Raw genomic sequence first — 104,179 nt, 5'->3', positions numbered from 1 at the left:
TCCCTGATCCCCGGGTGGTCGCGGACCCGGCCGCCCAGTCGATGCCGCCGCGGAGGTGGGCGCGGAAGCCGGGGTCCGCGTAGGCCTCCGGGGCGTGGCCGAGGGCCGTGTAGAAGACGCGGCCCGCCCCCTGCTCGCGGCACCACACCAGCGGATGGTCCTCGCCCATGCCCCCGCCCTCGTACGACGACTCGTCGGCGCGGGCCAGCACCCGTACCGTGCCACGGGGGTTGGTGCGGAAGTCGTACCACTCGTCCACGAAGTCCCATACGGCCGGCAGGTGCCGGGTGGCCGGGTGCTCGTGATCCTCGACGATCACCCGGCCCGGCTGGTGGTCGGGGTGCCGGTCGAAGCGGGCGCCGAGCAGTTCGCCGTAGTACGGCCAGTCGTCCTCGGTGCAGGCCGCCGCGTGCACCCCGACGAAGCCGCCGCCCGCCTCGACGTACCCGGCGAGGCGCTCGCGCGCGGCCGGGGTGAGGATCTCGCCGCTGGTGGAGAGGAAGACGACGGCCGCGTACGCGTCGAGGGGCTGTTCCAGGGCCCGCGGGTCCTCCGTGTGGTCCACCTCGAAGTCACCGAGCGTGCGCAGGGCCTCGACGCCGGCCGGGATGGAGGCGTGCCGGTAGGCAGTGGTGCGGGTGTGGACGAGGAGTCGTACGGGCATGTGAGCGAGCCTAGGCGAGCCGGGGCGCCCCCGGCCCCCCCCACCCGCGGTCGTCGCAGCGTCTCGGGCGACCCTTGGCACCGTCCAACGGCCGTGGATGCTGGGTCTGTTCACCCCTGGGCGTGACGGGCCCGTCGCGGCGATGCGTGCATGACCCATGACGGGCGGCAGCAGATCCATGCGCTGCACGAGGAGTTGGTGCGCCGCGAACCTGCTGCCCGACGGCACGGTCGTTTTCGACGACTGACCGTCGTGTCCTGGCGCACAGGTGTTCCATCACCAAGGCCGCTCTGCGTAGCCTCGGCAGCGATGAACGCCATTCCCGCGCTTCTCGATCACCTCGTCCTCGCGACCCCCGACCTGGCCGCCACGGTCGCCGACTTCACCCGGCGCACCGGCGTGGCCCCCGCCCCGGGCGGCGTGCACGTCGGGCTCGGCACGCGCAACTACCTGGTGTCCCTGGGCGGCACCAGATACCTGGAGATCATCGGCCCCGACCCCGAGCAGTCCGCTCCCGGCGAGCCCCGCCCCTTCGACGTCGACGGGCTCACCGTCGCGCGCACGGTCACCTGGGCGATCAGCCCGCCCGACCTGGACGCGGCCGTCACGACGGCCCGCGCGCGGGGCTACGACCCCGGCCCGGCGCAGTCGATGAGCCGCCGCAAGCCCGACGGCACACTGCTCCGGTGGCGCCTGACCGACGGCGACGACGCCCACCCCTCGGGGCTCGTCCCCTTCCTGATCGACTGGAGCGCCACGATCCATCCGACCGCCTCCGGACTGCCCGCCACTCCCCTGCTGTCGCTGACCGCGAGCGCCCCCGAGCCGGACGAGATCCGGCCCCTGCTGGCGGCCCTCGGCACGGACCTCGACCTCACGGCGGGCCCGGTGGGGATCTCGTTCACGGTGGACACGCCGCTCGGGGCGGTGACCTTCGGGTGAGCCGGCCCGGCGAGCGGCCGCGGTGTCCGATTCCTTCAAGACCGGCCGCTCTCCCCCTGCCTACGGTGGCCGCATGACTCCACGATTCGATGCCATCGGCCTGGTCGTCAGCGACATGGCCGCGTCCGTCGCCTTCTACCGCCGCCTCGGTTTCGCGTTCCCCGACGGCTCGGAGAACGAGCCGCACGCGGAGGCGGAACTGCCGGGCGGATTGCGTCTGTTGCTCGACACCGAGGAGACCGTGCGGTCCTTCCACCCGGGGTGGCGGCCGCCCGCCGGGAGCGGCCGTCACGCACTGGCGATGCGGTGCGAGGACCCCTCGGAGGTCGACGCGGTGTACGAGGAGCTGGTGGGCGCCGGTCACCACGGCGAGCTCAAGCCGTGGGACGCCTTCTGGGGACAGCGGTACGCCGGCGTGCAGGACCCGGACGGCAACGGGGTCGACCTGTTCGCCCCGCTTGACGGGCCGTGAGGGGCCGTCGTTCGTCCGCGGCGCCGTCGTGGTCCCTCGCGCAGTTCCCCGCGCCCCTACGGGGCGCTGCCGACGCGTCGGCCGAGCAGTTCGCCCAGCGACAGCCCCGCCAACTCCCTGACGTCCCGGGCCAGATGAGCCTGATCGGCGTACCCGGCGCGGACTGCCGTGTCCACGAAGGCCGCGCCTCCCCTGGCCAGCGCGAGCGCGTGTTGGAGTCGTAGGATCCGGGCCAGCGTCTTGGGGCCGTACCCGAAGGCACTCAGACACCGTCGGTGCAACTGCCGTGCACCGATACCGAGTTCATCGGCGGTCACGGCGACGGGACGTCCCGAGTCGAGGGCGGCGACGACGTGCCGTAGCACCGGATCGGGCGCGTGCACGCCGGCGGCCCGCTCCAACGCCACGTCCTCCAGTGCGGTCACCGGATCGAGGGCGGCCTCGACACGGTCACGCAGCCGCCGTACCTCCACGGCCGGCCACAGGTCCCCGAGCTCCACCCGCCGGTCACGCAGTTCATGCGCGGGCACACCCAACAGCCCGGGTGCGGTCCCCGGAAAGAACCGGACACCGGCCCAGTCGCTCGGCTCACCCTCGGTGACGTACGCACGTGTGTCGGGCCCGGCGACGAGCAGCCGCCCGTCGTTCCAGAGCAGATCCATGCACCCGTCGGGCAGGACACGCCCCGGACCGGACCCGTCCGTGCTGTTCGTCCAGACCACGGCACCAGGCAGACGGGACGCGCGTTCCGCGTACATGAGAGCCAGGCTACGCCGCGCCCCCAGGAGCGCGGGGAACTGCGCGACCGGCCGCACCCGGCCCGCGGCCGCCCTACGCCGGCACCCGCGCCCGATGCTCCTGCGGACTCACCCCGTACACCCTCTTGAACGCGCTGGACAGCGCGAACGCGCTCCCGTACCCCACCCGCCGCGCGATGGCGTCCAGCGTGTCGTCGGTGTCGCGCAGCGCGTCCGCCGCGAGCGCCATCCGCCACCCCGTGAGGTACGTCATCACCGGCTCCCCGACCAGTTCGGTGAACCGGCGGGCCAGCGCGGCCCGCGACACGCCCGCCTTGGCGGCCAGCGAGGCCACCGTCCAGGGCAGGGCGGGGTCGTCCTGGACGAGCCGCAGCACCCGGCCGACGACCGGGTCGGCGAGCGCCGCGTACCAGGCGGGCGCCTCCGCCTGCGGACGGGAGAACCAGGCCCTGAGCGCGGCGATGACCAGCAGGTCGAGCAGCCGGTCCAGGACGACCTCCTGCCCCGGTTCGTCGCGGACGATCTCGTCCATGAGGTACGGCGTCAGCGGGCACTTCCACACGTCGGCGGTGAGGGACAGCAGCGGAGGCAGCGCCTTCAGCAGCCGCCCGCTGATCTCGCCCTCCCACAGATAGGTGCCGATCAGCATCACGGCCGAGCCGTCGAGCCGGTCGCCCCAGGTACGCACGCCGAGGTCCATGGAGCCGTTGAGGGAGCGTCCGTCGGGGTAGCTGCACTCGGCACCCGGCAGGATCAGCGCCTGGGGCTCGGTGCCGGGGTCGTCGGCGCAGATGTAGGGGTCCGGGCCGCGGGCGATGGCGAGGTCGCCGGGGCGCAGCCGGATCCTCCCCGGGCCTTCGGCCGGGGGGACCCCCCTCTCGCTTCGCTCGCCCCGGTCCGGGAGCACCCAGGCCTCGCCGCGGACCATGACCATGACGGTGAGCGGGGCGCGGTCCTCGATGCGGATGGACCAGGGCGGTTCGAAACACGCGCGGATCATGAAGGCGCCACGGGCACGTGGGCCCTCCAGCAGACCTGCAAGGGCGTCCATGCCGCCAGCGTAGACGCCCGCGCATGGGAATGAGCCGTTCAGCGATGGGCTGTTGGCGCCCGCGGCCGTTGACTGGAGGCATGACGGAGAACGCAGCCGAGAAGGCGAACACGCAGCGGATGACGGTAGTGGTGACCGGTGCCTCGGGGCGTACCGGGAGCCGGGTGGCTCAGGCGGCCCGCGACGCGGGGCTCACGGTGCGCGCCGCGTCCCGGGCCCGGGGCTTCGACTGGGAGGACCCGACGACCTGGGCGGAGACCCTGCGGGACGCGGACGCGGCGTATCTGATGTACCCGTCCGACGTCGGCTCCCCGGCGGCGGCCGAGGGCGTCGGCGCCCTCGCCCGGGAGGCGGTGGGGCTCGGGGTGCGGCGGCTGGTGCTGCTGTCGGCGCGCGGCGAGGACCAGGCGCTGCCGACCGAGGAGGCGCTGAGGTCGTCCGGCGCGGACTGGACGGTCGTCCGGGCCACCTGGTTCGCGCAGAACTTCAGCGAGGGGCCGCTGGTGGAGGGGATGGTCCACGGGGAGCTGGTCTTCCCGGCGGGCGAGGTGCGGGAGCCGTTCGTCGACGTGCGGGACATCGCGGACGTGGTGACGGCCGTCCTCACGTCCGGCGACCGGTACGTGGGGCGGACGCTGGAGCTGACCGGGCCCCGGCTGCTGACCTGGCGGGAGGCGGTCGGGGAGATCTCCGCCGCGACCGGCACGCCGATCACGTACACACCGGTCCCGACGCGTTCGTACGGCGAGGCCCTGGCGGGCTTCGGAGTGCCACCGGAGGAGGTGGAGCTGCTGGTCGAGGTCTTCGAGACGCTGATGGACGGCCGCAACGCCCGTCTCACCGACGACGTCCAGGAGGTCCTCGGCCGTGCGCCGCGCGACTTCACCGACTTCGTGCGGGAGGCCGCGGCGGCGGGGGTGTGGAAGGCCTGAGCCCGGACACCTCCGCCGTGCGAGCCGCTACGAGTCCTCCGGCTTGTGCGGCGGATGGTGCGTGCTCTTCACATGGGTCCGCAGCCGCGACGTCAGGTCCTCCGGGGGCAGGAAGCGGGACCAGCGCTCGGGGAACTCCGACGGCATGTCCGGGTCGTCCGGGTCGTCGGGGTCGGACTCCCGGCTCGCGGCGGCCCGGGCCACGTACTCGGCGACCTGGGCCTCGCGCAGCCGCTCGTTCGCGGCGCGGGCCGCGGCGGTCGCGGCGGCCGGCCAGACCCGGTCGATCGCGGCGTTGACCGCGGCCCCGACGAGCACCGCGAACGCGGACACACCGATCCACAGCAGTACGGCGACGGCGGCGGCGAGCGAGCCGTAGATCGTGGCTCCCTCGATGGTGTTCTGCAGGTAGATGCGCAGCAGGAAGCTGCCCAGCACCCACATCCCGAGGGCGACGAGAGCGCCGGGCACGTCCTCGATCCAGGGCGAGCGCACCGGGACGGACACGTGGTACAGCGTGGTCAGGAACGCGATCGACAGGACGATCACGACCGGCCAGTACAGGACCTGCACCAAGGTCTCCGACCACGGCACGATCCGCACCACCGCGTCCGGTCCCGCCACCATCAGCGGCAGCGCCACCGAGCCGATCAGCAGCGCCGCGAGGAACAGCAGGAACGCCACCAGGCGGGTCTTGACGATGCCGCGGACGCCGTCGAGGCCGTACATCACGGTGATCGTGTCTATGAAGACGTTCACCGCCCGGGAACCCGACCACAGGGCGAACAGGAAGCCGACGGAGATCACGTCGGGGCGGCCGCCGTTCATCACGTCGTCGAGGATCGGCTGCGCGATCTGCCGCACGCCCTTGTCGGACAGGACGGTGCGCGAGGCCTCCAGCAGGTTGGTCTCCAGGCTGGTGATGGTGTCGGTGCCGGTCCAGTCGTCGACGTAACCGAGGAGGCCGATGAGGCTGAGGAGGAGCGGTGGCACGGACAGCAGCGTGAAGAACGCGGCTTCGGCCGCGAGACCGAGGATGCGGTACTCGATGCAGGAATTGACGGTGTCCTTGAGCAGCAGCCAGGCGGTCCTGCGCTTGGAGACGTTCCGGTAGAGGACACGCGCCCGGTGGAGGCGACCGGAGGAGCGCTGGGGAGACGGTTCACTTGCTGACTGCACGACCTAAAGGTATCCGCCGTGCGGCGCGACACTCGTCGCGGCGCCGGGCGGGCGCGCTCGCCGGCTCCCCGCTTCCCGTACCGACGCCGTGACAGGGTGGAGACCGTCGCCCCTCGGAGGGAGAGGTTCACAGCCATGGCAGGCAGCACGCACACGGTGACCAACCAGCCATCGCCCCTGGTCGGCCACGACGTCTACACCACCGACCGGGCCCTGTCCGAGGCCGTCGGGCGTCATGTCGCACCCGAGCTGCTGGACGAGGTCGGCGAGGAGCTGGCCGCCCATGGGCGCACCTGCGGCTCGGCGCAGGTGCAGGAGTGGGGGGTGCTGGCGAACGAGAACCCGCCGCGCCTGCGGACGCACGACCGCTACGGCCACCGGATCGACGAGGTCGACTTCCATCCCTCCTGGCACCGGCTGCTCGGCAAGGGCGTCTCCGCCGGGCTGACCACGGCCTGGGTCCGGCCGGCCGGGCATGTGCGACGGGCTGCGGCCTTCATGCTGTGGACACAGGTCGAGGCGGGCAACGGCTGCCCGCTGTCCATGACCCACGCGGCCGTCCCCGCCCTGCGCACCGACCCGGAGCTGGCCGCCGAGTGGGAGCCGCGGCTGACGTCCACGATCTACGACCGTGAACTGCGCCCGGCGGGGCAGAAGGCCGGTGCCCTGTTCGGGATGGGCATGACGGAGAAGCAGGGCGGCAGCGACGTACGCGCCAACACGACGACGGCCACCCCGCTGGCGGAGTCCGGGACGTACACGCTGCGGGGGCACAAGTGGTTCTGCTCGGCTCCCATGTCGGACGGGTTCCTGGTGCTGGCCCAGGCCCCGGACGGGCTGACGTGTTTTCTCGTGCCGCGGGTCCTGGCGGACGGCGGCCGCAACGTGTTCCTGATCCAGCGGCTGAAGGACAAGCTGGGCAACCGGTCGAACGCGTCGAGCGAGGTCGAGTTCGACGGGACGTGGGCGCGCCGGGTCGGTGAGGAGGGGCGCGGGGTGCGCACCATCATCGAGATGGTGGCGGCGACCCGGCTCGACTGCGTGCTCGGCTCGGCGGGACTGATGCGGCAGGCGGTCGCGCAGGCCGTCCATCACTGCGACCACCGCGAGGCGTTCGGCGGCCGGCTGGTCGACAAGCCGCTCATGCGCAACGTCCTGGCCGACCTCGCCGTCGAGTCCGAGGCGGCGACCACGCTGGCGCTGCGGCTCGCGGCCGCCTACGACACCGGCGGCGAGCAGGAGCGGGCCCTGCTGCGGATCGCGGTGCCGGCCGCCAAGTACTGGGTGACCAAGCGGTGCGCGCCGGTGACGGTCGAGGCCGCCGAGTGCCTGGGCGGCAACGGGTACGTCGAGGAGTCCGGGATGCCCCGGCTGGTGCGCGAGTCGCCGCTGAACTCGATCTGGGAGGGCGCGGGCAACGTCCAGGCGCTGGACGTGCTGCGGGCGTTGCAGCGGGAGCCCGCGGCGCTGGACGCGTATCTGCGGGAGGTCGGTCAGGCGCGCGGCGCCGATCACCGGCTGGACGGGGCGATCAAGGCGCTGCTGACGGACCTGGCCGACCTGGAGGGCGTCGAGGCGCGCGCCCGGCGCCTGACCGAACGCCTCGCGCTGGTCCTCCAGGGCTCACTTCTCGTCAGGTTCGCGCCACCGGAGGTGGCCGACGCGTTCTGCGCGTCCCGCCTGGGCGGCGACGCGGGCACGGCCTTCGGCACCCTGCCGCACACCCTGAACCTTACGGCGATCGTGGACCGGTCAAGGCCGCAGGCCTGACCCGGTCCAGGGGCGCGGGGAACTGCGCGACCAGCCACAGCGCACCCGCAGCCGGCCGAACCCACCTGAGGCGAATCCGGCCGACCGCCGGAGGCAAGGGGTGGTGCTGCGCCGACACGGCACCACCCCCGCCATGGCCCGTTCGAGGCCGCGAACGCCGCTCGGGACGGCGTCGCTCAAGTCTCAATCAGGCCAGGGCGGTCCACCAGGGTTGCAAGGGGTTGCAACTTGTTGGCGACTGTGTGCGGACTGTGTCCCTCCGCGACCGGCGGGCGGCACTATGAGACACACGGTCAAGATGAGCACTCTTCTCGGGGAGGACCCTTGGACGCGGCACGGGCGGCGCGGGTACTGAGCGAGGTCCGCGCCGCCACCCTCGCCGGCCAGCGCGCGCCCGTCGCACCGCGCCCGGTGATCGAGCAGTCCTGGGAACGCATGCTGCGCGGCGGGGTCGACCCCGACCACGACTTCCGCTCCGGGCTGCTGCCCCGCGAGGAGGTGCAGCGGCGCCGGGAGACCACCGCGCTCCGGCATGTGCTGCCGGTGCTGCGCGAGGGGCTGCTTTCGGTCGCCGACGTCGCCCACCACATCATGGTCGTCGCCGACGACGAGGGCCGGGTGCTGTGGCGGGAGGGCAACGCCTCGGTGCTGCGCAAGGCCGACGGCCTCGGCTTTGAACTCGGTGCCGACTGGCGGGAGGAGGTCGTCGGCACGAACGGCATCGGCACACCGGTCGTGGTGCGGCGGCCCGTACAGGTCTTCGCCTCCGAGCACTTCCACCGCTCGCAGACGTCCTGGACCTGCACGGGCGCCCCCGTCACCGACCCCCGCGACGGGCGGCTGCTGGGGGTGGTCGATGTCAGCGGTCCGCTGGAGACGATGCATCCGGCCACGCTCGCCTGGGTCGACTCGGTGGCCAAGCTCGCCGAGGCCCGGCTGCGGGAGCTGCATCTGACCGCGCTGGAGCAACTGCGCGCGGTGGCGGCGCCGGTGCTGGCGCGGCTGGCCGGGCGGGCCCTGGTGGTGGACCGGGACGGCTGGACCGCCGCGCTGACCGGGATGCCGTACACGAGCCGGATCGCGCTGCCCAAGTCGCTGTCGCCGGGCCGCCGGTGGCTGCTGCCGCTCGGTCTGTGCTCGGTGGAACCGCTGGCGGGCGGCTGGCTGCTGCGGCCCGCCGACGAGCCGGTGCCGGCCGGGGCGACCCGGATCGCGCTGGATCTGACGCAGCCGCGCCGCTGGTCGATGACGGTGTCCGGGGGCGCGGGCAGCTGGAGCCACGAACTGAGTCCCCGGCATGCCGAATTGCTGTATCTGCTGGCCCTGCACCAGGGCGGTCGCAGTGCGGCGGGGCTGGCCGAGGACATGTTCGGCGACCCGCGCCGCAGGGTGACGGTCCGGGCGGAGGTGTCGCGGGTACGGCGCTATCTCGGGGGCCTGCTGGAGCACCGGCCGTACCGCTTCCGCGAGGACGTGGAGGTCGAGGTGCTGCTGCCCGAGGACCCGCGTGACCTGCTGCCGCACTCGACGGCGCCCGCGGTGGTGCAGGGCCGGATCTCGGCCGAGATGCCCTGAGTACGGACTCTTCTTCCGCATATTTGCAGGGTCTTAGTCCGCAACCGCGCTCAACTGCCGTAGCATCCCTGTACGGGCCACCCCACCTGCTCCTTTGGTCAACGCACAAACCAATGGCCGCAGTTGGCTCGCCTCGGGAGGTTTGATGAAGCACCGCGGCAGACACCGTCGACGCAAGCAGGGGCGAGCGTTGCGCGCGTTCCTCGCCGGAACCGCCCTCGCACTCACCGCCGCCGCCACGATGATCAGCGCCTCGCAGGCCACGGTCGGCGACAACCCCGGGGCACTGACCCCTCTCACCAGGGCCGCCGAGACCGGCGCGTTCCGACTCCAGGAGCAGCTGGTCCCGCAGGCCACGCTCGACGAACTCTCCTCCGGCATGGGCGAGCCGGTCGGCGTGGGCGCCGTCCTGGCGACCGCCGACCGGAGTCTGCGCGCGGCGAACGGCTGTACGGCGACCGAGCGCACTGCACTGCCGACAGCGCCGGCCGCCACCCGCGCGTACTGCTGGGACAGCGCCGACACCAAGGGCTGGCGGGCGGGCGCCGTCACCACCTCGGGTGACGCCGACGACGACGGCTGGTGGAACGACAATCGGGTGATCCTCTCCGGCTGGAACGAGGGCACCGGCGACCGCGGACTCGCCCGGGTCGCCTTCGTCGACGCGAACGACCTGGCCCACCTCAGGTACGCCTCCGCCCTCCTGGTCGTCCCGGTGGACGGCGGACGCGACTACCGCGCCCTGACCTCCCGCCTCTCCGGCATGGTCTGGTACCAGGACAAGCTGCTGGTCACCGCCGCCGACGGGCTGTACGTGTACGACATGAACCGCGTCCAGCGCACCACGGTCGACAGTGCCGCGGTGGGGCGTGTCGGGTCGGGCTGGTCGGCCCGCGGCCAGCGTTTCGTCCTGCCGGCGGTCGGCTCGTACCGGCTGACGGGCGCGAGGGGCGCCCCGCATCTGGGCGGGATCTCCCTCGACCGCACCACGGCACCCGACAGCCTGGTCGCGAGCGAACGGACGGCCGCCGACAGCGACCGGCCCGCGCGGCTGTGGCGCTACGACTTCAGCAAGGAGCCGGCCCGTGCCGGCCTGCTGGCCACCGGCGCCACCGGATCCGCGCAGGCGGTCGAGGCGTACGAGACGGACGCGTCCGGCATCGAGGGCGTGCTGTCGCACCGGGCGAGCGGATCGGACCGCGCCGGCTGGTACGTGGGCCGCGCCCCGGGCAGTACCGACCGGCACGGCAGCCTGTGGCGCCAGGACACCGAGGGCGCCGAGGCGACCCGCTGCGGCGACGAGAACGCCCCCAGGTGCTGGGGGATGCGGGTCGGCCCGCTGTCGTACTGGGAGGCGACCGGCGAGGTCTGGTCCCAGTCGGGCCGGATGCTGTTCGCGATGCCACTGACGTCGATCGACCGGGCGCTCGACTGAGGCGCGCCCGCAGGGGCGCGGGGCGGTGTCGATGTGCGGCTCCGCCGCGTGGGCGCGACCAGCCACGACGGCGCCGCAGTCGATCGACAAATCACCCACCCGGATGATTCCCTGGCCGACATGCCCAACCTCGCCGTGACCACCTGGTCCCTGGAACAGACCTCCCCCGCCGACCTCCTCCCGGCCGAAGCCCCGCGCGGCGACGTGCGGATCGTCCGCGCCGAGGTGCCCTCCCCGGAGTTCAGCCGGTTCCTGTACGCCTCGGTCGGCGGTGACATCCTGTGGACCGACCGGCTCGGCTGGCCGTACGCACGGTGGCAGGAGCACCTGGAGCGGGACGGCGTCGAGACCTGGGTGGCCTACGACCGGGGCACGCCCGCCGGGTACGTGGAACTGAGCCCGCAGGACGACGGGGTCGTGGAGATCGAGTACTTCGGCCTGATCCCGGCCTTCCGCGGCCGCCGCATCGGCGGGTATCTGCTGGCCTACGGCACCGCGCGCGCCTGGGACCTGGCGGAACGCTGGCCGGGGCGGGCGCCGACGAAGCGGGTGTGGCTGCACACCTGCAGCAAGGACGGCGAGCACGCCATGGCCAACTATCAGCGCCGGGGCTTCAAGCTCTTCGACACCAAGGTCGAGGAGGAGCCGGAGGCGGCCACGCCGGGACCGTGGCCGGGGGCCTACCCAGCCTGACCTGGGAAGAAACGACGCAATACGGCCATGTGACCGACGACACCCTTGTCTCGCTCTGCGGGACAAGGGTGTCCGCATGATGGACGAAGCTGGACTGTGTCCAGATCGCCGTGACACGCTTCCGTCATGTCTGGAACTGGAATTGCCTTGGTGAGTCGGCGGCACGTCGACCTCGGCCGCATGTCCAGCGCCATCTGTCCGGTGCGCTGACAGCCCCGCAGCGCCCGACTTCTCTCTCTTCTCGCTTCATTCCCGCGCAATGCCGCGCACGTATGCCCATGCGCCCGTATGCGCAGGTCAGAGCCGCTTTCCCGCCTGTCCCGAAGGACGTATCAACCATGGCCGCCACCCCGCAGAAGCCTGCCGCCGCGACTCCCCGCCGCAAGGTGAGCCGTCACCGCGGCGAGGGTCAGTGGGCCGCGGGACACTTCACCCCGCTCAACGGCAACGAACAGTTCAAGAAGGACGACGACGGTCTCAATGTGCGGACACGCATTGAGACGATCTACTCCAAGCGTGGCTTCGACTCCATCGACCCGAACGACCTTCGCGGCCGGATGCGCTGGTGGGGGCTCTACACCCAGCGCAAGCCCGGGATCGACGGCGGCAAGACCGCGATCCTGGAGCCGGAGGAGCTGGACGACAAGTACTTCATGCTGCGGGTGCGGATCGACGGCGGCCGGCTCACCACCCAGCAGCTGCGGGTGATCGGCGAGGTCTCGCAGGAGTTCGCGCGCGGCACCGCCGACATCACCGACCGGCAGAACGTCCAGTACCACTGGATCCGGATCGAGGACGTGCCCGAGATCTGGAACCGCCTGGAGGCGGTCGGCCTGTCCACCACGGAGGCCTGCGGCGACACCCCGCGCGTGGTCATCGGCTCGCCCGTCGCCGGTATCGCCGAGGACGAGATCATCGACGGCACCTCGGCCATCGACGAGATCCACCGGCGGTACATCGGCAGCAAGGAGTTCTCCAACCTGCCGCGCAAGTTCAAGACGGCGATCTCCGGCTCGCCGCTGCTGGACGTGGCGCACGAGATCAACGACGTCGCGTTCGTCGGTGTGAACCACCCCGAGCACGGTCCCGGCTTCGACCTGTGGGTCGGCGGCGGCCTGTCCACCAACCCGAAGATCGGTGTCCGGCTCGGCGCCTGGGTGCCGCTGGACGAGGTCCCGGACGTCTGGGCGGGCGTGATCGGCATCTTCCGCGACTACGGCTACCGGCGGCTGCGCACCCGCGCCCGCCTGAAGTTCCTGGTCGCGGACTGGGGCGCGGAGAAGTTCCGCCAGATCCTGCAGGACGAATACCTCAAGCGGGAGCTGGTCGACGGCCCCGCCCCCGCCCAGCCGCTCCAGCGCTGGCGCGACCACGTCGGTGTGCACCGGCAGAACGACGGCCGCTTCTACGTCGGGTTCGCCCCGCGCGTCGGCCGGGTCGACGGCACGACGCTGACGAAGATCGCCGAGCTCGCCGAGGCGCACGGCTCGGGCCGGGTCCGGACCACCGTCGAGCAGAAGATGATCATCCTCGATGTCGAGGAGGCGCAGGTCGACTCGCTCGTCGAGTCCCTGGAGGCGCTGGACCTCACCGCCCGGCCGTCCTCGTTCCGGCGCGGCACCATGGCGTGCACCGGCATCGAGTACTGCAAGCTCGCCATCGTCGAGACCAAGGCGCGCGGCTCCCAGCTGATCGACGAGCTGGAGCGCCGTATCCCGGACTTCGACGAACCGCTGACCATCAACATCAACGGCTGCCCGAACGCCTGCGCCCGTATCCAGGTGGCGGACATCGGTCTCAAGGGACAGCTGGTCGTCAACGACCGGGGCGAGCAGGTCGAGGGCTACCAGGTGCACCTGGGCGGCGCGCTCGGTCTTGAGGCCGGGTTCGGGCGCAAGGTGCGTGGCCTGAAGGTCACCTCCGACGAGCTGCCGGACTACGTCGAGCGCGTCCTGAAGCGGTTCCAGGAGGAGCGCGAGGACGGCGAGCGGTTCGCCACGTGGGCCGCGCGCGCCTCCGAGGAGGCCCTCTCATGAGCGAGCGGGCCGCCCCCTTCTACTGCCCCTACTGCGGCGACGAGGACCTCCGCCCCAGCGAGCAGGGCCACGGCGCGTGGGAATGCGCGGCGTGCAACCGCGCATTCCAGCTGAAGTTCCTCGGGTTGCTCACCCGGGGCCTTCAGCCCAACGACGCAGGGGGAGACGAGATATGACCGCGGTTCAGGAAGAGCGCACGACCGACGATCTGAAGGCGCTCGCCGAGCAGGCGGGCCGCGACCTGGAGGACGCCTCCGCGCTGGAGATCCTCCGGTGGGCCGCCGACACCTTCGGGGCGCGTTTCTGCGTGACGTCGTCGATGGAGGACGCGGTGGTCGCCCACCTCGCCTCCCGCGTCATGCCCGGCGTGGACGTCGTGTTCCTCGACACCGGCTACCACTTCGAGGAGACCATCGGCACCCGCGACGCGGTCGAGGCCGTGATGGACGTCAACGTCATCACCCTCACCCCGCGTCAGTCGGTCGCCGAACAGGACGCCGAGTACGGCCCCAGGCTGCACGACCGCGACCCCGACCTGTGCTGCAAGCTGCGCAAGGTCGAGCCGCTGGAGCGAGGGCTCAAGGGGTACGTGGCCTGGGCGACCGGACTGCGCCGCGACGAGTCCCCGACCCGGGCGAACACCCCGGTCGTCGGCTGGGACGACAAGCGCCGGAAGGTGAAGATCTCCCCGATCGCCCGCTGGACGCAGGACGACGTGGACGCCTACGTCGCCGAACACGGCGTGCTGACCAACCCGTTGCTGATGGACGGCTACGCGTCCGTCGGCTGCGCCCCCTGCACCCGCCGGGTGCTGGAGGGCGAGGACGCGCGCGCCGGCCGCTGGGCGGGCCGCGGCAAGACCGAGTGCGGACTGCACGGCTGACCCATGACCGACTCCCTTGCGAATTTGGAGAACCACGTGACGAGCGGAGCCACCGTCTGGCTCACGGGTCTGCCGAGCGCCGGCAAGACCACCATCGCCTACGAACTGGCCGGCCGGCTGCGCGAAGAGGGCCACCGCGTCGAGGTGCTCGACGGCGACGAGATCCGCGAGTTCATCTCGGCGGGCCTCGGCTTCAGCCGCGAGGACCGGCACACCAACGTGCAGCGCATCGGCTTCCTGGCCGAACTGCTCGCCCGCAACGGAGTCAAGGCGCTCGTCCCGGTGATCGCGCCCTACGCCGACAGCCGTGAGGCCGTGCGCAAGCGCCATCAGCAGACCGGGGCGCCGTATCTGGAGGTGCACGTGGCCACGCCGGTCGACGTGTGCTCCGTACGTGATGTGAAGGGTCTGTACGCCAAGCAGGCCGCGGGTGAGCTGACGGGCCTGACCGGGGTCGACGACCCCTACGAGGCGCCCGTCTCGCCGGATCTGCGCATCGAGTCCCAGAACCAGACCGTGCAGGAGTCCGCGGCGTCGGTGTACGCCCTGCTCAGCGAAAGGGGTTTGGCATGACGACGACCGTCGCCACGGTGGTGGAGGGTACGGACGCCCCGTACGCCCTCTCGCATCTGGACGCGTTGGAGTCCGAGGCGGTGCACATCTTCCGCGAGGTGGCGGGCGAGTTCGAGCGGCCGGTGATCCTGTTCTCCGGCGGCAAGGACTCCATCGTCATGCTGCACCTGGCGCTGAAGGCGTTCGCCCCCGCGGCGATCCCCTTCTCGCTGCTGCACGTCGACACCGGGCACAACTTCCCCGAGGTCCTCGACTACCGCGACCGTGTGGTGGCCGCACATGGACTGCGCCTCCATGTGGCCTCCGTACAGGACTACATCGACCGCGGTGTACTGCGCGAACGCCCCGACGGCACCCGCAACCCCCTCCAGACCCTCCCCCTCACCGAGAAGATCCAGAGCGAGAAGTTCGACGCCGTCTTCGGCGGCGGACGCCGCGACGAGGAGAAGGCGCGGGCCAAGGAGCGCGTCTTCTCGCTGCGCGACGAGTTCTCGCAGTGGGACCCGCGCCGGCAGCGGCCCGAGCTGTGGAACCTGTACAACGGCCGGCACGCCCCCGGTGAGCACGTCCGCGTGTTCCCGCTGTCCAACTGGACCGAACTGGACGTGTGGCAGTACATCGCCCGCGAAGGTATCGAGCTGCCCGAGATCTACTTCGCGCACGAGCGTGAGGTGTTCGCGCGCAGCGGTATGTGGCTGACCGCCGGCGAATGGGGCGGCCCCAAGGACGGCGAGAGGGTCGAGAAGCGTCTCGTGCGCTACCGGACCGTCGGTGACATGTCCTGCACGGGCGCCGTCGACTCCGACGCCGTGACCCTGGAGCAGGTCATCACCGAGATCGCCGCCTCCCGGCTCACCGAGCGCGGCGCGACCCGCGCCGACGACAAGATGTCCGAGGCCGCGATGGAAGACCGTAAGCGCGAGGGGTACTTCTAAGCATGAGCACGACCACGGAACTCTCCGAGACGACCCTGCTGCGGTTCGCCACCGCCGGCTCCGTCGACGACGGCAAGTCCACGCTCGTCGGCCGCCTCCTGCACGACTCCAAGTCGGTCCTCGTCGACCAGCTGGAGGCAGTGGAGCGCGCGTCCGCCTCGCGCGGGCAGGACGCCCCGGACCTCGCGCTGCTCACCGACGGCCTGCGGGCCGAACGCGAGCAGGGCATCACCATCGACGTGGCCTACCGCTACTTCGCCACACCCCGACGCCGGTTCATCCTCGCCGACACCCCGGGCCACGTGCAGTACACCCGCAACATGGTCACCGGCGCCTCCACCGCCGAACTCACGGTGATCCTCGTCGACGCCCGCAACGGCGTCGTCGAACAGACCCGCCGCCACGCCGCCATCGCCGCCCTCCTCCGGGTCCCCCACGTGGTCCTCGCCGTCAACAAGATGGACCTGGTCGAGTACCAGGAGTCCGTGTTCGCCGCGATCGCCGAGGAGTTCACGGCGTACGCGCTCGAACTGGGCGTCCCGGAGATCACCGCCATCCCGATCTCGGCGCTGGCCGGCGACAACGTGGTGGACCCGTCCGCGAACATGGACTGGTACGGCGGGCCGACCTTCCTGGAGCACCTGGAGACGGTCCCGGTCACCCACGACCTGAGCCACTGCCACGCCCGGCTGCCCGTGCAGTACGTGATCCGGCCGCAGACCGCGGAGCACCCGGACTACCGGGGCTACGCCGGCCAGATCGCCGCCGGTTCGTTCCGCGTCGGCGAGTCGGTGACGGTGCTGCCGTCGGGCCGTACGTCGAGGATCTCCGGCATCGACCTGCTGGGCGAGCCGGTCGACATCGCGTGGACCACGCAGTCGGTGACCGTCCTGCTGGAGGACGACATCGACATCTCGCGCGGCGACCTGCTGGTGCCGACGAAGGACGCGCCCGCGACCACGCAGGACATCGAGGCCACGGTCTGCCATGTCGCCGACGCGCCGCTGACCGTGGGCCACCGGGTGCTGCTCAAGCACGGCACCCGCACGGTCAAGGCGATCGTCAAGGACATCCCGTCCCGGCTCACGCTGGACGACCTGTCCCTGCACCCGCACCCGGGCCAGCTCGTCGCCAACGACATCGGCCGGGTGAAGGTCCGCACCGCCGAGCCGCTGCCGGTCGACTCCTACGCCGACTCGCGCCGCACCGGCTCGTTCATCCTGATCGACCCCAATGACGGCACCACGCTCACCGCGGGCATGGTCGGCGAGTCGTTCGCCTCGCCGGAGCCGGTCAAGGACGAGGCCGACGACGACGGGTGGGACTTCTGACATGAAGGCCCTCGACTACTTCTCCACGTTCGCGAAGGAGGGCGGCCGCGTCGGCAGCGGCGCCCTCGGCAGCGGACAGGGCGGTGTGTCGCGATGTGTGCGCTGACCCGTCCTTCGTCCATCCGCCGATCTCCCGGCCGCGCCTGACCAGGGCGTGAGTGCCGGGCCACCGAGAGGAACCCCTCCCCGTGCCTGCCACCCCCGCCCTGCGACGGACGCTCGCCGTCCTGGCCGCGCTGCCGCTGCTCGCCCTCGCGGCGTGCGGCTACGGCTCGCAGGCCAAGGAGAACACCGAGCAGGCCATCGCCGGGGCGGCCAAGGTCGACGGACTGGACTCGGTGAAGATCGGCTACTTCGGGAACCTCACCCACGCCACCGCGCTGGTCGGCCGGCAGCAGGGGCTGTTCCAGAAGGAGCTCGGCGGCACGCTGGCGGAGTACTCGACCTTCAACGCCGGTCCGTCGGAGATCGAGGCGCTGAACTCCGGCTCCGTCGACATCGGCTGGATCGGTCCCTCCCCCGCCGTGAACGGCTACATCAAGGCCGGCGGCAAGAACCTGCGGATCATCTCCGGTTCCGCGTCGGGCGGCGTGAAGCTCGTGGTGAACCCGGAGAAGATCAAGTCCGTCAAGGACGTCAAGGGCAAGAGGATCGCCACCCCGCAGCTCGGCAACACCCAGGACGTGGCGTTCCTCAACTGGGTCTCCGAGCAGGGCTGGACGGTCGACGCCGAGAGCGGCAAGGGCGACGTCTCCGTGGTCCGCACGGACAACAAGATCACGCCCGACGCCTACAAGTCGGGCTCGATCGACGGTGCGTGGGTGCCCGAGCCGACCGCGTCCAAGCTGGTCGCCGAGGGCGGCAAGGTGCTCCTCGACGAGGGCGACCTGTGGCCCGACAAGAAGTTCGTGATCACCAACGTGATCGTGTCGCAGAGCTTCCTGAAGGAGCACCCGGACGTCGTCGAGGCCGTCCTGCGCGCCTCGGTGAAGACCAACAAGTGGATCGACGCCAACCCGGACCAGGCGAAGGCCGCGGCCAACGCCCAGCTCCGGGCCGACACCGGCAAGCCGCTCCCGGCCGACGTGCTCGACCCGGCGTGGCGGTCCATCCAGGTCACCGACGACCCGCTGGCGGCCACGCTGAACACCCAGGCGGAGCACGCGGTCGAGGCGGGGCTGCTCCAGCAGCCGGACCTGACCGGCATCTACGACCTGGCACCGCTGAACAAGGTCCTCAAGGGCGAGGGCGAGAACGAGGTCGACGACGCCGGACTCGGCGCGAAGTCGTGAGCAAGGCACTGATCCCGATGATTTCCCAGGAGGTGACGACCATGGCGACAGCCCTCGCCAAGGCCGCCGACACGGATGTGTCCGTGGAGCACGCCGCGCGCATCGACCACGTCTCGAAGTCCTTCGCCGGCCCCGCCGGGCAGCAGCTCGTCCTCGACGACATCGACCTGGTCGTGGCGCCCGGCGAGTTCGTCACCCTCCTCGGGGCGTCCGGCTGCGGCAAGTCGACCCTGCTGAACCTGGTGGCCGGGCTGGACCGGCCCAGCGCGGGCAGCATCACCACCGACGGCCGCCCGGCGCTGATGTTCCAGGAGCACGCCCTGTTCCCGTGGCTGACCGCGGGCAAGAACATCGAACTCGCCCTGAAGCTCCGGGGCGTCGCCAAGGCGGAGCGGCGCGAGCGCGCCGAGGAGCTGCTCGAACTGGTCCGTCTCAAGGGCGCGTACGGCAAGCGGGTGCACGAGCTGTCCGGCGGTATGCGCCAGCGTGTCGCCATGGCGCGGGCGCTCGCCCAGGACAGCAAGCTGCTGCTGATGGACGAGCCGTTCGCCGCGCTGGACGCGATCACCCGGGACGTGCTGCACGACGAGCTGACCCGCATCTGGCGCGAGACGGGCGTGTCCGTCCTGTTCGTCACGCACAACGTGCGCGAGGCGGTCCGGCTGGCCGAGCGCGTCGTCCTGCTGTCCTCCCGGCCGGGCCGGGTCGCGCGGCAGTGGACGGTCGACATCCCGCAGCCGCGCCGGATCGAGGACGCCGAGGTGGCGGAACTGTCCCGGGAGATCACCGAAGAACTGCGTGGGGAGATCCGCCGTCATGGCCAGCACTGAGACGACCGCCAAGGACGGCAACGATCTGGCCGGACTCGAGGCGGGCCTGGACGCCCTGGACACGGTCCAGACGAGCCGTACGCCGTTCCGCAGGACCCTGACCCAGAAGATCCTGCCGCCGGTCGTCGCCGTCGCCCTGGTCCTGGGTATCTGGCAGCTCCTGGTGTCGACCGGTGTCGCGGGCGACCCGACCAAGCTGCCCGCGCCCGCCGACGTGTGGGGCGAGCTGCGCGAGTCGTGGCTGCAGGGCACGCTCCACGAGTACATCTGGACGTCCGTCTCGCGCGGCCTGCTCGGCTTCCTGCTGGCGCTGGCCATCGGTACGCCGCTGGGTCTGCTGGTGGCGCGCGTGAGGTTCGTGCGCGCGGCGATCGGCCCGATCCTGTCCGGCCTGCAGTCGCTGCCGTCGGTGGCGTGGGTGCCGCCGGCGGTGATCTGGCTGGGTCTGAACGACCGGATGATGTTCGCGGTGATCCTGCTCGGCGCGGTCCCCTCGATCGCCAACGGCCTGGTGTCCGGCGTCGACCAGGTGCCGCCGCTGTTCCTGCGGGCCGGCCGCACACTGGGCGCGACGGGCCTGAAGGGCACCTGGCACATCGTGATGCCGGCGGCGCTGCCGGGCTATCTCGCGGGCCTGAAGCAGGGCTGGGCGTTCTCCTGGCGTTCGCTGATGGCGGCGGAGATCATCGCGTCCTCCCCCGACCTCGGCGTCGGCCTCGGCCAGTTGTTGGAGAACGGCCGCAACACCAGTTCCATGTCCATGGTGTTCTTCGCCATCCTGCTCATCCTCGTCGTCGGCATCGCCATCGACCTGCTGATCTTCAGCCCGCTGGAGCGGTGGGTGCTGCGCAGCCGCGGTCTGCTGACAAGGAGCTGAACCCGATGTACAAGAAACCGGTCCTCCTCGTCATCGCCCACGGCAGCCGCGACCCGCGGCACGCCGCGACCGTGCACGCGCTGGTACGGCGGGTCCGTTCGCTGCGCCCCGACGTGCGGGTGGAGACCGGCTTCCTGGACTTCAACATCCCCTCGGTGCAGGGCGTGCTGGAGTCGCTGGCGGCCCAGGGCGTGCGGGACGTCGTGGCGCTGCCCCTGCTGCTGACCCGCGCCTTCCACGCCAAGGCCGACATCCCGGCGGTCCTGCGGGACGCGCCGCCGCGGCTGCGGATCCGGCAGGCGGAGGTCCTCGGCCCGTCGCCGCTGCTGACGGCGGCCCTGGAGCGACGTCTGTACGAGGCGGGCCTGACGGCCGCCGACAAGTCCTCGACCGGGGTCGTGCTGGCCTCGGCGGGGTCCACCGACCCGGAGGCGATCGCAGTGATCGCAGAAATCGCGCGGGAGTGGCGGCACACCGGTTGGTGCGCCGTGCGGCCTGCGTTCGCCTCCGCATCTCTTCCGCGCACCGAGGACGCGGTGCGCGAACTGCGCGCGCTGGGCTGCGAGCGGGTGGCCGTGGCGCCGTACGTCCTGGCGCCGGGCTTCCTCCCGGACCGCATCGCCCGGGGCGCCGCCGAGGCGGACGTCCTCGCGGACGTGCTCGGGCCGGCGCCCGAGGTGGCCCGGCTCCTGCTGGAGCGCTACGAGGCGGCGCGGGTGCCGGTGCTGGCGGCCGTCGGCGCCTGAGGGCCCGGGGTCGTCACCGCTCCGGTCCGGCGTCACACCTCCAGGACGCGGCCGATCTCCTGCACCAGGATCAGGCAGCCCCCGCCCGCGGGCACGCCCGTGCCGATGGCCTCCAGGGCGAAGCGGATACGGCCGCGGTTGGCGGGCAGGCCGTCCTGTGCGGCGCACAGCAGTTCGTCCCGGACGATCTCGCCCTGCGGGACGAGCGCGGGCTTCTCGATGCGCAGCCGCTCCACGAGCCGCTCCGCGAGGCGCAGCAGCGCGACCGGATCGGAGCCGTCGTGGGCCGAACCGTCGAAGTCGCGCATGTTGTAGGTGCTCACTGTCCCCGCCTCCTGTGGCGTGCCCAGCCCGCCACGGTGACCTGCTCTTCCCGCCGTCCTGGCGCGGATCACCCTAGGGACAACAGCCGCCGTTTGTCGCGTGGTTGGGCGCAGTCGCGGTCAGTTGATCAGCCTGTGTTGACGCCCGCCCCGTCGGCCCTGCGCACCAGCTCCGCCACCGGCATCGATCCCGCCGCCCGCCGCTCGCGCGCGAAGGTGTCGGCGAGGTGCTGGAGGAGTTCGTTCAGCGGGGTCGGCACGCCGTGCAGCCGGCCCAGCAGGGCGATCTCGCCGTTGAGGTAGTCGGCCTCGATGGTGCCGGTGCCGCGGGTGAGGGACTGCCACGAGGAGCCGCCGCCGCGCGGGACGCCGGCCAGGGGGACGAGGGTGACCTTGTCGCCCCGTACCGCCTGCTGTTCCTCGGTGCTCGCGTACGGGATCCCGGCGGCGTCGAGCACGGCCGCGCCCTCTGCCCTCGCCCGCCGGTACAGCGCGGCGGCCTCCTCGCCGGTGACGGGGCCGGTCACCGCCTCCAGGGCGTTGCCGAGGTTGGACAGCAGCTTGGCGTACTGCCAGCGCGCCACGTCCGCCACGACCGGCGCCTCGAAGTGGGACTTCTCCAGGTCGGCGGCGACCAGGCGGGCGGTCTCGTCGGTGCCGCGCGGGTGACGTCCGAGATGCAGGATGCCGGTGAGGGGGCTGCCGGCGGCGGAGACGACGCCTGGTTCGACGTACGTCGACGGCAGCCAGACGCACACGCCGTAGACCCGTCGGAACAGCCGCAGGGCGAGGCGTTGGCCCTCGACGCCGTTCTGTGCGCAGAACAGCGGCAGCCGTTCGGCCGCCGTACCGCCGCCCGCGACCGGTGCGGGGCCCCAGGTCTGCAACGCGCTCACACTGTCCTGGGTCTTCACCGCGAGCACGAGGACGTCGTCGGGGCGCAGCTCGCCGAGCGCGGCGGGTCCGTCGACGACCGGGAGCCGGTGGGTCAGCTCGCCCTCGGGCACCCTGAGCCGCAGCCCGTGATCCCGTAGGGCATCGAGGTGGCGACCCCGGGCGACCAGGACGACCTCGTGCCCCGCCCCGGCGAGCCGGCCGCCGATGACGCCGCCGACCGCGCCCGCCCCGATGATGACGTAGCGCAAGGTCACTCCCCCTCGGCGTGGAACGGCGTCCCCTGATGGAAGTACATCTGCCAGCCGGCGTCGGTGCGCCGCCACAGCGAACTGCGGTGCGCGTGGCTGCCGTCGTACACGGTGTCGAAGGTCAGGTGGACGAGGTCCGGGGCGAGCCGGACGCCCTCGATGCCGGAGGTGACGACGTACCGGTCCGCCGGGTCCGGGTCCATCGGCAGCCGGGCCAGGGTCGAGGCCCGGTCCCAGCGCCGTCCGGACGAACCGAACTCGTGGAACTCGGGGTGCAGCAGCGCCCCGAGCTGTTCGGGCGAGCGGCGGACCTCGGGGTCGAGCAGTCTCAGCTCGCCCTCGATGGCTGCCTGCACGGCGGGGTCCTGCTCAGTCACCGGTCATCTCCACGAGTTTCACGACGGTGTTCCAGTTGCGGCTGGTGGCGATCAAACCCTTGTTGATCCGCGGTCGCGACAGGATTTCGGCGAGCTTGGAGCGGCCGAGGCCGTTCGGGGCGTACAGGTACAGCGCGCGGTCGCCGAGCCGGAACTCCTCCGGGAGGTGGGCGCCGGGGTCGATCTCCGCGAAGCGCTCGGCCTCGACCGGGGCGGAGAAGTACGTGACATGGAGCTGCTTGGGTTCCAGCTCGGCTGCGGGGAAGGGGCAGTTGTCGGCGATGGCCCGCAGGTAGGCGTGGTCGCGGACGATCACGTCCACGGCGAAGCCGAAGTGCTTCTCGATCGCCGAGGCGAGCTCGGCGGCGAGAGACTCCTCGTCACCGTGGCCGGAGGCGAAGACGGCCTGTCCGCTCTGGAGGTAGGTACGTACGTCGTCGTGACCGAGGCCGGTCATCAGGGTGCGCAGTTCGGCCATCGGGACTTTTCTGCTGCCGCCCACGTTGATTCCGCGCAGCAGCGCCGCATACGTCGTCATCCGGCCACCTTAAGGCGCGGTGACCGGCCGGACCCGTAAGTTACTTACCGGTCAGCATGAAGCACAACCTCTTCCACCCGATCGCCACACCCCGCACCCTGATCCACTCCCCGGACCCGGCCGGATAGATGTAAGGGACCCTCATCCTCCCCAGTGGGGAGAGGGCGCGGTCCGACGGGATGAGTTCCGGCCGCCGCAGCTCACCGAAGAGCACGACGAGATGCCCTTATCCGGCCCATACCTTCGAAACGAAAGGAGGCGGCAGGGGGCCGCCACCGCAAGCCAAGGGGGCAAGCCCGTCATGGGGAACAGGGAAACGCGGGTACGGGGACTCGCCGCCCGCGCCGGCGGCTGGAGCGCCCGCCATCGATGGGCTGCCGTAGGCATCTGGGTGCTGTTCGTCGCCCTGGCGATGGGGCTCGGTTCGGCGGCCGGCCGGGTCGACGTCAAGGACAGCGACCAGCTCAAGGGCGAGACGCACACCGCTGCCAAGATCATCGAGGACGCGGGGATCGAGGAGCCGGCCAGTGAGACCGTCCTGATCCAGGCGAAGGACGGTTCGCTGAAGGCCACCGACGACGAGTTCCGCAGCGCGGTCACCGCCGTCGTCAAGGCGGTCGAGTCCACCGGCAAGGTCACGGACGTGACGTCGCCGTACGACACCCAGACGATCTCCAAGGACGGCCGCAGCGCGCTGGTGCAGTTCGACATACGCGGTGACTCGGACACCGCGGGTGAGCGCGTCGAGCCGGTGCTGAACGCGGTCGAGGACGTCCAGAAGGACCATGGGTCGCTGCGGATCGAGGAGATCGGCGGCGCGAGCATGATGAAGACGTTCGACGACGCGTTCGGCGACGACTTCCAGAAGGCCGAGTACTCGGCGGTGCCGGTGGCCCTCGGCATCCTGCTCATCGCGTTCGGCGCGGTGGTGGCGGCCCTGCTGCCGGTGCTCCTCGCGGTCACCGCGATCATGGCGACGATGGGTCTGATGGGCATCGTCAGCCATGTCATGCCGATGAGCGACACCGCCAACTCCGTGATGCTGCTGGTCGGTCTGGCCGTCGGCGTCGACTACTGCCTGTTCTATCTGCGCCGGGAGCGCGAGGAGCGCCAGGCCGGCCGGGACGCGCAGACCGCGCTGCGGGTCGCCGCCGCCACCAGTGGCCGCGCGATCATCGTCTCCGGTGTCACGGTGTGCGTGGCGATGGCGGGCATGCTGTTCACCGGTCTCGCCGAGTTCGAGGCGATGGGCCTGGCCTCGCTGATGGTCGTGGCCGTCGCCATGGTCGGCTCGGTGACCGTGCTGCCGGCGCTGCTGTCGCTGCTCGGTGAGCGGGTCGAGAAGGGCAAGATCCCCTTCCTGCACCCGGAGAGCAGGCTCCGCCGCAACAAGGGCGGCGCGAACCGCGAGAGCCGGTTCTGGACGGCCGTGCTCAAGGGAGTGCTCGCGCGGCCCGTCATCTCGGTCGTCGTCGCGGCCGGTGCGCTGCTCGCCGTGGCGGCTCCCGCGCTCGGCATGAAGACCCAGAACCTCACACTGGACCAGGAGTTCGGCGACTCGCTGCCGATCGTGCAGACGTACAACCGCCTCAACGAGTCCTTCCCCGGAGGTTCCGACCCTGCCGAGGTAGTCGTCAGGGCCGACGACATCAATGCTCCCGAGGTGAAGTCCGCGCTCGCCGACTTCCGTGACCGTGCGGTCAGTTCGGGTGCCTCGCGCGGCCCGGTGGAGATCAAGCTGCACGACGAGCAGAACATCGCCTTCGTGTACGTCCCGCTGGTCGGCGGCTCCGACCTCGACAAGGCGGGCGCGAGCCTGGACAAGCTGCGCGACGACGTACGTCCGGCGACGCTGGGCAAGGTCGACGGTGTCGAGGCGCCGATCACCGGACAGGTCGCGGGTTCGAAGGACTTCAACGACCAGCTCGCCGGGGCGGTCGTCCCGGTCTTCGCCTTCGTCGTGGTCTTCGCGTTCGGGCTGATGCTGCTGTCGTTCCGCTCGCTGACGATCGCGGTCACCTCGATCGTACTGAACCTGCTGTCGGTGGGCGCCGCGTACGGCATCCTCGTCGCGGTCTTCCAGCACGGCTGGGGCGCGTCGCTGGTGGGCGCGGAGGGCGTCGGCGCCATCATCACCTGGCTGCCGCTGTTCCTCTTCGTGATCCTGTTCGGTCTGTCGATGGACTACCACGTGTTCGTCGTCTCGCGGATCCGTGAGGCACGGATGCGGGGCCGCAGCACGAAGGACGCGATCCAGCACGGCGTGGTCACCACGGCCGGTGTCGTCACCAGCGCCGCGGTCATCATGGTCGCCGTGTTCGCGATCTTCGGCACGCTGTCCATGCAGTCGATGAAGCAGATGGGCGTCGGCCTCGCGGCCGCGGTCCTCATCGACGCGACGATCATCCGGGGCGTGCTGCTCCCGGCGGTGATGGCGCTGCTGGGCGAGCGCAACTGGTACCTCCCGAAGTGGCTCCACCGCCTGCCCGACCTGACCCACGACGAGGCCCCCGAGGCCGTGACCCGCGGGGCCGCCCACGACGAGGAGGGCGAACGCGTCCCGGTCTGACCCACCGATCGCACGAGCAGGGCCCGTCGACTCCGGGGGAGTCGACGGGCCCTGCTCCGTCCGCGGTGTCTCTCACGCCTTCCGCGCGGCGGCCAGTTCGGCCTCGATCAGGTCGGCGGCCCGCTCGGTGCCGCCCTCCTCGGCCATCTGCGCCTGGATGGCCTTCAGGCGCTGGGCCACCCCGGGGTCGGTGGTGAGGGCGAGGGCCGTCTCGCGGAGGGTGGCCGCGGTGGCCTCGGCCGTCGGGATGTGGCGGGCGACGCCGAGCGACTGGAGCATGTCGGCGTTGCCGAACTGGTCGACGGCCTGGGGGACGGCGATCATCGGGGTGGCCGTGGCCAGGCCCTCCTGGCTGCCGCCGGCGCCGGCGTGGGTGACGAACAGGTCGGCCTGCTTGAGGATCGCCAACTGCGGGACCCAGCTGTGCACTTCGACGTTCGGCGGGAGGTCGCCGAGCTCGGCGGGGTCGACGTGCCTGCCGACCTGGAGGACCAGGTGCCACCCCGGCAGACCCGCGAAGGCGCGCACGCACTCCCGGTAGAAGGACGGCTGCTTGGTGAAGGACGAGCCGAGGGAGACGAGGGCGACCTTCTCGGCCGCCGCCGGACGCTGCCAGTCGCCCTCGGCGGTGCGGTCGCCCTGGCAGGCGCCGACGAACGTGTACACCGTCTCGTCGACGCGGTCGGCGTTGGGCTGGAGGGCTCGCGGGATGAGGACGAGCGAGCGGTCGGGGCGGCCCGCGAACGGATCGGGGTGCAGGGTGATGCCGTTCTCCTCCAGCCAGGTGTGGAAGCGGCGGTAGTACGCCTGCCCGCGTTCGGTCTTCTTCGGCTCCGCCCACATGGGCTCGGCGATCTCCTCCTCGTAGCCCTCCCAGGCGACGAGGTTCGGCGAGAGCGAGATCGCGGGCACGCCCCAGCGGTGGGCGAGGACACGCGCCGGGTACGAGGTGATGTCGTGCAGGACGAGGTCCGGCTCGTCCCCCTCGTACGCCTCGATCAGCTGGGGCAGCGCCTGGATCGCGTCGGCCAGGAACGGCTCGACGTTGTCCAGCAGGGTGCTCCCCCACGCCTCCGGGTCGGCGTCGGGACCCGGCAGCGTGGAGTTCCACGGCTTCGGCTCGGCGCCGGTGGCGGCGACCTTCTCGGCGAAGGCCGGCGGGATCGCGTAGGTGACCCGGTGCCCGCGCGCCACGAGCTCGCGGATCACTTCGAGACTGGGGTTCACGTGGCCGTGTGCGGCGATGGAGAACATGGCGATGTGAGCGGGACTGGTCATGACCCCGACGCTAACCGAGACGATACGTCTCGTGCAACTCGCTTTCAGGGCGCCGTCACCCCAGCACCTCGTGCAGCCTCAGCCACGCCCCCGGCGGGACCTCGCCGACGAGGGCCCTCGGATCGACGCGGGCCGCGCGGAACGCCGCGTCGACCCGCCGCCTCGGGTGCGCCCGGCACAGCGACGCGTGCAGCGAGCCGCCGACTCCGGAGAAGCCCAGCTGGACCAGGTGCCGCCAGCTCTCCTGCGCTCCGGCGCCGAGCAGCGGCGTGCGACGCCGTTCGATCCGTACGATCCCGCCGTCGACGCGGGGCACGGGTCTGAAGCTGTGCCGCCCGACCCGGCCCACCAGCCGCCACTCGTGACGCGGCCAGGTCAGGATGGTCAGCCGGGTCCAGCTGCCGTGGTCGCCGGTGCGCTTACGGGCGTATTCCAGCTGGGTCAGGAGCGTGGCGTCGGTGAGGGCGGGCGCCCGCAGGCACCAGTCGACGAGGGCGGCGGTGCGGGAGAAGGGGACGTTCCCGGCGACGGAGAACGGTGTGCGCGGGGGCCGTGCCGTGAGGAAGTCCTCGCCGAGGACCCGGACTTGCGGCGTGTCGGAGAAGCGCGAGCGCAGCGCGGGGACGAGGCGTGGGTCGATCTCGTAGGCGAGGAGACGTCGGCAGCGCGGAGCGAGCTGCTCGGTCAACGCGCCTTTGCCGGCGCCGACTTCGAGCAGCAGCGGTGCCTCGCGTCCGTGCGGCACGGCGAGGCGGGCGAGTCGTCCGGCGGCCGCGCGGTCGGCGAGGAAGTTCTGGGAGAGCGCGCGGGACACGCGCGTGGGGCGGGCCATGGCCTGCGGTCCTTGTCTTCCGTGGAGAGGGAGAAGGGCAGACGAAGGCCCTGACCGGAAGACAGGAGAGAAAGGAAGGAGAAGCGGGTCCGCGTGGAATCAGCGGGCGGCGTGGCTCCCCGGGCCGGTCAGGGCTCCGGAGCCGCCGCGCATCCGTACGGAGTGCGCACAGCCCCGGCCGAGACCGGTGATGATGATCGCGTTGTTCGCTGCCACGTACGGCACGTTAGGTGTGGCCCGGTGCCGCGGACAACCGAATTACCTCAGCGCTGGTACCGGGCCAGTACGAGGTTCCCGTCCTCCTCCAGCCGCTCACGCAGCTCGTCGAGACCGATGGCTCCGCTGTAGTACTCCTGGAACGCGGGCGTGGCGATCTTGTCCTTCCATTCCGGGTAGCCCCGCACGGACTGAGCGGGCGCCGAGCGCAGCTGTGCGGCGAGGGCGGTGCCGGTGGCCCAGTCGTTCTCGGTGGTGTGCAGGGCCGGGTCCTTCAGGGCCTCGGTGCCGGTGGGGAGCATCCAGTCGCCGAGGGCCAGCCGCACCATGTTCTCGGGGCGCAGCAGGAAGTCGACGAACTCGGCCGCCTCCCGTTTGTGCGGGCTGTCCTCGGCGATGGACAGGGTCTGCGGACTGACGCCCTGGGTGAGCCCGTCGGCGCCGGCCGGGGCGGGCAGGACCTGCCAGTCGAAGCCCTCGGGGGCCTGCTGCACGATCTGCTGGCGGTAGGAGAAGCCGAGCGGGACCATCGCGTACCGGCCGCCGAAGAAGCCGGGCAGCGTGTCCGAGCCGCCGCTGCCCAGGGTGGTCGGGGAGGCGCTGCGGTCGGCGTTGACCTGGTCGTGGACGGTCCGTGGCACGACCTCGTCCTCCGCCCCGAAACGCACCGTCACCCTGCCGTCGGCGCCCCGGTGGAAGAGCTGCCCGCCGGAGGAGAGCGACAGGTTGAGGGTGGCGGAGACGGGCTCCTTGAGCGGCCATGCCACGCCGTATCTGCCGTCCCCGCTCAGCCGCTCGGTGATCGTCCGGAACTCGGCCCAGGTCCAGGGCCGTTCGGGGGTCGGCATGCGTACGCCCGCCTGCTTCAGCCACTTCGCGTTGGCGACGAGCACTCGTGGCTCCTGGAGGAACGGCACCCCGTAGATCCCGTCCCCGAAGGTCGCCGTCTCCCAACTGCGCTGCGGGATGTCGGCCTTGAGCCGTTCGGGCAGCAGGTCGGTCAGGTCGGCGAGGTAGCCGCCGTAGGCGAAGTCCGCGAGGTCGTCCGAGGCGTCGTGGATGATGTCCGGGGCCTCGCCGCCCTCGAACGAGGTGAGCAGCTGGTCGTGGACGCCGTCCCAACTGCCCTGCACGTACTCGACCTCGACGTTCGGATGGCCGGCGTTCCACTCCTTCACCAGCTCCTGGTTGACCTTGACGGACTCCTCCTGCCAGGCCAGGGACTGGAAGCGCAGGGTGATGCGCCCGCCGGCGGAGTCGCCGTCGCCGCCGCACCCGGCGAGCAGCAGCACCAGGGCCAGGGCCAGGCAGCCCGACAGCAGTCTCGTACGCATCAGTTCTTCACCGCCCCGGCGAGCATGCCGCCCGTGATCCGTCGCTGGATGAGCGCGAACACGACCAGCGAGGGCAGTGTCGCGAGGAACGCGGCGGCGGCCAGCGGGCCGAGGTCGGCGACGCCCTCCGCGCCGATGAAGTGCGTGAGGACCACCGGCAGGGTCTGTTTCTCCGGGGTCTTCAGCAGGACCAGCGCGAAGAAGAACTCGTTCCACGCCGTGACGAACGCGAACATCGCCGTCGCCACGATGCCGGGCGCCAGCAGCGGCGCGGTGACCGAGACCAGGGTCCTCAGGCGTCCGGCCCCGTCGACCGCCGCCGCCTCCTCCAGTTCGGGCGGCACCGCGCGGACGTAGCCGACGAGCATCCACAGCGCGAACGGCAGCGCCCACACCACGTAGACCATGATCAGCCCCGGCATCGAGTTGACCAGCCGCAGGTTCTTCAGCACCAGGAACAGCGGGATGATCACCAGGACCAGCGGGAACGCCTGGCTGACGACCACCCAGCCGGTCGCCGCCCGGGCGAGCGTGGTGCGGTGGCGGGCCATGACGTACGCCATGGGCGTCGCGAGCACCACGGCGATCAGCGCGGCACCGAGCGCGGCGACAAGGGAGTTGAGGGCCGCCTCCAGCAGGGGCTGTTCGTCGAAGGCCTGGCGGAAGTTGGCGAGGGTGGGGTCTCTCGGGATCCAGGTGGGGTGCAGACTGCCCAGCTCGCGCGGGGGCTTGAAGGCGGTCGAGATCAGCCACAGGAACGGGAAGGCGAGAAAGACGAGGTACGCCAGCAGGGCGGCGTACTGTCCGGCGCGGGCGGTTCGGCTGGTCCTCATGCCTGGTCGCCTCCCCTGAGCCGGCCGACGAGGAAGAGGGCGAGGAGCAGTGAGATCAGCGCGACCATCACGCATCCCATGGCCGCCGCGTAGCCGAACTGGCCGTAGCGGAAGGCCTCTTCGTAGGCGAAGAGCATCGGCAGCCGGGTGCGGCCGCCGGGGCCGCCGTTGGTGAGGACGTAGACCAGGGCGAAGGAGTTGAAGTTCCAGATGAGGTTGAGTGCCGTGATGGACAGGGCGACGGGCCGCAGGGCGGGCCAGGTGACCGTGCGGAAGCGGCGCCAGGCGCCGGCGCCGTCCACGGCCGCCGCCTCGTGCAGTTCGCGCGGGGTGTTCTGGAGGCCGGCGAGCAGGGCGACCGTCGTGGTCGGCATGCCCGCCCAGATGCCCACGACGATGACGGCCGGCAGGGCGGTGCCGAGCCCGCTGAGCCAGTCGCGGCCGGCACCGAGGCCGAGGTCGCGGATCGTCTCGTTGAGGATGCCCGCGTCGGGGTTGTAGACCAGCCGCCACATGACGCCGACGACGACCTCGGGCATGGCCCACGGGACGATCGCCAGGGCGCGGGCGAGCCAGCGCAGGCGCAGGTCCTCGTTGAGGAGGAGGGCGAGGCCGAGCGCCAGCAGGAACTGCGGGACGGTGACGCCGACCGCCCAGAGCAGGCCGATCCGGAACGACTCCCAGAACAGCGTGTCGTGCAGCAGATCCGTGAAGTTGAGCGCGCCGATCCACTGGGTGGGCCGGGTCCGTCCGGACTGGGCGTCGGTGAAGGACAGCGCGACGCCGTACAGCAGCGGACCGACGCTCAGGACCAGGATGGGGATCAGCGCGGGCAGGACGAGGAACCAGGCGCCACGGTCCATGACGTGCCGTCGCTCCTTGCCGCCCGGCGCGGGTCTCACCGCCCTGTCCGCCTCGGTCACCGATGTCACGGAATCAGCCCCTTTGCGCGGCTCGGGTGGGCCTCGTCATGGTCGTGAAGGCGCCGTACCCCGTCAAGGCCGCGCGCACGCGGTCCGACCTGTGGAAATGCGAGACTGAGCGTGGATGGCGAGAATGTGACGCCGTCCGGACGGCAGGCGAGGCACACGGAGGCGGACGATGGACGAGGCGCGGGCGCGGGACGTACTGGCCGCGGCGGACGTACTGCCCGGACCGGCGCGGGACGCCCGCCTGCTCGCCCTGGGCGAGAACGCGGTGTTCGCCGCCGGTGACCTGGCCGTCAAGGTCGGCCGGGACGCGGAACTCCTGGACCGGGCGCGGCGCGAGCTGGACATCGCCGGGTGGCTGCAGGAGGCGGGCGTGCCGGCGGTGCGGGCGGCGGAGCCGAAGGCGCGTCTGGTGGACGGCCATCCGGTGACCGTGTGGCACCGGCTGCCGGAACCGGTACGGCCCGCCGGGCCACGGGATTTGGCCGAACTGCTACGGGTCGTGCACGCCCTGCCCGCGCCTTCCTTCGCGCTGCCGCCGCGCGAGTTGCTGGGCGGGGTGGAGCGCTGGCTGCGGCTGGCCGGGGACGCGATCGATCCGGCGGACGCGGCGTATCTGCGGGAGCGGCGGGACGGTTTCGCGTCCGCCGCCGCGGAGTTGACGCCTCATGTGACGCCGGGGCCGATCCACGGGGACGCGCTGCCGCGCAACGTCCATGTGGGCGCCGACGGACCGGTACTCGTCGACCTGGAGACCTTCGCCTTCGACCTGCGGGAGCACGACCTGGTGGTCATGGCGCTCTCGCGGGACCGGTACGGGTTGCCCGCGGAGGCGTACGACTCGTTCGTGCAGACCTACGGCTGGGACGTGCGTGCGTGGGAGGGCTGCTCGGTGCTGCGCGGCGCGCGGGAGACGGCGAGTTGTGCGTGGGTGGCCCAGCACGCGCCGTCGAACCCGAAGGCGCTGGCCGAGTTCGAGCGACGGGTGGCTTCGTTGCGGGACGGGGACGAGTCGGTGCGGTGGTATCCGTTCTAGAGCGCCTCCGGAGCGCCCGAGGGTGGGGAGCCGCCTGTGCCACGGCGCCCACGGGCGTCGTGTCGCTGCTCGCGCCCACGGCGGCGCGGCCGCATGTCAAGCACCGCCCCGAACCCCTTCGGGGCTCGTCTCCCCACCGGTGACATCGGTGTGCTGGATGGTGCGCGCCGCGTGCCGCAGCTCCGTCAGGACCGTGCGGACCGCTGATCTGGCCGTGCGTTCGGGACGGTAGAGGGCGTCGATGTGGCGTCTCGCCTGGACGCCGCTCAGAGGTCTGAGGACCAGCGCCGGATGGGGGCGCATCGTCCAGCGCGGCATCAGCGCGATACCGCCCCCGGCCGCCACCACCTCCGCGACGACGGCGAACTCGTTGATGCGGTGGGCCAGATGCAGGCGCCGGCCGGCCGCCGCGGCGACGGCCTCGATGACCGCGAGGACCGGGAAGCCGTCGTGCACGGTGATCCAGGGCTCCTCCGCCACGTCGCGCGGGGTGACCCGGCGCTTGGCGGCCAGGGGATGGCCGGCGGGCATGGCCACGTCCAGCGGCTCACGCAGCAGCGTCGTCGCGGCCACCGTGTCCGGCCAGGGCGGGGCGTGGTGCAGGCGGTGGGCGAGGACGATGTCGTACTCCCGGGTGAGCCGGGGGAAGTCCTCCTGCGGCACGTCCTCGTCGACCAGCCTGGGCACTGGACGGCCCGGCCCGGCGAGCGCGCGCAGCAGCAGCGGGAAGAAGGCCGTGGCCGCGCTGTGGAACGCCGCCACCGACACCTCGCCGTCCGGCCGCTCCACGAACTCCTCGACGGTGTGCCGTGCCCGTGCGAGCGCCGTCTCGACCTCCACGGCCGCGCCCGCCAGCGCCTGCCCGGCGTCGGTGAGCACCAGGCGCCGACCCTGCCGCTCGGTCAGCGGCACCGCGATCGCCCGCTGGAGCAGCCGCAGCTGCTGGGAGATCGCCGACGGTGTCACCAGCAGCGCCTCGGCGACCGCCGTGACGCTCCCCAGTTCGCCGAGCTCCCGAAGGATCCGCAGCTGCCGTTCGTCCATCGCCCCAGTGTAGGGGCCACGATGTAGGCCGGCTAAATGATCGTTTTAGAAACTGGTACTGGGCTTCAAGGACGCTTCCGGTGCACCGTGGGCGGGTGTCCGACGTCCGCCGTACCGATGCGGTACTCCTCCTTGTCGCGCTCGTCTGGGGTTCCAGCTATCTGTCCGCCCAGACGGCGACCGCGGCCCTCCCCGTCCTGCTCGTGCTGTTCGCCCGCTACGCCCTGTCCGCGCTCGCCTGTCTCGGCCTGACCGCCGCCCGGCGGCGCGGGGCCCGCCGGTGGACGCGGGACGAGCTGCGGATCGGGGTGCCCCTGGGAGTGACCCAGGCGGCGGTCCTGGTCGTGGAGACGTACGGCGTCGCCCACACCAGCGCCGCCAACGCCGGCCTCATCATCAGCCTGACCATCGTCCTCACCCCGCTCCTCGACCGCGGCGGCCGCCGCGGCCCGCTGCCCGCCTCCTTCTTCGCCGCGACCGCCGTCTGCGTCCTGGCGGTCGGGCTGCTGATGTCGGGCAACGGCTTCCACGAGCCCCGCCTCGGCGACCTGCTGATGCTCGGCGCCGCGCTGATCCGGGCCGTGCACGTCGCGCTCGTCGGCCGGCTCACCGCGGGGCGGGAGATCCGTCCGCTGCAGCTGACGACCGTGCAGACCCTCCTCGGCACCGCTCTGTTCCTGCCGGTCGCGGCCCAGGACCTTCCCATGCTCGTCCGCTCCGACGCGGCGACCTGGGCCCAGCTCGTCTATCTCGCCCTGTTCTGCAGTGTGTTCGCCTTCCTCGCCCAGACCTGGGCCGTGCAGCGCACCTCCGCCAGCCGCGCCAGCCTGCTGCTGGGCACGGAGCCGGTCTGGGCGGTAGCGGTCGGCGTGGCCCTCGGCGGCGACCACCTGACCCCGCTCACCGGCCTGGGGGCGGCCCTCATGGTCGCCGGCACCTACTGGGGGCAGGCGGTGGAACGCGCGCACCGACGCGCGCCGGATCACCGGCTCCCCCCGCCCGACACCCTCGACAAGGACCCCGCATGCCCGACCACGCCGAGCACGACACTTACGACCACCTGATCGCCCTGCTCGACTCCTCCCACGTCGACTACCGCCTCCTCGACCACGCGCCGGAGGGCGGCACCGCCGCCGTCTGCGCGCTGCGCGGCCACCCGGCCTCGGAGGCCGCCAAGTGCATCGTGCTGCGGGTCAGGACGGACCGGCGCACGACCCGTCACGTCCTGGCGGTGGTCCCGGGAGACCGGCGCGTGGACCTGGACGCCGTCCGGGCGCTGTTCGGGGCGCGCTACGTCGGCTTCAGCGACCCGGAGACCGCCGAGCGGCTGGCGCACGCCGTCCCCGGCACCGTCCTGCCCTTCAGCTTCGATCCCGACCTGGAAGTCGTCGCCGACCCGGACGTCGTGGCCCGGCCGAAGCTGTACTTCAACGCGGCCCGGCTCGACCGCTCGCTGCTCATCTCCGGCGCGGACTACGAACGACTGGCGAAACCCCGCATCGAACGCATCGCGGCACCGGCTCGGGCGGAGGCATAGGCACACAGGTACACAGGCACAGTCATGGGCGTGGGCGTGGGCGTGGGCGTGAGCTCGGGCTCGGGCTCGGGCTCGGGCTCGGGCTCGGGCTGTGCGCGGTAACACGTACCGGCACCCTTCGTCGGCGGTCACATCCCGATGAAGCTCACCGTTTCCGCCAGGTCGGCCCGCGCGGTGCGCACCGGAGGAACGCCCTCCTTCTCGAATCCCACGGCGACCCCGCAGAACAGCACGAGCCCGTCGTCGGCTCCGACGGCCTCACTGACGGTCCTGCGGTACACCGACCACATCACCTGAGGGCAGCTGTGCAGCCCCTCCGCCCTCAGCAGCAGCATCACGGTCTGGAGGTACATGCCGGCGTCCCCCCACTGTCCGGGCCCCATGGTCCGGTCGAGATAGCAGAACAGGACGACCGGCGCCCCGAACGCCCCGGAGTTCAGGGCGGCGATCTTCCTGGGTCTGTCGAGGTCGTCGCGCTCGATCCCCAGCGCTCTGTACCGCTGGGCCGCCGCGGCGGTGAAGCGGTCCAGATACGGCGAGGTCAGTTCGGCCGGGTACATCGGGAACTCCCGCTCGTCCCCCGGGTCCCCCGCCCACGCCCTGGCCCGCGCGCGGCTCTTCAGCTGGGCCAGGGGCTCACCGGACACGGCGAACACATGCCACGGCTGGAGGTTCCCGCTCGACGGAGCCCGCGTCGCCGCGGCCAGCACCCGTGCGAGGGTCTCCCTGGGCACCGGTTCATCGCTGAAGGCCCGCACGGCCCGGCGACTGTCCACGGCCTCGTACACGTCCACGTCCGCTCGCCCTCTCGCTGCTCACGCCGTCCGGGACCGGACGCCTGCATCCTCGGTGTGCGCGGAGTCGCCACGGGGCGAGGACAGGGATCAGACCGTCTCGCCCGCCACCGTCTCCCCCGCCGGCTCCCGCAGCGGCCAGGTGCCGTCGACCACCGCGGTCACATCGCCCTTGCGGCGCAGGAAGTTCTGGAAGTCCGCCGCCCACTCGGCGTACCACTCGATCTGGCGGCCGTGCAGCTCCGCCGGGCCGAGTCCCGCGATCTTGGGGTGGCGGACGGCTATCGCGCACGCAAGCCGGGCGGCGGCGAGCGCGTCGGCGGACGCGTCGTGCGCGGAGTCGAGGACGACGCCGTACTCCCGGCAGACCGCTTCGAGGTTGCGCTTGCCGCGGCGGTAGCGGTCGGCCCAGCGGTCGATGGTGTACGGGTCGATGACCGGAGCGGGTTCCCGGCCGCCGAGGCGGTCGCGCAGGGACGGCAGTCCGTACCGCCGCAGTTCGGCGGAGAGCAGGCTCAGATCGAAGGCGGCGTTGTACGCGACGACCGGGACGCCCGTGTTCCAGTAGCCGACCAGGACGTCCGCGACGGCGTTCGCCACCTGGTCGGCGGGGCGGCCCTCGGCGGCCGCGCGCTCGTTGCTGATGCCGTGGACGGCGACCGCGTCCGCCGGGATCTCCACCCCCGGGTCCGCCAGCCACTCCTTGTGTCCTATGGGCTGCCCGTCCCTGACCTCGATGACGGCGGCGGTGACGATGCGCGCCTCGCGCGGATCCGTACCGGTCGTCTCCAGGTCGAAGCCGATCATCAGCTCACGGTGCCAGCCCATGGGCGGTCCCCCTTCTTGTGGTGCGTTCCCCCAGTGGACTCCACCTTCCCATGTGCCACTGACAATCAGAGGACCGCATTCCGCTTGTGCGCCCCCGGAGCCGGGGACGGTCGTGGGCAGCCACCGGCCACCTCGGGACAGTTCAGGACACCGGCCGCGAATCCGCCCACATGAGTTCGAACTCCTCGCGATACGTCGGGAACAGCCCGCCTTCGTCGATCTCGTCCGTCTTGACCACCCGGTGCCCGTTGCGCAGCACCAGGACCGGCGCCTCCAGCCCTCGCGTCCGCCGCAGATAGCTCTGCACGACCGCCACCCCGTCGGCGCCGTCGCCGTCGACGAGGTACGCCGTGAAGCGGGGCGTCTCGTCGAAGACCTGGATCTCGAACGCGCCGGGGTCACGCAGCCGGGACCGCACCCGGCGCATGTGCAGGATGTTCATCTCGACCGCACGGCTCAGCTCGCCGCGCTTGATGCCGAGTTCGCGCTCGCGCCGCTTGACGGCGCTGGAGGCCGGGTTCAGGAACAGCAGCCGCACCCGGCAGCCGGACTCGGCGAGGCGCACCAGGCGGCGCCCGGAGAAGTTCTGCACGAGGAGGTTGAGGCCGATGCCGATGGCGTCGACCCGGCGCGCGCCGCCGAACATGTCCTCGGCCGGGAACTGGCGCAGCAGCCGTACCCGGTCGGGGTGCACGGCGACGACGTCGGCGTAGCGGTCGCCGACCAGGTCCTCGACCGCGTCGATGGGCAGCCGGCGCGCCGACGGCACGTCGCCGCTCTGGCCGAGGACCTCCAGCAGCCGCGCCGAGGCGCGCTCGGCCTGGTTGAGGACCGCCTCGGACAGAGCCCGGTTGCGCGAGACGACGTTGCGGCTCACTTCGAGTTCGTCCAGGGCGAGTTCGACGTCCCGGCGGTCGTCGACGTACGGCTCGAAACACGGCCAGTGCTGCACCATCAGCTCGCGCAGCTGCGGCAGCGTCAGGAAGCTGAGGACGTTGTCGTCCGCGGGGTCCAGCAGGTATCCCTTGCGGCGGCTGACCTCGCGTACGGCGACCGCGCGCTGCACCCACTCCTGGCCGGCCGGGCCGGCCGCCGCGACGACCCAGTCGTCGCCGTGGACGGGTTCGTAGATGGGGCGCAGCACAGCGGCCACCACCGCGCGCAGCCGCTGTTCGACGAGGTTCAGCCAGATGTAGGCCCGGCCGGCTCGTCGGGCGCGCGTACGCACCTCGCGCCAGGCGTCGGTGTCCCAGTCCAGCTCCGGGCCGATGGAACTCGTCTCCATCGGCCGGGCCAGGGACACCGTGCCGGGTGGGACCTCTGTGGAGTTCCCCTCGTGACCCTCGTCACCAGGGGGCAACTCCAGCCCTCCCGAGCCCACCCGCGCACCGCCTTCCGCTCCCCCGAGCACTCCCCGTCCCAACGATCAAGGAAGGGTACTCCGGGAGCGGCGAGCGGTGCAGCCGGATGGACAGGTCGTTTCTCAACTGCGCGGCTGCCAGTGGCCGTTCTGCCACGCGAGCTCGCTCGGAGTGAGCGGATTCATAGCCGTCACATCACGCGGGACGATGGAGAATCCCTGCCAGTGAACCGGCATGGGCTGCTGGTCCTCGTCCCGGGCGATGTGGTGGAAGCCCACGTTCATCCAGGTGATCGGGTGCTTGAGGGCCTGGCCGCCGACCCACTTGTCGACCGACTTGGGGTGGCCGTTGCCGCAACCGGGGTTGTTGGTGGCGAACTTCTCGCACTTGTCGTACTCGGTGAAGTACACGTCGTGCTTGGTGAAGCTGCGGCCCGGGTACTTCGTGGTGGCGCCGGGGACGATCTCGTACGAGCGGGCGTGGCCGTCCTTGTTCTTGCCGGTCGCGCTCACCATGCGCCACCAGCGGTAGGCCTTGGCGTCGCCCGCGAGCTCCTTGCCGACCTTGGTGACCGTGGTCTTGGTCTTCGGGGCCCGGTCACCGGCGGCGGGCGCGGTCACCGTCGAGTCGTACTGCTCGACACGGTTCTTGGTGGAGCCGTCGAGGCCGAAGTCGAGGCGCCAGAAGACGTTGTGGCTGTGGCTGGTGGCCTTGGCCCGGTCGCCCTTGCCGATCGGCCAGCCGCGGCCGTCACCGGCGTCGTAGTCGTCGTACGACAGGCTGCCGGTCGCGCCGACGTTCATCGTGACCGTGCCGTCGTCCTGGAAGCGCCACTCGGTCATGTACTCGTACCAGCCGACCTGGTTGACCGTGTAGACGAGCAGGTCCTTGCTCTGGGCCTGGTAGACCTTGTTGGCGGTGTCGCCCTGCATGCGGTAGGCGTGTCCCCGCGCGCGGGTCGTGGTGCACAGGCCCTTGACGTTCGGGTCCTGCCAGGCCTCGGGGACCTTGACGGTCTTGATGGTGCCGCCGGGGCACTCGCCGGGGTCGAGGTTCATCAGGCCCTGGGCGAAGCCGAAGCCGGTCAGGTCGTCGTACTCGACACTGCCGTCGTCGTACGGGACGTGGATCTGGCCGAGCCGGGCGCTGTTGAGGACCTTGATCGGCTTGGTCTCGCCCTTGGGCTGGTAGGAGATGTTCTCCAGGACGAGCCCGGCCTTGCCGTCGTAACGCCAGCACATCCGCCAGGTGGTGCCGCCGGTGAGCTTCTGCTCGATGCGGTAGTCGGCGCTGCAGTCGGCGGCCGGGGCGGGGGCGTTCTTCGGCTGGGCGGAGGCGGTCCCGGCGCCGGTGGTCGCGCCGGCGGCCAGCGCGGCCAGGGACAGGCCCACGGCTGCGCCCTTGCGGGCACGGCTCAATCTGTTCACGCGCATGAAGAAATGACTCCCTTACAGGAGGTGCAAGTCCGTGAGGTGCAGGTATGTGTGTGCGAGTTGGAAAAGCGAACCGAGTGCGGCTCAGCGCATGTCGAGCTTGGCGACCTTGCGGGCGCTCAGGTCGATCACGAAGGAGCGGGCGTCGATCCAGGGCCCGTTCTTGACCTTCGGGAACAGCCGTACACAGCGGTGTTCGCCGCACTTGTCGAGCACGGCGGGCTGGGCGCCCGGAGTGGCGCGGTACACGGCGCCGTTGAGCAGCAGCTGCTCCGGGGAGGTGAGCTCCTTGTCGGTGGCGTCCTTGAAGTCCGCCTTCATGTCCGCGCCCAGCGGGTCGGCGATGAGGATCTTCGCCGCCTCGGCGTACTCGTCACGGCTCAGCGGCGGCTGCACACCGTGCTCGGTGGAGGTCTGCTCGACCTTCCCGGTGTCGAGATTGACGATGCGGGTGACGAGCGCGTCGGCCTTGTAGTCGTAGAACGACACCTCGGCCCGGCGCGGAGCGTTCGGGTCGTCCAGCTCGTCGGCGTCCGGCTCGGCGATGTCGACGCCGAGGCGCTGCGGGCCGCGGTCGCCCTCGACGTTCTCGCCGGCGCTGCGCATCTGCGGGCTCGCCGCGAGCTGAGCGGCCCGGTCCATCTCGTCGTCGGTCAGCGGGTCGCCGCCCGTGCCCTTGTCACCCTCTTCCGGGGCCTGTTCGACGACGCCCGGCGGCACCGCGCCGGCCCCCTGCCCCTGTGCGGCCTGCTGAGCCGCCTGGCCCGCGTTGTTCCCTCCCGTTTCGTCGGCCCCCGCCGTCCCCGGCAAAGTGATTCCGACCATCACGGCCGTTCCGGCCACCGCGATGGCCGCACCCGCCACCACCTTGCCCAGATGGCGGTGCACTATCTTGCGCACATCTTCCCCCTACTCCCCGTATGTCCCCGGGAGTACGAATCGGCCCCACCGGTACGCCCTTGTTGGCGTATCCGGGTCTGCACTGGTCGCCCGGTAAGAGGGACGTAAGTCAGGGGTGGTTCCATCACTTTCGGGGAGACTCGATGTCAAGGCGCCCACCGCGGCGGACTCCAGCTGAAAGAGTCGTGTCCATGCAGGTCTGGCCTGGAGAGGCATATCCACTCGGTGCCACCTACGACGGCGCCGGCACGAACTTCGCGGTCTTCACCGAGGCCGCGGACCGAGTAGAGCTGTGTCTGCTGCACGACGACGGCTCGGAGACGGCGGTGGAACTGCGGGAGAGCGACGCCTTCGTACGGCACGCCTACCTGCCGGGGGTCATGCCGGGGCAGCGGTACGGCTTCCGGGTGCACGGCCCGTACGCCCCGGAGCGGGGTCTGCGCTGCAACTCCGCGAAGCTGCTGCTCGACCCGTACGCCAAGGCGATCAGCGGCTCGATCCGCTGGGGCGAGGAGGTGTACGGCTACCACTTCGACGAACCCGACCGGCGCAACGACCTGGACTCGGCGCCGCACACGATGTCGTCGGTCGTGGTCAACCCCTACTTCGACTGGGGCGACGACCGCCGCCCGCGCACCGAGTACCACCACACGGTGATCTACGAGGCGCATGTCAAGGGCCTGACCATGCGTCACCCCGGGCTGCCCGAGGAGCTGCGCGGCACCTATGCCGCCCTCGCCCACCCGGCGGTCATCGAACACCTCACCGAGCTGGGCGTGACGGCGCTGGAGCTGATGCCGGTCCACCAGTTCGTCAACGACCACCGCCTGGTCGACATGGGTCTGAACAACTACTGGGGTTACAACACGCTCGGATTCTTCGCCCCGCACAACGCGTACGCCTCCTGGGGCGACCGCGGCCAGCAGGTGCTGGAGTTCAAGTCGGCGGTGCGCGCGCTGCACGAGGCCGGCATCGAGGTCATCCTCGACGTGGTCTACAACCACACGGCCGAGGGCAACCATCTGGGTCCCACGCTGTCCTTCCGGGGCCTGGACAACCCGCAGTACTACCGGCTGACGGACGACCCGCGCTACTACATGGACACCACGGGGACCGGGAACTCGCTGCTCATGCGGTCCCCGCACGTCCTCCAGCTGATCATGGACTCGCTGCGCTACTGGGTCACCGAGATGCATGTCGACGGCTTCCGCTTCGACCTCGCGGCGACGCTGGCCCGGCAGTTCCACGAGGTGGACCGGCTGTCGTCGTTCTTCGACCTGGTGCAGCAGGACCCGATCGTCTCCCAGGTGAAGCTGATCGCCGAGCCGTGGGACGTGGGCGAGGGCGGCTACCAGGTGGGCAACTTCCCGCCGCTGTGGACCGAGTGGAACGGCAAGTACCGCGACACCGTACGGGACCTGTGGCGCGGTGAGCCGCGCGCGCTCGCGGAGTTCGCGTCCCGGCTGACCGGCTCGTCCGACCTGTACCAGGACGACGGGCGGCGGCCGCTGGCCTCGATCAACTTCGTGACCTGCCACGACGGGTTCACCCTGCACGACCTGGTCTCGTACAACGACAAGCACAACGACGCCAACGGCGAGGACAACCGCGACGGCGAGAGCCACAACCGGTCCTGGAACTGCGGTGCCGAGGGCGAGAGCGACGACCCCGGGGTCCTCGAACTGCGGGCCCGCCAGATGCGGAACTTCATCGCGACGCTGATGCTGTCCCAGGGCGTGCCGATGATCAGTCACGGCGACGAGTTCGCGCGCACGCAGGCCGGCAACAACAACGCCTACTGCCAGGACAGCGAGCTGGCGTGGGTGCGGTGGCCGCAGGACGGCTCCGGCCCGGCGGGCGGCGAGGCGGCCGAGGAGGGGCTGCCGCGCGAGCTGCTCGCCTTCACGCGCGCGATGGTGTGGCTGCGGCGGGACCATCCGGTCTTCCGCCGGCGCCGCTTCTTCCACGGGCGGCCGGTGGAGGGCACGCACGACGACCTCTCCGACATCGCCTGGTTCACGCCGGAGGGCAACGAGATGGTCCAGCGGGACTGGGACCGGGCGCAGGCGTCCGCGCTGAGCGTGTTCCTCAACGGCAACGCGATCTCGGAGCCGGGCGCGCGGGGGGAACGCATCGCGGACGACTCGTTCCTGCTGATGTTCAACGCCTCCCCGAAGACCCTCGACTTCGTCGTGCCGGTCAATCACGGCCGTCAGTGGCAGGTGGTCGTGGACACCGCCCGCGCGGACGGGGTGCCGCCGGGGACGGGCGCGAAGGTGCAGGCCGGGGATCGTCTGACCCTGGTGGATCGCAGTCTGACGGTGTTGCAGCGGCCGGTCTAGGAGGGCGCACTCGGCCTCCGGTCGGGCACGCGCGCGTGGCGGTGGTAGCCCCCTTTTCCGGCCGCCGCGCGCTGCCTGCTTCTCCTGCTCCTCATCAGCGCGCGTGCGGCCCCATTCCCGCCGCCGCGCGCCCACCTTCCTCCCGTCCTCATCGCTCGGCGCCCGGCACGTGGGTGGGCCCACGTGGAGGGGGCGATGACACGAAGGGCGGCAGGGCGGGTACGTACGTTTCCATGACACCTGAGCGACCTGACCCGATGGTGCCGACCGCCACCTACCGCCTTCAGCTCCAGCCCGCGTTCCCGTTCGGGGCCGCCGCGGCGGCCGTGCCGTATCTGGCCTCGCTCGGCGTCTCGCACCTGCATCTGTCCCCCGTCCTGGAAGCGGTGCCGGGCTCCGGACACGGCTACGACGTCGTCGACCACGCGCGCGTGCGCGAGGAACTGGGCGGCGAGGAGGGGCTGCGCGCGCTGGCCCGCACCGCGCGGGAGCACGGGCTCGGCCTGGTGGTGGACCTCGTGCCGAACCACATGGCGATGTCGCCGCGCCACAACCGCGCCCTGTGGGAGGTGCTGCGCGAGGGCCCCGAGTCGCCGTACGCGCGCTGGTTCGACATCGACTGGGAGGCGCAGGGCGGCCAGATGCTGCTGCCGGTGCTCGGACACCCGCTCGGCGAGGAACTGCAACGACTGGAGGTGGACGGCGAGGTCCTGCGCTACTACGACCATGTCCTCCCGCTGCGCGAGGGCACCGGCGGCCTCCCGCTGCCCGAGCTCCTCGACGCCCAGTTCTACCGCCCGGTGTGGTGGCGGCTGGCCCGCACGGAGCTGAACTACCGCAGGTTCTTCAGCATCTCGGAGCTGATCGGCGTGCGGGTCGAGGACCCGGAGGTGTTCGAGGCCACGCACGCGAAGATCCTCCAGCTGCTGCGGGAGGGCGTGATCGACGGGCTGCGCATCGACCATCCCGACGGCCTCGCCGACCCCGACGGCTACCTCCGGCAGCTGCACGAGGCGACCGGCGGACGCTGGACGGTGGTGGAGAAGATCCTCTCGGACGGGGAGCACCTGCCCCCCTCCTGGCCGGTCGCGGGCACCACGGGCTACGACGCCCTGCGGCACGTCGACGGCCTGTTCACCGACCCGGCGGGCCACGGGGACCTCCTCGGGCTGTACCGGCGGTTCGCGGCGCCGCAGACGGACCGGGGCGGCGACTGGGACGCGACGGTGCGGCGGGCCGCGTACAAGGTGCTCACGCACGAGCTGGCGGCGGAGGTCGACCGGCTGACGCGCGTCGCGAGCCGGGTGTGCGCGAGGTCCGCGGAGCCCGCGCTGCGCGACCGGGCGCCGTGGGCGCTGCGGACCGCGCTCCAGGAACTCCTGGTCCGGCTGGAGGTGTACCGGCCCTACACCTCCGCTGACGCGGCCCGTGTGGTCACCGAGGAGGCCGCCGCCGAGGCCCGGCTCGCCTTCGTCGTGCCGGAGGAGGCCGACGCCGTCGACGTCGTGCGCGACCTGGTGCTCGGCCGGGCCGGGGACGGTCCGGACCATCGGGAGTTCCGTACGCGGTTCGCGCAGACGGCGTCCGCGCTGCGGGCCAAGTCCGTGGAGGACACCGCGTTCTACCGCTATGTGCCGCTGCTGTCGGCGACGGAGGTGGGCGGGAACCCCGGGAGCCCCGCCGTACCGCCCGAGGAGTTCCACGCGTACTGTGCCCGCCTGCAGCGGGACTGGCCCGCGACCGGCACGGTCGTGTCGACGCACGACACCAAGCGCAGCGCCGACGTGCGGGCCGCGCTGGCCGTGCTCACCGAGTGCCCGCAGCCCTGGGCGGACGTCCTGGCCGAGGTGACCCGCGACGGCGAGGGCGTGCCGGACGCGCAACTGGCCTGGGCCGCCTGGCAGACGGTGTTCGGGCTGGGCGAGCGGGACGTCGAGCGCGTCCGCGGTGCGCTGCTGAAGCATGTGCGCGAGGCCGGCCTGTTCACCAGCTGGACGGAGCAGGAGCCCCCGTACGAGGAGGCGGTGGCGGCGTTCGTCGCGGCGGGCCCGTGCGGGGCGCCGGGCGAGCGTGTGGCGGCCTTCCGCAGCGGCCTGGAGCCGCACATCCGGGCGAACGTGCTCGGCATGGCCCTGACCCACCTCACGATGCCGGGCGTCCCGGACGTCTACCAGGGCACGGAGGGCGAGTACCGGGCACTGGTCGACCCGGACAACCGCGGGGCCGCGCACTTCCCGCACGAGGACCCGGGCGACAAGGGCGCGGTGACGGCGGCGGCGCTGCGGCTGCGCTCACGGCGCCCCGAGGTGTTCGGCGACTCGGCGTCGTACACGCCGCTCACCGCGCAGGGGCAGGCGGCCGGTCACTGCGCGGCCTTCGTGCGCTCCGGGGAGGTCCTCACCGCCGTCACGCGGCTGTCGCTGCGGCTGACGCGGTCGGGCGGCTGGCGCGAGACGCTGCTCCCGCTGCCGCCCGGGCGGTGGGCCGATGTGCTGGCCCCGGGGCGGGAGTTCACCGGGCACGCACGCGTGGAGGAGCTCTTCGAGCGGCTTCCGGTGGCGTTGCTGGAGCGGGTGGGGGACGGGCGGGTGGAGTGAGGCGGGTGGAGTGAGCGGGGGCGGAGTGAGGGGGGAGCGGAGTGAGGGGGCGGTGTGAGGGGGCTGTCGGCCGTGCACCGCTCTGGATGAGTGCGGCCGGCTGTGCCGCGCTGTGGGTGGGCTTGGCCGGCCAAGCGCGCGCTCTGGGTGACTCCGGCCGGCCGCGCCGCGCTGTGGGTGGGCGTGGTCGGCCAGGCGCGCGCTGTGGGTGGACGCGGTCGGCCAGGTATGCGCTCCGGGCGTGCACTGCTCTCCCGCGCGCCGCCAGTACCAGTCCGCGACCGGCTCGGGCCCGCGCACACTCCGGAGGGCCGTATACGACGATCGGCGCATGGTGACGAGCGGTCAGAAGCGCCTGCACGCCCGTGCGCCCGGTGTCCATAAGCGCAGGCGGGCGCGGTGCGGCACCCCGGCCGGGCGGCCTCGTCGCGCCCCCTGGGACCGGGCGCCCCGCCCTCTTGGCATTGAATGCAACTGGGCGCCCCCGGGAGGCTCCCCCGTCAACTCCTTGACACCTAAACCAGACCATGGGGTACTGCGGATTGCGAAGCCGGGCGGACGTGACGGGGGTGAGTCTCCTGCCGGAGCTGCGCTACCCCTCCCTTGCCGAACTGGTGCTGTCCGCCCGCGCACTGGCCGCCCACCGACCCGCCCTGTGCACGCTGAGACAGGTGGGGGCCTCCCGGGCGGGAAGGCCCCTCCATCTGCTGTCCATCGGCCAGGCCAGGCGCGCCGTCCTGGTGGTCGCGGGCGCGCACGCCAACGAACCGACGGGCGGCCCGACCGTGCTCGCGGTGGCCGAACGGGTCCTGCGCGAGCCGGAGTTGCGGGCCGACATCTCCTGGCACTTCCTGCTGTGCGCGGATCCCGACGGGGCGAGCCTGCACGTCACCCCGGCGCCCCGCAGCCTCTTCGACTACCACCTCGGCTTCTTCCGGCCCGCGGCACCCGAGCAGCCGGAGTGGGCTCCGGCCGCTCTGCCTCCGGACCGGCTGCCGCCCGAGACGCGTGCGCTGACCCGGGTCATCGACGAGCTGCGGCCCTACCTCCAGGTGACGCTGCACGGCACCGATCTGGGCGGCAGCTGGGTGCAGTTGACCAAGGACGTCCCCGGGCTCGCGGAACCGTTCGCGAAGTCCGCGGCGGAGCTGCACATCCCGGTGGAGACCGGTGCCTCGGACGCGGCGGGCTGGCCGGCGTCCGGGCCCGGGGTGCATGTGATGCCGGCGCCCGGCGCGGGCGCCGCGTACCCGAGCATGCCGGACGACGCGCGCAGCAGCACCTGGTACCACGTGCACCGCTACGGCGGGCTCACGGCGGTCGTCGAGGTGCCGATGTGGGCGAGCGACCTGGTGGACGACCCTGCTCCGCATCCGGATCCGGCCCGGGCGATGCGCCGGCTGGCGTCGCGGCTGCGGCGGGACGCGCTGGAGGTGGAGCGGGTGCTGGCCGAGGCGCTCCCCCGGCTGGACGGCGTCGACGGGCCCCTGCTGCGGGCCGCGAAGTGGGCGCTGGAGCTGGTGCCGGGGCTTGCCGCCGACTGGACGCGGACGCCGCCCGCCGACGACACCATGGCGTACGTCGGGAGCGTGGACGCCTTCGGGCGCCGGCTGCCGCTGCGGGCGGCGGCCATGCTGCTGCGGGTCCTGCACGAGACCGACGACCGCGGGGCACAGCGCCTGGAACACCTCGTGGCGACCTGGAGCGACGCCTTCGCGGAACGTTTCCGTGCCCGTTGGGTGCCCCTGGAGAACCAGGTCGAGCACCAGTCCCGCACGGTCGTCGCGGCGGCCCTGCACGCGCGCGGGCAGGCGGCCTGAACCGCGGGTCGCACACACACGCGCGCGTGCAGCGAAATGCCTGCGCCGGGTCCGGGACCGACACGCGCGTGCAGCCAGATCCCGGGCGCCGCGGCCGGGACCGCCCACACGCGCGTGCAGGTTCGTGTCTCGGGCGCGTGCAGCCCGGCGTCCCGGAACCCGTGAGCGTCCGGCGTCAGCCGTCCACCGCGAACACCGCTCCCGTCTGCGCCGCCAGCCCGCACCCGTTGGAGAACGTCTCCCGGTAGTCGACCGGGTGTCCGTTCCACTCACCGCGCGCGTGGGCGGTCACCGGCGCGTAGATCATGGGGCAGAAGGCGTCCTTCTGCCGGAGCTTGCCGATGTCGCCGCCCACCCGGTCGAGGTCCGCGCAGGCCTCGGCCGCGCGTGCGTGCCCCTGCGGCGGGTCGCACAGCAGCAGGGTGCCGGGCGTCCCGCCGTGACGGCCGTCGCCACGGGTGACCGTGACGAAGAGCCAGTTGCCGGAGTCGGAGTCCTGGGCCGTCGCCGGCGGCGTGGTCACGCCGAGGGCGAGGGCGGCGGCTGCCGCGAGCAGACCGCCTCGTACCGCTGAGATGCTTCGCGTCATTCCCGGTGTATCGGCACGGCGGCCCCGGCATTCCACCCCGCCTCACCCGAACGGGAGCACGCGGGAGCGTGGCGCCCGGCGAGTTCGAACGCGGCGAGCACGACGCGCGCCTGGTACTCCACCTGGCGGGCGACCGGTATCCAGCGCGCCCCGCAGCCGTCCCGGTAGTCCTCGCACCACTCGTCGATGAGCCGGTCCAGTTCGGGCAGCGTTCCGGCCGGATCGCGCCCGGCGAGTGTCACGAGCTGGTGCAGCAGTCCGGCGGTGCGCAGGGCGAGCCGCCGCCCGGCGATGCGCAGGGCCGCCAGGTGGGCGGTGCTGAGCGGAGGGAGGGGATGTACGCCGACGGGGTCCTCGAGGTCGGGGTCCCAGGTGTCGGCCAGCCCCGGGCAGACCAGTAAATAGTCGTCGACCGGTGCGAGCAGCCGGGCCGTCTCCGGCCCGGTCGGAAGGTGTGGCCGTATGCGCTCCAGCAGCCGTTTCAGGACGCCGGTGTCATGGCGGAGCGTGTGGCTCACCATCCGCAGGACCGTTTCCTCATCCACGGGCCGCGCACCGTCCTCCACCGCGGCGACCCCCCACATCGGGGCCTCCACGACCGCGGTGACCGTGCCGTGCCGGTGCGGATGGAACCAGGTCGACTCCACGGCCGCCTCGGTGATCGCGGCGGCCAGATCACCCCGGCGCGGCCTGGGGATCCGGTAGACGGCGGGGCCGAGCTCCGGCCAGTACAGGGTGTCGTAGGGACCCAGTTCGCGCGGGATGCCCAGGCGCGCGGCGGAGTGCGCGACACGCTGGGCGAGACCGGGCAGGTCGTGGGTGAGCTCGACGAAGCCGCCGCCGACGTCGACGCCGTGCAGGGAGCACTGCAGGAAGGGCCGCAGCTCGTCCTGGAGGTCCAGCAGGGCCCGGGTCTCGGGCAGCGTGACCGCGGCCGCGCCGTCGGGCAGCCACTCGGGCTGTTCCAGGAAGCCGGGCCGGAAGAAGTGCCGGAAGTAGCCGCCGAGGGCGTACGGGCCTCGCAGCCAGCCCTCGTTGCGGCGCAGGCCGTCGGGATCGAGGCACAGCAGCAGGTTCCAGGTGGCGTCGGCACCCTCGTGCAGGCGCGGGTCGGCGAGCACCCGTTCGGCCAGCCGCAGCACGGTGCCGCCGCCGACCGGCTCGTTGGCGTGCGGGCCCGCCACGACCAGGGCCTGGCGGCTGCCGTGGCCGATGGACAGCAGCCACAGGGGCGTGCCCGCGCGGGAGGTGCCCACACGGCGCAACCGTGTGTCACGGGGGCGGCGGGCGACGAGGGCGGCCGCCCGGGCGCCGAGCTCGTCGACGGTCGGGTAGCGGAGGAGTGGCGGCAGGGCACACCTCCACAATGTGGTGCCGTCGGTTCACCTGGTGTGCATGGTGTACGCACAGTCAGTCACGTGTTGTCGACTACGTCAACACCGCGAAAGGCAAAGGGACTTACCTCGACAGATCCGGTCGGACCACGGCGCGGGCCGTTTCCCGGCTCAGTGCGCGGCCAGGCGGAACGACATCCGGCCGAAGCCGACCTGGTCGCCCTCGCGGACCATGACGGCGCCGATCACCCGTCGCCCGTTGACCGTGGTGCCGTTGGTGGAACCGAGGTCCCGCAGGACCCAGAAGCCGCCCTGGTGGCTCAGTTCGGCGTGCACCCTGGACACCGTCTCGTGGGTCAGCCGCAGTCCGTTGGCGGGGTCGCGCCCTATGCGGAGCGGATGGCCGCTCGTGGGGTGGGGCAGCAGCAGCTTGGGCAGCCGCTCGGCCTGCCAGGCCCTGCGCAGCCGCACCGTGAAGCCGGAGAGCGCCTCGACGGTGCCGAACACGACGCGCGACAGACGGCTCTCGGAGGGCAGGTCGGCGGTGAGCACGGCGAGCTCGTCCGCGCGGCGGGCGGCCAGGGCCAGTTCCATGCGCCGTACGAACGTGTCGTGCGACAGCCGCCCCATGGCGACGCCGTCACGCAGCACCTTCAGCGCCTTGTCGCGCTCCGCGTCGGAGAGCCGCGCGGGGTACGTGTTGAACTCGAAAGACGACGTCACGGTGCTGATTGTCGGTCAGTGAATGCCGGGTGTCCAGAAAACGGGGAAACGACCGCCCCGCGCGTGTGCCCGGCGCGATCGCCGCGAGACCCGCCGCAAAAGGGTGGATTCAAAAGCGGATTGATCTCGTTTGAAGCACCATGGACGGGCTACATCACGGTGAGCAGACGAAGGGGAACCGTCCGTGCAGTTCGAGGTGTGGGCACCGCAGGCCGGCCGTGTGACGCTCCATTGCGAGGGCGCCGCGCGCGCGTTGGAGCGCGATCCCGATCGCGCGGGATGGTGGTGGGGGGAGGCGGACGCGCGGGACGGGACACGGTACGGCTTCGCGCTCGACGACGGCCCCGTGCTGCCCGATCCGCGCTCGCGCCGGCAACCGGACGGCCCTGACGGGCTGAGCGCGGTCGTCGACCAGGGCACCTACGCATGGCGTACGGAGTGGGCGGGCCGTCCGCTGCCCGGCGCGGTGCTGTACGAGCTGCACGTGGGCACGTACACGCGCGAGGGCACGCTCGACGCGGCGGCCGCGCGGCTGGATCATCTGGCCGAACTGGGTGTCACCCACGTCGAGTTGATGCCCCTGACCCCGTTCCCGGGCCGGCACGGCTGGGGGTACGAGGGCGTCTCGCTGTGGGCCGTGCACGAGCCCTACGGCGGGCCCCAGGCGCTGAAACGCTTCGTCGACCGGGCGCACGAGCTGGGCCTGGGCGTGATCCTGGACGTGGTCCACAACCACTTCGGCCCGTCCGGCAACTACCTGCCCGTCTTCGGCCCCTATCTCACGGACAGGCATCAGACGCCCTGGGGCGCCGCGGTCAACCTGGACGCGCCCGGCTCGGACGAGGTGCGGACGTATCTCGTGCAGAGCGCGCTGGCCTGGCTGCGGGACTACCGGATCGACGGGCTGCGGCTGGACGCGGTGCACGCGCTGAAGGACACGCGCGCGTGCCACTTCCTGGAGGAGCTGTCGTCGGCCGTCGACGCGCTCGCCGGCGACCTGGGCCGGCCGCTGTCCCTGATCGCCGAGTCGGACCTGAACGACCCCCGGCTCATCACCGCGCGCGAGGAGGGCGGCCTCGGTCTGCACGCGCAGTGGAACGACGACTTCCATCACACCCTGCACGTGGCTCTGACCGGCGAGTCCCAGGGCTATTACGCCGACTTCGCGCGCGCCCCCATGGCGGGCCTGGCCAGGACCCTCACCGGCGGCTACTTCCACGACGGCACGTACTCCAGCTTCCGGGGCCGCCGCCACGGACGCCCCCTGGACCGCACGCGCGTCGCGGCGCACCGGCTCCTGGGCTACAGCCAGACCCACGACCAGGTCGGCAACCGGGCCCAGGGCGACCGGCTCGCGGCGATGGTCTCCCCCGGCCTGCTGGCCTGCGCGGCCACGCTCACGCTGACCGCGCCGTTCACGCCGATGCTCTTCATGGGCGAGGAGTGGGCCGCGGGGACGCCCTGGCAGTTCTTCACCGACCACACCGATCCGGAGCTGGCCGAGGCGGTACGGCGCGGCAGGCGGCGGGAGTTCGCGGCGCACGGCTGGGCCGAGGAGGACGTGCCGGACCCGCAGGACCCGGCGACCCGGGACCGCTCCTGCCTGGACTGGGCCGAGCTCGACGGTGAACCCCACGCGCGCGTGCTGGCCTGGTACCGCCGCCTGATCGCCCTGCGCCACGAGCAGCCCGACCTCACCGACCCCGACCTCGCCGACACCAAGGTGGCCTTCGACGAGAAGGGGCGGTGGCTCGCTTTCCGCCGCGGCGACGTACGCGTGGCCGTCAACCTCGCCAAGGAGCCGGCGGAGATCCCGCTGGGGCCGCGCGAGGCGGACGTACTGGCGGCGTGGGAGCCGGTGGAGGCGCCGGGCGCGGACGGGGTGCTGCATGTGCCCGGGGAGTCGGGCGTGGTGCTGTTGCAGGGCTGACCGGCCCGCAGGAGGCCGTCTAGGGCTCGTCCTGCCCCTCGTCGTCCTCGCCGTCCTCTCTGAACTCCGTCACCCGCTCCAGCAGGATCGCCTCCCAGGCGTGGTGCAGCTCGGTCCGCAGCAGCGCGAGGGGGGTCTCGCCCTCGCCTGCCAGGCGGGCCGCGAGGTGGAGCACCGCGTCGCAGCGGGCCAGCCACAGGCCGCGCAGGCAGGGGCGGGCGCCGTAGCCCGCGAGGGTGGCGGCGCGGACGGCGGCCGGGGAGCCGACGGCGCGGGCCAGTCCGGCGATGTCCTCGGCGGGGTCGCCCACGACGGTGTGGGCCCAGCCGAGGATGCCGCGCACCCGGCCGTCGGCGCTGACCACGAGGTGGTCGCCGGTGAGGGCGTGATGGACGAGGACGGCGGTGCCGGGCTGCGCGGCGAGCTGGACGGCGGCGGCCTGGGTGAGCTGGCGCATGCGGGCCGCGTCGAACTCGTCGGCGTCGGCCAGGACCGCGGCCGCGCTCTCGGCGCCGCGGCGCAGGGCGTCCAGCGAGCGCGGCGCGGCCCGCGGCACGCCGAGCGTCTCGGCCTGCCGTACCGGAACCTCCCGCAGCCCCGTCAGCAGCCCGGCCAGATCGGCCTCCCCGACCGCGGAGACGTCGTGCTCCGCGCCGGATCCGCCGGGGACCTTGGTGTCCAGGGTGCAGGTCAGGCCGGGCGCCCACTCGCCGTACGCGACGCTCGTCGGCACCGCGACCGGGACGTGCGGGCGGACCAGATCGCGCAGGCGCAGTTCGCGGCGCCGGCGCACGGCGGTGTCGCGGTCGGGGGCGAGGCGCAACACATGCCGGTTGCCGACCCACCAGGTGGCGGGTTCGGCGCCCGGGGAGGCGGGCCGGACCTCGGGTCCCGCCGAGTCGTCCACGCCGTCCTTGAGCAGGGAACGGACCAGTCGGCGGACGGTGTCCGCGGTGGGTGTCGGTGCCTGGGTCATGGTCGCGCCGTTGTCGCTCGGGGGTCTACGGGGGCTCCTTGCGCCGGGGGCGGTCGGCGGGTCAGTCGACTATGACCAGCTCGCGGGTCGTGTCGTTGAGGCGCCGGCCGCCGTCCTCGGTGACCGTCACGATGTCCTCGATCCGCACGCCGAAGCGGCCGGGCAGATACACGCCGGGCTCCACGGAGAAGCACATGCCGGGGACGAGGGGCTGCTCCTCGCCCTCGATCATGTACGGCGGCTCGTGTGTGGTGACGCCGATGCCGTGCCCGGTGCGGTGGATGAAGTACGCGCCGTATCCGGCGTCCGCGATGACCGCGCGGGCGGCCCGGTCGACCTCCTGGCAGGCGACGCCGGGCCGCACCGCCCGGAAGCCCGCCTCCTGCGCCTCGCGGACGAGGTCGTGGACCCGGCGCTCCTCCTCGGTGGGTTCGCCGACGTGGACCGTGCGGGAGGTGTCGGAGCCGTAGCCGTCCTTCAGGCCGCCGAAGTCGAGGACGACCATGTCACCGTCCTCGATCAGGCGGTCGCCCACCTCGTGGTGCGGGTTGGCTCCGTTGGGTCCGGAGGCGACGATCGTGAAGTCGACCTGGGAGTGCCCGAAGCGGCGCAGCAGAGCGGCGAGGTCGGCGCCCACCTCGGACTCGCGGCGACCACGGAAGCGCACGGTGCGGATCTCCTCGAACGCGGCGTCGGCGGCGGCTCCCGCGGCGGCCAGCAGCTGAAGCTCCGCGGCATCCTTGACGGCGCGCAGCATCGGCAGGGCGTCGGTGAGGGAGGCGTACGAGGTGCCGGGCAGCGCCCTCTGGAGCGCCAGCAGGTGCATCGCCCAGGCGTTGTCGCTGATGCCGAACCGGCCGCTCGCGTCGAGGAGGGCGGCGGTGGCGGCGTAGGGGTCCTTGCCGTCGGTCCAGTCGCGCAGGGTCAGGCCCGGCGCGCCGGACGCCTTCGCCGCGTCGGGGGCCTCCAGGGCCGGTACGACGAGCACGGGGTCATGGCCGGGAACCAGGACCAGCAGGGTGAGCCGCTCGGTCTCGGCGGTGGGCGCGTAGCCGGTGAGCCAGACCAGATCGGGGCCGGGCGCCACCAGCAGCCCGGCCAGGCCCGCGTCCGCGGACGCCCGCGCGGCGCGCTCCATACGGGCCCGGTAGTCGTCCGCGGTGAAGGGCGCGGGTGCGGTGCCGGTCATCCGGGCCTCCCTGGGCGCTGATAGGGACTACGGGCAGCATCCTGCCCGCACGCGAGGGGCGGCGCGAGCCGGTCGGCCTGACTCGCGGACGGCTGCTCCGGCACGGCTCAGCCCTCCAGCGCCATACGGACGCCGAGGAGCAGCAGCACGCCTCCGGACACCTGCTCCAGGCGCCGGCGCACGCCCGCGCGCGACAGCACGGACTTCAGCCTGCCCACGAACCACACGTACAGGCCGTAATAGCCGACCTCGTAGACCGCCCAGAGCGCCGCGAGGCCGACCATGGCCGGCAGGTGCGGGGCGCCGTCCGGGACGAACTGCGGCAGGAAGGACATCGCGAAGACGGCCGCCTTGGGGTTGGCGAGGTTGAGCAGCAGCCCGCCCCGGTAGGAGGCCCAGCCACTCTTCGGCGCGCCCTCCCAGGAACCGTCCTCCGTGCCCTTGGCGCGACGGGCCTGCCGCAGCGCCTGCACGCCGAAGCCCACGAGGACGACCGCGCCGACGACCCGCATCACGTCGTACGCCACCTCGGACGCCGTCAGCAGCGCGGTCAGGCCGAGCGCGGCGACCACGCCCCAGATGAAGACGCCGGTCTCGTTCCCCAGCACGGTCAGGAAGCCGGAGCGCCTGCTGTGCAGGGACTGCTTGATGATCAGCACCGTGCTCGGGCCGGGCGAGGCGGCGATGAGGGTGCACGCCCCCAGGAAGGCGAGGAGTGTGGTCGGCATGGGGTCATCGTGGCCCTGCCGGCGGAACGTGACCAGTGGTTTTCACGGACTGCCGGACGGACGCCGGGGCAGGGCGTTCAGGTGACCACGCCGGGGACCACCGTCAGCTGTTGCCGGCCACCGTCGCGATGGCGCACCGTCAGGGTGACCTCGTCGCCCGGACGGGACCCGGCGACGGCTCGCGCGAGGTCGGCGGCGGATTCGACCCGGGTCCTGCCGAACGCGAGGACCACGTCGCCGCGGACCAGGCCGGACGTGTACCCCGGCCCCGGGACGTGCACGCCGACGACCTGGGCACCCTTCTCGTCGTCGTCCACCGCCTCCACACCGAGGGTGGCGACCACGGCCGGGGACGGCGCGGCGGACGGTGGTGTCGGGGAACCGGGGTGCGTGGCGCCGGCCGGGCCGGTGGGCGCGCCCGGGCGGGGCTGCTTCTGCAGTTCGGCGAGTCTGCTCATGCCGATCACCGTGGCCCCGAGCGTGCCCAGTCCGACCCCGGCCAGGACCAGGACCGTCCCGGCCAGCAGGGCGCACAGCAGGGTGGTGAGCCGGCGGCCACGGCGCCGGGGCGCGGCGTGCGGTCGTCGCACGCCGGGTTCTGTCGTCTCGCCTTCACCGGCCCCCTGACCAGGCATGGGCTTCGGTCGCAACACAGTCTGTTCCATCGGATCGCCTCCGGCTGGTGACTACCCTTCGCACCGGCGCACAACGAGCCACGATCGAGTGAGACTGACCAGTGGTCAGGAACGGGAAGTGCGTTCCGTCGGAGGCGCCGGCGGAACGGAGGCGAGGCGCTCGGGGCACGACGCTCGGCGCTCGGCCGCGAGCGGTCGGGGAACGGCGGTCGGCGGTCGGCGATCGGCGATCGGCGATCGGGGAACGGCGATCGGGGATCGACGGTCGGGGATCGGGGGTCGGCGGTCGGGGATCGGGGGTCGGCGGTCGGGGATCGGGGGTCGGCGGTCGGCGGTCGGCGTCGAACTCACGGGGCCGGTGGGGCGGCGGTCGAGGGCGTCACCAGTGCGTCCGTCAGCACGGCCGCCGCGCCCCTCGGCACCCCCGTGTGCACGAGTTCCGTGCGGTGCACCACTCGGGGCTCGATGACCGGTACGGCGACGGTGCCCGGGACGCCGGCGGCCGCCGAGCGCGGCAGCAGGGTCAGGCCGTGGCCGGCCGCCGCGAGGGCGGTGAGGGTGCGGACGTCGGTGCCGTCGCAGCGCAGGGCGGGACGGAAGCCGTGGCCGCCGTTCGCGGCACGGAGACGAGCGAGCGGCAGCCCGGTGTCGGGCGCGTCCAGCCAGCGGGCGTCGGCCAGGTCGCCGAGGCGCAGGCCGGTGCGCCGGGCGAGCGGGTGGGTGAGGGGCAGCAGGACACAGACCGGCTCCTCCGCGACGCCGTGCGCGGTCAGCGGTGCCACGTCGGGCAGGGGCAGCGGGTCGCTGGGGGCGGCCAGGCCGTCGACGAGCCCCAGGTCGGCCGTGCCGGTGGCGACGGCCGCGGGCACCTCGTCGCGGGACAGCACGCGCAGCGTCACGCCGGACGCCGGGAGCGCGGCGAGGACGTGCGGGCCGAGCGCGGTCGGTGTGGTCGCGAGGGTCAGCCCGTGGTCGGGTGCGGACGCCATCCGTACGACGTCCGCACGAGCCGCCTCCAGGCGCAGCAGCAGCGGGCCCGCGTGTTCGAGCAGCCGCTCGCCGGCTGCCGTGGGTGCCACCGGACGGCGGGTCAGCAGGGGTGCGCCGAGGTCCTGTTCGAGCGCGGCGATGTGCTGGGAGACCGCCGACTGGGTGTAGCCCAGTTCGCGCGCGGCTTCGGAGAAGGAGGCGAGCCGGGCGACGGTGACGTAGGTGCGCAGCAGGTGCGGGTCCATGCGGGACAGCATCCCGCACCCATCAGCTGTGCTTATCGCGTGTGCAGGAATCATCGTTGGACGTGAACTCGGGGCCGCGCCCAGGATGAGGGCATGACGCACACCGCCGCTCGGACGGCCAGGCTCGCCCTGGTCGGGGACCGCTCCCCCAACGTCGCCTCGCACACCCGCGTCCCGCTCCTGCTGGACGCCCTCGCCGGACGCGACCGGCTCCACCTCGACGCCTACTGGATCCCCTCGCAGGACGCCGAGGCCGAGGACGCGGTGCGCGGCTTCGACGCCGTGTGGGTGCTGCCGGGAAGCCCGTACCGCAGCGAATCGGGGGTGCTGACCGCCGTCCGCACGGCGCGCGAGGAGGGAATTCCCTTCCTCGGCACGTGCGGAGGCTTCCAGCACGCGCTCCTCGAGTTCGCCCGTCATGTGTGCGGGCTGACCCGGGTCGCCCACGCCGAGAACGACCCCGGCGCCGACGACTTCCTCATCGAACCCCTCGCCTGCTCGCTGGTGGGCCATGAGGCGGTCGTGCGGATCCAGCCGGGGTCACTGGCCGAGGCCGTGATCGGCTCGGAGCGGACCGTCGAGCGCTACTTCTGTGCCTACGGCCCCTCCCGCCACCTCGACACCCTGCGCGCGCACGGGCTGCGCTTCACGGGGCACGACGAGGACGGTCACGTCCGCATCGCCGAACTGCCCGGCCATCCCTTCTTCCTGGCCACCCTCTTCCAGCCGGAGCTGTCCGGCGACGGCTCTCGCCCGCACCCGGTCGTCCGGGCGCTGGCGCGCGCCGCGGTCGGACACGCGGCCCGGGAGGCCGGCCTGCGCGCGTGAGGTGCGCAGCGCGGCACCGGTCACCCGGCGCCGGGCGCCCGGCGCCCGCGGGAGTGTCAGTGGCGGCTGTTACGTTCTGTGACATGACCGATCGTGCGCTGCGGCTGCTCCGGCAGGACCCTCGTCTGGCCGAACTGGCCGCCTTCCCCTTCAACTTCGACCTGGCCCGCGCGGCACACGGCCATGTCGAGGAGGTCCGCCTCGCCTCGGGCGGGCCGCTGGAGGTGGTGGCGGGGGACGACACGGGCGGTACGTACTTCGTCTGCGCGGACGGGTCGGTCCTGTACGCCGACTCCGAGGGCGGTGCCGGCGTCCTGGGTTCCAGCGTCGACGTGGCCCTCGACCTCCTGACCGGGTTGCCGGGCTGGCACGACTGCACGGGTCTGTCGCCGCAGGACGGCGAGGAGAGGATCCTGGCGTGCGTCGCGGAGACCGAGGAGGAGATCCGCGAGTGCCACGGCATCGACGAGGAGCGCGCCGAGCTCCGTGCGGCGCTGGGCTTCCCGGAGCGTTCGCCGGTCGAGCTCGTCGGGATGCTGCATGCGGCGCTGTCGCGCACCGAGCCGGACTTCGTGCTGCTCAACGCCGAGGAGGGGTGCGCCTACGAGCTGATCGGCCCGCCCGCCCCCGCGCTGTGGGTGCCGGTGCTGGCGGCCGGCCGCGCGGATCTGGGCCTGCTGCGGGCGGGTGACCGTACGGCCTGGGACGAGGTGGCGGAGGATCCGGTTCGGCGGCGACTGGCGCTGCGGGCGGCCCAGTTCGACCGAGCGGACGGCGACGGTGGGCTGCTGCGGCATCTGCTGCGGCACGAGGCACGGTCCTCGATGACGGACGAACTGCGGCTTGCCGCGGTGCTGGTGGGGCTCCGCGGAGACACCGACGACCTGCCGCTGCTGCACGAGGTACGGGAGACGGACTTCGACACCGCGTGCGGGCTCGGCGGGATGCCGGAACCCGACGCCGCAGCGGACGAGTTGCGGCAGTGGGCGCGGGAACTCGACGATGCGATGTTCGGTACGGACCCCGCTGACGAACCGGTGTCCACCTGGACCGACCTGGCCCGCGAGCAGGGCATGACCGAGCTCGCGCGGGTCGCTCTGATCCGCGAGCTGGACGAGATCGTGACGGACCAGAGCAGACTGCGCCGCCCCGACGCGCCGCGCGGCCTGGCCACGGCCCCGCTGCGTGCGCTCGCCCGGGACTTCGAGGAGCTCGGCGACCACACCCAGGCGCTGCGCGCCCAGCGGCTGTACGCAGCGCTGCAGGAGTCGGCCCGGGACCGGGTGTCCGCCCGGCTGGACCAGACCCGTCTGGAGCGCGCGGCCGGTCAACTGCCGCAGGCCCTACGCACATCGGCGTCCCTGCGGGACACCCTGGCGGCGCCCGGCGACGACTCCCTGCGGCACTGGCAGGGCGTGAACCTCGGCCGCTTCATCGCCGAGGAGCACTTTCGCCTCAGCCGCGCCCTCGCCGACGCGGACCACCCGGAGGAGGCCCGCGCGCTGCTCGCCGCCGCCGACGCGATACTCGGCGAGCTCTCGGAGAACGCCGCGAACGGCGTACGGGAGCTCGCCGAGGAGACCGCGGCGCGGGTGGGCGCGGTCAGCTGAGGACGGGCACGGCGGGTCCGCGGTCCGGCAGGAAGCCGTGGGCGCGGCGGGCCAGGTACTCGGCCTTGTAGCGGTCGACCTCCTGGTGCCAGTTCAGGATGCCCGCCATCCAGTTCTGCAGGTCGCTCACGTAGTTCCGCATGACGTCCCTGGCCTCGTCCGACAGGTCGAAGTCGTCGTACACGACGGGCAGTTCGTGCGCGGCCACGTGCTCGAACTGCTGCATCCGCTGGGTCATCAGGTCGTGGACGACGGCGAGCGCGGTCGGGTAGTCGATGCCGAAGAAGTTCTGCACGACGAGGATCGCGTTGTGGATCTCGCCCTCGTACTCGATCTCCTTCTGGTACGAGAAGACGTCGTTGACCAGGCACGCGTAGTCGATGGCCGCGTTCTCCAGTGAGCGGACGGGACCGCTGCGGTACACCTCCGGGGGTACGGCGGGGCCGTGGCCCATCCGGCACAGGCTGAGGGTGAGATCGGAGCCGAAGGTGGCGCGGCGCATCTCCAGGTAGTCGACCGGGTCGGGGATGCGGTTCTGGAGCTGGTTGGACAGCTCCCACACCCAGCTCTCGGTCATGACGTTCACCGCGTCCTTGAGGGTGCGCCGTTCGTCGGGCGTCATCTCCGCCGTCGTGCGCGTCCACAGGTCCAGCAGACCGCGCTCCATGCCGTTGAGGGGGACGAGCGCCGGTTCGCCGTCGACGGGCATGCAGTCCGACAGGCGCCGGGTGGTGAGCCGGGCCGCGGCCAGGTCGCGGCGGTGACCGAAGACGAGGGGGTAGTAGTCGTCGCCGTAGGTGCCCCATGCGAGCCACTGGGCGCTGAGGTCGAGCGCCTCCGGTGTGGCGTCGGGGTCCAGACCCGCCGAGCACAGCGGGAGGTCGCAGGCGGCGAGTTTGTCCTCGTCCCAGACACCCTCCTGGAGCATCCCCATCCGGTGCATCCACTCGGACAGGCGCCCGCGGGTGGCGGCCAGGTGCGGGCTGAGTTCGACCTGGAAGGGCATGTAGAAGTCGGGGAGCCGGGACGGGCCGACCTTCTGGTACGGCACGTGCGTGTGGGCGCGCAGCCGCTCGGCGCCGGCCGCGGCGAGCAGCGCGCCGACGTCGGCGGCGGAGGTGCCGGGACCGGTGAGGCCGCGCCAGGGTGCGGTGGGCTGGGCGCGCGCGTTCATGTACCGGCTGGAGCGCATGTGCCACTCGTGGCCGCCGGACTGCCAGTCCTGGAGTCCCTGGGTGTACGCGGCGACCGCGGCGACCTCCTGCGGGGCCAGCCCGTTCTCCAGCGCGACGGCGGGGACCTCGGTGAGGGCGGTGTGCTCGAACTGGTGCAGCCGGGAGGTCAGCACGTCGTTGACGGTGTCGGCGGCCTGCTGGGTGGTGCAGCCGAAGAAGGTCTCCAGGACCAGGACGCCGTTGCTCAGTTCGCCCTCGTCCTCCACCTCGCGCTGGTAGGAGAACAGGTCGTTGCGCAGGTGCACGGCGTCGGAGAACGTCTCCATCAGCACCCTGAGCGGCCTGGACTCGGCGACGGACGCGGGGACTTCGGCCCTCGCGTACTCCACGAGGCCGGAGGACCAGGGGGCGCCGCCGACCTTGCGGCGCATCTCGATGTACTCGACGGGGTTGGCGACCCGTCCCTCGTTGATGTTGGACAGCTCCCACAGGGACTCGTTGAGGAGGTGCTCGGTCGCCACCGAGAAGCGCCGGCGCCAGTCGGCGGACATCTTGGGCACCGTGCGGGTCCACAGGTCGGCGAGACCGGCCTCGACGGGGTTCTGCGGCTCCGGCATCGGTGTCGACGGGTCCATCGGCATGAACAGGGGCAGCCGGTCGAGATAGGCCTTGCCGCCGACGCGGTCCTGGGTGCGCTTGAAGATCTCCAGGAAGTGGTCGTCGAAGAAGAAGACCCACACGTACCAGTCGGTGATCAGGGAGAGCGCCGGGCCGTCGCACTCGGGGTGGGTGTAGGCGCAGAGCAGGCCGTAGTCGTGCGCGTCCAGGTCGGCCTGCGTCCAGATCCCGGACCCCTCCAGCATGCCCATCTCGCGCGCCCAGCGGGTCGAGTGGGCGCGTGCCTCGTCGACATGTGGGTTCAGCCGCGCGGGATACGGCATGTAGAAGTGCGGGAGTTCGAAGGGCTGGTGCGTCATGGCCGGGCCCTACCCCTGGTCTCCGACGGGCATCCGCCGCGCGGGACATGATCACACCATCGCGTGAATCAGGGATGAATCCGGGAGTTCTCGCCGGGCCTTGTGGCGTTCATCTCTACGCGCGCAGACTTTTCCCGCTTCGTATGTCCCCCGTGTTCCCTCCCGCACCGGAGTCGCGATGAATCCCACCGGATCCCTGTCCCGCCGTACGGCGCTGGCGTCCCTCGCCGGGGCGGCGCTGGCCACGACCGCGGCGTTCCCGGCGTCGGCGTCCGAGCGGCACGGCCGCCGGTCCGTGCGCTTCGCCACCTTCAACGCCTCCCTGAACCGCGGCACGCAGGGCGCGCTGATCAACGACCTGTCCACGCCGGACAACGTCCAGGCGCGCAATGTCGCCGAGACCATCCAGCGGGTCGACCCGGACGTCCTGCTGATCAACGAGTTCGACCACGACGAGCAGGGCACCGCGGTCCGGCTGTTCCTGCGCAACTACCTGGCCGTCGGACAGGGCGGCGCCGAGCCGGTCCGCTTCCCGTACCACTTCACCGCCCCGGTGAACACGGGCGTCGCCACCGGCGTGGACCTCGACGGCAGGAACGGCGCGGTCACGACCCCCGGCTCGGACGCGTACGGCCAGGACGCCTACGGGTACGGCTGGTTCCCGGGCCAGTACGGCATGGTCGTACTGTCGAAGTTCCCGCTCGACACGCGCGCGGTGCGCACCTTCCAGCGTTTCCTGTGGAAGGACATGCCCGGGCACCTCATGCCGCCCGGCTACTACAGCGCCGAGGCCCGCGCGATCCTGCGGCTGTCGTCGAAGAGCCACTGGGACGTGCCGGTGTGCATCGGGCACGACACCGTGCACTTCCTGGTCTCCCACCCGACACCGCCCACCTTCGACGGCACCGAGGACCGCAACGGCCGGCGCAACCACGACGAGATCCGGCTGTGGGCCGACTACGTCGGCGGGCGCCGGCGCAGCTCCTACCTGTACGACGACAAGGGCCGCCGGGGCGGGCTGCGTCCGGGGGCACGGTTCGTGATCGCGGGTGACAACAACGCCGATCCGTACGACGGCGACAGCTACGACCACGCCATCGAGCAGTTGCTGGGCCATCCCGCGGTGAACCTCCCGGCCACCCCGCCGGCCAGCGCGGGCGGCGTGGAGGCGGCGAGACTCCAGGGCGGCGCCAACACCTCCCACCGCGGCGACCCCGCGTACGACACGTCCGACTTCGGCGACACGGCTCCCGGCAACCTGCGGGTGGACTACGTCCTGCCGTCCAAGGGCCTGACCCCGGTGTCGAACGGCGTCTTCTGGCCCACGTCCGACGACCCCCTGTACCGGCTGGTGGGCAACGGGACGACGGTGCCGACCTCCGACCACCGGATGGTGTGGCAGGACGTGCGGGTGCGCTGAGCGGCTGGGCGGGCATCGGGTGGGCCGTGACCCGCCCGACGCCCCTCGCCGACGAGTCCGTCTGTCGGTCTTCGCCGCCATGCGTCACCTTGGTCACATGACCTCCGTCCCCGATGTCTTCGACCCGCGGCAGTACGCCCTCGGCGTGCCCTACGACGCCTACCGCGTCCTGCGCGAGCACCACCCCGTGGCCCGGCAGGACGAGCACGAGGTGCTGGGCTGGCCGGCCGGGCCCGGCTTCTGGGCGGTGACCCGGCACGCGGACGTCGTGCGGGTGCTCAAGGACTCGGTGACGTACTCCTCACACCTCGGCGCGACCCAGATCCGCGATCCCGACCCGGCCGATCTGCCGTTCATCCGGCGCATGATGCTCAATCAGGACCCGCCGGGTCACGGGAGGCTGCGACGGCTGGTGAGCAGGGCGTTCACCCCGGGCCGCGTCGACCGTTTCGTGCGGGTGGCGGAGGACCGGGCCCGCACGCTCCTGGCGCGCGCCCTGGACACGGCCCGCGCGACGGACGGCACCGTGGACCTCGTCGACGCCGTGACCGACGACTACGCCCTGCTCAACCTGGCCGACCTGCTGGGCGTGCCGGAGGCCGACCGCAAGCTGCTGCTGCACTGGACACAGCGGGTCATCGGATACCAGGACCCCGACGAGGCCGGCCCGCACGTGCTGGACGACCGGGGCGAGCCGGTCAACCCACGGTCCCCCGCGATGCTGCGGGACATGTTCGCGTACGCCCGCCAACTGGCCTCGCACAAGCGGCGGTTCCCCGACGACGACGTCATGACGACCCTCGCTCACGACGCCGAACTCGCCGAGGCCGAGCTGGAGATGTTCTTCTTCCTGCTCACCGTCGCGGGCAACGACACCGTCCGCAGTGCGGCACCGGGCGGTCTTCTGGCCCTGGCCGAGCACCCGCGGTCGTACGAACGGCTCAGGTCCGGTGAGATCGAACTGCGCTCGGCCGTCGACGAGTTGCTGCGCTGGCATCCACCGGTGCTCACCTTCCGACGCACCGCCGCCGAGGACACCCAGCTCGCCGGCCGGCGGATCCCCGCGGGTGACAAGGTGGTCGTCTTCCACGCCTCCGCCAACCGCGACGCACGGGTCTTCACCGACCCGGACCGGCTGGACCTGACCCGCGCGCCCAACCCGCATGTGTCCTTCGGTGACGGTCCGCACGTCTGCCTGGGCGCGCACTTCGCCCGGCTCCAGCTGAGGGTCCTCTACCGGGAGACCCTGCGGGCCCTGCCCGCGCTGCGCCCGGCGGGACGGCCCGAGCGGCTGGTGTCGAACTTCATCAACGGCATCAAGTCACTTCCGACGCACATCGCTTGAGCCGAGCGGGACGGTCACGTCCGCACCTGGATCAGCGCGTGCGTGCCGCCGGTCCGCCACTTCTGGCCCTCGGCCGCCACCAGCGCCGCCTCCGTGCGGGCGGACAGGCCGGTGATCACGTCGGACTTCAGGGTGCGCAGGGCGGCGACAGGACCGGGGAAGTACGCGGTGACCTCGGCGAACGGCGTCGTCGGCGGCCACAGCCGGTCGCCGACGAGGCGGCGGTAGTTCAGGTCGCCCTTGAGGAGGGTGACGGTGGCGGCGCCGAACTCCTCACGCAGGTCGCCGGGCATCTCCGCGTACGGCAGCGGGCCGCCGGAGAAGGGGTGGGCGCGCACGGCGAGACGGCCGTCCGTCAGCGCCGTCCAGAGCGTGCGCCCGTACGTCGCCGCCGCACCCGGTGCCGCCGTGAGCCGTCGCAAGGCGTCGAGCACGTCGGTGTGCGTGGCGTCGGAGACGTAGTAGGGGTACGGCTTGACGTGCAGCACGGCCCGCGCGACGCGGCCCTGGGTGAGGAGGTGGGCGATGAGGAGCAGGTCGGGGACGAGTTCACGGCCTGCGTTGTCGGCGATCAGGCACAGCGTGGCGGCGCCGGAGGGCGGGAGCAGGGACCACAGGGCGGCACTGTCGTCGGCCACCAGCGGCGGGGTGTCGGAAGAGGTCTCGCCGTGGGCCGCGGACAGCCGGAAGCCGAGGTCGGCGCGGTTGCCCCACAGCGATCCGTGCAGCAGCGCACGGTCCCGCTCGTCGGCGGGCAGGTCGGCGAGGGCGTCGAGGGCGGCCAGTTCCTCGTCCGTCTCCTGGGCGTCGAGTTCGGCCAGCTTGGAGGGCCGGAAGGGGTCGATGCCGTGCCAGGGACCGGGCGTGAAGTAGCCCACCGCTTCGAGGAGTTGGCGGTAGAAGTAGCTTTCCGACCACAGCCACGGCACATCGAACCAGGACCGGCCGGCGTAGCGTTCCGCGCCCCAGGCCGTCCAGCGGTCCCGGTCGTGCGCGTCGGCGGGAAGCGGCTCGATCGCCCCCTCGGTGCAGCCGGCGAGCAGCGCGTCCAGCGCGCGGTGCCGCTCGGGGTCGTACGGGAAGGACTCCCGTACCTGTCGGATGATCGCCGGGTGCCGCTCGGCGAGCACGCTGTGCGGGAACGAGCCGGGTTCGTTCCCGAGGAGCACGGGCGGGGCGTCGGACCTCTGGGGCATGCGCTCACCGTATCGCCCGTGTCATACGGCTTTGATCTCCCGCTCCAGCTGTGTCGCGAGGGCGAGATAGCGTGCCCGGCGGGGCACCGGGACCAGACCGCGGATCATGATGTGCCACATCTCGGCCACCCTGCGCGGCTGGCGCGCGACGGGTTCGAGGGAGCGGCCGACGACGCGGGTGCCGACGAAGAAGCAGACCAGCGCGTGGGCCGCGGCCTCCGCGTCGACGTCCGGGTGGATGTCGGACTCCCTGGCGGCGCCGGTGAGTCTGCGCGTCGTGATGTCCAGCAGTTCCGCGAACGGGTGCCGCAGGGGCGGCCGTATCACCACTCCCCCGGTGGCCAGGCGTAGCCCCGCCCGGGTGATCGGGCCCTCGACGGCGAGGCGGGTGATGCCGAACGTCGTGCGCATCAGCGCCTCAAGCGAGGTGTGGCCCCGGGCGTCCATCTCGCTCGCCACCTGACGGGACGCCCTGGACTGGAGCTCCATGATCGCCTGTGCCAGGTCCTCCTTGGCCGCGAAGTGGAAGTACAGCGCCCCCTTGGTGACTTGAGCCTGCTCGACGATGTCGCTCAGGCTGGTCGACTCATAGCCGTTGCGGTCGAACAGTTCCGCGGCGGCGGTGAGGATCGTGGTGCGGGTCTGTTCGGCGCGTAACTGCCTCGCCATCGGCTGGCTCTCCTGGGAACGGGAAAAGAACGGGTCATGCCGTTTGTTTCTTACTCCCTGTACAAGATAACTCACCCGTCGACAGTGGCCACCTCGCACTCGAAGACCGTCGTCTCCCCTTGCCTTCCCCGGACTTGTATATCCGTGCCGCCCGCTCCCGCCCTGTCGAACGCCTCTATCCATGCGGGCAGGTCGAGTTCGGTGTACTGGTGGAAGACGGCACGGAACGCGACCGGCGTGCGAGGCCCGCCCGCCGTCCGGGCGCGCACTGCCTGGCGCGTGGCCTCCAGCAGCAGCATGCCGGGAACATGGTCGAGCGGATGATCGAAGAAAACAGCATGTGCGGTATCGACACGCAGCCGCCAGCGGTCGGGGTGGCCGGAGCGGGCGAGGACGACGTCCCCGGGCCGGGCGCGGTCCACGGCGGCGGGCGGCAGACCTGGCGGTGCGGGCAGTGCCGACACGGTGCCGGCGGTACGGCCGCCGCGCAGCCGGCGGTACGCGGCCGCGCTGGTCCAGGTCGCGGCCAGCTCGGCGGTGGCGACGGGCTCGCCGTCGAGACGTATCTCGGCCTCGTAGCGGAATCCGGCCGGGCGGGCGCCGCGGTGGTCGAGGTCGGTGACGGTCAGATGCAGGACCGGCTCGGCGGGCGCGGTGCCGACGGCCAACCGCTCGTCGCACACTCCGATCCGCGCCTCCTTGAGCACGAACTGATGACCCAGCGGCACGTCGTAGGCGGCGTGGGCGAGGAGGGTGCCGGCCTGGCGGGCGGTCTCCGCGAGGAGCAGGGGCTCATAGGCCGAACCGTCGGACGACACGTGTAACTGATGGGTCCGGGGCCACTCGGCGAAGACCGTGAATCGGCCGGAACCTTCGCTGGTCATCCCGGTGAGAAACGTTTCCGCCGTCGAGGCGCGGTGCACCAACTGGCGGGGTACGGTGGCGGTCAGGCCTTCCGGCGCCTCAGGGGTTGCGGCGAACGGGGTCGCGGCGAGCCGGCGCGGATCAGACATGTGCCCTCCTTGGGTCCCCCGTATGTGCCATGGCAGACGGCGAGGTGCCCTTAGCCGCGAGCGTTACAGTACGAGCCGACCGGTTTGTTTTCAATGCGGCCTGGGGTCGCTCAGCCGTGCCCGAACTGCTCCGGCGCACGCCGGGCGCACCGACCGAATCCGGCGCAGCCGGACACACGGAGGGGCGGATATGGCGAGGCAGGAGCGCGCCATCAGAACACGGAGGGTGATCCTGGAAGCCGCGGGCGCGGTCTTCGACGAGCACGGCTACACCGCGACGACCATCGCGATGGTCCTGGAACGGGCCGAAGTGACCAAGGGCGCCCTGTACTTCCACTTCCCCTCGAAGGAGTCCCTCGCCCAGGCCGTGCTGAACGAGCAGGTCCCGGGCGGCGCGGTGCCGCCGCAGCCCTGCAAGCTCCAGGAACTCGTCGACATCACCTTCGTGTTCGGGCAGCGACTGCGCAACGACTCCCTGCTCAAGGGCAGTGTGCGGCTCGCGGTGGACCAGAGCGCGCCGCCCGGCGCCGACCACTCGGGTCCGTTCCGTCAGTGGGCGGACCATCTTGTCGTGGTGCTCGAACAGGCGCGTGTCCAGGGTGAGTTGCTGCCCACCGTGGAGCCGAGGCAGACGGTGGAGCTGCTGGTCGGGGCCTTCGCGGGCCTGCAGTTGATGTCCCGTGCCCTGACCGATCGGGCCGATCTGGCGGAGCGGATCTCGGTGCTGTGGGGGCACCTTTTGCCGAGCGTAGCGGTGCCGGGGCTGCTGACCGGCATCGACCGCAGTCCCGACCGCGGCGTGCGCGTGCTGGCCGGCATCGAGGAGACCGACGACGAGGCGGAGCTGGACCTGTCCCGTAGCTGAGCGTGCACGGGACCTACCGGAGCGGCTGTTTCCGTCGGCCGTGCCGCCACGAGATGTGGCGGGCCGGCCGATGCCCCATCCGCATCGGCCGGCCCGCCCGTTCGAGGTGCGCGCCCGCTCGGGGCACGCGGTCAGTCACCGCTCAGAAGGTCAGCTTCCAGCTGTTGACCCGGCCCGTGTCCTGGGCCGCGGTGTCCTGGACGCGGAGCTTCCAGGTGCCGTTGGCCGCCTCGCCGGAGGCGTTGACCGTGTAGGTGGCGATGACGTTGTCCGCGGAGTCCGAGGAGCTGGCGGACTTCAGGCGGTACGTCGAACCGTCCGGGGCCACCAGGTCGATGACCAGGTCACCACGGTAGGTGTGGGTGATGTCGACACCGACCTGGAGGGCCGAGGGGGCGTTGCCGCTGCGGCCGCTGACGGTGATCGGGGACTCGATGGCGGAGCCGTTGTCCGGGATGGAGACCGCGGAGGTGCTGGTGAAGGTGGTGCCCCCCGTGGAGCCGCCGGACCCGCTCACCGCCTGCACCGTCTTCGCCGCGTCCGCGAGGCCCGCACCGCAGCCGCCCGAGCAAGTACCGGGAAGAGCACGCGAGTTGGTCTTGATCGCGGACTCGATCTGGGCCGGGGTGAGTGCCGGGTTCGCCGACTTCATCAGCGCGGCCAGGCCCGCGACGTGCGGGGAGGCCATGCTGGTGCCCTGGTAGTAGTCGTAGCTCTCGGAGGACGGGCCCTGCGCGCCGGAGTTCAGCGTGGACAGGATGCCGTTGGCCGTGACGGAGTTGGTCTCGCCGCCGGGCGCGGCGATGTCGACGACCGTGCCGTAGTTGGAGTAGTAGGAGCGGTTCCCCTGGCGGTCGGTGGCCGCCACGCTGATGACGTTGCTGCAGCTGGCCGGCGAGTAGCCCGAGGCGTTGGCGTTGCTGTTGCCCGCCGCGACGACGACCGTGGTGCCGCGGTTCACCGCGGCGTTGATGGCGCTCTGGGTCGCGGTCGAGCAGGCACCGCCGCCGCCCAGGCTCATGTTGATGACCTTGGCGACGTTGGCGTTGGCCGGGACACCGGAGACCGTGCCGCCGGACGCCCAGGTGATGGCGTCGATGATGTCGGAGTCGTAGCCGCCGCACTTGCCGAGCACCCGCAGCGGGGAGACCTTCGCGCCGTACGCGATGCCCGCGACGCCCTTGCCGTTGTTGGTGACGGCGGCGATGGTGCCCGCGACGTGGGTGCCGTGCCACGAGGAGTCGTAGGCCGGGTCGCCGGACGCGCACTCGTTCGCGGCGGTCCAGTCGCCCGGGTCGGCCGGGTTGCTGTCGCGGCCGTTGCCGTCGTTGCCGACCGTGGCGTCGGAGATGAAGTCGTAGCCCGCGACGATGTTGGCGCCGAGGTCGGAGTGGGTGACGTAGCCGGTGTCGATGACGGCGACGGTCACGCCGCTGCCGGTGGCGACGTCCCAGGCACCCGGCACGTTCATGCCCGCGGTGGACTCGAAGAGGTCCCACTGCTTGCCGTACTCGGTGTCGTTGGGGGTGGCGAGCGGCTTGTTCAGCCGGTCCGGCACGACATAGGCGACCTGCGGGTCGGCCCGGTACTCGGCGACGACGTCGGCGACGTCCGTCCTGGTCAGGTTCTCGCCGAGGTCGACGAGGGCGGCGCCGGAGCCGAGGCGGCGCTGGAAGTCGAGGTTCTCGCCCGCCTCCTTGCCCTTGGCGGCGGCGTCGGTCTCGGCGGCCTTGTTCGACTTGGCCTCGGCGGCGCCGGACTTGTAGCCGACGATGAGGCGCTCGGCCGGGGTGCCGGGGGCGGCCTCGGCCTGGGCCGCGGGGACGGCGGCCTCCTGGGTGGGGGAATCCTGGGCCACGGCGGCCGAGGTGGTGGCGGCCGTGAAGAGCGCGGCGGAGACCGCGGCGACGGATATCAGCTTCCGTCTGAGGGAGGTGGAGGTACGCAAGGGGAGTGCCTTTCGTGGCCGGCCGTACTCCGGGCAGCGCGGAGTGGCGGACTTTTTCGCTTCGTCCTCGAAGCGGCGGGGGGCAGTTCGAAAGTGCGAAAGTGCGGGGGCGTGGCGGCCGGCCTGGCGCGAGCTGCGACCCGTTCGGGGTTACCTGTGGGTCGGCTGTGGTCGAACGATAGGCAAAGAGAAGGTCATCGGGATACAGGGGAAACCCTCGATCCGGCCGGAAACCCACCCTCTGCGTCGGCTGGTTGACCGGTATGGGGCGGCTCCGTCCGGTTCGTCGCGCACTGAACGCGCCGGGCCGGTTTCCCGTACTCCCCGAGGACCCTGCCCTGCCGGCCGAGGAGACGTTCCGGATGTCCCGGATGCCCTGGATGAGATCGCACTGCCCCGCTCTGACGGCCGCCGCCGTCACGCCGTTGCTGCTCACGGTGTGGGCCGCGGGCCCGGCACACGCGCACGGCGCACCGACGGATCCGGTCAGCCGGGTGTACGCCTGCTCACCGGACGGCGGCAGCGCGTCCGGATCGGCGGCGTGCCGGGCCGCGGTGGCGTCGAACGGCGGGCCCTTCACGGCCTGGGACAATCTGCGGATCGCCGGCGTGAACGGCCGTGACCGGCAGGTCGTCCCCGACGGGAAGCTGTGCAGCGGAGGGCTGCCCGCCTACCGGGGTCTCGATCTGGCCCGCGCCGACTGGCCGTCGACCCGGCTGAGCCCGGGCGCCTCGCTGACCATGCGGTACGTGTCCACGATCCCGCACACCGGGACCTTCAAGCTCTACCTCACCGAGCCGGGCTACGATCCGACGAAGCCGCTGACCTGGTCCGACCTGCCGGACCGGCCGTTCGCTCAGGTGCGGGACCCGGCACTGACGGACGGCGCGTACCGGCTCACGGCGAAGCTGCCGTCCGACCGCTCCGGGCGGCATGTGCTGTTCACGATCTGGCAGAACAGCAGCACGCCGGACACGTACTACTCGTGCTCGGACGTCGTGTTCCCGGCCGGCGGGAGCGGCGCGGACAAGGATGCGGCCACGGCCGGCGCGGCGGGCGACAACGGCCCCACCACCGCCGCCCCTTCGCCGACCGCCGAGCCGCGCGCGAGGGAGCGGCGTACGGCGAGTCCCTCTCCCACGGCTGCCACGCCCACCGGCGCCGGGACCCCGCGCACGCGGGGCGACAGCACCCCGGTGGCGTCCACCGGGGCCGCCGGCACCGGGCCGTCGACGCCGTTGCTGGCGGGCGGCGCCGCCGCGGTGCTGGTGCTCACCGGGGGCGCCGCCCTGGCGCTGCGGTTGCGCCGGAGGTGAACTCCGTTGCGGTTGGCGGTGGCTGGTGGCGTCAGTTGACGTAGACCGCCTCGCCGCTGCCGGTCACCGGGGCGTACTTCGCGGTGAAGTAGCCGTTGGCGAAGCACAGGGACGAGCCGGAGACCTTGGCGAACGGCGCGCTGCTGAAGTTGATGGTGTTGTCGGCGTTGCTCGCCGTGCCGGCCAGGCTGGGTGCCTGGTAGACGCAGTTGATGCTGCCCAGCAGGGTGCGCAGGACGACCGTGGTCTGGATGGTGGAGCCCGCGGCGGGCGTGACGGTGACGCTGCCGTCGGAGCCCACGGCGGAGCTGTACGGCAGGTTGTTGACCGTGATGCTGGTGACGCCGAGCACGCCGACCACGTTGGTGGTGCAGCTGGCGGCGTTGAAGGTGTGTGCGGAGACGGACTCCGTCGCGGTGCCGGGTGCGCTCGGGTTGTCCGTCACGGTGGCCGTGAACTGCGACGACGTGCAGGAGATGCCGCTCGTACCGGTCGCGCTGGAGTAGAAGGTGGCGGCGGTGCCGCTCGCCAGCGGGGCGGTCAGGACCTCGCCGGCCGCGACCGCCGTGCCCCCGACGGAGCCGGTGGTCAGGACGGCGCCGTCGGCCGCGGACGCGGGGCCGGCGAAGGGGAGGGTGAGGGCCGCGACGGTGCCTGCAAGGGTGAGGAGGGTGCGCGTGCGCATGGGGGTGTACCTCGTCTTTCGTTGCGGGGGTGTGCCCTGAGCGCCTGAGGCCTCAGGGGGTTCTGGGGGGCGGAGGCGGGCGATGGGGTGCCGGGCCCCTGTCCGCCGGCGCCGGTCCGTGACGCCTTCTCCGTACGGCACGGACCGGCGACGGCTGCCCGCCGGCGGCCGGCCGGAGCCCGTGGGGAGGGCTCCGGCCGGTACCGGGCGGGGGGTGCGGCCGCCACGGGCCGAGGGGGGAAGCGACCGTGACGGCGCTGTGGAGTGATCGCGCGAAAAGGAAATGTGAAGGACATCAGGTCCGGGAACGCGGGCAGAGGCCACGCGGAGGCGGATCCGGCGCCACGGATCCAGGGGGAGTCAGGGAGAGTTGTAGACCTGAGGGTCGGTCAACGTCAAGGCATCACAAGGGAGTTGCCGTGATCGACGTGACTTTTCGAGGTCGCCGGCCGCCCATGACCCACAGGTGACGCACAACCGACACTCTTTTTACACAACTTCCTTGACCCTCAGGTGTAACCACCGGTAACTTCCGGGCTTGGCTACTGCGGAGTACGAGAAAGCCCTTGCATCCGCCGGGAGTTGCGAGGAGACGTGCGCCGTGGGCGCTGTCCGCGCCAGGACAACGTGCCACTGATGCCCTACCCGCACTTTTTCTGCACCTGGGAGCAGTTATGGCCTCGTCCCCGGACGTCACCCCGTCCGCCGGAAACACCCCCGAGAACCCGGAAAGCGGTTCCGTGCCCGAAGCGTCCGCGCATCCCGACGGCCCCGCGAGACGCGGGCGGGTCCGGGCGCGCCGCGCCGCCGTGATGGCCGTACCGGCCACCCTGGTCGCCGGTGCGCTCGCCGTCCTCACCGCCGAGGGCGCGCTGGGCGTTCAGTTCGCCATCTCCGGCATGCCCTTCACGGTCACCGCCACCGAGCTCAACGGCACCGGCTTCGAGCAGTTCGGCGGCCTCGACACCATGGCGCCGGGCAGCCCCAACGAGGGGGACACCGGCGGTCAGGTCCTGGTCGTCACATCCGCCATCAAGAACGCGACGCTCACGAAGCTGTGTCAGAGCGTCGACCTCGGCGGCACGAACCTGCTGATCACCGCGGGCAGTGGAGCGGAGAAGGTGAGCGCGACCGATCTGACCACCGACTCCACCGAACTGTCGGGCGACGCGGCGTTCGACAACATCGAGATCGGCAACGACGCGAGCACCCTGACCAAGGCCGGCGTGAAGGGTCCGATCGGTGTCTTCAGCCAGCAGGCCGACACCGTGCGCATCGCCAATCTGCGCCAGACCAACTACGCCACCACGGCAGGGGTGTTCAAGCTCCCCGGTCTGAAGCTCCGCTTCAGCAGCACGGGGTGCTGATGAGCGGCCCGGTTGGATTCCGGTCGGCCTTCCGTCGCTGGCGGGCCGACCGGCCGTTCTGGGGCGGGCTGCTGCTCGCCCTGGGCGGGGCGTGGATCCTGCTCACGATGAAGGCCTCGCTGAAGGTCGTCCTGCATGTCGGCATGCAGGGCCTGGCGGGGTATCTGCTGCCGGCGCTGATGGTGCTGCTGGGGCTGCTGACCGTGTTCAACCCGGCGCAGCGGCTCTTCTACTCGATCACCGGGATCCTGGTCACCCTGGGCACCTGGCTCACCTCGAACCTGGGCGGGTTCTTCGTGGGCCTGCTGCTGGGCGCGGTGGGCAGCTGCCTCGCGTTCGGGTGGCTGCCGGATCAGGAGCCGCGGCGCGGTCGGCGACAGCGCCGGAAGGAAGCGGCGGCAGCACCGTAGGGCCGGGCCGTGTCGGGCGGCTGCGGGTGCGTGGGGGCCCGGTCGCGCCCGCGCGACGCAGCCGCACATTGATGCGGCCCCGCGCCCCTACTAGGTTGGCCGGGTGAACGCCAACTTCCAGGCGTGCATGCGCAATTGATGATGCCGCAGCCCCAGGAGGCACTCATGCCCGCCGAGGACATCGACACCGGTGACCCCCATTCCGCCCGGATCTACGACTACATCATCGGCGGCAAGGACCACTACCCGGCCGATCGGGAGGCCGGGGAGGCGATGGTGCGTGAGTGGCCCGCGTTGCCCGTCCACATGCGGGCCAACCGTGACTTCATGAACCGGGCCGTGCGCTATCTCGCCGAGGAGGCGGGGATACGGCAGTTCCTGGACGTCGGCACCGGGATACCCACCTCGCCCAACATCCATGAGATCGCCCAGGCGGCCGCCCCCGGGGCACGGGTCGTGTACGTCGACAACGATCCGCTCGTACTGACTCTTGCCAAGGGGCTGTTGTCCGGTACCGCCGAGGGCGCGACGGCGTACATCGAGGCCGACATGCGCGATCCGGCGGGCATTCTCGACGCCCCCGCGTTCCGCGACACCCTCGATCTCGGCCGGCCGGTCGCGCTCACGGTGATCGCGATCGTGCACTTCATGCTGGACGAGCACGACGCGGTCGGCATCGTGCGCCGGCTCCTCGAACCGCTGCCGGCCGGCAGCTACCTCGCGATGTCCGTCGGCACGGCCGAGTTCGCGCCCGACGAGGTCGGCCGGGTGGCCCGGGAGTACGCGGCGCGGGGCATGCCGATGCGGCTGCGCACCCGCGAGGAGGCGGCGGCCTTCTTCACCGGTCTGGACCTCGTCGAGCCGGGCGTCGTCCAGGTCCACAAGTGGCGCCCGGACGGCACGGGCACCGAGGTGATCCGGGACGAGGACATCGCGATGTACGGGGCGGTGGCCCGCAAACCGGGTTGACGGGTTTGCGGACGCAAGCGATACGGGCGGCCCAGGTTCCGCTTCGCCCTCCCGCCAGCGTTCATCACGAAGTGGCAGCAACGACTTACACGGTGTGGTTGCACACTTGACTGCCGATGGTCACACGCGATTGGCTCCGCCACAGCGAGAGTTCACCCGGTCGGCGAACCTCCCGTTCGGAGCCGGCCGTTCTCCCGTTCGTTCCCCCGGCTCGGCCGCACAGCGAGGTGCCGCACCCTCATGAAGACTCCACCCCCCTCCCCCGCCCGCGTCCGCGTCGCAGCCCTCCCGGCCGCCGCCTGTCTGCTGCTGGCGGGCTGCTCCGCCGTCGGCGGGACCGACGACGCGTCCGGCGCGGAGACGGCCGGCGGCGCACGGTTGAAGATCACCCTGATCACGCACGGCGGCGAGGGCGACGCCTTCTGGGAGCTGGTGCAGAAGGGTGCGCAGGTGGCGGCCGCCAAGGACAACGTCGAGCTGACCTACGCGGGCGACGCCGACCCGGCCGGCCAGGCCGAGTTGATGCGGGACGCGATCCGGCAGAAGGTCGACGGGATCGCGGTGACGCTCGCCAAGCCGACGGCGATGGCGGGCCCGGTCGCCCAGGCCCGGGCGGCCGGCATACCCGTGATCGGCCTCAACTCAGGTATAGACGAGTGGAAGTCCGCGGGGCTCCTCGAGTACTTCGGCCAGGACGAGAGCGTCGCGGGCCGCGCCGTCGGCGACAAACTGGACGACCTCAAGGCCAAGCACGCGCTGTGCGTGATCCACGAGCGTGGCAACGTTGCCCTGGAGGCCCGCTGCGCGGGCGTGAAGAAGGCGTTCGGCGGCGAGACGGAGAACCTCTACGTGGACGGCACCGACATGGACGCGGTGACGGCGGCCGTCGGCGCCCGGCTGACGCAGAACCCGGACATCGACGAAGTCGTCATGAACGGCGCGCAGTTCGCGCTGGCGGCGGTCAAGTCGGTCGACCAGTCCCGCTCGAAGGCCCACGTCGCCACCTTCGACCTCAACAAGGACCTGGTCAAGGCGGTCCAGGACGGGGACGTGCAGTTCGCGGTGGATCAACAGCCCTACCTCCAGGGCTATCTCGCGGTCGACTCGCTCTGGCTCTACCGCACCAACGGCAACACCCTCGGCGGCGGCGAGGCACCGGTGCTCACCGGACCCGCCTTCGTCACGAAGGCGAACGTCGCCTCCGTCGCGAGGTTCGCCGACAACGGAACCCGCTGAGCGGACAGTTCCCGCTACGGTGTCGCCAAAGATTGGGTCCCGCATGACGCGTACGCTCACTTGTACGGATAGCATCCTGCGCACCCCTTGTGACGTGCCGGACACGCGGTCACCCCTGGCGTTCGTCCTGTCGTCCCCCCGTTCCCCCGCGCTGACCCCGCCCGCCCTCCGCTGATCGCCCTAGGACGACAATGTCTCCACGGACAGGTCCCCGGCGCCGCCTCGGCTCCATCCGTCTCTCCCTGATCCTGCTGGCGCTGGTGCCCAGTGTCACGCTCGCCGCCATCTGGAGCGTGACGACGATCCAGATGTTCTCGGAGGGCCTGGGGCTGCGATCGCAGGCCGGGCTGAGCAAGTCGACGGGGGCCATGGGCACCGAGGCCACGCTCGCGCTGCAGCGGGAGCGCAGCTTCTCGGCCGTATGGCTCGCCACACGGCAGGACGCGGCCCGCACGGGGCTGGACGAGCAACGCGGCAGGACCGACAAGGCGGTCGCCAAGCTCCTCGCGCAGTCGGACGAGATCCAGCGGGCGCCCGCCCGCGTGAAGGACCGGCTGTACTCGGTCGTCGCGTCCGTGAGCAGCCTGGAGTACTACCGGGGCCAGGTGGACAACCCCTCCGACATCTCCGCCGTACAGGCGCTGGGCCAGTACACGTCGATCATCGACGACCAGATCCACGCCTTCCAGGAGCTCTCCCAGGTCGACGACGGCGACCTCACCTCGCAGGCCGGCCCGCTCGTCTCGCTGGAGCACGCGGCGGAACTGATGTCCCGGGAGGACGCGCTGCTGACGCTGGCGTCGCCGACGCGACGGATGGACGAGAAGGAGTGGACCGAGTTCGCGGAGCTGGTGAACACCCGGCGCTGGCTCGTCGACGACCAGATCCTGCCCTCGCTCACCGGGGCCGCGAAGGCGGAGACGGAGCGGATCCTCGCCGGTGAGCAGTGGCGGACCCTGGAGCGGGTCGAGGACCGGGTGCTCGCGGCGCGCGCGACGGCGGGCAAGGACGGGACCATCGCCGTCCCGGACTCCCAGAAGGAGTGGCGGGCCGCGCTGACCGGGGTCACCGAGGAGTACTCGGTGCTGATCCAGCAGCAGACGACCGGACTGCTCCAGCGCAGCGGCGACGAGGCGCGCGGACTGCTGATCAAGGCCGCGTCGCTGAGCGCGGGCGGACTGATCGCGCTGCTGCTGTGCGTGGGGATGTCGTGGCGGATCACCCGCTCGCTGTTCCGGCGGCTGCGCGGCCTGCGGGAGGCCACGCTGGGTCTCGCCCAGGAACGGCTGCCCGACGTGGTGGCCCGGCTGGAGCGGGGCGAGAAGGTCGACGTGGAGCTCGCGACGCCGCCGCTGGACTACGGCCGCGACGAACTCGGGCAGGTGGCCCAGGCGTTCAACACCGCGCAGCGCACCGCCGTGCACACCGCCGTCGAACTCGCCGACACCCGGCGCGGCTTCCAGAAGATCATCCTGGGCATCGCCCGGCAGAGCCAGAACCTGGTCAACCTCCAGCTCACCAAGCTGGACGCGCTGGAGCGCACGCATCAGGACCCCGAGGTCCTCAAGGGTCTGTACGAACTGGACTCCACCGCGAGCCAGCTGCGCCGCTACGAGGAGAACCTCGTCATCATCAGCGGTGAGCGGCCCGGCCGCAGCTGGACGGAGCCGGTCGCGCTGATCGACATCCTGCGCAGCGCGGTCGGCGAGGTCGCCGAGTACCGGCGGGTGGAGGTGCACACCGACGAGGAGGTGCATCTCGCGCCGCCCGCGGTGGCCGACGTCATCCATCTGCTGGCCGAGCTCATCGAGAACGCCACGCTCTACTCCCCCGCCCCGGCGCCGGTCGGCGTACGGGCCGCGATGGTCGCCAAGGGGCTGGCCGTGGAGGTCGAGGACCGCGGCCTCGGCATGTCCGAGGAGGAGTACGCGGCGTTCAACGCCCAGTTGGCCGAGCCGCCGCAGTTCGACGTGGTGGCGCTCGCCGACGACCTCCGGCTCGGCATGTTCGTGATCGCCCAGCTCGCGCGGCGGCACGGCATCACGGTCACCCTGCGCTCCTCCCCGTACGGCGGCACGACGGCGATCGTGCTGATCCCGCACGAGGTCGTGGTGCGCGACCTGCCCGCGGCCGACCTGGACGAGGTGGAGCACGCCGGGGCCGCCGAGCCGGAGGAGCCCGTACGGGATGCCCGGCCGGTCGCACAGGCGCGGCCCGCGACCGCCCCGGCCCCGGAGCCCGGCGCCCGCCGGGACGGCCTCTCGCCGCTGCCGCGCCGGGTGCCGCAGACCAGCCTGGCGGCCGAGCTGCGCGAGGAGTCGGCGCCGGCCGAACCCGACGGCCACGACGAGGACTTCACCGCCGAACAGGCCGCGTCCTCCCTGGCCGGCTTCCAGCGCGGCACGCTCCGGGCCCGTGACGACGCCGGCGACGACGAGACGCCGGACCCGCTCGACCCCGCGGACCACGAGGGCCCTGCCGCCCTCGCCCGGTTCCAGCGCGGCTCGCTGGAGGCCCGCGACGACGACCGCACGCCCGACGCCCCCGGGGCCGCGGACCTTCGGGTCCCGGCCGCGCGCCGCACGCGTGACGACGTCGCCTCCGACGAGCCGGCCTCGGCCGAGTCCGCCGCGGCTCCCACGTCCTCCACCCCGCCCGCCGACCGCTCATGAAGGACACCGCCATGACACGCCCCACCCCAGCCACGGACACCCAGCTCGACCAGTTGCTCAGCGGACTCGTGGAGCGGGTCGCCGACGTCAACCACGCCGTCGTGCTCTCCGAGGACGGCCTGGTGGTGAGCAAGTCCATCGGGTTCCTGCGCGACGACGCCGAGCGGCTGGCCGCGACCGCGTCCGGTCTGATGAGCCTCAGCAAGGGCGTCAGCATGGACTTCCGGGGCGGGCCGGTGCGCCAGGCGCTGATCGAGATGGCCAACAGCTATCTGATCCTCACCTCCGCCGGCCCCGGCGCCCACCTGGTCGTCCTGACCAACCAGGGCGCGGACGTCGGTGTGGTGGCGTACCAGATGAACATGCTGGTGAAGAAGATCGGAGAGCACCTCTCGGCGGCACCGCGGGCCCATGTCGGCCCTGGCGCGTGAGGTGGGCGGAGACGATACGGCGGGCCGGCTGGTCCGTCCGTTCACGCTGACCGGGGGACGGACCCGGCCCAGCCGCACCGACTTCACCCTGATCACGACCGTGACGGCGGTGGATCCGCCGCCGGAACGGGCACCTCGACCACAGCCCGAGCAGGGGCGGATCCTGCGGCGCTGCGCCCGGCCGATCGCCGTGGCGGAGCTCGCGGCCCATCTGGACCTGCCGGTGAGCGTGGTCGCCATCATGCTCTGCGATCTGCTGGAGGCGGGCCTGATCACCGTTCACCCGCCGCATCCCGTCACGCCCCGCACCCCGGACCTGGACCTGTTGCAGAAAGTGAGGGACGGCCTTGGCCGGCTCTGACACCACCGTGGAGGCGGTCGCGCCGCCCGACACGGTCAAGATCCTCATAGCCGGCGGCTTCGGCGTCGGGAAGACGACCATGGTCGGATCGGTGAGCGAGATCGCCCCGCTGCGCACCGAGGAATCGCTGACCATCGCGAGCCTGGGCGTCGACGACCTCGACGGCATCGAGCAGAAGCGCGCCACGACCGTGGCCCTGGACTTCGGCCGTATCACGATCAGCCGGGAGCTGGTGCTGTATCTGTTCGGCACGCCCGGGCAGCAGCGGTTCTGGTTCATGTGGAACGACCTGGCGATCGGCGCGCTCGGGGCCGTCGTCCTGATCGACGTGCGCCGTCCCGAGTCCAGCTTCGCCGCGATCGACTTCTTCGAACGGCGCGAGATCCCGTTCGTCGTCGGCGTCAACGGCTTCCACGGTGAACACCCCTACCCGGCCGAGGAGATCAGGGAGTCCCTCGCGCTGCCGGAGCACGTACGGGTGCTGCTGTGCGACGCGCGGGAGCGCGAGTCCTGCCGGGACGTGCTGATCGCCCTGATCGACCAGCTGATCGCGCAGGCCCGTCAGGCGAACTGATCCGGCGGCCGGTTCGCCGGCGCGACGATCCGGGCCGTGAGGTCCGGGTCGGGCATGGCGGGGTCGAAGGGGAACATCGGCCGGCGGATGCGACGGTGCCCGAGCCGCCGCAGGTCCTGGTCGACACCGCCCGGGGTGAGCGCCATCTTCCAGTCCGCGGCCATGGCGAAGAGCTCGGGCTCCAGATAGCCGATCTTCACGATCACGACGTCGGCCGCGCGCGGGTCCAGGTCCAGCTCGGTGAAGTCGCGTTCGAGGTGGTACGGCTTGCGCAGCCTGGTCAGGATCACCCGCACGCCGCCGACCCGCAGTACGGCCTCCGTCTCCGCGTCCCGGTCGCCGTGCCGCACCGAGTGCACCACGCCGGTCATCGTCAGCGGCCCGGCGTGCCGGTCGTCCACCTCGGCGCCCGCGGTGACCGTGACGGTCGCGCCGGCACCGGCCCGTACCGCCGCGTCGACCGCGGACGGCCCCGGCAGGGAGGCGTAGACGACGACCGGTCCGGCCGGGTCCTTGAACTCGGGTCGGCTCAGTACCTGCCGGAGTCCCCAGGTGACGTCGCCGGCGCCGCCCGCCGTCGGGTTGTCGCCGGTGTCGCTGATGAAGCAGGGGCGGCGGGCTCCGGCGGCGAGGGCCTCGTCGAGGCAGTCGTCGAGGGTGCCCGTGGGAGCGGCGAAGGCGAAGTCGTGCCGGGCGTCCCAGAACCCGCGGGCGAGCCGCTCGGCACCCGTGGTCACGGCCCCCTCGTCGGGGCCGGTGACCACGACCGCGGCCCGGTTGCGGGGCTCGTCGGCCCAGGCGTACCCGACCCAGATCGCGGCGTCGGTCACGCCGTCGGCCGCCTCGGCCTCCGCGACGGCCGCGTACACGCTCCGCGCCGGTTCGATACGGGTGGAGGTCTGCTCGCCGGCCAGCAGCACCGGCACCGGGACCCAGGCCTTGACCGGGCGGGGCGCGCCGCTCGTCACGAGGTCCACCAGGTTGCGGGCGGCCCGTTCCTCGGTCTCCATGACGTCCTCGTGCGGAGCCGTGCGGTAGCAGGTGATCAGGTCGCTGAGGTGGACGAGCGGGCGGGAGACGTTGCCGTGCAGGTCCATGGAGGTCGACACGAGGACGTCCGTGCCGATCACCTCGCGGATCCGGGTGAGCAGGCCGGCCTCGGCGTCGTCGAGTCCCTCGACGGTCATCGCGCCGTGGATGTCGTACCAGAGGCCGTCGATCGGCCCCGACTCCCGCAGCCGGTCGAGGAGTTCGTCGGACAGCTCGGCGTACGCGGCGGCCGTCACGGTGCCGCCGGGCAGGGCCTTGCCCACCAGGGCCCCGCGCCAGTCGGCGGCTTCCCGCAACGGCTCTCCCGGCGCCAGGAACGGGTAGCGGGTGAGGACGTCCGGTCCGCGCAGCGGGTGGAAGGCGGGTGCCTCGGTGCGGGCCGGGGAGAAGGTCGACGACTCGATGCCGAGGCCGGCGATCACGAGGACGGGACGGGGCTGGGGCATGGCTCCTCCAAAGGGCGGACGGGCGGCGGGCGGGGGTGAGAGCGGGTGGGGCGAGCCCGCGTCCGAGGTGGGCGCGGATCAGGGCTGCGGGCCCGCGACCGTGTGCGGGGCGTGGGCGAGGGCCCGCTGGAGCGCGGGCTGCCCCGCGCCGACCGGGCCGGCGGGGGCGCGCCGCCGAGCAGTGCGGACAGTTTGCACGGGGCACGTGCGGAACCCGCAGCGCCGGCGGGCGCGGTGGCGGAAATGCGCCAAGCCTGACCGTGTGATTGACGGGCCTCCCGCACTCTCCTACCTTCTGGTCGGTTCACCGAACTGCGTTCGAAATATCGGTCATTCGGTATCCCGTCAGCCGGCCCGCACCCCCTGGAGAGCGCATGACCCACCCGTCCCGCAGACACGTACTCGGCATGGCAGCGACCGTCCCGCTCGCCGCGACCGGCGCCCTGGCCCTCGGGGCGGGGACCGCGCACGCCGCCGACTCGGCGTACGCGATGGTCTACTTCACCGAGTCCAACACCATGCTGGAGGCGAACTACAACCTCCACCTGGCCGTCAGCACCGACGGCCTGCGGTGGACGCCGCTCAACCAGAACGCCCCCGTCGCCACCCCCACCCTCGGCGCGGGCGGCCTGCGCGACCCGTTCGTCCTGCGCAAGCAGGACGGCACGTTCGTCGTCCTCGCGACCGACCTGAGCGGCACCGACTGGAGCCGGACCAGCGTGTACATCCACGTCTGGGACTCCACCGACCTGCGCACCTTCACCGGCTACCGGCTGCTGAAGCTGCACGACATGACGGGCACGCACAGCTGGGCGCCGGAGGCCTACTGGGACGCGTCCCGCGGCCGGTACGGCATCCTCTACTCGTCGGTGAACAGCAGCGGCCACAACGTCATCATGGTCAGCTACACGACCGACTTCCGTACGACGACGAGTCCGCAGGTCTTCTTCGACCCCGGCTACGACGTCATCGACGGCAACCTCACCGTCGGCGTGAACGGCGTCAACTACCTCTACTTCAAGCGCGAGGGCACCCTCGTCGGCGCCCGCTCGACGAGCCTGAACCCGGGCAGCTTCACCCCGTTCAGCACGGCGGTGAACCACGGCGGCACCGAGGCGCCCACCGTGGTCAAGTCCCTGACGGGCAACAACTGGTACCTCTGGGGAGACACGTACACGCCGAACGGCGTCTTCTACACCTGGTACACGAACGACCTGGCCTCCGGCACCTGGACGCCACTGGACCAGCGGCTCTACACCCAGCCGCTCAACTCCAAGCACTGCGGCATCCACCCGATCACGGCGAGCGAGTACAGCAACCTGATCGCCAAGTGGGGCGCCCCCGCCTGGAACCGCCTGAAGTCCTACAACTACCCGGCGCGCTACCTGCGGCACAGCGGCTTCGCCGGGCGGATCGACGAGTACCCCTTCGACCCGTTCCCCGACTCGCAGTGGAAGCTGGTGCCGGGGCTCGCCGACTCCTCAGGCGTCTCGTTCCAGTCGGTCAACTACCCGGCCCGCTACCTGCGCCACTACGACTACGCCCTGCGCCTGGACGAGAACGACGGCACGTCGACGTTCGCCGCGGACGCGACCTTCCACCGCACGGCCGGGCTCGCGGACGCCTCCTGGGCGTCGTTCCGCTCGTACAACAACCCGACGCGCTACATCAGGCACTCGAACCACGCCCTGCGCATCGACCCGGTCTCCACGGCCACCGAGCGCCAGGACGCGACCTTCCAGGTCGGCTTCTGAACAGCACAGCGGGGTGGTGACGGGCACCCGTCACCACCCCGCGCAAGCTGCCGTGCGTCAGCCGAGGCCGGCCGACTTCAGCCAGGACTTGGCCACGTCGAGCGGGTCCTTGTTCTCCAGCTGGACCTGGGAGTCCAGGTCCAGGAGGGTCTTGGTGTCGAGCTTGGCGGAGACCGCGTCGAGCGCGTCCACGCCCTCCTTCGACAGACCGCTCTTGTAGACGAGCGGGGTGACGTTCGCGAAACCGAAGAGGTTCTTCGGGTCCTTCAGGACGACGAAACCCTCCTTGGTGATCGTCGGGTCGGTCGTGAAGATGTCCGCGGCCTGCACGGTGTTCTTCGTCAGCGCCGCCTGGGTCAGCGGGCCGCCCGCGTCCAGCGCCTTGAACGACTTGAACTTCAGGCCGTACTCGGTCTCCAGGCCCTTCAGGCCCTGGTGCCGGGTCTGGAACTCCGGGGAGCCGCCGATCACCAGGTCGGGGGCGATGTCCTTGAGGTCCTCGAGGCTGGAGTCGGCGGTGAGCTTGTACTTCTTCGCCGTCTCCGCGTTGATGCTGACGGAGTCCTTGTCCTCGGCCGGCGAGGACTCCAGCAGCGTCAGCTTCGCGTCCAGCTTGGCCTTCACCGCCGCGTTGACGGCGTCGGCGGAGTCCTGCTTCGCCTTGGAGTCGAGGTAGGCGAGCAGCGAGCCGTTGTACTCCGGCAGAACGGTGATGGAGCCGTTCTTGAGCAGCCCGTACGTCGTCTCGCGGCTGCCGATGTTGGGCTTGTAGGTGACCTTGATGCCCTTGGCCTTGAGGGCCTCGCCGTAGATGTCGGCGAGCAGGATGGACTCGGCGAAGTTGTTGGAGCCGACGACGACGGTGTCGCCGCTCGCCCCGTCCCCGGCGAGCGGGTCGGACTTGTCGTCGGAGGAGGAACATCCCGCCAGCAGCGCCGCCGTGGCGGCGAGCGCGACCGCGGCCGCGCCGGGATGGTTCCTGAAGGACCTGCTGCGTGAAGCGGTGGAAGTCACGATTCCCGTTCCGGATTCAGGGGACAGAGAGAGCTCTTCCACTGATCCAATCCAGCCGGTTCTCGGTCAGTCAAGACCGGTCAGGTCACCGATTGGCCTCAAAAAACGGAAGGTAACGGGCAGTTGTGCCGCGATGTGAAGGCGGGACGGTTGGGGTGCAGGGGGCTGTAACGGATTCTTGACGTACAGTTCCGGTCACGGCGTTCAAAGGGCGGTACTGTCCCCCGGACAAAACCGGTTCACTTCGAACAACAGCGGTCTCGTGAGACCTCGCGCGCCGTGCGACGCCCACGAAGGAGGCAACTCGGTGTCCACGAACGAGGAGGGCGCACCCCGCCCGCGTCGGGTACGCGGTTTCGCCGACCGCTGGCCCTTCAGACGCAAGCTGAACCTCCTCGTCCGGGTGCCGCTGGCCGTGGTCGCCGTACTGCTGGCCTACCTCATCGCCGATCAGACGGCGCAGTCGCGCGACTCGGCGGACGCCGCCCGGCTGGTGCGCGAGAGCGCCGAGGTCGCCACGCTCGTGGACCGGCTGGCCGCCGAGCACCAGCAGGCGATCCTGCTGTCCGTACGGCACGAGGCCGCCCAGGGCGACGAGCCCTCCGGCGCCGCCTACCGCACCGCGCAGACCATGGTGGACGCCCAGGTCCAGCGGGTGCGCGACGCCTTCGGTGACCGGCTGCCCGAGACGGAGGCCCAGGCCCTCAAGAGCGTGCTGGGCCTGAGCAGCCTGCGGGACACCGTCGAGCAGGGCTATCTGCCGGCCAGCAACATCGACCCGGCCTACACGCACGCCGCGGACGGGCTCATCGACGGTCTGGGCCTGGACCGCAACCCCGACCTCGCCACCACCTTCACCGGCAACACCCTGGACTCGCTGCTGCGCGCGGGCGCCTCCCACAGCGCCTTCGAGACCGGCGTCTTCTCCGCGTCGACCGGTGACTCCAACGCGCTCATCGAGTTCATCGGCGCGATCGGCTCGTACGAGGAGTACACGCATCAGGCCGAACGTTTCGCCAGGTTCGCGACCGACGCGCAGGCCGCGCAGCTCGACGGGATCAAGTACACCGCGGCACAGAGCATCATCAGCCGCCAGTACACCGACCTGCAGATCGACCCCGGCTCCGTGCAGGCCGACTCGCAGGCCGAGATCCGCAGCTCGCTCGCGACGGCGCTGGACTCCTACGGCGCCTACCGCGACCAGGCGAGGACGCGGCTGGCGATCACCACCTCGCTGATCCACCAGCTCGCCGACCAGGCGGAGAGCGCCTCCGACTCGGCGGCCTGGCGCGCGGTGCTGCTGCTCGGTTTCGCCGTGCTGGGCTTCGCCGTCTGGCTGGTCCTCGCGATGCTGGTGCGCCGGTCGGTGGTCCGCCCCGTGCAGGCCCTCACGGGTGCCGCGCGGCAGGTCGCCGACGTCGCCGAGCGGGAGCTGGCCCGGGTCGCCGACGACGACGCCGAGGACGACGGCCCGCCCAGGCTGCGCGAGATGCCGGTGACGGCCCGGGACGAGATCGGCGAACTCGCCGAGGCGTTCAACCAGGTGCAGACCACGGCCGCCGCGCTGCTGGAGCGGCAGGTGCTCAGCCGGCGCAACGTCGCCGAGATGTTCGGCAACGTGGGCCGCCGGGTCAGCAACCTCACCACACGGCAACTCGCCCTGATCGACGCGGTGGAACGCGGCGAGACCGACCCGGCGCTGCTGGAACGCCTGTACTCCATCGACCACATCGCGGTCCGGCTGCGCCGCAACGCCGACAGCCTGATGCTGCTCGCGGGCATCCACGAGGCCGTCCTCGACGCCGGACCCACCTCGCTCACCAATGTCGTACGCGCCTCGCTCGGCCAGATCGAGGGCTACCGGCGGGTGGAGCTGCGGGCGCGGACCGAGGTGAAGGTGGAGCCGGAGGTCATCGGCGACCTCACGCTGATGATGGCCGAACTCCTGGAGAACGCGGTGTCGTTCTCACCGGAGGGCAGCCCGGTCGAGGTGGCGGTGTCGGACTCCGGCGACGACGCGGTCGTCGTGGTCGCCGACCACGGCCTGGGCATGAGCCCCGAGCGGCTCGACGAGGAGAACGCGCGCCTGATCCGCCGCGAGCGACTGGACGTCGTACCGACGAAGGTCCTCGGCCTGTTCGTGGTGGGTACGCTGGCGCGCCGCTGGGACATCACGGTCGTCCTGTCGCGTACCCCGGGCGGCGGTGTGACGGCCGAGGTGACGGTGCCGTCCTCGCTGCTGGTGACGGGGTCTACGACGGGGGTGACGGCCACGGCGGCGCTGACGGCGGTGGCCGCCGCCAAGCAGTCGGAGGCGGCCGACGCCGCCGCCCCTGCCGCCCCTTCCGCGACGGCCACCGGGCCCGTGCCCTCGCCCGCCGCCGAGCAGAGCGCCGTGCGGGACGACGACGGCGGGGATGCCGACGGGCCGCGGCCGCTCCCCCGCCGGGTGTCCCCGCGCGAGTCCGCGCCGGAGCCCGCCGCGAACGGGACGCCGGTGAACCCCGATGCCCGCCCCCTGCGGCGCCGCGTCCGCGGTGCGACCCTGCGCACGACCGGCGTCGACACCGCCGAGCGGCCCACGGTGTCGCGGCAGAGCGCGCGGACCGTCGACGCGGACGAGGTGCGGGCGGCGCTGGAGGAGTTCGAGGCGGCCGTGGAGCGAGCGCACCGTGACAGTCTCGGCCCGGCCGGCGACCCCGACAGCGGCGACAACGGCTCCGGCGGCCGCACGGACCGGGCCGCCGCCCACACAACGTCCCACCCGCACAACCAGAACGACCTCCCGGAAGGAGCGCAGCAGTGAGCACGTCGACAGGTGGCACCCCGGCGGAAGGCGCCACGCCGGCCGAACTCAAGGCCGCCGCAGCCGACTTCACCTGGCTGCTGAACCGCTTCGCGAAGGAGACGGCGGGTGTCGTGGACGCCATCGCCGTCTCGTCCGACGGACTGCTCATCGCCGTGTCCGAGCTGCGTGAGCAGGCCGACTCCGAGCGGCTCGCCGCGATCGTCTCCGGCATCACCAGCCTGGCCGCCGGAGCCTCCGGCAACTACGGCCTCGGCGGCCTGAACAAGGTCATCATCGATCTGGAGGGCGGCCACGTCCTGGTCTCCGCGATCGGCAGCGGCGCCGTGCTCGGCGTGGTCGCCGACAAGGAAGCCAAACTGGGCAACATCGCCTACGAGATGACCGTGTTCGCCAACCGCGCCGGTGCCGCTCTCAGCCCGCAGCTCGTGCTGGAGCTGAAGAACAGCGTCGGCGCCGCGTCGGGTCGCTGACCCGGGGAACGGACTACGCCATGGCGGACGGCACCCCACCACCGGAACCCAACGGTCCGGAACCGGCCGGTCAGGCCTCCGCCGTGCGGCCGTTCCTGCTCACCGCCGGCCGGGTGGCGGACGGCGACGGCCCGTCGCTGCCCATCGAGACCCAGGTGGTGGCCACCGCCGACGGGATCGACGCGCTCGACCGGCTCTTCTTCGAGAAGCACGACATCGTCGCGGTGTGCCGGATGCCGCAGTCCCTCGCGGAGATCGCGGCCCGGCTGCGGCTGCACCTGAACGTGGTGCGGGTCCTCGCCGAGGACCTGCGCGCGGCGGGGCAGCTGACGGTGCACGTGCCCGACTCCGGCGTCGTCCACGACGCATCCGTCCTGCGCAGGGTCATCGACGGCCTGCGCGCCATCCCCGACGCACGAGGGGTACTGAGTGACAGCGACTGAACCGGCGACCGTACGACCGCCGTTGCCGGTCAAGATGGTGATCTCGGGCGGCTTCGGCGTGGGCAAGACCACCGCCGTGGGCGCGATCTCCGAGATCGAGCCGCTGACCACCGAGGCCGCGATCACGGAGGTCGCGGCGGGGGTGGACGACCTCACGCACACGCCGCTCAAGACCACGACCACGGTGGCCATGGACTTCGGCTGCCTCACCATCGACCCCACGCTGAAGCTGTACCTGTTCGGCACGCCCGGCCAGGAGCGGTTCGGGTTCATGTGGGACGACATAGTCGAGGGCGCGGTCGGCGGGCTCGTCATCGTCGACACCCGGCGCCTGGACGACTGCTACGCCGCCGTCGACTACTTCGAGCACCGGGGCATCCCCTTCGCGGTGGCCGCCAACGCCTTCGACGGCAAGGTCGAGCACAGCCTGGAGGAGATCCGCTGGGCCCTCGACGTCACCGAGGGCGTCCCGGTCGTCGTCTTCGACGCCCGGGAGCGCGGCTCGGTACGGGACGCTCTGCTGGTGGTACTGGAGTTGGCGCTGGCCCGCACGGCGGCCTGACGGCGGTGCCCCGAAAGGGGCGCGGGGAACCGCCCTCCGCTCCGCGAGGAACCCTCACGCCCGCTTGCGTACCCCCGGCGACACCGCGAAGCGGCCCGCCGCCCAGAAGACCGCCAGGGTCACCAGGGCCAGCCCCGCCACCAGGGTGGCGCCGCCCACGACCTTCTCGTAGTTGCGCTGGTAGAGGCCGTCGACGATGTAGCGTCCGAGCCCGCCCAGGGCGACGTACGCGGCGATCGTGGCCGTCGAGACGATCTGGATGGCCGCGGAGCGCAGGCCGCTGAGGATCAGGGGGAGCGCGGCCGGGACCTCGACCTGGAAGAGGACCCCCAACTCGCCCATGCCCATCCCCCGGGCGGCGTCCACCGGCGACGGGTCGACGGAGCGCATCGCCTCGTAGGTGGTGACGAGGATCGGCGGGACGGCGAGGATGACCAGCGGTGTCATCACGTTGACCATGCCGAAGCCCACCAGCAGGGTCATCAGCACCAGCAGGCCGAAGGTGGGCAGGGCCCGCCCGGCGACCGCGATGAAGGCGAGGGCGTTCCCGCCGCGTCCGTAGTGCCCGGTGACCAGGCCGACCGGCAGCGCGATCAGGGCGGCGATGCCGAGCGCCTGAAGGGTGTACTGGATGTGCTCGCCCACGCGGGTGGGGATGCCGTCGTAGCCCTGCCAGTGGGCGTTGTCGCTGAAGAAGTCACTGATGAAGTGGAACAGGTTCACCGGGCTGCGTCCTCCAGGGCTGCGGCGGCCGGTTCGGGCCGGTCGGCCTTCGGTGTCCGGGACGAGCTGCGCGGCATCCACGGTGTGAGCAGCGTGCGGACGAGTACCAGCACGGCGTCGGCGAGGACCGCCAGGACGGCCATGCTGAGCACGGCGTTCAGCGCCAGTTCGGGCCGGTTGTAGATGTTCGCGTCGTTGATCATGTTGCCGAGCGCGCCCTGGTTGCCGATGAGGGCGCCGACGCTGACGAGGCTGATGCTGGACACCGTCGCCACGCGCAGCCCGGCGATGATCGCCGGCACCGCGATCGGCAACTGGACCTGGACGTAACGGCGTACGGGGCCGAAGCCCATGGCCGTGGCGGCGGCGAGGGTCTCCTGCGGGACCGAGCGGACGCCGTCGACGATCGCCGGGACCAGTACGACGAGGCTGTAGACGGTGAGCGGGATCATCACCGTGAGCTCGGTCTGGCCGGTGTAGTCGATGAGGAGGACGAAGAAGGCCAGCGACGGGATGGCGTACAGCACGGTCGTCACCCACAGCACCGGCGGGTACAGCCAGCGGAACCGGACGCACAGCTGGGCCAGCGGCAGCGAGATCACCAGTCCGGCCAGCACCGGCAGCAGGGCCTCGCGCAGATGCAGCCCGACCAGTCCGAGCCAGGTGTGCTGGAGGTCGCTCGGGATGTCGAAGAAGCGGTCCCAGTTCATCCGGCGACCTTCGCGTCCGTACGGTCCTCGGGGGACCCGTCGTTCTCGCGTCCCTCGGCGTGGGCGCCGCGGATGGCCTCGGCGATGGTCTGCTGGGAGACGACGCCGGTGACCCGGCCGTCGGCGGCCACGGCGACGGCCCAGCCGGTGGGCGAGAGCACGGCGCAGTCCAGGGCGGCGCGCAGTGAGTCCGTGCCGGGCACGAACGGGCGCCCGTACGGCAGGAGTTCCTCCGCCCTGATCGCCCCGGCGGTCAGGTTCGCCGGCTCGCTCCAGCCGAGCGGCTTGCCGTCGGCGTCCGTGACCAGGAGATAGGGGGCGCCCGTCGAGTCGTGCGCGGCGATCCGCTCGGCGGTGGCGTCGACGGCCACGACCGGCTCGGTCAGCAGCTCAAGTCCGGCGGCCGGGAAGAAAGACAGCCGCCGGATGCCGCGGTCGGCGCCGAGGAAGTCCTCGACGAACGCGTCGGCGGGGTGGGAGAGCAGTTCGGCGGGCGGGGCGAACTGGGCGAGTTTGCCGCCGGTGCGCATCACGGCGACCATCGTGCCGAGCTTGACGGCCTCGTCGATGTCGTGGGTGACGAAGACGATGGTCTTGCCGAGTTCCTCCTGGATGCGCAGCAGTTCGTCCTGCAGACCCTTGCGCACCACGGGGTCGACGGCCGAGAACGGCTCGTCCATGAGCAGCACCGGCGGATCCGCCGCGAGCGCGCGGGCCACGCCGACGCGCTGCTGCTGGCCGCCGGAGAGCTGGTACGGGTACCGCTTGGCGAGGGCGCCGTCGAGGCCCACGCGCTCCATCAGCTCCCGCGCCCGGGCCCGGGACTTCTCCTTGCCCCAGCCCAGCATGCGGGGCACGGTGGCGATGTTGTCGAGGATCGTGCGGTGCTGGAAGAGACCCGCGTTCTGGATGACGTATCCCATGGACCGGCGCAGGGTGTTGACCGGCTGCTGCTGGATGTCCACGTCGTCGAGGAGGATGGTGCCCTCGCTGGGCTCGACCATCCGGTTGATCATCCGCAGGGTGGTCGTCTTGCCGCAGCCCGACGGCCCCACGAGTACGGTGATCGAGCGGTCGGGTATCTCCAACGAGAGCCGGTCCACCGCCACCGTGCCGTCCGGGTATCGCTTGGTGACTGAATCTATCCGTATCAAAACGCCGAATATCCTTCGGGATTGGCGGAAACTGACCGTTCCGTTCCGGCCATTCGCGCAGGCCGTCGCTGGTCGAGTCTAGACCGCTTGTGTTGCAGAAATTCGAACGGCTGCAGCGGCCCCGTCAGATCCCGCGCAGGTGGGCGCGCCGGACGGTGACCAGCGCGCGCCAGCGGGCGCGGGTGGTCTCCTCCCCGTCGATCCAGCGGGCCCGCGACGGCGGCCCGTCGGGCAGGGGGCGGCCGGCCATGAAGCACACCAGGTCCGGGTAGTACGCGTAGTCGCCGCCGACGAGGTCGCGCAGCCGCCCGAGGGAGGCGGCGAGCCGGTCCCGGTCGTCCAGGACGGCGTGGTGGAAGCCCAGGGCGAGTTCGAGGGTCAGCCGCGCCGCGGTGATCCCGGAGACCTCGGCCTCGGCGCGCAGGACACGCGCCCGGTCCTCGATGCCGGCGGCCACCGCGCCCGCCTCGCGCACGAGGGCGGCGATCCGGGTGGTGAGGCGGGTCGCCCGCAGGTCGAGGCCGGTGAGCAGGTGCTGGGCGAGGACGAGTTCGTCCTCGGCGACCGAAGGGTCGGTGAAGGCCAGCGTGAACGCCCGCTGGGCCTGGGCGGTGGCCCGTTCACCGGCCACGGCGTGCTGCTCGGCCTCCTCACGCGCCGCCTCGTAGGACAGCGCGGCGCGCGCCATGTCGCCCTGCACCCACCACACGTCGCCGAGGATCCGGTGGTGGCGGCCGGCCCAGCCGAGGGTGCCGGCGGTGCGCAGCGCGGTGGGGAAGTCACCGGCGAGCCGGGCCAGGTGGGCGAGGCCGCGCCGGGCCGCGGGAGCCAGCCGTCCGCCGCCGTCGGCGACCAGGCGCATGCCGTGCCGTGAGTCGTCCGAGCGGCCGAGGTCCCGCTCGGCCTTGGCCCGGTAGTAGACGGCCATGTCCCGCAGCTCGGCGGGCAGCAGCCCCGACTCGACGACCGCGGTGAGCCGGGCGACCGTGCGCTCGCGGTGCTCGTGCTGGCGGCGCCCGAGCGCGCCGAGGGTCTCCACGAGGGCGTCGGCCGCCGTGCGCGGCGCGGTTCCCCGCGCGGGACCGGGCGGGGCGAGCGGCTCCCACACCGAGTCTGCGACATAGCTCCATGCGGCGTCGGCGAGCCAGCCCAGGCCGAGGCCGAAGTCGCGGGCCAGGCGCAGTCCTTGGCGCAGGCAGGTGACCAGCAGGTCGCGGTTCCCGTCGGCGGCGGCCGCCCGGCGCTCGCCGATCGCGTCGAAGGCGCGGGCCGCCGCGCGCGCCCAGTCCCCGTCGGACCAGCGGTCGTCCGCGCGGTCATCGGCGGTGCGGATGGTGGAGCGGATCACCGCGTGCAGGTGGTACGGCCACACGGCGTGCGGGTCGGTCCGGACGAACGGGCGCTCCACGAGACGCAGTGCCGCCGCTTCGTACGTCAGCCCGGCGGCCCTGGCGGCCAGCGGTACATCGAAGTTGTCCAGCAGGGACACCGAACGCAGCACATGGCGCTCGTCGGGCGTGAGGTCGCTGAGGGTGCGGCTGATCAGGGCCGGGAAGTCGACGTCGAAGTCCGCCGGACGGGGCTCGCGCCCGGTGCGCCGGATCGCCAGGAACCGCTGGACGGCGAGGTCGAGGTGGAGCGGCAGTCCGTGCGAGCGTGCGGTGACGACCGCGCGGACGTCGGGTGCGATGACGGGGGTGCCGTCGCGCGTCAGCCGGCGGGCCAGGTAGTCGTCGCAGTCCTCGGCGGAGAAGTCGCCGATGAGGATCTGCCGGCGCGGGGCCGGTCCCGCCGAGCCGGCGTCGGCGGCCGGCCCGCTGGGCAGGGCGAGTCCGGGCCAGGCCGCGGGGCCCGTCCAGTCGAGCTGGCCGTGCAGGGCGTCCTCGGCCCACTGCAGCCGACTGCGCCCGGTGACGACGAAGAACGCGTTGGGCATGAGCCATACGACGCGCTGGAGGAGTCGTTCCAGATCGCGGTGGACGCGGTCGCCGACGTCCTCGAACGTGTCCAGCAGGATCACCGGCAGGACGGCCCGGGCGGCGGGCAGCCGCGCGAGTTCCCAGGCGAGCAGGTGCGTGTAGTAGGAGAGGGCGTCCAGGTCGGGCTCGGCCTCCAGGAGGTCGGCCAGCCGGGAGCAGCCCGCCAGCGCCCGTACGGAGGCGCGGTGGTCGCGCAGTGCGCGGACGACGCCGCTGGTGACCTGGCCGACGACCGCGCCGACCGTGCCCGGCAGCAGCACCGCCTGCGCGAGGTCGGCGAGCGCCGACTGCATCTGCTGCGGCACGGCCTTCCCGAACCGCCGGCCGAGCCCGCCGCGGCGCAGGAACTCCTCCAGCGACTCGCCGGGGTGGACGTGGTCCCAGTAGCGGCGCAGCGCCAGGTCGAAGGCGGGCAGGGGGCGTCCGAGCTCGGCGAGGGCGAGCCTGACGGTGAGGACCACGCGCTCGAAGTCGGTGCCCGCCGAACGGGCGAGGTCGATCCGCACGGGCAGGACGCGCCCGGTCACCCGGACGGGTTCGCCCCACTGGGTGGGCCGGTGCTCGCCGTGGGCGAGGGCGGCCTCCACCTTCCGGGACAGGGTCGACTTGCCTATGCCGCCGACGCCGTGGAACACGAGAACGTTGTCACGCGGCGCCTCCAGGTCCTCGACGTCGAAGCCGGGTGCGGCCACTGTCCGCACATGCTCGGCGAGGGCGTCGGTGACGGCCTCCCACTGCTCCTGACGGTTGGTGAAGTGCTCCTCGACCTGGATTCCCCGATCATTCGAACCGAACAGCGCACGAAGATCCCGTCCGCCCACCGACACTCCCCCCGGGTATACCCGGATTTTATGTGCGGGCAACCGAAGGACCCACGGCGGAATCAGCCATTCCACTAGAACTCTGCGTGTTCGTCACGACGTACGAGTGTCACTGACGAGTCAGGAGTCCTAAGCTGTGGGCCACGGAACGGGGGAAGGACACACGCCTCTCCTCGGTCCGCTCTCGCCCCATAGGACACGGAGAGAAATAGGTGTGGTTGACCAGGGCCCTGGGAATTCTTGCGCCCGACAAATGCCAGGCTGCTGAAGCCGTCGAGGTGCCCGCCGTGCCCGAGCCGGAAATCCCCCGTGACGAGGCGTCCGGGTATGCCGCGGCACTGGAATGCTTACGCCTGGTCATCGCCTGGTACAACAGGGCCATTTATCTCGAGGAACGTTCACCGTCCCCGGATCGGGAGCGCCTGGACGGGCTGATCGCCGAACGCCGCAGATGTGTGGACGACCGGAAATACCTCGCCGATGCCGACCCTTCGGACGTCACGCGCATGGCGCTGCTTTACGGCGGGAAGTTCCGGCGCCTGCTGGAGGAATGTCCGGCGGATCGGGGAGCCTCTCAGTTGACCGACGGCATCAGCGGTCCGGCGAGTGCCTCGATGCGCTCCCATTCCTCGTGATACATGGGCAGATCGCGGTGCAGCCGCTTCTGGTTCGCGCGAAAGGCCGCGGCTTCCGCGGTCGTATAACCCCGCCACCACTCCCTGCGCAGCGCCTGGACCGCGCCGGGCCGTAGCAGGCCGACGGCGTCGCGCTCGCTGTGGTGCAGGACGGTGCCGTCCCGGCGCACCACCTTCAGGGAGTCGACCGCCGACTGACCCTCCACCGCCTCCACGACCCTGGCCAGCGCCCGGAAGCAGGCGTGATGTCCGGTGGCCGAGGTGAACCGGGCGGTCGGGTTGCTGTCCCGGCACGCCTGGGCGTAGCGCAGGCCGATGCCCTGCCAGCTGTCCGCCTCGCGCACGGCCAGGACCACGAGTTCGACGCGGTAGCCCTCGCCCCGGAAGGCGCTGACGTCGTCGAGGAACTCCTCGGGCGGCCCCGGGCTGATCTCGACCACGAGGTCCCCGCTCCGGCCGCGCACCAGGCTCTCCACGCGCCGCTGCCATTCCTTGTAGACGGGGCGAATCCGCTCCCCCGCGGTGCGGGGGTTCGCCGCGAGGAGCATCAGATAGGCGGGGTGCTCGACCTTGAAGTCGTCACCGCAGATACGCGTCGCCTTGTCGCGTCCCCGCACCAGATGCCGGTTCTCCGACTTGCCGGCGCCGGGCTGCGCCATGACGTGCACGACGACGGGGTTCGCCTGCGGCACGACGGCGTGCTCGTAGTCGGGCCGGATCCGGTCCTCGAAAATCGACTCCACGTCGGCACGCGACAGTTCGACGACAAAAGCCGAACAGGTACCGCACGGACATCTCCGCTCACGCGGAGAGGAACCAACCCGGCGAACGATGTACAAGGGGGGTCCTCGCTCTGTGAAGCTTCATCAGCACGGAAGCGGCGGCGGGGCACCGGAAATCCGCGGGGCATGATTCCCACGGATCGCCACAACCTCGGCAGCATCAGGAATCATCTTCGCTCCCACCCCGTCCCTACCGCAACGGCCCTACGAGCATTCCGAGCGGTATCGCTCTCGCACATGGGCGTGAAAGACCGTCCACCATGCGTACAGGGGGTGTACCAGCGCCCTCTTCTGACGGCTCGACAGCGCGATTATGTTGCTGCAAATTTGCGCCAACACTGAATCGGGCACGTTTCAGAGCAAGGGGGGTGCCCGGCCGCGTGGCGGCCAACTCCGCTTGTCCGAGGGGCTCTTGTGGCCGCTACCGGCCCTCCGCCGCCGATGCCCTCCGGCCGTTGCGCAGAGCGACGAAGGAGCGGCCGCGCGCGGTCCAGCTTGCGACGGCGCGCCAGCCGGCCCTCTCCGCGTACCGCAGCAGGGCGGGCGTGCCGAGCCGGGCCCAGGGGAAGGCGGTGCCGGTGGCGCCGCGGGCGTCGGTGACATGGACCTGGACACGTTCGTCGAGGTCCTGGTCGGGCACGGTCTCGGCGATCACCAGGCCGCCGGGGGCGAGGAGCCGGCCGGTCCGGTCGAGCAGGGCCGCCGGGTCGCCGCCGATGCCGATGTTGCCGTCGATGAGCAGGGCCGTGCCCCAGCGGCCCTCGCCGGGCAGGGGTTCGAAGACGGAGCGGTGCAGTGCCGGCGCGCCGAGCCGCAGGGTGCGTGCCACGGCGGCCTCGCTGACGTCGATGCCGAGCACCCGCCGGCCCTGCCGGCTCAGCGCCGCGACCAGTCTTCCGGGGCCGCATCCGACGTCCAGCACCGCGCCCTCGCAGCGCCGCAGCACCTCCAGGTCCGCCGCGTCGGCTTCCGCGCACCAGCGTTCCACGTCCAACGGCAGCAGCCAGCCGTCGGTGCGGCGCAGGTAGAGGGGACCGCGGCCGCTGTGGAGGGCGCGCGCGTAGGGGTCGGCGGACCAGGCGCCGTCGGAGTGCGGGTGAACGTCCGGCGCGGTGGTGTCGGTCCCGATCCTCTCGGTCGTGGCCGTCCGGGCCTCGGCCCGGAGCCGTCGTGGGCCGCTGTCGGTGAGGGTGGTCGGGCGGGGGATCGTGGCCGAGGTCGCCTGACGGGCCGTCCATGCCGCCGTCAGCCGGCGCAGGCCCGTCATCGGCCCGCGGCCGGGGCGAGCCGGGCGAGCGCGGTGGCGAACCGCCCGCCCGGAGCGCTCCTGGCGACCAGGTCGGCGTCGTACGCCGTGTCGACGTCCCGCAGCCGCGGCAGGTCCCGCACCCGCAGGTCCCCGAGGCGGGCCCGCTGCGCGGCGCCCGTGTGCGGCGTCGACATGGGGACGCCACGCAGCCGGGAGGGGTCGGGATCGGCCAGGCCCAGCGCCCAGAAGCCGCCGTCGTCGGCGGGGCCGAAGTACGCGTCGCAGCCGGACCAGTCCACCGTCAGCAGCTCGGGTGTCACCTGCGGGGTGTCCATGCCGATGAGCAGGGCCGGGCCGTCGCAGCCCGCGAAGGCGGCGGCCAGCCGTTCGTCCAGGCCGCCCGCGCACTGCGGTACGACCTCGAAGCCGTCCGGCAGCCAGCGGCCGGGCGTCCCGTCCAGCACGAGCACCCGGCGCCGCGCGGGCGTGTGCGCCACGGCGTGCAGCGTGTCCGCGAGGGACGCCTCGGCGAGCGCGGCGGCCTCCTCGGGCGTGAACGGCGGCGTCAGCCTGGTCTTCACCCGGCCCGGCCGGGGCTCCTTGGCGATGACGAGGAGCGTGGTCACGGGCGCCTTCCCTTCGGTGCGGCGGTGCCGTGACCCGGAGCGTCGGCGGATGCGGGCTCGCGCGCCGGGCGGGCCGGCGCCTCCCCGGCACCGCCGTCACTCCCGCCGTCCGCCAGTACCCGGCTCATGTCCCGCACCGCCTGCCACGTCCCCCGCCAGGTGCCGGTCACCTTCGACGCGCCCGTTCGCGGGTGGTACGGCACGTCGTACTCGGCGACGCGCCAGCCCGCGTCGGCGGCGCGGACGACCATCTGGAGCGGGTAGCCGCTGCGGCGGTCCGTCAGGCCGAGGGCGAGCAGGGGCTCGCGGCGAGCGGCGCGCAGCGGTCCCAGGTCGCGCAGGCGCAGGCCGGTGCGGCGGTGCAGGAGGCGGGTGACGGCGAGGTTGCCGGCCCGGGCCCGCAGCGGCCAGGCACCCCGGGCACGGGGCCGGCGGCGGCCCAGGACCAGGTCGGACTCGCCCGCCGCGATCCGCCGGACGAAGGGCACCAGGTCGCCCGGGTCGAGCGTGGCGTCGCAGTCGCAGAAGCAGACGATGTCGGCCGTGGCCGCGGTCAGCCCCGCGTGGCAGGCGGCGCCGAACCCGCGCCGGTCCTCGTGGACGACGGTCGCCCCGAGCGCCCGGGCGACGTCGGCCGAGCCGTCCGTGGAACCGTTGTCCACGACCAGCGCCCGCCATCCTGGCGGGACGCGCTCCAGGACCCAGGGCAGCGCCCCGGCCTCGTCGAGACAGGGAAGCACGACGTCGACGGACGGCGCGCCGGGCGGGTTGATTCCTGCGGATGGGATCGTCACGGCTCTCACCCTACGAGCGCGAAACGGGCATTTCGGGCTACGGGTCCTTACGAAACAAGGACGTCGGGCTCCGGCGGCCGCACTCGCGCGCGTGAGGTGCGAGGCTGGCGGCATGGAGCAGCAACAGCCGTACTCGCAGGCCGGGGCAGGGGAAGGGGCCAGGGCGGGGGCCCGCGTCCTGGTCGTCGACGACGATCCCACCGTCGCCGAGATCGTCACCGGGTACCTCGACCGCGCCGGTTACGTCGTGGACCGCGCCGGCGACGGGCCCGACGCCCTCGCCCGGGCCGCCGCGCACTGGCCGGACCTCGTCGTCCTGGACCTGATGCTGCCCGGCATGGACGGTCTGGAGGTGTGCCGCCTGATCCGTGGCCGCGGCCCCGTGCCGGTCATCATGCTCACCGCGCGCGGCGACGAGGACGACCGCATCCTCGGCCTGGAGGTCGGCGCCGACGACTACGTCACCAAGCCCTTCAGCCCCCGCGAACTCGTCCTGCGCGTCCAGTCGGTGCTGCGCCGCACGGGCCCGGCCCAGCCGTCGGGCGCCCTGCGCGCGGCCGGGCTCTCGGTCGACCCGGCGGCCCGCCGCGCCACCAAGGACGGCTCCGAACTCGCCCTGACCACACGCGAGTTCGACCTCCTCGCGTTCTTCCTGCGACACCCCGGCCGGGTCTACGGCCGGGAGGACCTGATGCGGGAGGTGTGGGGCTGGGACTTCGGCGACCTGTCGACCGTCACGGTCCATGTCCGGCGGCTGCGCGGCAAGGTCGAGGACGACCCGGCCAGGCCGCGGCTGATCCAGACCGTGTGGGGCGTGGGCTACCGCTTCGACGCGGGCGGCGGCGACGCCGACGGCTTCGTCGACGCACCCGGCACCACCGGCTCCCCGGCCGCCCCCGGCTCCGACACCCGGGAGAGCTGACCGTGCGCGACACCCTCCTCATCGCCCTCTTCGCCTTCCTCGGCGCCGCCGCGGCCGGCGTCCTCGGCGCGTGTGTGCTGCTGCTGATCCGGCGCCGCTCGCTGATCGCGCATCTGACCGTGGTCGCCGGCGTCGGCGTCACCGCGATGCTCGCGGGCACCCTCGCGGTGGCCCAGGCGATGTTCCTGTCCGGACACGACCTGAGCGTCGTCACGACCGTCGTGGCCATGGCCGCCGTGGTCTCCCTGGCCACCGCCCTGCTGCTCGGGCGCTGGGTCGCGGCCCGCAGTCACGCCCTCGCCCTGGCCGCCCGCTCCTTCGGCGACGGCGGCGGCTTCACCTCCCCCGACGGGCCCGCCACCGCCGAACTCGCTGCGGTGAGCCGCGAGTTGGAGGCGACCAGCGCGAGACTCGCCGAGTCCCGCGAGCGGGAACGCGCGCTGGAGACCTCCCGTCGTGAGCTCGTCGCCTGGATCTCCCACGATCTGCGCACCCCGCTCGCCGGCATGCGCGCGATGGCGGAGGCGCTGGAGGACGGCGTCGCCGCCGACCCCGACCGGTACCTCAAGCAGATCCGCATGGAGGTCGAGCGCCTCAACGGCATGGTCGGTGACCTGTTCGAGCTCTCCCGCATACACGCCGGGACCCTGACCCTCTCGCTCGCCCGGATGTCCCTGTACGACCTGGTCGGCGACGCCCTCTCGGGGGCGGACGCGCTGGCCCGCGAGCACGGTGTCCGGCTGGTCGGCGAACGCGTCGAGGGCGTCCCGGTGGAGGTGGACGGCAAGGAGATGAGCCGGGTCCTGGGCAATCTGCTGGTCAACGCCATCCGGCGCACCCCGGCCGACGGCACGGTCGCCGTCGCCGCCGAACGCTCCCCCGACGGTGTGGTGCTGTCCGTGACCGACGGCTGCGGCGGTATCCCCGAGGAGGACCTGCCGCGCGTCTTCGACACGGGCTGGCGCGGTACGCACGCCCGGACTCCGCCGGCGGGCGCCGGCCTCGGCCTCGCCATCGTGCGGGGCATCGTGGAGGCCCACCAGGGGCGGACCACCGTACGGAACGTCCCCGGCGGCTGCCGTTTCGAGGTGGTGCTGCCCACCGCCGCTTCCTGACCGCGGACGGCACCACCGTTCACGGGCGGGCTACGCCGTGCGCATCCCCGCTCCGGCGAACTCCCGCATGCCCGCCTCGAAGCCCACCTCCGCCTTCCACCCCAGCTCGGCCCGCAGTCGCGCCGAGTCGGCCGTGATGTGCCGTACGTCGCCGAGCCGGTACTCCCCCGTCACGACCGGGTCGGGCCCGCCGTACGCCGCCGCGAGCGCGTGGGCCATCTCGCCGACGGTGTGCGGGTCGCCGCTGCCGGTGTTGTACGCGGTGAGCGCGCCCTGCGCCACGGCCGCCGAACTCGCCTCCAGCGCGGCCACGTTGGCGGCGGCGACATCCCGTACGTGGACGAAGTCCCGCCGCTGGCGGCCGTCCTCGAAGACCCGCGGTGCCTCGTCGCGCGCGAGGGCCGAGCGGAAGAAGGAGGCCACACCCGCGTAGGGCGTGTCGCGGGGCATACGGGGGCCGTAGACGTTGTGGTAGCGCAGCGACACGGCCGTGCCGCCCGTCGCCCGCGCCCACGCCGCCGCCAGGTGTTCCTGGGCGAGCTTCGTGGTCGCGTACACGTTGCGCGGGTCGGCCGGGGCGTCCTCGCCGACCAGTCCGGGCGCGAGGTCGGCGCCGCACACCGGGCACGGCGGCTCGAAACGTCCCGCGTCCAGATCGGCGACGGCGCGCGGACCGGGCCGTACGACGCCGTGCCGCGCGCAGGCGTAGCGCCCCTCCCCGTACACGACCATCGAACCGGCCAGCACCAGCCGCCGTACGCCCTTGTCGGCCATGGCGGTGAGCAGTGCGGCCGTGCCGAGGTCGTTGCGGGAGACGTACTCCACGGCGTCGGCGAACCCGGCTCCGAGACCGACCATCGCGGCCTGGTGGCACACGGCGTCGACGCCGGTCAGGGCACGCCTGACGGCGTCGGTGTCCCGTACGTCCGACGCGGGATCGGAGCGGACGTCGTACACGACGGGCTCGTGCCCGCGTGCCGCGAGCGCCTCGACCACATGGGACCCGATGAACCCGGCACCGCCGGTGACAAGTACGCGCATAAGGTCACGCTAGGGCGGGGACCGGCGAAGACGGCCCACGCGCGCCCGTCACGTCATGACTTCGTAAGGGCTCCGACGGTCAGCGGGACGGTCACCGTGAACACCGTCGCCCCGGGCTCGCTCGTCAGGTCGATGCGGCCGCCGTGGGCCCGTATCAGCGACTGGGCGACCGCGAGTCCCAGTCCGCTGCCGCCGCGGTCGCGGCTGCGGGCCTTGTCGACGCGGTAGAAGCGGTCGAAGACCCGCTGCCGGTCGGCGGCCGGTATGCCCGGGCCGGCGTCGGCGATCCGGACCCGCGCGGCGCCCCCGGTCAGCGACACCGCCACGGACACCTCGGTGCCGGCCGGGGTGTGCACCGCCGCGTTGGTGAGCAGGTTGTCCAGGACTTGGCGGATGCGCTGGGGGTCCAGGCGCAGCGCGAGGCTGCCGGGGCCCGGCGCCACGGTCAGCGGGTGGTCGGCGTGGCTGACGCGGAAGGCGTCCGCCGCCTCCTCGACCAGGTCCACCAGGTCGGCCTCCTGCGGCCGCAGCGGCGTCTCGACCTCCGCGGCGTCGAGGCGGGCGAGCAGCAGCAGGTCGTCGAGGAGGAAGCCCATCCGGGCGGCCTCCGCGCGCAGCCGCGCGAGGTGCCGGTCCCGCTCCTCGGGGGCGTTGGCGGCCGCGTACTGGAAGAGGTCGGCGTAGCCGCGCACCGACATCAGCGGGGTGCGCAGTTCGTGCGAGGCGTCCGCGACGAAGCGGCGCAGGCGCTGTTCGGCCTCCGCGCGCACCGCGAGCGAGTCGTCGATGTGCTCCAGCATCGTGTTGAACGCGGTGCGCAGCTCCTCCACCTCGGGTCCGCCGCCGCGCCCGTCGTGCCGTACGGACAGCCGCCCCGAGTCGGTCAGGTCGTGGGAGGTGATGCCGCGGGCGGTGTGCGCCATGTCGCTCAGCGGCTGCAGGCCGCGCCGCAGCATCCCGCGCCCGAGCACCACGAGGGCCAGCAGCGCGAGCCCGAAGGTGACGGCCTGGATGGTGATCAGCTGGCCGACGGTGTCCTCGATGTCCTCCATGGGCGCCGCGCTGACCAGCACCACACCGGGCTCGACCTCGCAGGCGCGCAGCCGGTACTCGCCCTTGCCCCGCAGGTGCTCGGTGCGCAGGATCTCGGTGCTCGCGGCGGTCTGCGCGCGGGCCAGGGAGGTGAAGTCGTCGACGTCCGCCGGGACGTCGGCGGGGTCCTCGGGCCTGCGCAGCACCGGCTCGCCGTCGGAGACGTCGTACACGGCGTAGTACCAGCTGTAGTACTTCTTGCCGGAGAGCGTGCCGTAGTCCGCGATGGACTTGGACTGGGCGACCTGGCCCTGGGCGAGCTGGGTGTCGAGCTGTGCCGACAGGTAGTCGCGCATGTACGTCGTCAGGGCCGTGCCGACGACCGCGAACACCACCAGCGACAGCACGCCGAGGCCCAGCGCCAGCCGGGTCCCGAGCCGCATCCCGCGATACGCCCGCCGCAGCCGCCCGCTCACTCGGCTGCCTGCCGGATCACGTACCCGAAGCCGCGGACGGTGTGGATCAGCGGTGCCGTGCCGTCCTCGTCGAGCTTGCGGCGCAGCCTGCTGACGACCAGCTCGACGACGTTCGAGCGGCCGCCGAAGCCGTACTCCCACACATGGTCGAGGATCTGCGCCTTGGTGAGCACGGTGGGCGACTTGCGCATCAGATAGCGCAGCACCTCGTACTCGGTCGGCGTGAGCGTGAGCAGCCTCTCGCCGCGGCGGACCTCGCGGGTGTCCTCGTCCATCGTCAGGTCGGCCACCCGAAGGACGGAACGCTGGAAACCGGGTCCCGCGCTGCGCCGCAGCACGGTGCGCAGCCGGGCCATCAGCTCCTCCACCGCGAACGGTTTGACCAGGTAGTCGTCCCCGCCGCGGGTCAGCCCGGCCACCCGGTCGGCGACCCCGTCCCGGGCGGTGAGGAACACCACGGGCACCATCGTCCCGGCGGCGCGCAGCCGGTCCAGGACGCCGAATCCGTCGACGTCGGGCAGCATGAGGTCCAGCACCACGATGTCGGGGTGGAACTCGGCGGCCAGTCGCAGCGCCTCCTCGCCGGAGTTCGCGGTGACCGCCTCCCAGCCCTCGTAGCGGGCGACCGTCGCGACGAGGTCGGCGATGGGCGGGTCGTCGTCCACGACCAGCAGGCGTACTTTCTCCACCCGTTCATAGTGCGGCACCCGGCGCCGGTCCCCGGGGGCGGGTGGGGGACCGCGACCACATCGATAATCAGCTGACAGACGTACGACAGCTTTTCGACAGCTCCGGCCGGACAAGCTCGGTGTCCACAGACGAGAACAAGGAGCTGTCGCACGTGACGACCGTCCAATCGCCCCCTGCGCCCCCCACGGCGATACGCCCCGGGGTCGTCGCCCGCACGGGTCTGTACGCCGTGCTGGCCGCGAACGTGGCCGTGGTGCTCTACTTCTTCTTCGCCGCCGGCTTCGCCTCCAACGCGCTCATCGTGATCGGCCGCCTCACCGGCCTGTGCGGCGCGCTGCTCATGGCCTTCCAGCTGCTGCTGGTGGCCCGGCTGCCGTGGCTGGACCGCCGGATCGGCATGGACCGGCTGACGTCCTGGCACCGCTGGACCGGCTTCAGCGTCCTGTGGGCCCTCCTCGCGCACGCCGTGTTCATCACCTTCGGCTACGCCGAGTCGTCGTCGCTGGACCCGGTGAACCAGCTGATCGACCTCGCCGAGACCGTCGAGGGCGTGCTGCGTGCCGTCGTCGCGCTGGGGATCATCATCGCGATCGGGGTGGTGTCGGCCCGGTTCGCGCGGCGCCGGCTGGCGTACGAGACCTGGCACTTCATCCACCTCTACACCTACGTCGCGGTGGTCCTGGCGTTCACGCACCAGGTCGCGGTCGGTACGTCCTTCACGTCGTCGTCCGCCGCCACGGCGTACTGGTACGGCGTGTGGGGCGTCGCCCTGGCCTCGGTGTTCACCGGCCGTCTGGTCCTGCCCCTGTGGCGGAACCAGCGCCACCAGTTCCGGGTCGAGGCCGTCGTCCCCGAGTCCCACGACGTGGTCTCGATCTACATCTCCGGCCGTGACCTGGACCGGCTGCCCGCGCGGGCGGGCCAGTTCTTCCTGTGGCGGTTCCTGACGAAGGACCGCTGGTGGCAGGCCAACCCGTTCTCGCTGTCGGCCGCGCCCGACGGCAACCGGCTGCGGCTGACCGCGAAGGCGGCCGGCGACGGCTCGGCGGCCCTGCGGCACCTGAAGGTCGGCACGCGCGTCTTCGCCGAGGGCCCCTACGGCGCGTTCACCGCGCTGCACCGCACCCGGCCGGAGGCGGTGCTCATCGCCGGCGGTGTCGGTGTCACCCCGATCCGGGCGCTGCTGGAGGAACTGCACGGCCACGCGGTGGTGATCTACCGGGTCGCCTCGGACCAGGACGCGGTGCTGTACGGCGAACTGGTCGAGCTCGCCCGCGCCAAGGGCGCCGAGCTGCACCTGGTGACCGGCCCGGTCACGCCCGACAAGCTGGCCCCGGCCGAACTGACCCGGCTGGTGCCGGACATCACCGACCGGGACGTCTTCCTGTGCGGGCCGCCGCCGATGATGAAGGCGGTGATCGGCAGCCTGCGCGAGG

94 protein-coding genes and 1 pseudogene (1 of these 95 running past the window's edge) are annotated in these 104,179 nt (G+C 72.1%); 49 read left to right on the top strand and 46 right to left on the bottom strand.

Annotated features, from left to right (window positions below):
• Window positions 1-664 (bottom strand): ThuA domain-containing protein (locus ACGFW6_RS17455; RefSeq protein ID WP_393509875.1); only part of this gene is annotated, 664 nt, incomplete at its 3' end.
• 309 nt (window positions 665-973) lie between these two features.
• Between ACGFW6_RS17455 and ACGFW6_RS17450 the strand changes: the two genes are divergently transcribed.
• Window positions 974-1,606: a VOC family protein gene (locus ACGFW6_RS17450; protein WP_393509872.1), complete on the top strand. Its 633-nt coding sequence runs from the start codon at window positions 974-976 to the stop codon at window positions 1,604-1,606.
• 73 nt (window positions 1,607-1,679) lie between these two features.
• Window positions 1,680-2,078 (top strand): VOC family protein, encoded by a 399-nt coding sequence (locus ACGFW6_RS17445; RefSeq protein ID WP_393509869.1) that lies wholly within the window; start codon window positions 1,680-1,682, stop codon window positions 2,076-2,078.
• Window positions 2,079-2,134: 56 nt separating this feature from the next.
• Here ACGFW6_RS17445 and ACGFW6_RS17440 read toward each other — a convergent pair whose 3' ends face one another.
• Both ACGFW6_RS17440 and ACGFW6_RS17435 read right to left on the bottom strand, forming a co-directional pair.
• Window positions 2,135-2,836, bottom strand: coding sequence for a helix-turn-helix domain-containing protein (locus ACGFW6_RS17440; RefSeq protein ID WP_393509866.1), 702 nt, complete (start codon window positions 2,834-2,836; stop codon window positions 2,135-2,137).
• A gap of 73 nt (window positions 2,837-2,909) precedes the next feature.
• Window positions 2,910-3,887, bottom strand: coding sequence for an AraC family transcriptional regulator (locus ACGFW6_RS17435; RefSeq protein WP_393509863.1), 978 nt, complete (start codon window positions 3,885-3,887; stop codon window positions 2,910-2,912).
• Window positions 3,888-3,967: 80 nt separating this feature from the next.
• Between ACGFW6_RS17435 and ACGFW6_RS17430 the strand changes: the two genes are divergently transcribed.
• Complete coding sequence (locus tag ACGFW6_RS17430) at window positions 3,968-4,819, top strand: NAD(P)H-binding protein (RefSeq protein WP_393509860.1); 852 nt, start codon at window positions 3,968-3,970, stop codon at window positions 4,817-4,819.
• 27 nt (window positions 4,820-4,846) lie between these two features.
• Here ACGFW6_RS17430 and ACGFW6_RS17425 read toward each other — a convergent pair whose 3' ends face one another.
• A complete protein-coding gene (locus ACGFW6_RS17425) occupies window positions 4,847-5,998 on the bottom strand; it encodes a YihY/virulence factor BrkB family protein (RefSeq protein ID WP_393509857.1) in 1,152 nt (383 codons plus the stop codon).
• A 135-nt stretch (window positions 5,999-6,133) separates the two neighbouring features.
• Between ACGFW6_RS17425 and ACGFW6_RS17420 the strand changes: the two genes are divergently transcribed.
• From ACGFW6_RS17420 to ACGFW6_RS17350, 15 genes are all read left to right on the top strand, one after another.
• Complete coding sequence (locus tag ACGFW6_RS17420; RefSeq protein WP_393509854.1) at window positions 6,134-7,768, top strand: acyl-CoA dehydrogenase family protein; 1,635 nt, start codon at window positions 6,134-6,136, stop codon at window positions 7,766-7,768.
• A 324-nt stretch (window positions 7,769-8,092) separates the two neighbouring features.
• Complete coding sequence (locus ACGFW6_RS17415) at window positions 8,093-9,343, top strand: GAF domain-containing protein (protein ID WP_393509851.1); 1,251 nt, start codon at window positions 8,093-8,095, stop codon at window positions 9,341-9,343.
• 145 nt (window positions 9,344-9,488) lie between these two features.
• Entirely contained in the window at window positions 9,489-10,778 is a 1,290-nt protein-coding gene (locus tag ACGFW6_RS17410; RefSeq protein ID WP_393509848.1) for a hypothetical protein, read from the top strand.
• Between the two features lie 120 nt (window positions 10,779-10,898).
• On the top strand, window positions 10,899-11,471 hold the full coding sequence (locus ACGFW6_RS17405) for a GNAT family N-acetyltransferase (protein WP_393509845.1): 573 nt from the start codon (window positions 10,899-10,901) through the stop codon (window positions 11,469-11,471).
• 126 nt (window positions 11,472-11,597) lie between these two features.
• Complete coding sequence (locus ACGFW6_RS17400; protein ID WP_349817346.1) at window positions 11,598-11,681, top strand: putative leader peptide; 84 nt, start codon at window positions 11,598-11,600, stop codon at window positions 11,679-11,681.
• A gap of 128 nt (window positions 11,682-11,809) precedes the next feature.
• Complete coding sequence (locus ACGFW6_RS17395; protein ID WP_393509842.1) at window positions 11,810-13,507, top strand: nitrite/sulfite reductase; 1,698 nt, start codon at window positions 11,810-11,812, stop codon at window positions 13,505-13,507.
• Window positions 13,504-13,683, top strand: a complete 180-nt coding sequence (locus ACGFW6_RS17390; protein ID WP_030967755.1) for a hypothetical protein — start codon at window positions 13,504-13,506, stop codon at window positions 13,681-13,683. The genes ACGFW6_RS17395 and ACGFW6_RS17390 overlap by 4 nt, the downstream gene beginning before the upstream one ends.
• The gene (locus ACGFW6_RS17385) at window positions 13,680-14,390 is read left to right on the top strand and encodes a phosphoadenylyl-sulfate reductase (RefSeq protein WP_393509839.1); all 711 of its coding nucleotides are present in this window, start codon (window positions 13,680-13,682) and stop codon (window positions 14,388-14,390) included. Before ACGFW6_RS17390 ends, ACGFW6_RS17385 begins: the two co-directional genes overlap by 4 nt.
• A 36-nt stretch (window positions 14,391-14,426) precedes the next feature.
• The gene (cysC, locus tag ACGFW6_RS17380) at window positions 14,427-14,963 is read left to right on the top strand and encodes an adenylyl-sulfate kinase (protein WP_393509907.1); all 537 of its coding nucleotides are present in this window, start codon (window positions 14,427-14,429) and stop codon (window positions 14,961-14,963) included.
• The gene (gene cysD / locus ACGFW6_RS17375) at window positions 14,960-15,898 is read left to right on the top strand and encodes a sulfate adenylyltransferase subunit CysD (protein WP_393509836.1); all 939 of its coding nucleotides are present in this window, start codon (window positions 14,960-14,962) and stop codon (window positions 15,896-15,898) included. Before cysC ends, cysD begins: the two co-directional genes overlap by 4 nt.
• Before the next feature lie 2 nt (window positions 15,899-15,900).
• Window positions 15,901-17,229: a sulfate adenylyltransferase subunit 1 gene (locus ACGFW6_RS17370; protein ID WP_393509833.1), complete on the top strand. Its 1,329-nt coding sequence runs from the start codon at window positions 15,901-15,903 to the stop codon at window positions 17,227-17,229.
• A gap of 188 nt (window positions 17,230-17,417) precedes the next feature.
• Window positions 17,418-18,521 (top strand): aliphatic sulfonate ABC transporter substrate-binding protein, encoded by a 1,104-nt coding sequence (locus tag ACGFW6_RS17365; protein WP_393509830.1) that lies wholly within the window; start codon window positions 17,418-17,420, stop codon window positions 18,519-18,521.
• Window positions 18,522-18,562: 41 nt separating this feature from the next.
• Window positions 18,563-19,351: an ABC transporter ATP-binding protein gene (locus ACGFW6_RS17360; RefSeq protein ID WP_393509827.1), complete on the top strand. Its 789-nt coding sequence runs from the start codon at window positions 18,563-18,565 to the stop codon at window positions 19,349-19,351.
• Window positions 19,338-20,228, top strand: a complete 891-nt coding sequence (locus tag ACGFW6_RS17355; RefSeq protein WP_393509824.1) for an ABC transporter permease — start codon at window positions 19,338-19,340, stop codon at window positions 20,226-20,228. Before ACGFW6_RS17360 ends, ACGFW6_RS17355 begins: the two co-directional genes overlap by 14 nt.
• Window positions 20,229-20,233: 5 nt before the next feature.
• Window positions 20,234-20,974: a sirohydrochlorin chelatase gene (locus ACGFW6_RS17350; protein ID WP_393509822.1), complete on the top strand. Its 741-nt coding sequence runs from the start codon at window positions 20,234-20,236 to the stop codon at window positions 20,972-20,974.
• 32 nt (window positions 20,975-21,006) lie between these two features.
• Here the strand turns inward: ACGFW6_RS17350 and ACGFW6_RS17345 are convergent, their stop codons facing one another.
• The 4 genes from ACGFW6_RS17345 to ACGFW6_RS17330 form a co-directional block, all read right to left on the bottom strand.
• A complete protein-coding gene (locus ACGFW6_RS17345; protein ID WP_393509819.1) occupies window positions 21,007-21,297 on the bottom strand; it encodes a hypothetical protein in 291 nt (96 codons plus the stop codon).
• 128 nt (window positions 21,298-21,425) lie between these two features.
• The gene (locus tag ACGFW6_RS17340) at window positions 21,426-22,442 is read right to left on the bottom strand and encodes a ketopantoate reductase family protein (protein WP_393509816.1); all 1,017 of its coding nucleotides are present in this window, start codon (window positions 22,440-22,442) and stop codon (window positions 21,426-21,428) included.
• 2 nt (window positions 22,443-22,444) lie between these two features.
• Complete coding sequence (locus ACGFW6_RS17335) at window positions 22,445-22,819, bottom strand: DUF4440 domain-containing protein (protein WP_393509813.1); 375 nt, start codon at window positions 22,817-22,819, stop codon at window positions 22,445-22,447.
• On the bottom strand, window positions 22,812-23,357 hold the full coding sequence (locus ACGFW6_RS17330) for a DUF1697 domain-containing protein (RefSeq protein ID WP_393509810.1): 546 nt from the start codon (window positions 23,355-23,357) through the stop codon (window positions 22,812-22,814). Before ACGFW6_RS17330 ends, ACGFW6_RS17335 begins: the two co-directional genes overlap by 8 nt.
• Window positions 23,358-23,658: 301 nt before the next feature.
• Here ACGFW6_RS17330 and ACGFW6_RS17325 point away from each other — a divergent pair, with 301 nt between their 5' ends.
• Window positions 23,659-25,926 carry an MMPL family transporter gene (locus ACGFW6_RS17325; protein WP_393509807.1) on the top strand — a complete coding sequence of 756 codons (2,268 nt, stop codon included), beginning with the start codon at window positions 23,659-23,661 and terminating at the stop codon, window positions 25,924-25,926.
• A 72-nt stretch (window positions 25,927-25,998) separates the two neighbouring features.
• Here the strand turns inward: ACGFW6_RS17325 and ACGFW6_RS17320 are convergent.
• The 5 genes and pseudogenes from ACGFW6_RS17320 to ACGFW6_RS17300 form a co-directional block, all read right to left on the bottom strand.
• A pseudogene (locus ACGFW6_RS17320) lies at window positions 25,999-27,241 on the bottom strand (glycosyltransferase).
• An 18-nt stretch (window positions 27,242-27,259) separates the two neighbouring features.
• Window positions 27,260-28,036: an ErmE/ErmH/ErmO/ErmR family 23S rRNA (adenine(2058)-N(6))-methyltransferase gene (gene erm / locus ACGFW6_RS17315; RefSeq protein WP_393509804.1), complete on the bottom strand. Its 777-nt coding sequence runs from the start codon at window positions 28,034-28,036 to the stop codon at window positions 27,260-27,262.
• 263 nt (window positions 28,037-28,299) lie between these two features.
• Complete coding sequence (locus ACGFW6_RS17310) at window positions 28,300-29,586, bottom strand: ABC transporter substrate-binding protein (protein ID WP_393509801.1); 1,287 nt, start codon at window positions 29,584-29,586, stop codon at window positions 28,300-28,302.
• Window positions 29,586-30,419 carry a carbohydrate ABC transporter permease gene (locus ACGFW6_RS17305; protein ID WP_393509798.1) on the bottom strand — a complete coding sequence of 278 codons (834 nt, stop codon included), beginning with the start codon at window positions 30,417-30,419 and terminating at the stop codon, window positions 29,586-29,588. The genes ACGFW6_RS17310 and ACGFW6_RS17305 overlap by 1 nt, the downstream gene beginning before the upstream one ends.
• Window positions 30,416-31,351, bottom strand: coding sequence for a carbohydrate ABC transporter permease (locus ACGFW6_RS17300; protein ID WP_393509795.1), 936 nt, complete (start codon window positions 31,349-31,351; stop codon window positions 30,416-30,418). The genes ACGFW6_RS17305 and ACGFW6_RS17300 overlap by 4 nt, the downstream gene beginning before the upstream one ends.
• Before the next feature lie 169 nt (window positions 31,352-31,520).
• On the opposite strand from ACGFW6_RS17300, the gene ACGFW6_RS17295 reads away from it, so the two are divergent.
• Window positions 31,521-32,384 carry a phosphotransferase enzyme family protein gene (locus ACGFW6_RS17295; RefSeq protein WP_393509792.1) on the top strand — a complete coding sequence of 288 codons (864 nt, stop codon included), beginning with the start codon at window positions 31,521-31,523 and terminating at the stop codon, window positions 32,382-32,384.
• 96 nt (window positions 32,385-32,480) lie between these two features.
• Here the strand turns inward: ACGFW6_RS17295 and ACGFW6_RS17290 are convergent, their stop codons facing one another.
• A complete protein-coding gene (locus tag ACGFW6_RS17290) occupies window positions 32,481-33,428 on the bottom strand; it encodes a LysR family transcriptional regulator (protein WP_393509789.1) in 948 nt (315 codons plus the stop codon).
• 95 nt (window positions 33,429-33,523) lie between these two features.
• Between ACGFW6_RS17290 and ACGFW6_RS17285 the strand changes: the two genes are divergently transcribed.
• Window positions 33,524-34,492, top strand: coding sequence for a DMT family transporter (locus ACGFW6_RS17285; RefSeq protein WP_393509786.1), 969 nt, complete (start codon window positions 33,524-33,526; stop codon window positions 34,490-34,492).
• The gene (locus ACGFW6_RS17280) at window positions 34,453-34,965 is read left to right on the top strand and encodes a YbaK/EbsC family protein (RefSeq protein WP_393509783.1); all 513 of its coding nucleotides are present in this window, start codon (window positions 34,453-34,455) and stop codon (window positions 34,963-34,965) included. Before ACGFW6_RS17285 ends, ACGFW6_RS17280 begins: the two co-directional genes overlap by 40 nt.
• 128 nt (window positions 34,966-35,093) lie before the next feature.
• Here ACGFW6_RS17280 and ACGFW6_RS17275 read toward each other — a convergent pair whose 3' ends face one another.
• From ACGFW6_RS17275 to ACGFW6_RS17255, 5 genes are all read right to left on the bottom strand, one after another.
• Entirely contained in the window at window positions 35,094-35,759 is a 666-nt protein-coding gene (locus ACGFW6_RS17275) for a nitroreductase (protein ID WP_393509780.1), read from the bottom strand.
• 90 nt (window positions 35,760-35,849) lie between these two features.
• Window positions 35,850-36,587, bottom strand: coding sequence for a 3'-5' exonuclease (locus ACGFW6_RS17270; RefSeq protein ID WP_393509778.1), 738 nt, complete (start codon window positions 36,585-36,587; stop codon window positions 35,850-35,852).
• A gap of 142 nt (window positions 36,588-36,729) precedes the next feature.
• Entirely contained in the window at window positions 36,730-37,968 is a 1,239-nt protein-coding gene (locus ACGFW6_RS17265; RefSeq protein WP_393509904.1) for an SAV2148 family HEPN domain-containing protein, read from the bottom strand.
• Window positions 37,969-38,070: 102 nt separating this feature from the next.
• Window positions 38,071-39,381: a copper amine oxidase gene (locus ACGFW6_RS17260; protein WP_393509776.1), complete on the bottom strand. Its 1,311-nt coding sequence runs from the start codon at window positions 39,379-39,381 to the stop codon at window positions 38,071-38,073.
• An 84-nt stretch (window positions 39,382-39,465) separates the two neighbouring features.
• Window positions 39,466-40,281 carry a Tat pathway signal sequence domain protein gene (locus tag ACGFW6_RS17255; protein ID WP_393509773.1) on the bottom strand — a complete coding sequence of 272 codons (816 nt, stop codon included), beginning with the start codon at window positions 40,279-40,281 and terminating at the stop codon, window positions 39,466-39,468.
• 191 nt (window positions 40,282-40,472) lie between these two features.
• Between ACGFW6_RS17255 and glgX the strand changes: the two genes are divergently transcribed.
• The 3 genes from glgX (at window position 40,473) to ACGFW6_RS17240 (ending at window position 47,040) form a co-directional block, all read left to right on the top strand.
• Window positions 40,473-42,623 carry a glycogen debranching protein GlgX gene (gene glgX / locus ACGFW6_RS17250; protein WP_393509770.1) on the top strand — a complete coding sequence of 717 codons (2,151 nt, stop codon included), beginning with the start codon at window positions 40,473-40,475 and terminating at the stop codon, window positions 42,621-42,623.
• A 233-nt stretch (window positions 42,624-42,856) separates the two neighbouring features.
• Entirely contained in the window at window positions 42,857-45,220 is a 2,364-nt protein-coding gene (gene treY / locus ACGFW6_RS17245) for a malto-oligosyltrehalose synthase (RefSeq protein ID WP_393509767.1), read from the top strand.
• A gap of 569 nt (window positions 45,221-45,789) precedes the next feature.
• Complete coding sequence (locus ACGFW6_RS17240; protein ID WP_393509764.1) at window positions 45,790-47,040, top strand: M14 family zinc carboxypeptidase; 1,251 nt, start codon at window positions 45,790-45,792, stop codon at window positions 47,038-47,040.
• 175 nt (window positions 47,041-47,215) lie between these two features.
• Here the strand turns inward: ACGFW6_RS17240 and ACGFW6_RS17235 are convergent, their stop codons facing one another.
• The 3 genes from ACGFW6_RS17235 to ACGFW6_RS17225 all read right to left on the bottom strand — a co-directional run bounded on the left by ACGFW6_RS17235 (window position 47,216) and on the right by ACGFW6_RS17225 (window position 49,686).
• The gene (locus ACGFW6_RS17235; RefSeq protein WP_393509761.1) at window positions 47,216-47,629 is read right to left on the bottom strand and encodes an SSI family serine proteinase inhibitor; all 414 of its coding nucleotides are present in this window, start codon (window positions 47,627-47,629) and stop codon (window positions 47,216-47,218) included.
• Window positions 47,626-48,996, bottom strand: coding sequence for a M14 family zinc carboxypeptidase (locus tag ACGFW6_RS17230; RefSeq protein WP_393509758.1), 1,371 nt, complete (start codon window positions 48,994-48,996; stop codon window positions 47,626-47,628). The genes ACGFW6_RS17235 and ACGFW6_RS17230 overlap by 4 nt, the downstream gene beginning before the upstream one ends.
• A 138-nt stretch (window positions 48,997-49,134) precedes the next feature.
• The gene (locus tag ACGFW6_RS17225) at window positions 49,135-49,686 is read right to left on the bottom strand and encodes an FHA domain-containing protein (RefSeq protein WP_393509755.1); all 552 of its coding nucleotides are present in this window, start codon (window positions 49,684-49,686) and stop codon (window positions 49,135-49,137) included.
• A gap of 184 nt (window positions 49,687-49,870) precedes the next feature.
• Between ACGFW6_RS17225 and treZ the strand changes: the two genes are divergently transcribed.
• Window positions 49,871-51,616 (top strand): malto-oligosyltrehalose trehalohydrolase, encoded by a 1,746-nt coding sequence (gene treZ, locus ACGFW6_RS17220; RefSeq protein ID WP_393509752.1) that lies wholly within the window; start codon window positions 49,871-49,873, stop codon window positions 51,614-51,616.
• A gap of 19 nt (window positions 51,617-51,635) precedes the next feature.
• On the opposite strand, the gene ACGFW6_RS17215 is transcribed toward treZ, so the two are convergent.
• From ACGFW6_RS17215 to ACGFW6_RS17195, 5 genes are all read right to left on the bottom strand, one after another.
• Window positions 51,636-52,592 carry a phosphotransferase family protein gene (locus tag ACGFW6_RS17215; RefSeq protein WP_393509749.1) on the bottom strand — a complete coding sequence of 319 codons (957 nt, stop codon included), beginning with the start codon at window positions 52,590-52,592 and terminating at the stop codon, window positions 51,636-51,638.
• Window positions 52,593-52,653: 61 nt separating this feature from the next.
• Entirely contained in the window at window positions 52,654-53,781 is a 1,128-nt protein-coding gene (locus ACGFW6_RS17210; protein ID WP_393509746.1) for an aminopeptidase P family protein, read from the bottom strand.
• A 107-nt stretch (window positions 53,782-53,888) separates the two neighbouring features.
• On the bottom strand, window positions 53,889-54,509 hold the full coding sequence (locus ACGFW6_RS17205) for a LysE family translocator (RefSeq protein WP_393509743.1): 621 nt from the start codon (window positions 54,507-54,509) through the stop codon (window positions 53,889-53,891).
• A 77-nt stretch (window positions 54,510-54,586) separates the two neighbouring features.
• Window positions 54,587-55,174 (bottom strand): PDZ domain-containing protein, encoded by a 588-nt coding sequence (locus ACGFW6_RS17200; RefSeq protein ID WP_393509740.1) that lies wholly within the window; start codon window positions 55,172-55,174, stop codon window positions 54,587-54,589.
• A gap of 317 nt (window positions 55,175-55,491) precedes the next feature.
• Complete coding sequence (locus ACGFW6_RS17195) at window positions 55,492-56,379, bottom strand: LysR family transcriptional regulator (protein WP_393509737.1); 888 nt, start codon at window positions 56,377-56,379, stop codon at window positions 55,492-55,494.
• A gap of 93 nt (window positions 56,380-56,472) precedes the next feature.
• On the opposite strand from ACGFW6_RS17195, the gene ACGFW6_RS17190 reads away from it, so the two are divergent.
• Window positions 56,473-57,207, top strand: coding sequence for a hypothetical protein (locus tag ACGFW6_RS17190; protein WP_393509734.1), 735 nt, complete (start codon window positions 56,473-56,475; stop codon window positions 57,205-57,207).
• A gap of 83 nt (window positions 57,208-57,290) precedes the next feature.
• Entirely contained in the window at window positions 57,291-58,817 is a 1,527-nt protein-coding gene (locus ACGFW6_RS17185) for a hypothetical protein (RefSeq protein WP_393509731.1), read from the top strand.
• Here the strand turns inward: ACGFW6_RS17185 and cyc2 are convergent.
• On the bottom strand, window positions 58,810-60,969 hold the full coding sequence (gene cyc2 / locus ACGFW6_RS17180) for a germacradienol/geosmin synthase Cyc2 (RefSeq protein WP_393509728.1): 2,160 nt from the start codon (window positions 60,967-60,969) through the stop codon (window positions 58,810-58,812). The two genes, ACGFW6_RS17185 and cyc2, sit on opposite strands and share 8 nt — an antisense overlap.
• Before the next feature lie 178 nt (window positions 60,970-61,147).
• On the opposite strand from cyc2, the gene ACGFW6_RS17175 reads away from it, so the two are divergent.
• Window positions 61,148-62,389, top strand: coding sequence for an endonuclease/exonuclease/phosphatase family protein (locus ACGFW6_RS17175; RefSeq protein WP_393509725.1), 1,242 nt, complete (start codon window positions 61,148-61,150; stop codon window positions 62,387-62,389).
• 97 nt (window positions 62,390-62,486) lie between these two features.
• A complete protein-coding gene (locus ACGFW6_RS17170; RefSeq protein WP_393509722.1) occupies window positions 62,487-63,734 on the top strand; it encodes a cytochrome P450 in 1,248 nt (415 codons plus the stop codon).
• A gap of 14 nt (window positions 63,735-63,748) precedes the next feature.
• Here the strand turns inward: ACGFW6_RS17170 and ACGFW6_RS17165 are convergent, their stop codons facing one another.
• The 3 genes from ACGFW6_RS17165 to ACGFW6_RS17155 form a co-directional block, all read right to left on the bottom strand.
• Window positions 63,749-64,930, bottom strand: a complete 1,182-nt coding sequence (locus tag ACGFW6_RS17165; protein WP_393509719.1) for a damage-control phosphatase ARMT1 family protein — start codon at window positions 64,928-64,930, stop codon at window positions 63,749-63,751.
• A 21-nt stretch (window positions 64,931-64,951) separates the two neighbouring features.
• A complete protein-coding gene (locus ACGFW6_RS17160; protein ID WP_393509716.1) occupies window positions 64,952-65,599 on the bottom strand; it encodes a ScbR family autoregulator-binding transcription factor in 648 nt (215 codons plus the stop codon).
• A 71-nt stretch (window positions 65,600-65,670) separates the two neighbouring features.
• Window positions 65,671-66,612, bottom strand: coding sequence for a ScbA/BarX family gamma-butyrolactone biosynthesis protein (locus tag ACGFW6_RS17155; protein ID WP_393509713.1), 942 nt, complete (start codon window positions 66,610-66,612; stop codon window positions 65,671-65,673).
• Between the two features lie 190 nt (window positions 66,613-66,802).
• On the opposite strand from ACGFW6_RS17155, the gene ACGFW6_RS17150 reads away from it, so the two are divergent.
• The gene (locus tag ACGFW6_RS17150) at window positions 66,803-67,477 is read left to right on the top strand and encodes a ScbR family autoregulator-binding transcription factor (RefSeq protein WP_393509711.1); all 675 of its coding nucleotides are present in this window, start codon (window positions 66,803-66,805) and stop codon (window positions 67,475-67,477) included.
• A 142-nt stretch (window positions 67,478-67,619) separates the two neighbouring features.
• On the opposite strand, the gene ACGFW6_RS17145 is transcribed toward ACGFW6_RS17150, so the two are convergent.
• Window positions 67,620-69,425 (bottom strand): S8 family serine peptidase, encoded by a 1,806-nt coding sequence (locus ACGFW6_RS17145; protein ID WP_393509708.1) that lies wholly within the window; start codon window positions 69,423-69,425, stop codon window positions 67,620-67,622.
• A gap of 362 nt (window positions 69,426-69,787) precedes the next feature.
• On the opposite strand from ACGFW6_RS17145, the gene ACGFW6_RS17140 reads away from it, so the two are divergent.
• Entirely contained in the window at window positions 69,788-70,741 is a 954-nt protein-coding gene (locus ACGFW6_RS17140; RefSeq protein WP_393509705.1) for a lytic polysaccharide monooxygenase, read from the top strand.
• A gap of 31 nt (window positions 70,742-70,772) precedes the next feature.
• Here the strand turns inward: ACGFW6_RS17140 and ACGFW6_RS17135 are convergent, their stop codons facing one another.
• Window positions 70,773-71,426, bottom strand: a complete 654-nt coding sequence (locus tag ACGFW6_RS17135; RefSeq protein WP_393509702.1) for a Tat pathway signal sequence domain protein — start codon at window positions 71,424-71,426, stop codon at window positions 70,773-70,775.
• A gap of 674 nt (window positions 71,427-72,100) precedes the next feature.
• Between ACGFW6_RS17135 and ACGFW6_RS17130 the strand changes: the two genes are divergently transcribed.
• The 8 genes from ACGFW6_RS17130 (at window position 72,101) to ACGFW6_RS17095 (ending at window position 79,446) form a co-directional block, all read left to right on the top strand.
• Window positions 72,101-72,793: a DUF6230 family protein gene (locus ACGFW6_RS17130; RefSeq protein ID WP_393509699.1), complete on the top strand. Its 693-nt coding sequence runs from the start codon at window positions 72,101-72,103 to the stop codon at window positions 72,791-72,793.
• Window positions 72,793-73,203: a DUF6114 domain-containing protein gene (locus ACGFW6_RS17125; RefSeq protein WP_393509696.1), complete on the top strand. Its 411-nt coding sequence runs from the start codon at window positions 72,793-72,795 to the stop codon at window positions 73,201-73,203. The genes ACGFW6_RS17130 and ACGFW6_RS17125 overlap by 1 nt, the downstream gene beginning before the upstream one ends.
• A 165-nt stretch (window positions 73,204-73,368) precedes the next feature.
• Complete coding sequence (locus ACGFW6_RS17120) at window positions 73,369-74,172, top strand: SAM-dependent methyltransferase (protein WP_393509693.1); 804 nt, start codon at window positions 73,369-73,371, stop codon at window positions 74,170-74,172.
• A gap of 240 nt (window positions 74,173-74,412) precedes the next feature.
• Window positions 74,413-75,408 carry a substrate-binding domain-containing protein gene (locus ACGFW6_RS17115; RefSeq protein ID WP_393509690.1) on the top strand — a complete coding sequence of 332 codons (996 nt, stop codon included), beginning with the start codon at window positions 74,413-74,415 and terminating at the stop codon, window positions 75,406-75,408.
• A gap of 191 nt (window positions 75,409-75,599) precedes the next feature.
• Window positions 75,600-78,080 (top strand): nitrate- and nitrite sensing domain-containing protein, encoded by a 2,481-nt coding sequence (locus tag ACGFW6_RS17110; protein WP_393509687.1) that lies wholly within the window; start codon window positions 75,600-75,602, stop codon window positions 78,078-78,080.
• Between the two features lie 11 nt (window positions 78,081-78,091).
• Window positions 78,092-78,511 (top strand): roadblock/LC7 domain-containing protein, encoded by a 420-nt coding sequence (locus tag ACGFW6_RS17105; RefSeq protein WP_380847858.1) that lies wholly within the window; start codon window positions 78,092-78,094, stop codon window positions 78,509-78,511.
• Window positions 78,492-78,872 (top strand): DUF742 domain-containing protein, encoded by a 381-nt coding sequence (locus ACGFW6_RS17100; RefSeq protein WP_393509684.1) that lies wholly within the window; start codon window positions 78,492-78,494, stop codon window positions 78,870-78,872. Before ACGFW6_RS17105 ends, ACGFW6_RS17100 begins: the two co-directional genes overlap by 20 nt.
• Window positions 78,859-79,446, top strand: a complete 588-nt coding sequence (locus ACGFW6_RS17095; protein WP_393509681.1) for an ATP/GTP-binding protein — start codon at window positions 78,859-78,861, stop codon at window positions 79,444-79,446. The genes ACGFW6_RS17100 and ACGFW6_RS17095 overlap by 14 nt, the downstream gene beginning before the upstream one ends.
• Here ACGFW6_RS17095 and ACGFW6_RS17090 read toward each other — a convergent pair.
• Window positions 79,434-80,942 (bottom strand): M81 family metallopeptidase, encoded by a 1,509-nt coding sequence (locus tag ACGFW6_RS17090; protein ID WP_393509679.1) that lies wholly within the window; start codon window positions 80,940-80,942, stop codon window positions 79,434-79,436. The two genes, ACGFW6_RS17095 and ACGFW6_RS17090, sit on opposite strands and share 13 nt — an antisense overlap.
• A gap of 374 nt (window positions 80,943-81,316) precedes the next feature.
• On the opposite strand from ACGFW6_RS17090, the gene ACGFW6_RS17085 reads away from it, so the two are divergent.
• Window positions 81,317-82,696, top strand: coding sequence for a glycoside hydrolase family 43 protein (locus ACGFW6_RS17085; protein ID WP_393509676.1), 1,380 nt, complete (start codon window positions 81,317-81,319; stop codon window positions 82,694-82,696).
• 57 nt (window positions 82,697-82,753) lie between these two features.
• Here the strand turns inward: ACGFW6_RS17085 and ACGFW6_RS17080 are convergent, their stop codons facing one another.
• The gene (locus ACGFW6_RS17080; RefSeq protein ID WP_393509673.1) at window positions 82,754-83,710 is read right to left on the bottom strand and encodes an ABC transporter substrate-binding protein; all 957 of its coding nucleotides are present in this window, start codon (window positions 83,708-83,710) and stop codon (window positions 82,754-82,756) included.
• Window positions 83,711-84,017: 307 nt separating this feature from the next.
• Here ACGFW6_RS17080 and ACGFW6_RS17075 point away from each other — a divergent pair, with 307 nt between their 5' ends.
• From ACGFW6_RS17075 to ACGFW6_RS17060, 4 genes are read left to right on the top strand one after another with little or no spacing between them, the layout of a single operon-like run.
• Window positions 84,018-86,516 carry an ATP-binding protein gene (locus ACGFW6_RS17075; protein ID WP_393509670.1) on the top strand — a complete coding sequence of 833 codons (2,499 nt, stop codon included), beginning with the start codon at window positions 84,018-84,020 and terminating at the stop codon, window positions 86,514-86,516.
• Window positions 86,513-86,989, top strand: coding sequence for a roadblock/LC7 domain-containing protein (locus ACGFW6_RS17070; RefSeq protein ID WP_030961655.1), 477 nt, complete (start codon window positions 86,513-86,515; stop codon window positions 86,987-86,989). The genes ACGFW6_RS17075 and ACGFW6_RS17070 overlap by 4 nt, the downstream gene beginning before the upstream one ends.
• A gap of 20 nt (window positions 86,990-87,009) precedes the next feature.
• The gene (locus tag ACGFW6_RS17065) at window positions 87,010-87,432 is read left to right on the top strand and encodes a DUF742 domain-containing protein (protein ID WP_393509667.1); all 423 of its coding nucleotides are present in this window, start codon (window positions 87,010-87,012) and stop codon (window positions 87,430-87,432) included.
• Window positions 87,419-87,994: an ATP/GTP-binding protein gene (locus ACGFW6_RS17060; protein WP_393509665.1), complete on the top strand. Its 576-nt coding sequence runs from the start codon at window positions 87,419-87,421 to the stop codon at window positions 87,992-87,994. The genes ACGFW6_RS17065 and ACGFW6_RS17060 overlap by 14 nt, the downstream gene beginning before the upstream one ends.
• A gap of 54 nt (window positions 87,995-88,048) precedes the next feature.
• Here ACGFW6_RS17060 and ACGFW6_RS17055 read toward each other — a convergent pair whose 3' ends face one another.
• The 4 genes from ACGFW6_RS17055 to ACGFW6_RS17040 all read right to left on the bottom strand — a co-directional run bounded on the left by ACGFW6_RS17055 (window position 88,049) and on the right by ACGFW6_RS17040 (window position 93,381).
• Window positions 88,049-88,717, bottom strand: coding sequence for an ABC transporter permease (locus ACGFW6_RS17055; protein WP_393509662.1), 669 nt, complete (start codon window positions 88,715-88,717; stop codon window positions 88,049-88,051).
• Window positions 88,714-89,427 (bottom strand): ABC transporter permease, encoded by a 714-nt coding sequence (locus tag ACGFW6_RS17050; protein ID WP_393509659.1) that lies wholly within the window; start codon window positions 89,425-89,427, stop codon window positions 88,714-88,716. The genes ACGFW6_RS17055 and ACGFW6_RS17050 overlap by 4 nt, the downstream gene beginning before the upstream one ends.
• Entirely contained in the window at window positions 89,424-90,581 is a 1,158-nt protein-coding gene (locus ACGFW6_RS17045) for an ABC transporter ATP-binding protein (RefSeq protein WP_393509656.1), read from the bottom strand. The genes ACGFW6_RS17050 and ACGFW6_RS17045 overlap by 4 nt, the downstream gene beginning before the upstream one ends.
• 124 nt (window positions 90,582-90,705) lie before the next feature.
• Window positions 90,706-93,381: an ATP/GTP-binding protein gene (locus tag ACGFW6_RS17040; RefSeq protein WP_393509653.1), complete on the bottom strand. Its 2,676-nt coding sequence runs from the start codon at window positions 93,379-93,381 to the stop codon at window positions 90,706-90,708.
• A gap of 218 nt (window positions 93,382-93,599) precedes the next feature.
• Here ACGFW6_RS17040 and ACGFW6_RS17035 point away from each other — a divergent pair, with 218 nt between their 5' ends.
• Window positions 93,600-94,016, top strand: coding sequence for a hypothetical protein (locus ACGFW6_RS17035; protein WP_393509651.1), 417 nt, complete (start codon window positions 93,600-93,602; stop codon window positions 94,014-94,016).
• Here the strand turns inward: ACGFW6_RS17035 and ACGFW6_RS17030 are convergent.
• From ACGFW6_RS17030 to ACGFW6_RS17015, 4 genes are all read right to left on the bottom strand, one after another.
• Window positions 93,956-94,759, bottom strand: coding sequence for a zeta toxin family protein (locus ACGFW6_RS17030; protein ID WP_393509648.1), 804 nt, complete (start codon window positions 94,757-94,759; stop codon window positions 93,956-93,958). The genes ACGFW6_RS17035 and ACGFW6_RS17030 overlap by 61 nt on opposite strands.
• 460 nt (window positions 94,760-95,219) lie before the next feature.
• Window positions 95,220-96,065, bottom strand: coding sequence for a class I SAM-dependent methyltransferase (locus tag ACGFW6_RS17025; RefSeq protein WP_393509645.1), 846 nt, complete (start codon window positions 96,063-96,065; stop codon window positions 95,220-95,222).
• A complete protein-coding gene (locus ACGFW6_RS17020; protein WP_393509642.1) occupies window positions 96,062-96,673 on the bottom strand; it encodes a DUF2064 domain-containing protein in 612 nt (203 codons plus the stop codon). Before ACGFW6_RS17020 ends, ACGFW6_RS17025 begins: the two co-directional genes overlap by 4 nt.
• Complete coding sequence (locus ACGFW6_RS17015; protein WP_393509639.1) at window positions 96,670-97,476, bottom strand: glycosyltransferase family 2 protein; 807 nt, start codon at window positions 97,474-97,476, stop codon at window positions 96,670-96,672. The genes ACGFW6_RS17020 and ACGFW6_RS17015 overlap by 4 nt, the downstream gene beginning before the upstream one ends.
• A 103-nt stretch (window positions 97,477-97,579) precedes the next feature.
• Here ACGFW6_RS17015 and ACGFW6_RS17010 point away from each other — a divergent pair, with 103 nt between their 5' ends.
• Both ACGFW6_RS17010 and ACGFW6_RS17005 read left to right on the top strand, forming a co-directional pair.
• Window positions 97,580-98,389 (top strand): response regulator transcription factor, encoded by an 810-nt coding sequence (locus ACGFW6_RS17010; protein WP_393509636.1) that lies wholly within the window; start codon window positions 97,580-97,582, stop codon window positions 98,387-98,389.
• A gap of 2 nt (window positions 98,390-98,391) precedes the next feature.
• Window positions 98,392-99,504 (top strand): sensor histidine kinase, encoded by a 1,113-nt coding sequence (locus ACGFW6_RS17005; RefSeq protein WP_393509633.1) that lies wholly within the window; start codon window positions 98,392-98,394, stop codon window positions 99,502-99,504.
• A 30-nt stretch (window positions 99,505-99,534) separates the two neighbouring features.
• Here ACGFW6_RS17005 and ACGFW6_RS17000 read toward each other — a convergent pair whose 3' ends face one another.
• From ACGFW6_RS17000 to ACGFW6_RS16990, 3 genes are read right to left on the bottom strand one after another with little or no spacing between them, the layout of a single operon-like run.
• Window positions 99,535-100,545 (bottom strand): NAD-dependent epimerase/dehydratase family protein, encoded by a 1,011-nt coding sequence (locus ACGFW6_RS17000; protein WP_393509630.1) that lies wholly within the window; start codon window positions 100,543-100,545, stop codon window positions 99,535-99,537.
• 53 nt (window positions 100,546-100,598) lie between these two features.
• The gene (locus ACGFW6_RS16995) at window positions 100,599-102,053 is read right to left on the bottom strand and encodes a sensor histidine kinase (RefSeq protein ID WP_393509627.1); all 1,455 of its coding nucleotides are present in this window, start codon (window positions 102,051-102,053) and stop codon (window positions 100,599-100,601) included.
• Window positions 102,050-102,742 carry a response regulator transcription factor gene (locus ACGFW6_RS16990; protein WP_393509624.1) on the bottom strand — a complete coding sequence of 231 codons (693 nt, stop codon included), beginning with the start codon at window positions 102,740-102,742 and terminating at the stop codon, window positions 102,050-102,052. The genes ACGFW6_RS16995 and ACGFW6_RS16990 overlap by 4 nt, the downstream gene beginning before the upstream one ends.
• A 152-nt stretch (window positions 102,743-102,894) precedes the next feature.
• Here ACGFW6_RS16990 and ACGFW6_RS16985 point away from each other — a divergent pair, with 152 nt between their 5' ends.
• A protein-coding gene (locus ACGFW6_RS16985; protein ID WP_393509621.1) for a ferric reductase-like transmembrane domain-containing protein crosses the window boundary here: on the top strand, window positions 102,895-104,179 show its 5' portion. The gene runs 53 nt beyond the window's last position; only the first 1,285 of its 1,338 coding nucleotides appear in the window; the start codon lies at window positions 102,895-102,897; the stop codon falls past the right edge of the window.

It is taken from the genome of Streptomyces sp. Y7, from assembly GCF_043195415.1.
GTDB lineage: Bacteria > Actinomycetota > Actinomycetes > Streptomycetales > Streptomycetaceae > Streptomyces.
This window is presented reverse-complemented; position numbering and strand designations above follow the sequence as displayed.

Excerpts from the sequence above, each read along its gene's own strand:
- ACGFW6_RS17295 (WP_393509792.1), top strand. The coding sequence starts at position 31,521 with ATGGACGAGGCGCGGGCGCGGGACGTACTGGCCGCGGCGGACGTACTG.
- ACGFW6_RS17305 (WP_393509798.1), bottom strand. The coding sequence starts at position 30,419 with ATGAGGACCAGCCGAACCGCCCGCGCCGGACAGTACGCCGCCCTGCTG.
- ACGFW6_RS17130 (WP_393509699.1), top strand. The coding sequence starts at position 72,101 with ATGGCCTCGTCCCCGGACGTCACCCCGTCCGCCGGAAACACCCCCGAG.
- ACGFW6_RS17395 (WP_393509842.1), top strand. The coding sequence starts at position 11,810 with ATGGCCGCCACCCCGCAGAAGCCTGCCGCCGCGACTCCCCGCCGCAAG.
- treY (WP_393509767.1), top strand. The coding sequence starts at position 42,857 with ATGACACCTGAGCGACCTGACCCGATGGTGCCGACCGCCACCTACCGC.
- ACGFW6_RS17210 (WP_393509746.1), bottom strand. The coding sequence starts at position 53,781 with ATGACCGGCACCGCACCCGCGCCCTTCACCGCGGACGACTACCGGGCC.
- ACGFW6_RS17165 (WP_393509719.1), bottom strand. The coding sequence starts at position 64,930 with ATGCCCCAGAGGTCCGACGCCCCGCCCGTGCTCCTCGGGAACGAACCC.
- ACGFW6_RS17435 (WP_393509863.1), bottom strand. The coding sequence starts at position 3,887 with ATGGACGCCCTTGCAGGTCTGCTGGAGGGCCCACGTGCCCGTGGCGCC.
- ACGFW6_RS17310 (WP_393509801.1), bottom strand. The coding sequence starts at position 29,586 with ATGCGTACGAGACTGCTGTCGGGCTGCCTGGCCCTGGCCCTGGTGCTG.
- ACGFW6_RS17270 (WP_393509778.1), bottom strand. The coding sequence starts at position 36,587 with ATGGGCTGGCACCGTGAGCTGATGATCGGCTTCGACCTGGAGACGACC.
- ACGFW6_RS17155 (WP_393509713.1), bottom strand. The coding sequence starts at position 66,612 with ATGTCTGATCCGCGCCGGCTCGCCGCGACCCCGTTCGCCGCAACCCCT.
- ACGFW6_RS17370 (WP_393509833.1), top strand. The coding sequence starts at position 15,901 with ATGAGCACGACCACGGAACTCTCCGAGACGACCCTGCTGCGGTTCGCC.
- ACGFW6_RS17360 (WP_393509827.1), top strand. The coding sequence starts at position 18,563 with ATGGCGACAGCCCTCGCCAAGGCCGCCGACACGGATGTGTCCGTGGAG.
- ACGFW6_RS17185 (WP_393509731.1), top strand. The coding sequence starts at position 57,291 with ATGACCGATCGTGCGCTGCGGCTGCTCCGGCAGGACCCTCGTCTGGCC.
- ACGFW6_RS17050 (WP_393509659.1), bottom strand. The coding sequence starts at position 89,427 with ATGAACTGGGACCGCTTCTTCGACATCCCGAGCGACCTCCAGCACACC.
- ACGFW6_RS17025 (WP_393509645.1), bottom strand. The coding sequence starts at position 96,065 with ATGACGGGCCTGCGCCGGCTGACGGCGGCATGGACGGCCCGTCAGGCG.
- ACGFW6_RS17195 (WP_393509737.1), bottom strand. The coding sequence starts at position 56,379 with ATGGACCCGCACCTGCTGCGCACCTACGTCACCGTCGCCCGGCTCGCC.
- ACGFW6_RS17410 (WP_393509848.1), top strand. The coding sequence starts at position 9,489 with ATGAAGCACCGCGGCAGACACCGTCGACGCAAGCAGGGGCGAGCGTTG.
- ACGFW6_RS17065 (WP_393509667.1), top strand. The coding sequence starts at position 87,010 with ATGGCGGACGGCACCCCACCACCGGAACCCAACGGTCCGGAACCGGCC.
- ACGFW6_RS17390 (WP_030967755.1), top strand. The coding sequence starts at position 13,504 with ATGAGCGAGCGGGCCGCCCCCTTCTACTGCCCCTACTGCGGCGACGAG.
- erm (WP_393509804.1), bottom strand. The coding sequence starts at position 28,036 with ATGGCCCGCCCCACGCGCGTGTCCCGCGCGCTCTCCCAGAACTTCCTC.
- ACGFW6_RS17190 (WP_393509734.1), top strand. The coding sequence starts at position 56,473 with ATGACGCACACCGCCGCTCGGACGGCCAGGCTCGCCCTGGTCGGGGAC.
- ACGFW6_RS17090 (WP_393509679.1), bottom strand. The coding sequence starts at position 80,942 with ATGCCCCAGCCCCGTCCCGTCCTCGTGATCGCCGGCCTCGGCATCGAG.
- cyc2 (WP_393509728.1), bottom strand. The coding sequence starts at position 60,969 with ATGACGCACCAGCCCTTCGAACTCCCGCACTTCTACATGCCGTATCCC.
- ACGFW6_RS17280 (WP_393509783.1), top strand. The coding sequence starts at position 34,453 with ATGCCCGACCACGCCGAGCACGACACTTACGACCACCTGATCGCCCTG.
- ACGFW6_RS17235 (WP_393509761.1), bottom strand. The coding sequence starts at position 47,629 with ATGACGCGAAGCATCTCAGCGGTACGAGGCGGTCTGCTCGCGGCAGCC.
- ACGFW6_RS17125 (WP_393509696.1), top strand. The coding sequence starts at position 72,793 with ATGAGCGGCCCGGTTGGATTCCGGTCGGCCTTCCGTCGCTGGCGGGCC.
- ACGFW6_RS17325 (WP_393509807.1), top strand. The coding sequence starts at position 23,659 with ATGGGGAACAGGGAAACGCGGGTACGGGGACTCGCCGCCCGCGCCGGC.
- ACGFW6_RS17150 (WP_393509711.1), top strand. The coding sequence starts at position 66,803 with ATGGCGAGGCAGGAGCGCGCCATCAGAACACGGAGGGTGATCCTGGAA.
- ACGFW6_RS17420 (WP_393509854.1), top strand. The coding sequence starts at position 6,134 with ATGGCAGGCAGCACGCACACGGTGACCAACCAGCCATCGCCCCTGGTC.
- ACGFW6_RS17385 (WP_393509839.1), top strand. The coding sequence starts at position 13,680 with ATGACCGCGGTTCAGGAAGAGCGCACGACCGACGATCTGAAGGCGCTC.
- ACGFW6_RS17010 (WP_393509636.1), top strand. The coding sequence starts at position 97,580 with ATGGAGCAGCAACAGCCGTACTCGCAGGCCGGGGCAGGGGAAGGGGCC.
- ACGFW6_RS17105 (WP_380847858.1), top strand. The coding sequence starts at position 78,092 with ATGACACGCCCCACCCCAGCCACGGACACCCAGCTCGACCAGTTGCTC.
- ACGFW6_RS17290 (WP_393509789.1), bottom strand. The coding sequence starts at position 33,428 with ATGGACGAACGGCAGCTGCGGATCCTTCGGGAGCTCGGCGAACTGGGG.
- ACGFW6_RS17355 (WP_393509824.1), top strand. The coding sequence starts at position 19,338 with ATGGCCAGCACTGAGACGACCGCCAAGGACGGCAACGATCTGGCCGGA.
- ACGFW6_RS17440 (WP_393509866.1), bottom strand. The coding sequence starts at position 2,836 with ATGTACGCGGAACGCGCGTCCCGTCTGCCTGGTGCCGTGGTCTGGACG.
- ACGFW6_RS17215 (WP_393509749.1), bottom strand. The coding sequence starts at position 52,592 with ATGACCCAGGCACCGACACCCACCGCGGACACCGTCCGCCGACTGGTC.
- ACGFW6_RS17170 (WP_393509722.1), top strand. The coding sequence starts at position 62,487 with ATGACCTCCGTCCCCGATGTCTTCGACCCGCGGCAGTACGCCCTCGGC.
- ACGFW6_RS17205 (WP_393509743.1), bottom strand. The coding sequence starts at position 54,509 with ATGCCGACCACACTCCTCGCCTTCCTGGGGGCGTGCACCCTCATCGCC.
- ACGFW6_RS17450 (WP_393509872.1), top strand. The coding sequence starts at position 974 with ATGAACGCCATTCCCGCGCTTCTCGATCACCTCGTCCTCGCGACCCCC.
- ACGFW6_RS17085 (WP_393509676.1), top strand. The coding sequence starts at position 81,317 with ATGACCCACCCGTCCCGCAGACACGTACTCGGCATGGCAGCGACCGTC.
- ACGFW6_RS17115 (WP_393509690.1), top strand. The coding sequence starts at position 74,413 with ATGAAGACTCCACCCCCCTCCCCCGCCCGCGTCCGCGTCGCAGCCCTC.
- ACGFW6_RS17430 (WP_393509860.1), top strand. The coding sequence starts at position 3,968 with ATGACGGAGAACGCAGCCGAGAAGGCGAACACGCAGCGGATGACGGTA.
- ACGFW6_RS17100 (WP_393509684.1), top strand. The coding sequence starts at position 78,492 with ATGTCGGCCCTGGCGCGTGAGGTGGGCGGAGACGATACGGCGGGCCGG.
- ACGFW6_RS17000 (WP_393509630.1), bottom strand. The coding sequence starts at position 100,545 with ATGCGCGTACTTGTCACCGGCGGTGCCGGGTTCATCGGGTCCCATGTG.
- ACGFW6_RS17135 (WP_393509702.1), bottom strand. The coding sequence starts at position 71,426 with ATGCGCACGCGCACCCTCCTCACCCTTGCAGGCACCGTCGCGGCCCTC.
- ACGFW6_RS17445 (WP_393509869.1), top strand. The coding sequence starts at position 1,680 with ATGACTCCACGATTCGATGCCATCGGCCTGGTCGTCAGCGACATGGCC.
- ACGFW6_RS17160 (WP_393509716.1), bottom strand. The coding sequence starts at position 65,599 with ATGGCGAGGCAGTTACGCGCCGAACAGACCCGCACCACGATCCTCACC.
- ACGFW6_RS17330 (WP_393509810.1), bottom strand. The coding sequence starts at position 23,357 with ATGACGACGTATGCGGCGCTGCTGCGCGGAATCAACGTGGGCGGCAGC.
- cysD (WP_393509836.1), top strand. The coding sequence starts at position 14,960 with ATGACGACGACCGTCGCCACGGTGGTGGAGGGTACGGACGCCCCGTAC.
- glgX (WP_393509770.1), top strand. The coding sequence starts at position 40,473 with ATGCAGGTCTGGCCTGGAGAGGCATATCCACTCGGTGCCACCTACGAC.
- ACGFW6_RS17120 (WP_393509693.1), top strand. The coding sequence starts at position 73,369 with ATGCCCGCCGAGGACATCGACACCGGTGACCCCCATTCCGCCCGGATC.
- ACGFW6_RS17200 (WP_393509740.1), bottom strand. The coding sequence starts at position 55,174 with ATGGAACAGACTGTGTTGCGACCGAAGCCCATGCCTGGTCAGGGGGCC.
- ACGFW6_RS17405 (WP_393509845.1), top strand. The coding sequence starts at position 10,899 with ATGCCCAACCTCGCCGTGACCACCTGGTCCCTGGAACAGACCTCCCCC.
- ACGFW6_RS17110 (WP_393509687.1), top strand. The coding sequence starts at position 75,600 with ATGTCTCCACGGACAGGTCCCCGGCGCCGCCTCGGCTCCATCCGTCTC.
- ACGFW6_RS17175 (WP_393509725.1), top strand. The coding sequence starts at position 61,148 with ATGAATCCCACCGGATCCCTGTCCCGCCGTACGGCGCTGGCGTCCCTC.
- ACGFW6_RS17400 (WP_349817346.1), top strand. The coding sequence starts at position 11,598 with ATGTCTGGAACTGGAATTGCCTTGGTGAGTCGGCGGCACGTCGACCTC.
- ACGFW6_RS17140 (WP_393509705.1), top strand. The coding sequence starts at position 69,788 with ATGTCCCGGATGCCCTGGATGAGATCGCACTGCCCCGCTCTGACGGCC.
- ACGFW6_RS17260 (WP_393509776.1), bottom strand. The coding sequence starts at position 39,381 with ATGCGCGTGAACAGATTGAGCCGTGCCCGCAAGGGCGCAGCCGTGGGC.
- ACGFW6_RS17350 (WP_393509822.1), top strand. The coding sequence starts at position 20,234 with ATGTACAAGAAACCGGTCCTCCTCGTCATCGCCCACGGCAGCCGCGAC.